This is a genomic window from Egicoccus halophilus, from assembly GCF_004300825.1.
GTDB lineage: Bacteria > Actinomycetota > Nitriliruptoria > Nitriliruptorales > Nitriliruptoraceae > Egicoccus > Egicoccus halophilus.
The window spans coordinates 2,806,263-2,918,403 of the sequence record NZ_CP036250.1 but is presented as its reverse complement, the minus strand read 5'-3'; the positions used below and the strand labels follow the sequence as shown (position 1 = coordinate 2,918,403).

Annotated in this window: 123 protein-coding genes and 1 tRNA gene (2 of these 124 only partly in view); 75 read left to right on the top strand and 49 right to left on the bottom strand. The window is 73.0% G+C overall.

The features are described from left to right. The 3 genes from ELR47_RS13230 to ELR47_RS13220 all read left to right on the top strand — a co-directional run. Positions 1-937: the 3' portion of an aldehyde dehydrogenase gene (locus ELR47_RS13230; protein WP_130650325.1), read on the top strand. Its footprint begins 554 nt before the window's first position; only the last 937 of its 1,491 coding nucleotides appear in the window; its start codon lies beyond the left edge, outside the window; the stop codon is at positions 935-937. Continuing rightward, a complete protein-coding gene (locus ELR47_RS13225) occupies positions 922-1,329 on the top strand; it encodes a hypothetical protein (RefSeq protein ID WP_130650324.1) in 408 nt (135 codons plus the stop codon). Before ELR47_RS13230 ends, ELR47_RS13225 begins: the two co-directional genes overlap by 16 nt. An 81-nt stretch (positions 1,330-1,410) precedes the next feature. After that, positions 1,411-1,893: a hypothetical protein gene (locus ELR47_RS13220; protein WP_130650323.1), complete on the top strand. Its 483-nt coding sequence runs from the start codon at positions 1,411-1,413 to the stop codon at positions 1,891-1,893. A gap of 54 nt (positions 1,894-1,947) precedes the next feature. Here ELR47_RS13220 and ELR47_RS13215 read toward each other — a convergent pair whose 3' ends face one another. Further along, positions 1,948-2,418, bottom strand: a complete 471-nt coding sequence (locus ELR47_RS13215) for an Lrp/AsnC family transcriptional regulator (RefSeq protein ID WP_130650322.1) — start codon at positions 2,416-2,418, stop codon at positions 1,948-1,950. 158 nt (positions 2,419-2,576) lie between these two features. On the opposite strand from ELR47_RS13215, the gene ELR47_RS13210 reads away from it, so the two are divergent. Next, complete coding sequence (locus ELR47_RS13210; protein ID WP_130650321.1) at positions 2,577-4,043, top strand: pyridoxal phosphate-dependent decarboxylase family protein; 1,467 nt, start codon at positions 2,577-2,579, stop codon at positions 4,041-4,043. Here ELR47_RS13210 and ELR47_RS13205 read toward each other — a convergent pair. After that, on the bottom strand, positions 4,040-4,777 hold the full coding sequence (locus ELR47_RS13205; protein ID WP_130650320.1) for a type 1 glutamine amidotransferase: 738 nt from the start codon (positions 4,775-4,777) through the stop codon (positions 4,040-4,042). The two genes, ELR47_RS13210 and ELR47_RS13205, sit on opposite strands and share 4 nt — an antisense overlap. Positions 4,778-4,897: 120 nt before the next feature. Between ELR47_RS13205 and ELR47_RS13200 the strand changes: the two genes are divergently transcribed. The 4 genes from ELR47_RS13200 to ELR47_RS13185 all read left to right on the top strand — a co-directional run bounded on the left by ELR47_RS13200 (position 4,898) and on the right by ELR47_RS13185 (position 10,695). Next, a complete protein-coding gene (locus ELR47_RS13200; protein WP_205745247.1) occupies positions 4,898-6,175 on the top strand; it encodes a cytochrome P450 in 1,278 nt (425 codons plus the stop codon). Between the two features lie 94 nt (positions 6,176-6,269). Next, positions 6,270-7,553 carry a glutamine synthetase family protein gene (locus ELR47_RS13195; protein WP_130650319.1) on the top strand — a complete coding sequence of 428 codons (1,284 nt, stop codon included), beginning with the start codon at positions 6,270-6,272 and terminating at the stop codon, positions 7,551-7,553. A gap of 132 nt (positions 7,554-7,685) precedes the next feature. Beyond that, positions 7,686-9,149 (top strand): aldehyde dehydrogenase, encoded by a 1,464-nt coding sequence (locus ELR47_RS13190; RefSeq protein ID WP_130650318.1) that lies wholly within the window; start codon positions 7,686-7,688, stop codon positions 9,147-9,149. 94 nt (positions 9,150-9,243) lie between these two features. Next, complete coding sequence (locus tag ELR47_RS13185) at positions 9,244-10,695, top strand: MFS transporter (RefSeq protein ID WP_165404071.1); 1,452 nt, start codon at positions 9,244-9,246, stop codon at positions 10,693-10,695. Positions 10,696-10,809: 114 nt separating this feature from the next. Here the strand turns inward: ELR47_RS13185 and ppk2 are convergent, their stop codons facing one another. The 3 genes from ppk2 to ELR47_RS13170 all read right to left on the bottom strand — a co-directional run bounded on the left by ppk2 (position 10,810) and on the right by ELR47_RS13170 (position 13,345). Next, positions 10,810-11,637 carry a polyphosphate kinase 2 gene (gene ppk2, locus ELR47_RS13180; RefSeq protein WP_130650316.1) on the bottom strand — a complete coding sequence of 276 codons (828 nt, stop codon included), beginning with the start codon at positions 11,635-11,637 and terminating at the stop codon, positions 10,810-10,812. Next, positions 11,600-12,403, bottom strand: a complete 804-nt coding sequence (locus ELR47_RS13175; RefSeq protein ID WP_165404070.1) for an alpha/beta fold hydrolase — start codon at positions 12,401-12,403, stop codon at positions 11,600-11,602. Before ELR47_RS13175 ends, ppk2 begins: the two co-directional genes overlap by 38 nt. Positions 12,404-12,490: 87 nt before the next feature. Continuing rightward, a complete protein-coding gene (locus ELR47_RS13170) occupies positions 12,491-13,345 on the bottom strand; it encodes a fumarylacetoacetate hydrolase family protein (RefSeq protein WP_130650314.1) in 855 nt (284 codons plus the stop codon). Between the two features lie 254 nt (positions 13,346-13,599). Here ELR47_RS13170 and ELR47_RS13165 point away from each other — a divergent pair, with 254 nt between their 5' ends. The 5 genes from ELR47_RS13165 (at position 13,600) to ELR47_RS13145 (ending at position 18,442) form a co-directional block, all read left to right on the top strand. Then, positions 13,600-14,400 carry an acetoacetate decarboxylase family protein gene (locus ELR47_RS13165; protein WP_130650313.1) on the top strand — a complete coding sequence of 267 codons (801 nt, stop codon included), beginning with the start codon at positions 13,600-13,602 and terminating at the stop codon, positions 14,398-14,400. 18 nt (positions 14,401-14,418) lie between these two features. Continuing rightward, entirely contained in the window at positions 14,419-15,294 is an 876-nt protein-coding gene (locus ELR47_RS13160) for a DODA-type extradiol aromatic ring-opening family dioxygenase (RefSeq protein WP_130650312.1), read from the top strand. A gap of 171 nt (positions 15,295-15,465) precedes the next feature. Next, complete coding sequence (locus tag ELR47_RS13155; protein ID WP_130650311.1) at positions 15,466-16,740, top strand: aspartate aminotransferase family protein; 1,275 nt, start codon at positions 15,466-15,468, stop codon at positions 16,738-16,740. Then, positions 16,737-18,164 (top strand): aldehyde dehydrogenase family protein, encoded by a 1,428-nt coding sequence (locus ELR47_RS13150; protein WP_130650310.1) that lies wholly within the window; start codon positions 16,737-16,739, stop codon positions 18,162-18,164. Before ELR47_RS13155 ends, ELR47_RS13150 begins: the two co-directional genes overlap by 4 nt. Further along, complete coding sequence (locus tag ELR47_RS13145; RefSeq protein ID WP_130650309.1) at positions 18,164-18,442, top strand: acylphosphatase; 279 nt, start codon at positions 18,164-18,166, stop codon at positions 18,440-18,442. Before ELR47_RS13150 ends, ELR47_RS13145 begins: the two co-directional genes overlap by 1 nt. 51 nt (positions 18,443-18,493) lie before the next feature. Here ELR47_RS13145 and ELR47_RS13140 read toward each other — a convergent pair whose 3' ends face one another. After that, positions 18,494-19,033 (bottom strand): DUF4916 domain-containing protein, encoded by a 540-nt coding sequence (locus tag ELR47_RS13140; protein WP_130650308.1) that lies wholly within the window; start codon positions 19,031-19,033, stop codon positions 18,494-18,496. Between the two features lie 319 nt (positions 19,034-19,352). Between ELR47_RS13140 and ELR47_RS13135 the strand changes: the two genes are divergently transcribed. The 3 genes from ELR47_RS13135 to ELR47_RS13125 all read left to right on the top strand — a co-directional run bounded on the left by ELR47_RS13135 (position 19,353) and on the right by ELR47_RS13125 (position 22,141). Next, positions 19,353-20,684 carry a fasciclin domain-containing protein gene (locus ELR47_RS13135; protein ID WP_130650307.1) on the top strand — a complete coding sequence of 444 codons (1,332 nt, stop codon included), beginning with the start codon at positions 19,353-19,355 and terminating at the stop codon, positions 20,682-20,684. A 121-nt stretch (positions 20,685-20,805) separates the two neighbouring features. After that, positions 20,806-21,477: a CPBP family glutamic-type intramembrane protease gene (locus ELR47_RS13130; RefSeq protein ID WP_205745246.1), complete on the top strand. Its 672-nt coding sequence runs from the start codon at positions 20,806-20,808 to the stop codon at positions 21,475-21,477. 169 nt (positions 21,478-21,646) lie between these two features. Next, positions 21,647-22,141: a hypothetical protein gene (locus ELR47_RS13125; RefSeq protein ID WP_130650305.1), complete on the top strand. Its 495-nt coding sequence runs from the start codon at positions 21,647-21,649 to the stop codon at positions 22,139-22,141. 76 nt (positions 22,142-22,217) lie between these two features. Here the strand turns inward: ELR47_RS13125 and ELR47_RS13120 are convergent, their stop codons facing one another. From ELR47_RS13120 to ELR47_RS13100, 5 genes are read right to left on the bottom strand one after another with little or no spacing between them, the layout of a single operon-like run. After that, positions 22,218-23,354 (bottom strand): 6-phosphofructokinase, encoded by a 1,137-nt coding sequence (locus tag ELR47_RS13120; protein ID WP_130650304.1) that lies wholly within the window; start codon positions 23,352-23,354, stop codon positions 22,218-22,220. Between the two features lie 28 nt (positions 23,355-23,382). Further along, positions 23,383-23,910 carry a gamma carbonic anhydrase family protein gene (locus ELR47_RS13115; protein WP_130650303.1) on the bottom strand — a complete coding sequence of 176 codons (528 nt, stop codon included), beginning with the start codon at positions 23,908-23,910 and terminating at the stop codon, positions 23,383-23,385. Positions 23,911-23,918: 8 nt separating this feature from the next. Then, positions 23,919-26,069, bottom strand: coding sequence for a ribonuclease catalytic domain-containing protein (locus ELR47_RS13110; RefSeq protein ID WP_130650302.1), 2,151 nt, complete (start codon positions 26,067-26,069; stop codon positions 23,919-23,921). A gap of 53 nt (positions 26,070-26,122) precedes the next feature. After that, positions 26,123-26,887, bottom strand: a complete 765-nt coding sequence (locus ELR47_RS13105; protein WP_130650301.1) for a Mut7-C RNAse domain-containing protein — start codon at positions 26,885-26,887, stop codon at positions 26,123-26,125. A 12-nt stretch (positions 26,888-26,899) separates the two neighbouring features. Next, positions 26,900-27,358, bottom strand: a complete 459-nt coding sequence (locus tag ELR47_RS13100) for a YbhB/YbcL family Raf kinase inhibitor-like protein (protein ID WP_130650300.1) — start codon at positions 27,356-27,358, stop codon at positions 26,900-26,902. 191 nt (positions 27,359-27,549) lie between these two features. Here ELR47_RS13100 and ELR47_RS13095 point away from each other — a divergent pair, with 191 nt between their 5' ends. Together ELR47_RS13095 and ELR47_RS13090 are read left to right on the top strand one after the other, a co-directional pair. Further along, the gene (locus ELR47_RS13095; RefSeq protein WP_130650299.1) at positions 27,550-28,464 is read left to right on the top strand and encodes an ROK family protein; all 915 of its coding nucleotides are present in this window, start codon (positions 27,550-27,552) and stop codon (positions 28,462-28,464) included. Next, a complete protein-coding gene (locus ELR47_RS13090) occupies positions 28,465-28,842 on the top strand; it encodes a hypothetical protein (protein WP_130650298.1) in 378 nt (125 codons plus the stop codon). It abuts the gene before it with no gap. Positions 28,843-28,862: 20 nt separating this feature from the next. On the opposite strand, the gene ELR47_RS13085 is transcribed toward ELR47_RS13090, so the two are convergent. Next, positions 28,863-29,648 carry a J domain-containing protein gene (locus ELR47_RS13085; protein WP_205745245.1) on the bottom strand — a complete coding sequence of 262 codons (786 nt, stop codon included), beginning with the start codon at positions 29,646-29,648 and terminating at the stop codon, positions 28,863-28,865. A 91-nt stretch (positions 29,649-29,739) separates the two neighbouring features. Between ELR47_RS13085 and ELR47_RS13080 the strand changes: the two genes are divergently transcribed. Continuing rightward, positions 29,740-30,651 carry an SCO6745 family protein gene (locus ELR47_RS13080; protein ID WP_130650297.1) on the top strand — a complete coding sequence of 304 codons (912 nt, stop codon included), beginning with the start codon at positions 29,740-29,742 and terminating at the stop codon, positions 30,649-30,651. Here the strand turns inward: ELR47_RS13080 and ELR47_RS13075 are convergent. From ELR47_RS13075 to ELR47_RS13050, 7 genes are all read right to left on the bottom strand, one after another. Further along, positions 30,641-31,726: a histone deacetylase family protein gene (locus ELR47_RS13075; protein ID WP_165404069.1), complete on the bottom strand. Its 1,086-nt coding sequence runs from the start codon at positions 31,724-31,726 to the stop codon at positions 30,641-30,643. The genes ELR47_RS13080 and ELR47_RS13075 overlap by 11 nt on opposite strands. Then, positions 31,723-32,469: a hypothetical protein gene (locus ELR47_RS18415; RefSeq protein WP_165404068.1), complete on the bottom strand. Its 747-nt coding sequence runs from the start codon at positions 32,467-32,469 to the stop codon at positions 31,723-31,725. Before ELR47_RS18415 ends, ELR47_RS13075 begins: the two co-directional genes overlap by 4 nt. Beyond that, positions 32,466-32,906 carry a phage holin family protein gene (locus ELR47_RS13070; RefSeq protein WP_130650295.1) on the bottom strand — a complete coding sequence of 147 codons (441 nt, stop codon included), beginning with the start codon at positions 32,904-32,906 and terminating at the stop codon, positions 32,466-32,468. Before ELR47_RS13070 ends, ELR47_RS18415 begins: the two co-directional genes overlap by 4 nt. A 110-nt stretch (positions 32,907-33,016) precedes the next feature. Continuing rightward, positions 33,017-33,775 (bottom strand): iron ABC transporter ATP-binding protein, encoded by a 759-nt coding sequence (locus tag ELR47_RS13065; protein WP_130650294.1) that lies wholly within the window; start codon positions 33,773-33,775, stop codon positions 33,017-33,019. Further along, positions 33,772-34,791, bottom strand: coding sequence for an iron chelate uptake ABC transporter family permease subunit (locus ELR47_RS13060; protein WP_130650293.1), 1,020 nt, complete (start codon positions 34,789-34,791; stop codon positions 33,772-33,774). Before ELR47_RS13060 ends, ELR47_RS13065 begins: the two co-directional genes overlap by 4 nt. After that, positions 34,788-35,762 carry an ABC transporter permease gene (locus ELR47_RS13055; RefSeq protein ID WP_370469429.1) on the bottom strand — a complete coding sequence of 325 codons (975 nt, stop codon included), beginning with the start codon at positions 35,760-35,762 and terminating at the stop codon, positions 34,788-34,790. Before ELR47_RS13055 ends, ELR47_RS13060 begins: the two co-directional genes overlap by 4 nt. 110 nt (positions 35,763-35,872) lie before the next feature. Continuing rightward, on the bottom strand, positions 35,873-36,901 hold the full coding sequence (locus ELR47_RS13050; RefSeq protein ID WP_205745244.1) for a siderophore ABC transporter substrate-binding protein: 1,029 nt from the start codon (positions 36,899-36,901) through the stop codon (positions 35,873-35,875). Between the two features lie 279 nt (positions 36,902-37,180). Between ELR47_RS13050 and hrcA the strand changes: the two genes are divergently transcribed. The 14 genes from hrcA to proS all read left to right on the top strand — a co-directional run bounded on the left by hrcA (position 37,181) and on the right by proS (position 49,009). Then, complete coding sequence (gene hrcA, locus ELR47_RS13045; protein ID WP_130650292.1) at positions 37,181-38,296, top strand: heat-inducible transcriptional repressor HrcA; 1,116 nt, start codon at positions 37,181-37,183, stop codon at positions 38,294-38,296. Between the two features lie 63 nt (positions 38,297-38,359). Then, on the top strand, positions 38,360-39,499 hold the full coding sequence (gene dnaJ / locus ELR47_RS13040) for a molecular chaperone DnaJ (protein WP_130650291.1): 1,140 nt from the start codon (positions 38,360-38,362) through the stop codon (positions 39,497-39,499). 37 nt (positions 39,500-39,536) lie between these two features. After that, complete coding sequence (locus tag ELR47_RS13035; RefSeq protein WP_165404067.1) at positions 39,537-40,280, top strand: RsmE family RNA methyltransferase; 744 nt, start codon at positions 39,537-39,539, stop codon at positions 40,278-40,280. An 86-nt stretch (positions 40,281-40,366) separates the two neighbouring features. Further along, positions 40,367-40,864, top strand: a complete 498-nt coding sequence (locus ELR47_RS13030; RefSeq protein WP_130650290.1) for a transcriptional regulator — start codon at positions 40,367-40,369, stop codon at positions 40,862-40,864. A 63-nt stretch (positions 40,865-40,927) separates the two neighbouring features. Further along, positions 40,928-42,001 carry a PhoH family protein gene (locus ELR47_RS13025; RefSeq protein ID WP_229730686.1) on the top strand — a complete coding sequence of 358 codons (1,074 nt, stop codon included), beginning with the start codon at positions 40,928-40,930 and terminating at the stop codon, positions 41,999-42,001. Between the two features lie 3 nt (positions 42,002-42,004). Then, entirely contained in the window at positions 42,005-42,460 is a 456-nt protein-coding gene (gene ybeY, locus ELR47_RS13020; RefSeq protein WP_130650289.1) for an rRNA maturation RNase YbeY, read from the top strand. Positions 42,461-42,537: 77 nt separating this feature from the next. After that, positions 42,538-43,821 carry a hemolysin family protein gene (locus tag ELR47_RS13015; RefSeq protein WP_130650288.1) on the top strand — a complete coding sequence of 428 codons (1,284 nt, stop codon included), beginning with the start codon at positions 42,538-42,540 and terminating at the stop codon, positions 43,819-43,821. A gap of 88 nt (positions 43,822-43,909) precedes the next feature. Continuing rightward, a complete protein-coding gene (gene cdd / locus ELR47_RS13010) occupies positions 43,910-44,350 on the top strand; it encodes a cytidine deaminase (protein WP_130650287.1) in 441 nt (146 codons plus the stop codon). A 90-nt stretch (positions 44,351-44,440) separates the two neighbouring features. Then, positions 44,441-45,349, top strand: coding sequence for a GTPase Era (gene era / locus ELR47_RS13005; protein WP_130651380.1), 909 nt, complete (start codon positions 44,441-44,443; stop codon positions 45,347-45,349). Continuing rightward, the gene (locus tag ELR47_RS13000) at positions 45,349-45,966 is read left to right on the top strand and encodes a DUF1684 domain-containing protein (RefSeq protein WP_130650286.1); all 618 of its coding nucleotides are present in this window, start codon (positions 45,349-45,351) and stop codon (positions 45,964-45,966) included. Before era ends, ELR47_RS13000 begins: the two co-directional genes overlap by 1 nt. Before the next feature lie 5 nt (positions 45,967-45,971). Further along, positions 45,972-46,238, top strand: coding sequence for a hypothetical protein (locus ELR47_RS12995; protein ID WP_130650285.1), 267 nt, complete (start codon positions 45,972-45,974; stop codon positions 46,236-46,238). An 89-nt stretch (positions 46,239-46,327) separates the two neighbouring features. Next, entirely contained in the window at positions 46,328-46,609 is a 282-nt protein-coding gene (locus tag ELR47_RS12990; protein WP_130650284.1) for a DUF427 domain-containing protein, read from the top strand. A 149-nt stretch (positions 46,610-46,758) separates the two neighbouring features. Next, positions 46,759-47,412 (top strand): COG4315 family predicted lipoprotein, encoded by a 654-nt coding sequence (locus ELR47_RS12985; RefSeq protein ID WP_165404066.1) that lies wholly within the window; start codon positions 46,759-46,761, stop codon positions 47,410-47,412. 136 nt (positions 47,413-47,548) lie between these two features. Further along, a complete protein-coding gene (gene proS / locus ELR47_RS12980; protein WP_188584444.1) occupies positions 47,549-49,009 on the top strand; it encodes a proline--tRNA ligase in 1,461 nt (486 codons plus the stop codon). A gap of 66 nt (positions 49,010-49,075) precedes the next feature. Here the strand turns inward: proS and ELR47_RS12975 are convergent, their stop codons facing one another. Further along, positions 49,076-49,537: a peroxiredoxin gene (locus ELR47_RS12975; protein WP_130650282.1), complete on the bottom strand. Its 462-nt coding sequence runs from the start codon at positions 49,535-49,537 to the stop codon at positions 49,076-49,078. A 195-nt stretch (positions 49,538-49,732) separates the two neighbouring features. On the opposite strand from ELR47_RS12975, the gene ELR47_RS12970 reads away from it, so the two are divergent. The 7 genes from ELR47_RS12970 to ELR47_RS12940 are packed head-to-tail and all read left to right on the top strand — an operon-like array spanning position 49,733 to position 54,164. Beyond that, the gene (locus ELR47_RS12970) at positions 49,733-50,461 is read left to right on the top strand and encodes an MSMEG_4193 family putative phosphomutase (RefSeq protein WP_205745243.1); all 729 of its coding nucleotides are present in this window, start codon (positions 49,733-49,735) and stop codon (positions 50,459-50,461) included. Beyond that, a complete protein-coding gene (locus ELR47_RS12965; protein ID WP_165404065.1) occupies positions 50,458-50,988 on the top strand; it encodes a DUF3090 family protein in 531 nt (176 codons plus the stop codon). The genes ELR47_RS12970 and ELR47_RS12965 overlap by 4 nt, the downstream gene beginning before the upstream one ends. A 1-nt stretch (position 50,989) precedes the next feature. Then, a complete protein-coding gene (locus tag ELR47_RS12960; RefSeq protein ID WP_130650281.1) occupies positions 50,990-51,871 on the top strand; it encodes an SCO1664 family protein in 882 nt (293 codons plus the stop codon). 59 nt (positions 51,872-51,930) lie between these two features. Beyond that, positions 51,931-52,365, top strand: coding sequence for a GNAT family N-acetyltransferase (locus tag ELR47_RS12955; RefSeq protein ID WP_130650280.1), 435 nt, complete (start codon positions 51,931-51,933; stop codon positions 52,363-52,365). Between the two features lie 7 nt (positions 52,366-52,372). Then, entirely contained in the window at positions 52,373-53,110 is a 738-nt protein-coding gene (recO, locus tag ELR47_RS12950; protein ID WP_130650279.1) for a DNA repair protein RecO, read from the top strand. A gap of 47 nt (positions 53,111-53,157) precedes the next feature. Continuing rightward, positions 53,158-53,937 (top strand): polyprenyl diphosphate synthase, encoded by a 780-nt coding sequence (uppS, locus tag ELR47_RS12945; RefSeq protein WP_205745242.1) that lies wholly within the window; start codon positions 53,158-53,160, stop codon positions 53,935-53,937. Further along, positions 53,934-54,164: a hypothetical protein gene (locus ELR47_RS12940; protein WP_130650278.1), complete on the top strand. Its 231-nt coding sequence runs from the start codon at positions 53,934-53,936 to the stop codon at positions 54,162-54,164. Before uppS ends, ELR47_RS12940 begins: the two co-directional genes overlap by 4 nt. Before the next feature lie 7 nt (positions 54,165-54,171). Here ELR47_RS12940 and ELR47_RS12935 read toward each other — a convergent pair whose 3' ends face one another. The 5 genes from ELR47_RS12935 to ELR47_RS12915 are packed head-to-tail and all read right to left on the bottom strand — an operon-like array spanning position 54,172 to position 58,395. After that, complete coding sequence (locus tag ELR47_RS12935) at positions 54,172-54,993, bottom strand: alpha/beta hydrolase (RefSeq protein WP_130650277.1); 822 nt, start codon at positions 54,991-54,993, stop codon at positions 54,172-54,174. Then, a complete protein-coding gene (locus tag ELR47_RS12930) occupies positions 54,990-55,577 on the bottom strand; it encodes an NUDIX hydrolase (RefSeq protein WP_165404064.1) in 588 nt (195 codons plus the stop codon). The genes ELR47_RS12935 and ELR47_RS12930 overlap by 4 nt, the downstream gene beginning before the upstream one ends. Next, positions 55,574-56,365: a class I SAM-dependent methyltransferase gene (locus tag ELR47_RS12925; protein ID WP_130650275.1), complete on the bottom strand. Its 792-nt coding sequence runs from the start codon at positions 56,363-56,365 to the stop codon at positions 55,574-55,576. Before ELR47_RS12925 ends, ELR47_RS12930 begins: the two co-directional genes overlap by 4 nt. Further along, complete coding sequence (locus tag ELR47_RS12920) at positions 56,362-57,024, bottom strand: uridine kinase (RefSeq protein ID WP_205745241.1); 663 nt, start codon at positions 57,022-57,024, stop codon at positions 56,362-56,364. Before ELR47_RS12920 ends, ELR47_RS12925 begins: the two co-directional genes overlap by 4 nt. 42 nt (positions 57,025-57,066) lie before the next feature. Beyond that, positions 57,067-58,395, bottom strand: coding sequence for an aminotransferase class I/II-fold pyridoxal phosphate-dependent enzyme (locus ELR47_RS12915; RefSeq protein ID WP_130650274.1), 1,329 nt, complete (start codon positions 58,393-58,395; stop codon positions 57,067-57,069). Between the two features lie 122 nt (positions 58,396-58,517). Between ELR47_RS12915 and ELR47_RS12910 the strand changes: the two genes are divergently transcribed. Genes ELR47_RS12910 through ELR47_RS12900 form a run of 3 tightly spaced genes read left to right on the top strand, consistent with a single transcriptional unit; the run spans position 58,518 to position 61,086 of the window. Continuing rightward, positions 58,518-59,237, top strand: a complete 720-nt coding sequence (locus ELR47_RS12910; protein ID WP_205745240.1) for a pyridoxamine 5'-phosphate oxidase family protein — start codon at positions 58,518-58,520, stop codon at positions 59,235-59,237. Further along, on the top strand, positions 59,234-60,442 hold the full coding sequence (locus tag ELR47_RS12905; RefSeq protein ID WP_130650273.1) for an EamA family transporter: 1,209 nt from the start codon (positions 59,234-59,236) through the stop codon (positions 60,440-60,442). The genes ELR47_RS12910 and ELR47_RS12905 overlap by 4 nt, the downstream gene beginning before the upstream one ends. Next, a complete protein-coding gene (locus tag ELR47_RS12900; protein ID WP_130650272.1) occupies positions 60,421-61,086 on the top strand; it encodes an MOSC domain-containing protein in 666 nt (221 codons plus the stop codon). The genes ELR47_RS12905 and ELR47_RS12900 overlap by 22 nt, the downstream gene beginning before the upstream one ends. A 27-nt stretch (positions 61,087-61,113) precedes the next feature. Here ELR47_RS12900 and ELR47_RS12895 read toward each other — a convergent pair whose 3' ends face one another. Then, positions 61,114-61,989, bottom strand: a complete 876-nt coding sequence (locus ELR47_RS12895) for an aldehyde dehydrogenase family protein (RefSeq protein WP_130650271.1) — start codon at positions 61,987-61,989, stop codon at positions 61,114-61,116. Continuing rightward, positions 61,989-63,461 carry an aldehyde dehydrogenase family protein gene (locus ELR47_RS12890; RefSeq protein ID WP_229730685.1) on the bottom strand — a complete coding sequence of 491 codons (1,473 nt, stop codon included), beginning with the start codon at positions 63,459-63,461 and terminating at the stop codon, positions 61,989-61,991. The genes ELR47_RS12895 and ELR47_RS12890 overlap by 1 nt, the downstream gene beginning before the upstream one ends. A gap of 182 nt (positions 63,462-63,643) precedes the next feature. Between ELR47_RS12890 and ELR47_RS19385 the strand changes: the two genes are divergently transcribed. Next, a complete protein-coding gene (locus ELR47_RS19385) occupies positions 63,644-64,357 on the top strand; it encodes an RNA polymerase sigma factor (protein WP_130650269.1) in 714 nt (237 codons plus the stop codon). A gap of 110 nt (positions 64,358-64,467) precedes the next feature. On the opposite strand, the gene ELR47_RS12880 is transcribed toward ELR47_RS19385, so the two are convergent. The 3 genes from ELR47_RS12880 to deoC all read right to left on the bottom strand — a co-directional run bounded on the left by ELR47_RS12880 (position 64,468) and on the right by deoC (position 66,270). After that, a complete protein-coding gene (locus tag ELR47_RS12880) occupies positions 64,468-64,902 on the bottom strand; it encodes a type II toxin-antitoxin system VapC family toxin (protein WP_130650268.1) in 435 nt (144 codons plus the stop codon). Continuing rightward, positions 64,899-65,159: a type II toxin-antitoxin system Phd/YefM family antitoxin gene (locus ELR47_RS19380; RefSeq protein ID WP_130650267.1), complete on the bottom strand. Its 261-nt coding sequence runs from the start codon at positions 65,157-65,159 to the stop codon at positions 64,899-64,901. The genes ELR47_RS12880 and ELR47_RS19380 overlap by 4 nt, the downstream gene beginning before the upstream one ends. Positions 65,160-65,304: 145 nt before the next feature. Next, positions 65,305-66,270 carry a deoxyribose-phosphate aldolase gene (gene deoC, locus ELR47_RS12870; RefSeq protein WP_130650266.1) on the bottom strand — a complete coding sequence of 322 codons (966 nt, stop codon included), beginning with the start codon at positions 66,268-66,270 and terminating at the stop codon, positions 65,305-65,307. Positions 66,271-66,428: 158 nt separating this feature from the next. On the opposite strand from deoC, the gene ELR47_RS12865 reads away from it, so the two are divergent. The 4 genes from ELR47_RS12865 (at position 66,429) to ELR47_RS12850 (ending at position 71,599) form a co-directional block, all read left to right on the top strand. After that, positions 66,429-67,418 carry an ABC transporter ATP-binding protein gene (locus tag ELR47_RS12865; protein ID WP_130650265.1) on the top strand — a complete coding sequence of 330 codons (990 nt, stop codon included), beginning with the start codon at positions 66,429-66,431 and terminating at the stop codon, positions 67,416-67,418. Further along, on the top strand, positions 67,415-68,227 hold the full coding sequence (locus tag ELR47_RS12860) for an ABC transporter permease subunit (protein ID WP_130650264.1): 813 nt from the start codon (positions 67,415-67,417) through the stop codon (positions 68,225-68,227). Before ELR47_RS12865 ends, ELR47_RS12860 begins: the two co-directional genes overlap by 4 nt. 154 nt (positions 68,228-68,381) lie before the next feature. After that, a complete protein-coding gene (locus ELR47_RS12855) occupies positions 68,382-70,241 on the top strand; it encodes a glycoside hydrolase family 15 protein (RefSeq protein ID WP_130650263.1) in 1,860 nt (619 codons plus the stop codon). Further along, the gene (locus ELR47_RS12850; protein WP_130650262.1) at positions 70,238-71,599 is read left to right on the top strand and encodes a glucose-6-phosphate dehydrogenase; all 1,362 of its coding nucleotides are present in this window, start codon (positions 70,238-70,240) and stop codon (positions 71,597-71,599) included. The genes ELR47_RS12855 and ELR47_RS12850 overlap by 4 nt, the downstream gene beginning before the upstream one ends. A 3-nt stretch (positions 71,600-71,602) precedes the next feature. Here ELR47_RS12850 and ELR47_RS12845 read toward each other — a convergent pair whose 3' ends face one another. The 4 genes from ELR47_RS12845 to ELR47_RS12830 form a co-directional block, all read right to left on the bottom strand. Continuing rightward, positions 71,603-72,403 (bottom strand): GerMN domain-containing protein, encoded by an 801-nt coding sequence (locus ELR47_RS12845; protein WP_130650261.1) that lies wholly within the window; start codon positions 72,401-72,403, stop codon positions 71,603-71,605. A gap of 228 nt (positions 72,404-72,631) precedes the next feature. After that, entirely contained in the window at positions 72,632-73,189 is a 558-nt protein-coding gene (locus ELR47_RS19375) for an HNH endonuclease (protein ID WP_165404062.1), read from the bottom strand. A gap of 906 nt (positions 73,190-74,095) precedes the next feature. Continuing rightward, entirely contained in the window at positions 74,096-74,650 is a 555-nt protein-coding gene (locus tag ELR47_RS12835; RefSeq protein WP_130650260.1) for a metal-dependent hydrolase, read from the bottom strand. 40 nt (positions 74,651-74,690) lie between these two features. After that, positions 74,691-75,266: a hypothetical protein gene (locus ELR47_RS12830; protein ID WP_130650259.1), complete on the bottom strand. Its 576-nt coding sequence runs from the start codon at positions 75,264-75,266 to the stop codon at positions 74,691-74,693. Between the two features lie 773 nt (positions 75,267-76,039). Here ELR47_RS12830 and ELR47_RS12825 point away from each other — a divergent pair. Both ELR47_RS12825 and ELR47_RS12820 read left to right on the top strand, forming a co-directional pair. Beyond that, complete coding sequence (locus tag ELR47_RS12825; RefSeq protein WP_130650258.1) at positions 76,040-76,252, top strand: type II toxin-antitoxin system HicA family toxin; 213 nt, start codon at positions 76,040-76,042, stop codon at positions 76,250-76,252. After that, entirely contained in the window at positions 76,249-76,656 is a 408-nt protein-coding gene (locus ELR47_RS12820; RefSeq protein ID WP_165404061.1) for a helix-turn-helix domain-containing protein, read from the top strand. Before ELR47_RS12825 ends, ELR47_RS12820 begins: the two co-directional genes overlap by 4 nt. Before the next feature lie 31 nt (positions 76,657-76,687). Here ELR47_RS12820 and ELR47_RS18410 read toward each other — a convergent pair whose 3' ends face one another. Together ELR47_RS18410 and ELR47_RS12815 are read right to left on the bottom strand one after the other, a co-directional pair. Then, a complete protein-coding gene (locus tag ELR47_RS18410; RefSeq protein WP_165404060.1) occupies positions 76,688-76,837 on the bottom strand; it encodes a hypothetical protein in 150 nt (49 codons plus the stop codon). Between the two features lie 261 nt (positions 76,838-77,098). Beyond that, on the bottom strand, positions 77,099-77,590 hold the full coding sequence (locus tag ELR47_RS12815) for a hypothetical protein (protein WP_130650256.1): 492 nt from the start codon (positions 77,588-77,590) through the stop codon (positions 77,099-77,101). Positions 77,591-78,510: 920 nt separating this feature from the next. Between ELR47_RS12815 and ELR47_RS12810 the strand changes: the two genes are divergently transcribed. After that, on the top strand, positions 78,511-79,050 hold the full coding sequence (locus ELR47_RS12810; protein ID WP_130650255.1) for a hypothetical protein: 540 nt from the start codon (positions 78,511-78,513) through the stop codon (positions 79,048-79,050). 262 nt (positions 79,051-79,312) lie between these two features. Further along, the gene (locus tag ELR47_RS12805; protein ID WP_130650254.1) at positions 79,313-79,657 is read left to right on the top strand and encodes a hypothetical protein; all 345 of its coding nucleotides are present in this window, start codon (positions 79,313-79,315) and stop codon (positions 79,655-79,657) included. 103 nt (positions 79,658-79,760) lie between these two features. Here the strand turns inward: ELR47_RS12805 and ELR47_RS12800 are convergent, their stop codons facing one another. After that, positions 79,761-80,666, bottom strand: coding sequence for a tyrosine-type recombinase/integrase (locus tag ELR47_RS12800; protein ID WP_130650253.1), 906 nt, complete (start codon positions 80,664-80,666; stop codon positions 79,761-79,763). Positions 80,667-80,788: 122 nt separating this feature from the next. Here ELR47_RS12800 and ELR47_RS12795 point away from each other — a divergent pair, with 122 nt between their 5' ends. Both ELR47_RS12795 and ELR47_RS12790 read left to right on the top strand, forming a co-directional pair. Then, entirely contained in the window at positions 80,789-81,070 is a 282-nt protein-coding gene (locus tag ELR47_RS12795) for a type II toxin-antitoxin system Phd/YefM family antitoxin (protein WP_130650252.1), read from the top strand. Beyond that, positions 81,070-81,330 (top strand): type II toxin-antitoxin system RelE family toxin, encoded by a 261-nt coding sequence (locus ELR47_RS12790; RefSeq protein WP_130650251.1) that lies wholly within the window; start codon positions 81,070-81,072, stop codon positions 81,328-81,330. The genes ELR47_RS12795 and ELR47_RS12790 overlap by 1 nt, the downstream gene beginning before the upstream one ends. 56 nt (positions 81,331-81,386) lie before the next feature. Here ELR47_RS12790 and ELR47_RS12785 read toward each other — a convergent pair whose 3' ends face one another. Both ELR47_RS12785 and ELR47_RS12780 read right to left on the bottom strand, forming a co-directional pair. Further along, positions 81,387-81,944: a hypothetical protein gene (locus ELR47_RS12785; RefSeq protein WP_130650250.1), complete on the bottom strand. Its 558-nt coding sequence runs from the start codon at positions 81,942-81,944 to the stop codon at positions 81,387-81,389. A gap of 348 nt (positions 81,945-82,292) precedes the next feature. Continuing rightward, complete coding sequence (locus tag ELR47_RS12780) at positions 82,293-83,123, bottom strand: thioesterase family protein (protein WP_130650249.1); 831 nt, start codon at positions 83,121-83,123, stop codon at positions 82,293-82,295. Between the two features lie 372 nt (positions 83,124-83,495). Here ELR47_RS12780 and ELR47_RS12775 point away from each other — a divergent pair, with 372 nt between their 5' ends. From ELR47_RS12775 to ELR47_RS12735, 8 genes are all read left to right on the top strand, one after another. Then, a complete protein-coding gene (locus ELR47_RS12775) occupies positions 83,496-85,067 on the top strand; it encodes an S-layer homology domain-containing protein (protein WP_130650248.1) in 1,572 nt (523 codons plus the stop codon). Continuing rightward, a complete protein-coding gene (locus tag ELR47_RS18405) occupies positions 85,064-86,248 on the top strand; it encodes a hypothetical protein (RefSeq protein WP_165404059.1) in 1,185 nt (394 codons plus the stop codon). The genes ELR47_RS12775 and ELR47_RS18405 overlap by 4 nt, the downstream gene beginning before the upstream one ends. Beyond that, on the top strand, positions 86,245-87,450 hold the full coding sequence (locus tag ELR47_RS12760; protein WP_420811108.1) for an energy-coupling factor transporter transmembrane component T: 1,206 nt from the start codon (positions 86,245-86,247) through the stop codon (positions 87,448-87,450). Before ELR47_RS18405 ends, ELR47_RS12760 begins: the two co-directional genes overlap by 4 nt. Next, entirely contained in the window at positions 87,447-89,063 is a 1,617-nt protein-coding gene (locus ELR47_RS12755) for an ABC transporter ATP-binding protein (protein WP_130650244.1), read from the top strand. The genes ELR47_RS12760 and ELR47_RS12755 overlap by 4 nt, the downstream gene beginning before the upstream one ends. After that, positions 89,060-89,938, top strand: coding sequence for an ECF transporter S component (locus ELR47_RS12750; protein WP_229730683.1), 879 nt, complete (start codon positions 89,060-89,062; stop codon positions 89,936-89,938). Before ELR47_RS12755 ends, ELR47_RS12750 begins: the two co-directional genes overlap by 4 nt. Beyond that, positions 89,907-90,419 (top strand): inorganic diphosphatase, encoded by a 513-nt coding sequence (locus ELR47_RS12745; RefSeq protein WP_130650243.1) that lies wholly within the window; start codon positions 89,907-89,909, stop codon positions 90,417-90,419. Before ELR47_RS12750 ends, ELR47_RS12745 begins: the two co-directional genes overlap by 32 nt. Positions 90,420-90,606: 187 nt before the next feature. Next, positions 90,607-91,956 (top strand): glycine--tRNA ligase, encoded by a 1,350-nt coding sequence (locus ELR47_RS12740; protein WP_130651372.1) that lies wholly within the window; start codon positions 90,607-90,609, stop codon positions 91,954-91,956. A 285-nt stretch (positions 91,957-92,241) separates the two neighbouring features. Then, the gene (locus ELR47_RS12735; protein ID WP_130650242.1) at positions 92,242-92,484 is read left to right on the top strand and encodes a hypothetical protein; all 243 of its coding nucleotides are present in this window, start codon (positions 92,242-92,244) and stop codon (positions 92,482-92,484) included. A 50-nt stretch (positions 92,485-92,534) separates the two neighbouring features. On the opposite strand, the gene ELR47_RS12730 is transcribed toward ELR47_RS12735, so the two are convergent. Both ELR47_RS12730 and ELR47_RS12725 read right to left on the bottom strand, forming a co-directional pair. Continuing rightward, positions 92,535-92,864 carry a hypothetical protein gene (locus ELR47_RS12730; RefSeq protein ID WP_130650241.1) on the bottom strand — a complete coding sequence of 110 codons (330 nt, stop codon included), beginning with the start codon at positions 92,862-92,864 and terminating at the stop codon, positions 92,535-92,537. 72 nt (positions 92,865-92,936) lie between these two features. Continuing rightward, the gene (locus tag ELR47_RS12725) at positions 92,937-93,338 is read right to left on the bottom strand and encodes a PH domain-containing protein (protein WP_130650240.1); all 402 of its coding nucleotides are present in this window, start codon (positions 93,336-93,338) and stop codon (positions 92,937-92,939) included. A 117-nt stretch (positions 93,339-93,455) separates the two neighbouring features. Here ELR47_RS12725 and ELR47_RS12720 point away from each other — a divergent pair, with 117 nt between their 5' ends. The 4 genes from ELR47_RS12720 to ELR47_RS12705 all read left to right on the top strand — a co-directional run bounded on the left by ELR47_RS12720 (position 93,456) and on the right by ELR47_RS12705 (position 96,606). Then, complete coding sequence (locus tag ELR47_RS12720) at positions 93,456-93,845, top strand: hypothetical protein (protein WP_130650239.1); 390 nt, start codon at positions 93,456-93,458, stop codon at positions 93,843-93,845. Positions 93,846-94,077: 232 nt separating this feature from the next. Beyond that, positions 94,078-95,088, top strand: coding sequence for an ATP-binding cassette domain-containing protein (locus ELR47_RS12715; protein WP_165404058.1), 1,011 nt, complete (start codon positions 94,078-94,080; stop codon positions 95,086-95,088). Continuing rightward, a complete protein-coding gene (locus ELR47_RS12710; protein WP_229730689.1) occupies positions 94,988-95,626 on the top strand; it encodes an ATP-binding cassette domain-containing protein in 639 nt (212 codons plus the stop codon). The genes ELR47_RS12715 and ELR47_RS12710 overlap by 101 nt, the downstream gene beginning before the upstream one ends. A gap of 104 nt (positions 95,627-95,730) precedes the next feature. Continuing rightward, positions 95,731-96,606, top strand: coding sequence for a sulfite exporter TauE/SafE family protein (locus ELR47_RS12705; RefSeq protein ID WP_130650236.1), 876 nt, complete (start codon positions 95,731-95,733; stop codon positions 96,604-96,606). A 19-nt stretch (positions 96,607-96,625) separates the two neighbouring features. Here ELR47_RS12705 and ELR47_RS12700 read toward each other — a convergent pair whose 3' ends face one another. Beyond that, positions 96,626-98,371 carry a M61 family metallopeptidase gene (locus ELR47_RS12700; RefSeq protein ID WP_165404056.1) on the bottom strand — a complete coding sequence of 582 codons (1,746 nt, stop codon included), beginning with the start codon at positions 98,369-98,371 and terminating at the stop codon, positions 96,626-96,628. A gap of 217 nt (positions 98,372-98,588) precedes the next feature. On the opposite strand from ELR47_RS12700, the gene ELR47_RS12695 reads away from it, so the two are divergent. From ELR47_RS12695 to ELR47_RS12675, 5 genes are all read left to right on the top strand, one after another. Then, positions 98,589-98,780, top strand: a complete 192-nt coding sequence (locus ELR47_RS12695; protein ID WP_130650234.1) for a CsbD family protein — start codon at positions 98,589-98,591, stop codon at positions 98,778-98,780. Positions 98,781-98,900: 120 nt separating this feature from the next. Continuing rightward, the gene (locus tag ELR47_RS12690; protein ID WP_229730682.1) at positions 98,901-99,335 is read left to right on the top strand and encodes a DUF3151 family protein; all 435 of its coding nucleotides are present in this window, start codon (positions 98,901-98,903) and stop codon (positions 99,333-99,335) included. A 29-nt stretch (positions 99,336-99,364) separates the two neighbouring features. Beyond that, positions 99,365-101,248: a DNA primase gene (dnaG, locus tag ELR47_RS12685; protein WP_165404055.1), complete on the top strand. Its 1,884-nt coding sequence runs from the start codon at positions 99,365-99,367 to the stop codon at positions 101,246-101,248. 231 nt (positions 101,249-101,479) lie between these two features. Beyond that, complete coding sequence (locus ELR47_RS12680) at positions 101,480-102,715, top strand: sigma-70 family RNA polymerase sigma factor (RefSeq protein ID WP_130650232.1); 1,236 nt, start codon at positions 101,480-101,482, stop codon at positions 102,713-102,715. 58 nt (positions 102,716-102,773) lie between these two features. Then, positions 102,774-103,685, top strand: a complete 912-nt coding sequence (locus ELR47_RS12675; RefSeq protein WP_130650231.1) for a hypothetical protein — start codon at positions 102,774-102,776, stop codon at positions 103,683-103,685. Between the two features lie 20 nt (positions 103,686-103,705). Here ELR47_RS12675 and ELR47_RS12670 read toward each other — a convergent pair whose 3' ends face one another. Further along, positions 103,706-104,014: a hypothetical protein gene (locus tag ELR47_RS12670; protein WP_130650230.1), complete on the bottom strand. Its 309-nt coding sequence runs from the start codon at positions 104,012-104,014 to the stop codon at positions 103,706-103,708. 201 nt (positions 104,015-104,215) lie between these two features. Here ELR47_RS12670 and ELR47_RS12665 point away from each other — a divergent pair, with 201 nt between their 5' ends. Next, a complete protein-coding gene (locus tag ELR47_RS12665; RefSeq protein ID WP_165404054.1) occupies positions 104,216-105,661 on the top strand; it encodes an aminotransferase-like domain-containing protein in 1,446 nt (481 codons plus the stop codon). Between the two features lie 17 nt (positions 105,662-105,678). After that, positions 105,679-106,860 carry a glycosyltransferase gene (locus ELR47_RS12660; RefSeq protein WP_165404053.1) on the top strand — a complete coding sequence of 394 codons (1,182 nt, stop codon included), beginning with the start codon at positions 105,679-105,681 and terminating at the stop codon, positions 106,858-106,860. A gap of 27 nt (positions 106,861-106,887) precedes the next feature. On the opposite strand, the gene ELR47_RS12655 is transcribed toward ELR47_RS12660, so the two are convergent. Next, positions 106,888-107,430 (bottom strand): macro domain-containing protein, encoded by a 543-nt coding sequence (locus ELR47_RS12655; RefSeq protein ID WP_205745239.1) that lies wholly within the window; start codon positions 107,428-107,430, stop codon positions 106,888-106,890. A gap of 82 nt (positions 107,431-107,512) precedes the next feature. Here ELR47_RS12655 and ELR47_RS12650 point away from each other — a divergent pair, with 82 nt between their 5' ends. After that, positions 107,513-108,478 (top strand): zinc-binding dehydrogenase, encoded by a 966-nt coding sequence (locus tag ELR47_RS12650; RefSeq protein WP_130650227.1) that lies wholly within the window; start codon positions 107,513-107,515, stop codon positions 108,476-108,478. Between the two features lie 117 nt (positions 108,479-108,595). Here the strand turns inward: ELR47_RS12650 and ELR47_RS12645 are convergent. Continuing rightward, positions 108,596-108,668: transfer RNA gene (locus tag ELR47_RS12645), tRNA-Asn, on the bottom strand. A gap of 214 nt (positions 108,669-108,882) precedes the next feature. Here ELR47_RS12645 and ELR47_RS12640 point away from each other — a divergent pair. Further along, on the top strand, positions 108,883-109,257 hold the full coding sequence (locus ELR47_RS12640) for an ACT domain-containing protein (RefSeq protein ID WP_165404052.1): 375 nt from the start codon (positions 108,883-108,885) through the stop codon (positions 109,255-109,257). Positions 109,258-109,281: 24 nt separating this feature from the next. Here the strand turns inward: ELR47_RS12640 and ELR47_RS12635 are convergent, their stop codons facing one another. From ELR47_RS12635 to ELR47_RS12620, 4 genes are all read right to left on the bottom strand, one after another. Continuing rightward, positions 109,282-109,890 (bottom strand): DsbA family protein, encoded by a 609-nt coding sequence (locus tag ELR47_RS12635; RefSeq protein WP_130650225.1) that lies wholly within the window; start codon positions 109,888-109,890, stop codon positions 109,282-109,284. Positions 109,891-110,000: 110 nt separating this feature from the next. After that, positions 110,001-110,417, bottom strand: a complete 417-nt coding sequence (locus ELR47_RS12630; protein WP_130650224.1) for a hypothetical protein — start codon at positions 110,415-110,417, stop codon at positions 110,001-110,003. A 1-nt stretch (position 110,418) separates the two neighbouring features. Beyond that, positions 110,419-111,789, bottom strand: a complete 1,371-nt coding sequence (gene qcrB / locus ELR47_RS12625; protein ID WP_130650223.1) for a cytochrome bc1 complex cytochrome b subunit — start codon at positions 111,787-111,789, stop codon at positions 110,419-110,421. 10 nt (positions 111,790-111,799) lie between these two features. Continuing rightward, positions 111,800-112,141, bottom strand: the 3' end of a protein-coding gene (locus ELR47_RS12620; RefSeq protein WP_130650222.1) for a ubiquinol-cytochrome c reductase iron-sulfur subunit. It continues 573 nt past the right edge of the window; the window shows 342 of its 915 coding nt (coding positions 574-915); the start codon falls outside the window, past its right edge; the stop codon is at positions 111,800-111,802.

Here is a 112,141-nt window from a genome sequence, read left to right as displayed (position 1 = left end):
CTCGGTGGTGCTCAAGCCGGCGGAGCAGTCGCCGCTCTCGGCGCTGCGCCTGGGCGAGCTGGCGCTGGAGGCCGGCCTGCCCGACGGCGTGCTCAACGTCGTGCCCGGCCTCGGACCCGACGCCGGTCAGGCGCTGGGCCGCCACGACGACGTCGACGTGCTCGCGTTCACCGGGTCGGGCGAGGTCGGCCGCGAGTTGCTGCGCTACGCCGCGGACTCCAACCTCAAGCGGGTCTACCTCGAACTCGGCGGCAAGACGCCCAACGTCGTGTTCTCCGACGCCCCCGACCTGGCGCAGGCCGCCGCCACCGCCGCCTGGGGCATCACCTTCAACCAGGGCGAGATGTGCACCGCCGCGTCCCGCCTGCTGGTGCAGCGGGACGTCCACGACGAGTTCGTCGAGCAGGTGATCGAGGCCATCGACCAGCGGCAGGTGGGTGATCCGCTCGATGAGGGCACCCAGATCGGCCCGGTCGTCGACGGCGAACAGCTCCAGCGGGTCCTGGGCTACGTCGACGTCGGTCGCGACGAGGGTGCCGAGCTGCGGGCCGGGGGCGCCCGCACCCTGCAGGACACCGGCGGCACGTTCGTGGAACCGACCGTCTTCACCGGCGTGCGACCGGACATGCGCATCGCACAGGAGGAGATCTTCGGTCCGGTCCTCAGCGTGCTGCCGTTCGAGGACGTCGACGATGCCGTGCGCATCGCCAACGGAACCGTCTACGGCCTGGCCGCCTCGGTCTGGACGCGGGACCTGGCCACCGCCCACACCGCGGCGCGGGCGATCCGCGCCGGGACCGTGTGGGTCAACTGCTTCGAGGAGGGCGACCTCAGCGTGCCCTTCGGCGGCATGAAGCAGTCGGGCACCGGACGCGACAAGTCGTTGCACGCGATCGACAAGTTCGTCGACCTCAAGACCACGTGGATCGCTCTCTGAGCCCGCGGTCGCCGGCGACCTGGGCGCTGGTCGTACTGCTCGCCGCCCAGGCCGCCGTCGCGACCGCCACGGTCGTCGTGGCCGGGCTCGTCGCGTCCGACGACGGTGGTGGCAACGCCGCAACGCTCGACCCGACCGCACTCGGCGTGCTGAGTGTCGGGATCGGCCTGCTCGTGGGACTGGTCGCGCTGCTGGTCGCCTCGCTGGTCGGTCTGCTGCGCGGGCGTGCCTGGGCGGCCACCACCGCCGGGCTCGTCCAGGCGGTGCTCGTCGTCGGTGCAGCGGTCGGCCTGCTCTCGCTGGGCTGGCAGCCACCGCTGGCCGTACTGCTGCTCCTCGGTGGGCTCGGGCTGCTGCTGCTCGCCGGTCGCGCCCGTGAACGCCGTGGCTGACCCGCGGCGGTCCCGCCTGCCCGGCCGAACGGCCCGGCTCGACTAGGATGTCCGGTCGAGGTCCACGGGAGGTTGCCTCGGATGGTCTCACCCACCCGCTTGGAACGCGCCACCCACACCGTCTCCGCCGACCGCGCCGAACTCCGGGTCGAGGCGGGGATGGTCTGCATCTCCAAGCAGGGAGTCACCCGGCACGAGCCGGAGGAGATCCGCCTTCCGCTCGACCGGATCCGCGGTGCCGACCTCGAGAAGCCGTCCCGCGGACGCCCCGGTTACCTGCACGTCGCGGCCGTCGGCGGCACGCCCCGCCCGAACTCGACGCTGGCGGCGTCGGCCGACCCGTACACGGTCCCGATCACCGCACGCAACCTCGGCTCGGCCCGACGGTTCGTGCGGCTGGTCGCCGAGCACGTCCGGGCCCGTGGCCTGCCCTCCGAGCCGGGGCCTCCCGTCGGCCGCTCGACCAGCGTGCACGTGAGTACCCCGTCGACATCGGCGGCGCCGGCCGCCACGCGGACCGTCACGCCGGCGCCGCCGGTCCCGCCGCCGGGCGCCGACGCCTGATCCGCGGGACGGTCGCTCGCTCGGTGGTCGCTCGCTCGGTTGGTCACCGGGCGGTCAGTCGCCGGGCAGCAGGAACGGTCGGTGGACCACCTCGTCCAGGATCAGCGAGGTCAGGGTGCTGCGGGCGCCGGTGAGTCGACGGATCTCCTCGAGCAGGAACCCGCGCAGCTGCTCGAAGTCCGCCACGCGTACGAGCAGCAGGACGTCGGTCTCACCGGTCATGAGAGCGGCGTACTCCACGTGCGGCAGTGCCTGCACGCCTTCGCGCACCGTCTGCCAGGGCAGCGTCGCCCCCGGTCCGGCCGAGAGCAGGACCACGGCCGCCACCCCGAGGCCGAGCCGTCGACTGTCGACCACCGGTGCGAACCCGCGCAACACCCCTGCCTCGCGCAGGCGCTCGAGACGCTGATGGACGGCGGAGCGGGAGAGCTGCAGGCGCTCGGCCAGCGCCGTCACCGACGCGCGCCCGTCATCACGCAGCAGCGCCAGCAATTCGATGTCGGCGTCGTCCACAGGGAGCGACATCTGTCTCCTTCGGATGCAGTACGACGAACATTCTGTCGCAAGTGTGCCCTGCCGTGCGACGAATCGTCGTCACGGGACGATCGGTCGTGAACGGCGTGCGCCCCGTGTCTACGCTCGTGCGGTCCCAGGTTCGCGTGCGTCAGCGGTGAGGTCGACCGATGGGTGAGGGCGAGTATCCAGGTGCCGGTCCGGCCGCGGAGCGCGCCGGGACGCCCCCCGCCGAGACGGTCCCCGTGGCGGCCGGGTTGCCCCTCGACCCGTCACCGGCCCAGGCCGAGGCACTGCTGGAGCGGGCCGCCACGCTCGTCGCCGCCCTGTTCGACGGCGTCGGGGAGCGGCCCGTCGAGGGCGATGCTCCCGACCCCGAGCTGATCGCCGGTCTGCTCGCCGACCGGCCCGGCGCACCGGTGCACACCGACGACGCGCTCGCGACGCTGATGCGGGCCGTCGCACAGGGGCACGAGAGCCGCACCGGCGGCCACCTCGCCTACATCCCCGGCAGCGGCCTGTTGACCGCGTCGCTGGGCGAACTGCTCGCCAGCGCCTCGAACCGCTACACCGGCCTGCAGGCGCCCTCGCCCGGTGCGGTCGCGCTCGAAGCCGGCGTCCTGGGGTGGTTGTGCGAGCTGTTCGGCATGCCCGACGGCGCGCAGGCGGTGCTGCTCTCGGGCGGATCGATGGCCAACCTGACGGCGCTCGTCGCCGCGCGGGAACGTCAGGCGCCCGGGGAACCGCACCGGGCCACCGTCTACGTCGGCGAGCAGGCGCACGCGTCGGTGCGCAAGGCGGCCCGCACCATCGGCATCCTGCCCGAGCACGTCCGGGTGTGCCCGTCCGCGGACGGCATGCGACTCGACGTGGAGGCGATCCGGGTCCTGATCAAGCAGGACCGTGCCGACGGGTTGGTCCCCACGGCCGTCGTGGCCGCCGCGGGGACGACCAACACCGGGGCGGTCGACTGCCTGCCGGCACTGGCCGACCTCGCCGCGGAGCTCGGCGTCTGGCTGCACGTCGACGGGGCGTACGGCGGCTTCTTCCAGTTGACCGAGCGCGGTCGTGCGCGCCTGGAAGGCATCGAACGGGCCGACTCGATCACGCTCGACCCGCACAAGTCGTTGTTCCTGCCGTTCGGCACCGGCGCGCTGGTCGTGCGCGAGCGTTCGTCGCTGACGGAGGCGTTCGGCGAGGACGCCGACTACCTGCGTGACCTGCCCGACCCCGCGCAGCTGCCCGACCTCGCCGAACTGACCCCGGAGCTGACCCGCGAGTGGCGCGGTGCGAAACTGTGGCTGCCACTCAAGCTCCACGGGCTCGCGCCCTTCGTCGACGCCCTCGACGCCGACCTCGACCTCGCCGCCGAGGCCCACGACGCGTTGGCCGCCATGCCCGGCGTGACCACCTGTGGCGCGCCGGACCTGTCGATCGTGGGCTTCCGGGTCCCCGGCGACGACGCCGCGCAGGACGCCGCGCTCGCGCACGTCAACGCCGAGGGCCGTGTCCGGCTGTCGAGCACCAACCTCGAGGGGCAGGTGGTGCTGCGCCTCGCCGTGCTCTCGCACCGCACCCGCCGGCACCACGTCGAGTACGTGCTCGACCGGGTCCGCGAGGTCGTGACCGGCGCCTAGTCGACCGACGAGCCGACGTCGACGGGCAGCCCGGCCACGCGTGCGAGGAACGCGTCGACGAGCGTGGCCACGTCGCGGCGGCACCGCGCGAGATGTCGATCGGCGTCCGTCACCAGCGCCTCGAGGTCCCCGCCGGTCGCACGGCGCAGGTCCGCGGCGGCGCCCTCGCCACCGAGCTCGAGCCAGCTCGCCAGGATCCTGCTGTCGACCTCCGGGTGGAACTGCAGGCCGAGATTGCGCCGCAGGCGGAACGCCTGGGGGCCGACGGCGTTGCGGGCCACCTCGACCCCGCCGGTCGGGACGGTGAAGACGTCCGAGTGCCACTGCATCCAGGGTCCGGACGGCACCAGCTGGGGGTCGTCGGTGTCCAGCGAGCCGAAGCCGATCTCGGGTCGCGGTGCGGCGCGGACCGTCCCGCCGTGCGCGGCCGCCAGCGCCTGACCGCCGAAGCAGATCCCGAGCACCGGGACGCCGTCGCGGTCCGCTTCGCGCAACAGCTCGAGCTCCCGCTCGATCCAGGTGCCGACGGTCTGCTGGTCGTACAGCGACCAGATGGCCCCGAGCGGCACCACCAGGTCGAACTCGCGGGCGGCGGGGTAGGGACCGAGGTAGGTCCCGTCGCTGATGGATCGACCGATCGGCAGGACCTCGAGGTCGAAGCCGCGTCTGCGCAGGTGCTCGCCGACGAGCCCGGGTTGCGCCGCAGGGTCGTGCTGGATGAACAGGGCCCGCATCTCGACTCCCTCGCCGGGGCGCGCAGTCTAACTGTTCGGTCCCGAACGGTTCTGCTACCGTCGTTCTCGGGACGGTGCCCGTCGCAGGGCGACGGGTGCCACGAGAGGGAGGACGCGCGCGTGACGGTGCCGACCATGACCGCCGGGGCCAGTCAGGTGCTCGGCGACCGGTGGCTCGACATCACCGACCCCGACGTCTACCGCGCGGGAGTCCCGCACGGCACCTTCGACCGGCTGCGCCGTGAGGACCCGATCAGCTGGTGGGAGGAACGCGACGGCAGCGGGTTCTGGGCCGTCACGCGCTACCGCGACGTGATCGACCTCAACCGGGACTTCAAGACCTTCACCTCCACCCAGGGCATCCGCCTCGAGGAGATGGACACCGAGGAGCTCGAGGCGCGCAAGACGCTCATGGAGCTCGACCCCCCCGAGCACACGCGGCTGCGCCGGCTCGTGCAGGGCGGGTTCACCCGACGCATGGTCGCCAGCTACGAGGACGCGATCCGGGCGCTGGCCACCGAACTGCTCGACGAGGTGCTGCCGCGCGGGCGCTTCGACTTCACCGTCGACGTGGCCCGGCAGCTGCCGCTGCGCATGCTCGGGCGTCTGCTCGGCGCGCCCGCGGAGGACTACGACTGGCTGGTCGCGCACGGCGACGCCATGATCGGCAACTCCGACCCGGAGTTCACCGCCCACGTCGTCGACCAGACCGACACCGAGGCGTTTCGGCTGATGCCGTTCCGCAGCCCGTCCGGGGTCGAGCTGTTCGAGTACGCCCAGCGCCTGGCCGACGCCCGTCGTGCGGCGCCGACCGGCGACGTCGTCAGCCAGATGCTGGCGCCGACCATGGACGGCGAACCGCTCACGGACCTCGAGTTCAACAACTTCTTCACCCTCATGGTCGCTGCCGGCAACGACACCACCCGCTACTCGCTGGCCGCCGGACTGCTGGCCCTGCTCGACCACCCCGAGCAGCTCGCCCAGCTGCAGGCGCGGCCGGAGCTGATGCCGACGGCGGTCGAGGAGATGCTGCGGTGGTCGTCGGTCACCATGCACTTCCGGCGGACCGCCACCCGCGACGTCGAGGTCCACGGGCGCACGATCCGCGCCGGGGACAAGGTCGTGCTGTGGTGGATCGCGGGTGACTTCGACGACGCCCAGTTCGACGAGCCGTTCCGCTTCGACATCACCCGTGACCCCAACGACCACCTCGCGTTCGGTCGGGGCGGACCGCACCGCTGCATCGGTGAGTGGCTGGCACGGCTCGAGATGCGGGTGACGATGGAGGAACTGCTGCCGCGGTTGGCCGACGTCCGGGTCGCCGGGCCCGTCGAACGGCTGCGGTCCAACTTCATCAGCGGTATCAAGCACCTGCCCGTCGAGGTCGCGGTGCGCTGAGTCGGCAGAGGTCGGTCGAGGCGTCGCCCGCGCGGCGCAACGAAGGTGGTGCGGCCGGGGGAGGGCCGTGCCACGACGATGGAGAGAGGGCAGCATGGACACCTACGAGCGCATCCGCGTGCTGTGGCCGGACCACCTCGGTCTGGCCCGAGGCAAGTACCTGCCGATCCGCTACGCCGACAGGGGCGCGTTCCACTGCTTGTCGCTGTTCGCGCTCGGCTACGACCGGGAGATGACCCCGGCGCCGGGCACGCGCATGCTCGAGGGGCTGCCCGACCTGCATGCCACCTTCGACATCGAGCAGGTGCGCCGGGGCTGGGAGCCCAACACCGGGGTCGCCGTCGCTGACATCTGGTTCCGCGGTGAGCCCGTCGAGATGTCCTCCCGACACGCGCTCAGGCGGGCGGTCGAGGCGTGGGAGGAACTGGGCTACACCGCCAAGGTCGGCATCGAACTCGAGGCCTTCGTCCTGCAGCCCGACGGTCAGGGCGGCTGGGAGCCGTGGGAGACCCCCGGCGGCTACGTCTACGGCACGGGCACCTGCGTCGACCCGATCGGTCTGCTCGACGAGATCATGCGCGAGGCCGCCGAGGCGGACCTGCCCATCGAGTCGATCAACTCCGAGTACGACATCCCCCAGTTCGAGCTGACCCTGCACTACGACGACGCGCTCAAGGCCTGCGACGACGCGTTCCTGTTCAAGGTGCTGGCGCGCGAGGTGGCCAGTCGCCACGGCCTGCTGCTCACCTTCCTCGGCAAGCCGCTCGGCGACCGGGGCGGGTCGGGCCTGCACGTCAACGTCTCGTTCTCGGACGTCAACGGCCACAACGCGCTCAACGACGAGACCGCCGAGGACGGCCTGTCCAAGCTCGCCCACCAGGCCATCGCCGGCATGTCGGCCCACCACCGCGGCATGACGGCCCTGCTGGCGCCCACCGTCAACGCCTACAAGCGGCTGCGTCCCGGACAGATGTCGGGCTACTGGAACAACTGGGGCTACGACCACCGCGGCACGACCGTGCGCATCTCGCCCGAACGCGGGCCGGGACTGCGGCTCGAGCACCGCATGGCCGACGGCGCCGCCAACCTCCACCTCGCGGCTGCGGCCGTCCTGCAGTCGGCCCGCCTCGGCGTCGAGAACGACCTCACACCGCCACCGGCCGAGACCAAGGACTGTCTGACCGAGACCGACGCGACCGAGCACTGCCCGGACTCGCTGCGCCTCGCCCTCGACGCCCTCGAGCACGACACCGTGTTCGTCGACGCGCTCGGTCCCGGCCTCGTCGAGCACTTCGTCGCCATCAAGCGCGCCGAGTGGGAACGGTTCGCGTCGGCCGTCACCGACTGGGAACTGCGCGAGTACCTGCCCTTCCACTGACTTCCCCGATCCCGGGTCCCCCGTCTCGACGCTGCGCTCCTCGTTGCCCCCAGGCAGTCCGCGCGTCGTACGGTGGCGGAGGCCCCGCCCGGAGCAGGTCAGGCCATCACCGCATCGCAACTGGAGGACGTCGTGAGTGACCAGCGGGTCGAGGTCAACGGCTACGAGGTGTCGACGCAGCACTACGTCGGTGGACGTCGCGTCGGCAGCGAGGGCACCTTCGAGGTGCGCTCGCCGCTGGACTGGGACTGGAAGCTCGCCGACGTCGCCCGCGGCGACGAGCAGACGGCCCGCGACGCGGTGAGCGCCGCCGAGCAGGCCTTCCCGGCCTGGGCGGCGCTCTCGCCCGAGGAACGGGCCGACCACCTGCACCGGCTCGCCGACGTCATCGACGCCAACGTCGAGCGCGTCGCCGCGGTCGAGACGGTCGACATGGCGATGCGCCTGCAGAGCCTGCGCGAACGGCTCGTGCACCGCGGGGCGGAGAACTTCCGCAACTACGCCGACCTCGCCGCAGGGCACGAGGAGCGCGTCTGGTCGTCCAAGGGCACCGAGAACCGGGTGATCCGCATGCCCGCGGGTCCCGCGGTCATCATCACCCCGTGGAACGCGCCCTGGATGCTGTCGACCTGGAAGCTGGCGCCCGCGCTCGCCGCCGGCAACACCGTCGTGCTCAAGCCCGCCGAGTGGTCACCGTTGTCCGCCTCGATCCTCGCCGACCTCGCCGAGCAGGCCGAACTCCCGCCGGGCGTGCTCAACGTCGTGCAGGGCATCGGCGAGGAGGTCGGTGCAGCCCTCGTTGCCGACCCGCGGGTCCGGCGCATCTCGTTCACCGGCTCGCCCGAGGCCGCCCGTCACATCGGACGCGCGGCCGCCGAGAACATCGTGCCCTTCACGGCCGAACTCGGGGGCAAGGGCCCGCTGATCGTGTTCGAGGACGCCGATCTCGACGCCGCCGCGAAGAAGGCGGCGTGGCAGTACGACGACTCGGGTCAGGTGTGCCTGGCCGGGACCCGCCTGCTGGTGCACGAGTCGCTCCGCGACGCCTTCCTCGAACGGTTCCACGCCCATGCCGACACCCACGTGCTCGGTGACAGTCGGGCCGACGACACCACCATCACGCCGATGATCCACCCCGACCACCTCGCACGCGTCGACGGCTTCGTGCAGCGTGCCCGCGAGGCCGGCGACACGATCGTGCGCGGAGGCGCCGTCCACGCCGGGGGCGGGCTGTTCTACGAGCCGACGCTGATCGAGCCGGCCTCCAACGACGCGGAGATCGTCCAGCGCGAGGTCTTCGGTCCCGTGCTCACCTTCCAGACCTTCGCCGACGAGTCCGAGGCGGTACGGCTGGCCAACTCCACTCCCTACGGACTGTCGGGCATCGTCTACACCACCTCGCGTGAGCGCGCCGAACGCGTCGGGCGCGCGGTGCGGGCCGGCACCGTGTGGGTCAACACCTTCCTGGTGCGCGACCTCACCGCCCCGTTCGGTGGCTGCGGCATCTCGGGCATCGGCCGCGAGGGCGGCGACTTCGCGCTCGAGTTCCAGGCCGATCTCCAGACCCTGCAGATCCTGGACGACTCGACCGACTGAGTCCGGTCCCGGTCCCGGTCCCGGCCTCGGCGTCGACGCCGACGGGAGGTCGTTGTGCGAGACTCCCGCGTCGTTCACCGAACCGGGATCGAACGTGTCACCACAGACCACCGGACAGACCCCGCCCGCCCCAGAGGTCGCGACGGGCCCGCTCGGGCGGAACTACCTCAAGCTGTGGACCGCGTCGACCGTCTCGAACCTCGGTGACGGCATCGACAACGCGGCCCTGCCGCTGCTCGCCGAGGCGCTGACCCGCGATCCGCTGCTGTTCGCCGGGGTGGCGACGGCGAACCGTCTGCCATGGCTGCTGTTCAGCCTCCATGCCGGGGCGATCGCCGACCGGGTCGACCGCCGCAAGCTCATGGTGGTGTCCAACGCGATCCGCTTCGTGCTGATGGGCGCGTTGGGCCTGGCCGTGCTGACCGACACCGCCTCGATCTGGCTGCTGTACCTCGTCGCGCTGGGGCTCGGGACCTTCGAGGTGTTGTTCGACAACGCCGCGCAGGCGCTGATGCCGGCCGTCGTGTCGCGGGAGCAACTGGAGAAGGCGAACGGGCGGCTGTTCGCCGGGGAGATCGTCACCAACCAGTTCGCCGGTCCGCCACTGGGAGCGCTGCTGTTCGGCGTCGCGGCGTCGCTGCCGATCCTGCTCGACGCCGGCACGTTCCTGGTGTCCGCCACGTTGATCGCGATGATGAGCGGCGACTTCCACCGCCGCCGCCGTGCCGTCCCGCCCCGTCCGGTCGCCGGCGCCGGTGTGACCGACGGGGACCCCGTCGCGTCCCCGACGGAACTCGCGCCGGGCGCGGACCCGAGCCTCCCCCTCGACGCCCGGACCGACGCGGACGCCGGGACGAGGGAGGGACCCTCGGCGTCCGACGTCGCGCCCGGGCCGGTGGAGGCCAGCGCATCGCCGAGGATGCGCACGGAGATCGCCGAGGGGCTGCGCTGGCTGTGGCAGCACCGGTTGCTGCGCACGCTCGCGATCCTGCTGGCGGCGATGAACGGCACCGGCGCGTTCGGCGCGGCCATCCTGGCGCTGTACGCCGTGGGTGAGGGATCGGTGCTCGGTCTCGACGCGTTCGGCTGGGGGTTGCTGCTGACCGCCGGCGCCGCCGGCTCCTTCGCCGCCAGTTTCGTGGCGGAGCGGGTCGTGGCACGCTTCGGCCGGTCCCGTGCCCTGTGGATGACGCTCCTGTCCGCGGTCGTCGTCCCGTTGGGGATCGGCCTGACCTCGCGCGTGGGCGTGGTGGTCGCGGCCCAGGTGCTGTACGGGTTCGCCGCGGTGCTGTGGAACGTGATCACCGTCTCGCTGCGCCAGTCCATCATCCCCGACGACCTGCTCGGCCGGGTCAACAGCGTCTACCGCTTCCTCGGTTGGGGGGCGATCCCGGTCGGCTCACTGCTCGGCGGGGTGATCGCGAGCGGCCTGGGGCTGCGGGCGCCGTGGATCGCGGCCGCCGTGGTCATGGCGATCGCGTTGCTCGCCGCGGTGGGCACCATCAACGACCGCACCATCGACGCCGCCCGCGCTGCCACCACCTGACCCGTACCGCGCGGACTCGCCCCCGGACGTGCACCACCTCCCCCGGGAGCACGCATCGACACGCCCTACGTCCGGCACCCGCGCCGCGGCGGCGAGGACCGGCGGCGAACCGACTCAGTACCGGCGTGGGACGAACCGCTGGTGTTCGATCGGCGGGCGGTCGACGTTCGGGGCGGGCGGTCGGGGTGGGAGCTCGATGCGTTCGGGCGTGACGTCGGTGTAGGGGAACTGGTCGAGCAGGTGGGCGATGCAGTTGAGTCGTGCGTGACGCTTGACCTCGGCGTCGATGACCCACCACGGGGAGTCGTCGGTGTCGGTGTGGGCGAACATGTCGTCCTTCGCGCGCGAGTACTCCTCCCATCGTTCCCACGACGCGAGGTCCATCGGGGACAGCTTCCACCGCTTGGTGGGGTCCTCGGCGCGGGCCCGGAAGCGTCGCTCCTGCTCCTCGTCGCTGACGGAGAACCAGTACTTGACCAGTTGGATGCCGGCGCGCTGCAGCAGGCGCTCGAACTCGGGGACCGAGCGGAAGAACTCGGCGACCTCGTCCTCGGTGGCGAAGCCCATGACGCGCTCGACACCGGCGCGGTTGTACCAGGAGCGGTCGAACAGGACGAGCTCGCCCGCCGCGGGCAGCTGCTCGACGTAGCGCTGGAAGTACCACTGGGTCTTCTGCCGGTCACTGGGAACACCCAGCGCGACGGTGCGCACGACCCGGGGGTTGGTCTTGGAGGTGATGCGTTCGATCGCCCCGCCCTTGCCGGCGGCGTCGCGACCTTCGAACAGCACGACGGCGCGGTGGCCGGTGTCCTTGATCCACTGCTGGAGTTTGACCAGCTCGACCTGGAGCCGGGAGAGCTCGCGTTCATAGACCTTCTTGCGCAGCTTGCCGTCCCGGTAGTCCTCAGGCGCTGGTCGCCGCTCGTCGTCCGAAGTCGTCACCGGGATCCTCCTGATCGCTGTGGGTGGGGGCCAGGGGTTCGAGCAGTCCGGCCACGACGTGGGGGTGACCGTGGTGGGTGCCGTGCCCGGCACCCCGGACGACCTCGAGGCGCACGTCGCGGGTCAGGTCGCGCAGTTCCTCGACCCAGGGTTGGGTGACCATGGGGTCGCGCTCACCCCGGACGATCAGCACCGGTTGGCGCACGAGCGGTAGCCGCTGGTCGATGCGGTGGCGCAGCGCCGCACGCATGTACTTGAGCGCGGCGCTGCGGTTGGTCAGCGCGCTGTCGGTGAGCACGGTCGCGATCAGCGAGGGGCGCTCGCGGAAGGCGTCGGCGAGCAGCAGTGCGGCCTGGCGGAAGAACCCGTGACGGTGCCGGTCGACGGTGGGACCGATGAGCACGAGACGTTCGACGAGTTCGGGGTGGCGGATCGCGACGTCGGTGACGACCTGACACCCCATCGAGTTGCCGACGAGCGTGGTGGGGTGGCGGCGGGTCGTGCGTAGCCAGTCGGCCAGGACGTCGGCGAGTCCGGCCACGTCGGTGGGGATGTCGTCGGCCGAGCTCGACCCGATGCCGGGGAGTTCCACGGCGGCGGCGGGGACGGTCCCGTCGAGGGCCTGCAGCAGCGGACGGAAGTACCGGCTGGTGGTGCCCGATCCGTGGACGAGCACGAGCGGAGGTCGTCCGGGTCGGCTGGCGTCGGTGGTCTCGCGGGAGTGCAGCACCCGGTGGCCGACGACGGTCCAGCGTCGGATCAACACGTTGGCTCCTGCCACCGCGGCCGGTGGGGGCGCGTCGTCGCCGGATGCGTGCGCCGCAGGGGGCGGCCCCGTTGCGGCGCGACGTCGTCAGTCCCGGCGGGGGGCGCGGATGCCGCGGTACTCCCAGTCTCCACCCAGAGCGGTCGAGCGCACCTCCTCGGACTCGGTCGGTTGGGCGCCGACGTCCTCACGGATGGCCGTCGGGCCAGCGACGATCCGGTTGCGCAGTGTTCCGAGCCCCTCGACCTCGACCTCGACGACGTCGCCGGGTCCGACCGGGCGGGAGTTGGCGGGCGTGCCGGACAGGATCACGTCGCCGGGTTCGAGACTGATGGTGCGGGCGAGGTCGGCCACGAGGTAGGCCATGTCCCACTCCATCTCGGCGGTGTTGCCGTCCTGGCGGACCTCGCCGTTGACCAGCGTGCGGATGCGCATGCCGTCGCGCGGGTCCCAGTGGTCGGCCGAGACGAGACCCGGGCCGAGCGGGCAGAGCGTGTCGGAGCCCTTGACCCGCAGCATCGACCCGGCGTCGGTGTCGCGGAAGTCGTGCAGGCCGTAGTCGTTGGCGACCGTGTAGCCGGCGATGGCGTCCCAGGCCTGGGCCTGGGTCACGTTGCGGGTGTGGCGGCCGATGACGATCCCGATCTCGCCCTCGTAGTTGAGCCACTGGCAGCGTTCGGGGCGCACGATCGCGCCCTCGTGGGCGTTGAGGGCCGACACCGGCTTGGAGAAGTAGGTCGGCGCGGCAGGCAGGGTGGTGCCGAACTCCTCCACGCGCGAGCGGTAGTTGAGGTGCACGCACAGGATCTTGCCCGGGACCACCGGCGGCAGGTGCAGCGCGTCGTCGATCGCGACGCGCCGACCGTCACCGGCGACCAGGTCGTCGCCGTCGCGAACGGCCGTGACCGCAGCGCCCTCCAGCAGGATCCGGCGGGTCTCCATTGGTGTCTCGCTCTCCCTCGACGGCACGCGCGTCCGAACGTTCGGCGCCGAACGGTAGTCGCTGAGCGGCCGTCGGGCTGTCGCATCGTCCACGCGGTGCGGCGGGGACCCGACGAGGTACCCGCGGGTCCGGGCGCGCGCCCTGGGCCGAGGCGGTGTACGGCGCAGTGGCGGTCGGCCCCGTGCTTCGGTTATCGTTCGGAGCCGAACGGTTCTTCGTTCGTGGCACGCACCGGGAGCGTGAGGGAGCACTCGTGGCCGAGTTGCAGGGTTTCGTCTTTCCGCGGACCGCGACCGGCAGGTCGTCGATCCTGCCGGCACCGCCGTGGCACTACAGCGGTGAGTTGCTGACCATCGAGTACCGCACCGATCCCGACCGGGTGGTCGAGCTGCTGCCCGACCCGATCGAGCCGGCCGACGACCCCGGCGCGGTGGCGCTGGTGTGGGCCGACTGGCAGTCGTGCTCGGACTCGTTCGACGAGCTGCTCGACCCGGTGCGCTCGCAGTATCGCGAGGTCTTCTTCGTCATCCGGGGCCGCCACCAGGGTGAGCACTACTCCCGGTGCGCCTACATCTGGGTCGACTCGGACTTCTCGATGGTGCGTGGCCACTACCAGGGCTATCCGAAGAAACTCGGCTCCATCCACATGACCCGCCCGGTGGCGTACGGCAAGGCCGGACCGCGGCTGGAGTCCGGTGGCCGGTTCGGCGCGACGCTGGCCGCCTACGACCGGCGGCTGGCGGAGGCCCGGTTCACCATCACCGGAACGACCGAGACCGGCGGGTTCGTCAACAGCCACGCGATGCTGCACAGCCGCTTCCTGCCGGCGATCGAGGGCGCCGACGCCCCGCCCTCGCTCCACGAACTGGTCACGATGAAGACCGTGGCCGTCGAAGCCGGCCCGATCTACACCGGGAACGCGGAGCTGACGTTGTTCGACGTGCCCGGCGAGGAGTTCGGACTGCTGCAGCCGCGCGAGATCCTCGGTGCCTACTACCGCCAGGTGGGCGCCACGTTCGCCGGCGGCACCACCGTCCACCGTTACCAGGACTGACGTCAAGGAGACCGTGCCATGGGTGAGATCGTCGGAGCGGGCCTGATCTCGCACGCCCCCACCATCATGTTCGACGAGCCGACGCGGCGGGAGCTCAACGAGGGCAAGGAGATCTCGCTGGTCCCCGGCCTCGTGCGGCTGCGCGACGAGGTGCTCGACGCGTTGCGGCCGGACACGATCGTGGTGCTCGACACCCACTGGTTCACCACCGTCGAGCACGTGGTGTCCGCGCACGACCACCGCGAGGGCAAGATGACCTCGTCGGAGCTGCCGCGCGGCATGTGCCAGGTGCCCTACGCCTACGACGGCGACCCCGATCTCGCCCGGCTGATCGAGAAGCACGGCAACGAGCACGGCACGCCGACGACGGCGATCGACGACCCCTACCTGCCGGTCTACTACGCGACCGTCAACCTCGTGCACTACCTGCACCGGGGCGAGAAGTTCGTGTCGGTCTCGATCGTGCAGACCGGGGACGACGACGACTTCCTCACGCTCGGCAAGGCGATCGGCGACGCGGTCGCCGCCAGCGACCGTCGGGTGGTGGTGCTCGCCAGCGGCGGGATGAGCCACACCTTCCACCGCCTGAAGGCGCTGCCCGACCACGAGGCCAGCGACCCGAAGCACATCGTCACGCCCGAGGCGCGGGCGGCCGACGAGGAGCGCGTCGCCTGGATGGAGGCGGGCGACCACGCCCGGGTGATCGACGGCATGGACGCCTACCACCCCCACAGTCCCGAGGGCGGCTTCGGGCACTACCTCGCGATGGCGGCGGCCATCGGCGGTCGCGACTGCACCGCCCCCGGTCGTCGGTTCTCCGACTACGAGAACGCGACCGGCACCGGTCAGGTCCACGTCTGGTTCGACCGCCCCGAGGGTGGCTGGACCGCCTGAGGGCGTCGCGGTCCGGGCCGTCTGCGCCATCCGGCGCGGTCCCGGGCACCGTCCTTGGCCACCTGCACGATGCCGAACGCCGACCGGACCGGTTGGCTGCGGGCGGGCGGCCGAACCGGCACGTCCCGCCAGCCGGCGGGACGCGGACCCCTCGTGTTCCGGGAGCACGCCATGGACTCGCATCTGGCCGACGTCTGGTTCGAGCTGACCGACCTGCAGGTCGTCAGCGGCTCGGGCGCGACGATCACCACCGTCGACGGCGTCGACCACCTCGACCTCACCTCCGGGATCGGGGTGGCCAACACCGGCCACTGTCATCCGGCGGTCGTCGAGGCGGTCCGGGAGCAGGCGGGCCGGTTCCTGCACGCCCAGGTCAACTGTTACCGGCACGACCGGCTCGAGCCGCTCGCGGCGCGGCTGGCCGAGGTCACGCCGGCTGGCATCGAGCAGTTCTTCTTCGCCAACTCCGGTGCGGAGGCCACCGAGGCGGCGGTCAAGCTGGCCAAGCAGGCGACCGGGAAGCCCAACGTGGTCGTGTTCCAGGGCAGCTTCCACGGCCGCTCGCACCTGACGATGGCCATGACGACCTCCAAGGCGGTCTACCGGGCCGGTCACGCGCCGCTGCCGTCGGGGGTGCTGGTGGCGCCGTTCCCGTACACGTTCGTGACCGGTGAGGACCTCGACACCTCGGTGGCCCGCTGTCTGCGCGAGTTCGACCTGTTGCTCACGACGCAGACCGCCCCGTCGGAGGTCGCCGCGGTCGTGATCGAGCCGGTGCTCGGCGAGGGTGGCTACGTCCCCGCGCCGCGGGCGTTCCTCGAGGGCCTGGCGGAACGCTGCCGGGCGCACGGGATCCTGTTCGTCGCCGACGAGGTGCAGACCGGCTTCGGTCGGACCGGTGCGCTGTTCGCGATCGAGCACACCGACGTGCAGCCCGACGTGCTCGTGATGGCCAAGGGCATCGCGTCGGGGTTCCCGATGTCCGCCATCGGCGCGTCGGCCGAGCTGATGGCGCGTTGGCCGGTCGGGTCCCACGGCGGCACCTACGGCGGCAACCCGATGGGCTGCGCGGCCGCGCTGGCCACCATCGACGTGCTGAGCGGCCCCGGTTTCCTCGACGACGTGCGTGCCCGTGGCCGGCAGTTCCTCGACGGGCTCGAGCAGCTGCGCGGGCGGCATGCCGCCATCGCCGAGAACCGTGGCGTCGGTCTGATGCTCGCGACCGAGATCGTCGACGCCGGGGGGCGGCCGGACCCGGTGCGCACGGCTGCGCTGCTGTCGCACCTGTTGCGCGAGGAGCGGGTGGTCGTGATGAGCTGTGGACCGTTCGGCAGCACCGTCCGGTGGATCCCGCCGCTGGTGGTCAGCGAGGATCAGGTCGCCGATGCGCTGGCGGCGTTCGACCGGGCGCTGACCGCCACCACCGACGTGGAGGACTCCGCATGAGCCAGACCCCCGTCCGCATCGACGGCGAGGCCGTCACCGCCGAGCAGGGCATGCAGATCCGTGCGCCCTACGACGGGCAACTGCTCGGCGAGGTCCCCGCCTGCACGGCCGAGCACGTCGACCGCGCCGTGGCGGCGGCCAGGCGGGCGCTACGGGAGGACCGGCTGCCGGCCTGGCGGCGTGCGGAGATCCTCGACCGTGCCGCGGAGCTGCTCGCCGACGACGAGGTCGCCGACGACCTCGCCCGCACCATCGCGCTCGAGGCGGCCAAGCCGATCACCACGGCCCGCGTCGAGGTGACCCGTGCGGTGTCGACGTTCCGGTTCGCCGCCGCCACCTGTCGCACCGTCTCGGGCGAGGTGCTGCCGCTCGACGCCTCGGAGGCCGGCGAGGGACGGCTCGGGTTCGGTCTGCGGGTCCCGATCGGGGTCGTGGGTGCCATCACGCCGTTCAACTTCCCGCTCAACCTCGTCGCCCACAAGCTCGCCCCGGCCATCGCCGCCGGTTGCCCGGTGGTGCTCAAGCCGGCCCACCAGACCCCGCTGACCGGGATCAAGCTCGCCGAGCTGCTGCTCGCCCGTTGCGGTCTGCCGGCCTCGTGGCTGCACGTGGTGACCGGCTCGGGCTCGGAGGTCGGCGCGGAGCTCGTCGAGCATCCCGACGTCGCGATGATCACCTTCACCGGCTCGCCCGGGGTGGGCTGGGGCATCCGGCAGGCCGCCCCGCGCAAGAAGGTCTCGCTCGAGCTCGGCAACAACTCGCCGGTCATCGTCCAGCCCGACGCGGACTGGGCGGCGGCGGCGAAGAAGATCGCGGCCGCGGGCAACACCCACGCGGGCCAGTCGTGCATCTCGGCCCAGCGGGTGTTCGTGCATGCCGACGTCGCCGCGGACTTCGTGCGCACGCTGGTCGAGGCGGTCGAGGCGCTGGTGGTCGGCGACCCGCTCGACGACACCACGCAGGTGTCGGCGCTGATCGACCAGGACGCCCGCGACCGGGTGACGGGCTGGGTCGACGAGGCCGTCGAGGCCGGTGCCACGGTCGTCACCGGCGGCAAGGTCGACGACGCCGGGGTGCTGCGCCCCACCGTGCTCACCGACGTCACCGGCGACATGAAGGTCTGCGCCGAAGAGGTGTTCGGCCCGGTCCTCGCCGTCGCCACCTACGCCGACGTCGACGACGCGCTGCAGGCGGCCAACGACACCAGGTACGGCCTGCACGCCGGCATCTTCACCACCGACCTCGCGCTCGCGCGACGGGCGATCGAGGAGCTCGACTTCGGCGGGGTGGTGGTCAACGACGTGCCGACCTGGCGCGCCGACCAGATGCCCTACGGCGGCTCGCGCGACTCGGGCAACACGCGCGAGGGGCCGCTCTACAGCGTGCTGGAGATGACCGAGATCCGCTCCGCCATCCTGAGCTGATGGCGGACGTCGCCCGACGGCTCACCGTCCACGGCCGGGTACAGGGGGTGTTCTTCCGGGTCAGCACGCAGCGTCGAGCCCGCGGCGCGGGCGTGCGGGGCTGGGTCGCCAACCGGCCCGACGGCGCGGTCGAGGCCTGGCTCGAGGGTCCGCCCGACGCGGTCGACGCCATCGAGGCCTGGGTCCGTACCGGGGGGCCGCCGGCGGCCGAGGTCACCGAGGTCGAGGTCGAGCCGGTCGACCCGGCCGGTCTCGACGGTTTCGTCGTCCGTCGCTGAGCCACGGCCGGCCGGGGCGCCCGCGCGCGGGTCCGCCGCCGAACCCCCGGTTCAGGGAAGCTGGCCGCACCAGGCGAGGGCGCGGCGGACGAGCCGGCCGTGGCCCTCGGACATCTCGTCGGCGATGTGCGGACTGGCCGCCTCCGCCGGCGAGAGCCACGCGAGGTCGAGCGCGTCCTGGGCGGGTGCGCACTCGCCGTCGCACGGCACCACGTAGCCGAGCGCGACCGCGTGCTGGCGTGGGTCGTGGAACCCCCGGCCCTCCTCGGGGAAGTACTCGGCGACCGTGAACGGCGCGATCCCGGGCGGCAGTTGCGGTGCCGACTCCGCGCCGAGGTCCTTGGTGAGGTGCCGCCACAGCGCGTCGCGCAGGGTCTCGCCGTACATCACCCGGCCGGAGACCACGGCGCGCGAGACCTGACCGTCGGGCTGGGCGCGCAGCAGCAGCCCGACCTTGAGCACCCGCCCGAGGTGATCGACGCGCACCGGTACGGCTTCGACGTAGACCATCGGGACCTGGCGGCGCACGTCCTGCAGGGTGTCCTCGTCGAGCCAGGCGGGATCGGTCTCGGTGAGATCCGACGTCGACATGGGCAGCTCCCCGTTCGCTCGGGTGTCGGTCGAGATGCCGGACGTCGGCGCCGGGGCGTCGACCGTGACGACGGGCGACGGGCGATGGCGACGGTGTCCGGTCCAACCGGGCGAAGCGGACCCTTGGGACAGCGCCCGCCCGGCGGCATGGGCACGGTAGCCGGGACGGGGCGGCTCGCCGACCGGCGTCCGGCCGGTCGGTCCGGCGCGTGGCGCCGGGACCGCCGGGCTTCCACGCTGGAGCGACGCCGCCAACGGTGCCCCTGCGACGTCCCGCTGCAGACGGCAGGGCGCGCGAACCCTACGGGAGGACCCGCACGTGAGACCGTTCCACCGATCCGGCCACCGTGCTCTGGCCGCGGGTGCCGCCGCGGCGCTGGTGCTGGCTGCCTGTGGGCAGGACGACGCCGAGCAGGACACCACCACGACGCCGACCGAGCAGGACGACACCACCGAACCCGAGGACAGCGAGCAGGTCGCGCTCCCCGACGGCGTGTTCGGCGACCAGTGCCAGGAGATCCTGGCTGCGGCCGACACCGAGAGCGGCGTCGGGGCCGCGACCGAGGGCGACCCGGACGGTGCGGCCGACGACGCGACCGGTGACGAGGCCGGCACGGACGCCGACGCCGACACCACCGACGACGCGCCCGGAGCGGACGACGCCACCGATCCCGACAGTGACGACATCGTCGGCACCGACGAGGCCGGCCCCGACGACGACCTCGAGGTCGAGGCGGACACCGAGTCCGACGACCCGGGTGGCACCGCCGGGGACGAGGACGCGACCGCCGACACCGACGACGGCACGGGCGCGGACCCCGACCCCGGCGCGACGGGTGGGTTCGGCGAGGAGCAGCTCGCCGAGATGACCCTGCTCGAGGTCGTGCAGGCATTGCCGGCGCTGTCGCAGCTGGCCGGCATGCTGACCACGCAGGATCTCGGCATCGACCTCGAGGGTGCTCAGGCCACCCTGTTCGCCCCCAACGACCAGGCCTTCACCGGCTTCGACTCGCCAGGTGTCGCCACCGAGGATCCGGGGACGGACGCGGCCGACGACGGCACCGACCCGGACGACGCGGACACCGGGGAGACCGGCGTGACCGACGACACCGGGGTCGGCACGGACCCCGACGCGGCCACGACGGGCAACACCGTGAACATCCTGCGCTACCACGTCCACGACGAGGGTGCCCTGAGCGCCCAGGACCTCGTCGAGCAGGAGACGGTCTCCACCGTCCTGGGCACCCAGGCCGACGCCCAGGCCGGCGACGACGACGCGGGCGACGACGACACGACCGCAGCCGGCGACGAGTTGACCGTCACGGCCGTCGACGACACCGTCTCGGTGGAAGCCGCCCAGAACGGTGCGACGGTCGTGTGCGCCAACATCCAGACCGCCGACGGCATCATCCACGTGGTCGACGAGGTCCTGCTGCCCGACACCGCCGACGGCGCCGACGGCGCCGACGACGAGGGCGACGCCACGGAGGGACAGGACGCGGCCGAACTCGGCTCGGAGCCGGACGCCGGTGCCGACACCGGGCTCGACCTCGAGGACGAGGCCGAGACCGGCACCACCTCCGACCCCGGCACCGAGAGCGGCGTCGACGGGGTGACCGAGGGCGACACCGACAGCGGCGTCACGGGCTGACCCACCGATGTCTCGCCGACGCGCAGCGGCCGGCCGTCCCGGCCGGCCGCTGCGCCGTGCGCCTCGCCGGCCGCTGGGCGGTGTGCGTGGCGGGGCGTCGTCACTTCGGCTCCCGATCGCGGTGTCGAGCGGGATCCTCGCCTGGTCGGCGTTCGCCAACCTCGTCCTCGGGGACCGGGCGTACGTGTCGCGGAACCTGGTGTTGACGCTCGGTCTGTGGTTCGTGGCCCGGCGGAGCGGGTTCGGGGCCGCGGAGTTGGGCGTGCACACGGGGCCGGCAGCGGTGCGCGGACTGCGCGTCGGGCTGGTGTCGCTGGCGGTGATCGCCGCGGTCGTGGCGCTGGGGGTGTCGGTGCGCGAGCAGGTGCCACTGATCTCGATGCTGCTCGGTGACGTCCGGGCCGACCTCGACGGCGGCCGCCTGGCGTACGCGGTGCTGGTGCGGATCCCGTTCGGCACGGCTCTGTTCGAGGAGTTCCTCTTCCGCGGACTGCTGCTGGCCCTGCTGCTGCGCACGATGTCGGCACGCGCCGCCTGGATCTGGGCCGCGGTGGTGTTCGGGCTGTGGCACGTGCCCCCGACGCTGGCGACGTTGCGCCTCAACGGCGTCGCTCCGCTCGGTGGTGACGGGCTGGCGGCCATGGTCGGCGCGGTGGTGGTCACGACGGTGGCCGGACTCGGGTTCACGGAGCTGCGCCGCCGTGGTGGCGACTCGCTGCTGGCCCCGATCCTGGCCCATTGCGCCACCAACGGGGCGGGACTGTTGGCGGCCGCCGCGTCCCGCGGTGGCTGAGAGTTCGCGGGCGTACGTGGAGCGGCTCGCCGGTTCCCGCAACGGCCACCGTCCATCGGGCAACGTGTCGTGGCGGCGGGACGGCCGGGTCGGCAACCCTCCGGACCGAACGGAGCCCCGCTCCGGCACCTGCCCCTGCCCGGCACCTGCCCCCTGCCCGAGGACTGTCGTGGATCCGATGCTGCTGCTGGTCGCCGTCGTGGTCGTCGTGGTCGTCGCGATCGCGGCGCTCGTCAGCGGTCGCCGTCGACGCGACGCGTCGCTGGAACCGGTCGCACTCGGCCCGAGTTGGCGTCCCCCCGAGCACGAACGGGAGGGGGAGCGGCCCGACACCGCCTATCCGGAGGTCGACGTCGAGGAGCAGGCGGCGTTCATCGCCGAGCGCACCGATGCGCCGCGACCGGTCATCGACGAGGTCGTCAACGCCTGGAACGAGTACCTGTCCGTGATCGGTCTGGCGCAGCTGCCCGCCACCCACGACTACCGGATCTACGACCCGTACAACCCGCCGGTCGCCCGCCGTGGGCCCGACGGCGAGCCGGTCGCGGATCCCGAGCGGGTCGCCCGCGACGTCGGGATGCGCACGACCATCCTGGAACGTGACGCCGCCACGGTGCTGGAGGCCGAGCTCGCCTACCTCGAGCAGGCGGACCTCCTTCGCTGACCTCCGCCGGGATGCCGGCCCTCGACCGGGGCCTGCCGGCGGGATCGCTCGTCAGCGTAGGAACCCGGCGGCAGCCCTAGTAGAGGAACATGGGCTTGTCGACGACGGTGCGGACGGTGGGGCGGTAGGCCTCGGCGTCGTAGAGCGAGGCGACGTCGACACGTTTGACACCGCGGTCGATGACGTCGAGGGGGACGTCACCGTAGGTGCCCGACTGCAGGCCGACGAGGCGACCGCGTTCCTCGTCGAGGGTGAGGTCGCCGGCCATGACGGCGAAGTTGGTGGCGACCATGAGGTCGAGGGAGTCGGGGCCGCCGGATCGCATGAGGTAGCCGAGGCTCTGGACGATGACGTCCTGGCCCGTGAGGTGGGTGATGAACGCGCCGGTGGCGGCGCCGATGGTCTCGCGGGGGCCGAGCGGGTCCGCGACGTCGGGGATCTCACCGGTCATGTAGGCCCCTTCCGAGACGGTCACCATCGCGTAACGGCTGGGGTTGCGTCGTCGGTCCTCGACGAGCAGTGCGGCGAGCCGTTCGGGGTCGAAGGGGACCTCGCAGATCAGGGCGCGGTCGACGCTGGCGAGGTAGGCGGACACCAGCGAGGTCTCGCCGGAGTGGCGGCCGAACAGTTCGACCACGGCGATGTGTTCGTGGGAGCCGGTCGAGGTGCGCAGCTGGTGGATGAACTCGACGCTCCGGGTCACGGCGGTGGAGAAGCCGAGGCAGTAGTCGGTGCCGTGGACGTCGTTGTCCATGGTCTTGGGCACCCCGACGATCGGGACGCCTTCGTGGTGCAGGCGCAGCGCGTAGGAGAGGGTGTCGTGACCGCCGATCGCGACGAGCGCGTCGAGCCGGAGCGCGTCGACGACCCGCAGCACGTGGGGGGTGAGGTCGTAGGGCCCGTCGCCGAGCTGGCGTCCGGCGAGGAACCACGGCACCTCGAAGCCCTGGACGCGTGAAGGGTCGACCCGCGAGGTGTGCAGGACGGTGCCGCCGCTGCGGTCGATGGTGCGGACGCGTTCGCGGTCGAGCGTCACCAGGGTGCGCTCGGCCGATGCGTCGGGCTCGTCGGGGTCGTAGTCGAGCAGGCCGGCCCAGCCGCGTCGGATGCCGACGACCTCGTGTCCGTCGTGCGCGACCCGTTCGACGAAGGCCTTCAGGCAGCGGTTGGTGCCGGGGACGTCGCCCCCGCCGGTCAGGATGCCGATCCGCACGGGCAGACCTCCTCGACGCGTGTGGCGCTCAGGCCCGGCCGGTGGGGGGGACCGCGTCCCGGTAGGCGTCGGCGAGCGCGACGTAGCCGGCGACGTTCGGTCGGGGGATCTCGGGGACGGGGCGTTCGACGACCTTGGCGGGTATGCCCATGGCGATCGTGCGCGGCGGCACCGAGGTGCCCTCGGTGACGACGGCACCGGCGGCGACGACGGCACCCTCGCCGATGACCGCACCGTTCATCACGACGGCGCCCATGCCGATCAGGGCGTCGTCCTCGACGGTGCAGCCGTGCAGGACGACGCGGTGGCCGACGGTGACGCGGTCGCCGAGGGTGACGGGATAGGCCGGGTCGGCGTGGACCACCGTGAGATCCTGCAGGTTGGTCTCCTCGCCGATGGTGATGGGCGCCAGTTCCGAGCGGACCACCGTGCCGAACCAGATCGACGACCGCGCGCCGACCCGGACGTCCCCGGCGACGGTGGCGGTGTCGGCCACGTACGCCGTGGTGTCGATGCGGGGGGTGTGGCCGTTGACCTCGAGTACGAGCGCTGCCATGGCTCTCCCTATCTCGCGTGTCCGAGACGCCAGTTGGCGCGTCCGGTGTCGTCGAGGCCGACGAAGCGGACCTCGATGGCGGTGCCGAGCCGCCAGGGCCCGGAGGTGGTGGTCAGTCCGTGTTCGTCGACCTCGAGGCGGCCGCGCTCGCGTGGCGGGAGGTCGAGCGCCCGCTCGGCGGTGACGAAGCCGGACACGCCGATCCGCGGCAGGCGGATACGCAGGCCGTTGGTGGTCAGTCCCGTGACGACGGCCGGTTCGGGCCCGTCGAGGAAGCCGCGGTCGAGCAGGCGGGACCACAGGTCACCGCGTTCGCGGGCCTGCAGGAAGTTGATGGCCCCGGCACGGTGGTCGATCCAGACGGCCAGGCCGCGGAGGTCGTCGACGGTGAGCGGCGCCCGTCCTCCCGCGAGCACGGCCCGGATCTGCCGGTGGACGGTCAGGTCCGCGTACCGCCGGATCGGTGAGGTGAAGTGGCAGTAGGCGGCCGCGGCCAGGCCCTGGTGGGCCGAGGGGTCGGGTTCGTAGGTGGCGCGGGCGGTCGAGGAGGTGGCGGCGGCGACCAGCAGGTCGCGGTCCTCGGTGCGGCCCTCGGCCGCGAGCCGGTCGACCTCGGCGAGCACGTCGGCGACGACGGCGTTCTCGTCGGCGGCGGTGACCTCGGCGGCGGTGACCTCGGCGGCGTCGTCCGCGGCACCGGACACGCCGAGTGACGGTACGACGGCGCCGGCCAGTCGTGCGGCGGCACGCAACCGCTCGCGCCGGTCGGGGTCGATGCCCACGTGGGCGCGATAGAGCGCCGGGACGTCGTTGGCGACCAGCCAGCCGGCGACCTGTTCGTTGGCGGCGACCATCAGCCGCTCGATCAGCCGGTAGGCGGCGGCGTGGGGTTCGGCGACGACGGTGGTGAGCTTGCCGTCGACGACGGCGGGACCGACCTCGACGGGGGCGAACAGGTCCTCGAAGGTGGTGCGGGTGTCGCGTTCGACGCCGAGCCGTCGGGCGGTCTCGACGATGGCGTCGAGGACCGGGCCGACCTCGTCGGTGCGGTCACCGGCGAGGCGGTCGACGCCGGCGCGCTCGCCGTCGAGCCAGCCTTCCACGGCGGCGTAGGTCAGCTTGGCGGCCGAGCGGATGGTGGCCAGTTCGAGCCGTGGTGCGCCGAGTTCCCCCGCGGCCGACACGTCGAAACGCACCGAGAGCACGCGCCGTTCGACACCGGGCAGCAGCGAGAGGGCGTCCTCCGACAGCGCCGGGTCGAGCATCGGGGCGTTCGCGCCGGAGGCGAGGTAGGCGCTGGACGCGACCGTGCGCGCGTAGAGGTCCGCCGGGGAGCCGATCGCGACCGTGCCGGCGGCGTCGGCGATGTGCACCGCGAGCTCGACGGGGGCGTCGTCACCGTTCCACCGGGCGGAGACGGCGTCGTCGAGATCGCGGGCGCCGGCGTCGTCGATGGTGACGCACACCTCGTCGGTGCGGTCGACGACCTCGAGACCGGCGCCGGGCACGTGACCGTCGACGGCGAGCCCTTCGGCGCCGCCACGACCGCCGCCGGCGAGCAACCCGACGACGCGGGTGTGGGTGGCCTCGGTCGTGGCGGGGTCGAGCCCGGCGGCGGACGCGCCGCCGGGGACGAGTCCGGGAGCGGCGCGTCCGAGTGCGACGACCACGGCGGCGGCCCGCACCGCCTGCGGCGAGCCGACGACGTGGGGGCCGGCGACCAGGGCGCGGCCGACGGGTGCACCGTCCTCGTCGTCGACGAGCAGCACGACGATCTGCCGTCCGAGCGCGGTCTGCAGCCGGGGGGCCAGGGACGGGTCGAGGCGGATCCAGCCGCCACCGAGCGACGGGTCGGGTTCGAGGACGAGCCGGCCGGGGCCCTGCTGGACGCGTCCGACGAGCATGCGACGGGCCCTGGCGACCAGGGACATCTCCGTGACGCTCGCGCCCTTGTCGTCGAACGCCAACGTGGCCTCGACGAGATCGTCGGCGACGAACCCGGACGCGACCGGGGGCGGGACGAAGGCGGAGTCGAACGGGCGCGCGGCCCCGTCGGCGTCGGTGCCGGTGAGCTCGACGGCGGTGATGCCGTCGGCGGCGACGGGGGTCGCGAAGCCGAAGCCTCGAGGGTGGGGGCGGTAGCGGGCGCGGACCTGCACGGCGGTGGGGACCTTCGTCGTCGGCGGTGTCGGACGGTGGCGCAGTGTGGCACCTAGGCGTCACGGGGGAGCAACCGGGGGACCGGCCGATCGCGCGCGCGGGCGGTCACCGCGTCGAGCGCGTCCCGGTGGGTCCCGGGCCAGTAGACCCGATCGCAGCCGGTGCACCGCGTGAAGCGGTCCTGGCCCTCGCGCACGCGCGGGGGCAGCCGGTCGGCCACCTCGGCCTTGTCGACCGGCGTGAGCGGCGCGTTGCAACGGATGCACCGGGTGCCCGCCCGCACGCGCGGCGCGAGGGCGTAGCGTTCGACGACCTCGAGCAGCTGCAGTTCGGGGTCATGGGCGCGGGGCACGTAGCCGTGCACGACCTCGCGACGCATCAGCAGCCCACGGTCGCGGCTGAGCAGGATCCGCGGTCCGGTGGCCGAGATCCGGGCCAGTTCGCGGTCGTCGGCCGCGGAGCGCCACCAGGTGTCGAAGCCGAGCCAGCGCAGGCGTCGTGCCAGTGTGCCCAGGTGCACGTCGAGGACGAACCGCCGCGGCTCCGGCGGCGCGGGGAACAGGTCGCGGTCGGCGGGCGGTCGCAGCGCCGCGAACGGCGGGTAGACCGCGAGGCGCTCGCCACCGTGGACGCGGTGGTCGAAGCCGACCGGCGTGCCGTCGACGACGAGCAGCCCGACTTCGACGTGCGGGACACCGATCGATTCGACGACGTCCTTGACCGACCGCGGCGCACCGATCGGCACCGGCTGCTCGGCCTCGCCGCTGAGATCGACGAGGCCGGCGTAGCAGCGCACCTCGACGCGTGGCGTGTCCACTCCGGGGACGCGTCAGTTCTCGTAGATCCCGACGACGCGGTTCTGCTCGAGGATCGCGTCCCCGTAGGTGTCGAGGAACTCCCGTCGGCTCGGCGTGCCCTCGACGGCGCGGGTGAGCGCGTACACCCAGAAGTAGTAGTGGTGCGGGCCGTGACCGGCGGGCGGCTGGGGGCCGCCGTACCCGGTCGAACCGAAGTCGTTGGGACCGGGCCGGTACTGCTCGTCGGCACCGGGTGCGATCTCGGTGGTGTCGGTCGGGATGCCGTACAGCGTCCAGTGGGTGAAGCCGTCCGGCAGCGGCGCGTCCGGGTCGTGGCAGACGACCGCCAACTCGACGGCGTCGTCGGGGACACCGCTGACGTGCAGGGCCGGTTGGTGGTTGTCCCCGTCGTTGGCATGACGGTCCTCGAGTCGGTCGAGGTGCTCGAACTCGGGGCTGGAGACGGCGAGGTCCTGGATGTTGAGGCCCATGCTGGCTGACTTCCTGTCGGGTCGGGGACGGGTCGGCTCGGGACGGACACCGCCACGCTAGGCCGCTCGGCGCGACGCGGGGCGGCCGGGCGGTCCCGGACGTACGGCCGAGCCGACCGGCCGTTCCGACGACGCCGTGGCGGACTTGTGCCGTTTGACAGGCGGAAGTCGGGGCTGGTTGGCTGGCCGACATGGAGCCTGCCCTCGCCGTCGGCGTCGACCTCGGTGGTACGAGCCTGCGGGTCGGACTCGTCGGGCACGACGGCGGGGTCCGTCGGCTGGAGGCCGAACCGACCCACCCGGGCGGCGCCGAGGCGGTACTGGCGCAACTGTGCGTGATGGTCGCCACGGTCGCGGGTGACGCGTGGGCGCAGGTGGCCGGCGTGGGCGTCGGGATCCCGGCCGCGGTGTCGCCGAGCAGCGGCGTGGCCACGCTGGCACCCAACGTGCCCGGTCTCGCCGGGAGGGACGTCGGGGCCGAGCTGACCCGTCGCCTGCACCGTCCGGTGGTGGTCGACAACGACGTCGCGATGGCGGTCCTGGGGGAGCGCGCCTGTGGTGCGGCCGTCGGGGTCGACGACGTCGTGCTGCTGTCGCTGGGGACCGGGGCCGGCGCCGGCATCGTCAGCGGTGGTCGGCTGGTGCGGGGGGCGACGGGCGCGGCCGGCGAGGTGGCCGAGCTCCCGCTGCCCGCTCCCGCGACCGGCCGGGACGGGGCCTGGTTCGAGGCCGCCGTGGGGACGCCGGCGCTGACCGAGCTCGCCCGACGCAGCGGTCTGCCGGGTGTCCCGGCGTTGTGCGACGCGGCGGGGGCCGGCGAGGCGTCGGCCGTGGCCGGTCTCGACCGGTGGGCCGCGACGGTCGCCGAGGGGGTGCTGGTCCTGCTGGCCGTGCTCGACCCGGCGCTGATCGTGCTCGGTGGCGGCATCGGACGACGACCCGAGGTGGTCGCTGCCGTGGGCGCCGCACTCGCCGAGCGGACCTCGCGGGCCCCGCGGGTCGTCGCCGGTCGACTCGGTGACGCGGCCGGGGTCGTCGGTGCCGCCCTGCACGCCGTACCCTCCGCGGGGTCCGCCCTCGTCGAGGGGGCCCGTCAGGAGCCGTAGGTGAGCACCGAGGCACAGCCGCAGCCGCGCCAGCGGTCGTCGGCCGAGCGCATCGCCCGCGCCGTCCTGCGGGTCGAGAACACCGAGCCACGGGCGCTGATGCCCATGAAGGGCTCGCTGGTCCTCTCCGCGATCCGCTGCGTGATCACCTACGTGCTGATCCCGGCGCTCGCTCCCCTCATCAGCGGCATCAACGTGCTGGCCACGCCGTTGTCGCTGCTGCTCTCGGCCGTCGCCGGCGTCATGGCCGTCGTGAGTCTGCGGCGCGTGTGGATGGCCGACTGGAGCGGCAAGTGGGGCTACACCGCGTTCGCGGTGGTCGTCCTGGTGCTGATCGTGGTCGTGATGGCGTTCGACGTCGGTCGCCTGCTGGCCTGAGCTGAGCCCACCGCTGCGGCTCAACCGGCGGCGTCGGTCCGTGTCCAGGCCGACAGGGGCCAGCCGATGGCGTCGAGCAGGTCCTCGAGTCGGTCGACGACCTGCACGGCCGTGGCACGGCGATCGCGTCCGGCCGGCACGTCGCTGCGCAGCACCGTGGAACTCGAGCTCCGGGTGCGCTGCCACACGCCGCGGAGTCCGGCCGCGTCCAGTGCCCGCCGGGCCCGGCGGGTCGAGCCGCGGACCGCGAGCGCGACCACCGGCACGCCACGGTCGTCGGTGGCGGGTGCGACCCGCAGCTCGGCGGTGAGGTCGCCCGCGAGCAGTCGCGCCACGCCGTTGGTCCGGGCGCCCGGTGCTCGGCTGGTGGCCACCAGGGGCCGCAACGGGGCGACGATCGGCGGGCCGTCACGCGGGCCGTCACTCGGGCCGTCACTCGGGCCGTCACTCCGGCCGTCACTGGGGCCGCCCACGAGCCACACGGCGGCGCGATGGCGGTCGAGACGCCACTCGCCCGCGTCGACGTCGGTGTCCCACACCACGCTGGCGAGATCGGCCCGGTCGGGATCGCTCCATGCCGCCTGCGGCCGGGACGGCCGGCCCGGCACGAGGGCAGGTGGTGGCGGGGCGCCGTCGCAGAGACGCTCGTAGGCCTGCTGGAGCCGGTGGAAGGTGGCGGCATCGCCACCGAGGTCCGGGTGGTGTTCGCGTGCCAGCCGCCGGTAGGCCCGCTTGATCGACTCGTCGTCCGCCGTCCCCGACAACTGCAGCACGCGCAGCGCCTCGGTGCGGGTCGGGCGGGTCACGGGGTGGTCCTCGTTGGCACGGGGGACGTTCGACGTCGACGGGCCGCAGCCTACGACTAGCGTGGCGGAGAGATCGGTTCGGGAGCGCGGGATGGACGCAACGAGGACGCCGGCTGCGGACCTGGTGACGGGCGCGGACCAGCAGCCGGAGGCGCAGGACGCCGCCGACGCCCGCCGGTTGTGGGCCCGCCTCGAGGTCGTGCACACGGTGGTGTACTTCTCCCCGGTCGTCGCCGACGCGCACGCGCGGGTCGGTCTCGAGCCGGGCCTGATGGCGTACACGGCGGCGCGGGTGGGGCCACTGGGGCCGGTCGGTCCCCGGACGGCCGCCGCGGTGTTCTACGGGTTCTCGCCGACGGCGCTGGCCGAGGTGCTGCCGTCGGCCTGGGAGTGGGCGACCCCCGACGAGGTCGTCGAGGCCACCCGGGCCGCGGTGACCCGCACGTTGGCGCCGTTCGCCGAGGGCCTCGAGGACGAGGTCGTCCGCGCGGCGGAGCTGGCGCGACAGGCCGCAGAGCTGCAGCCGCTCGCCGGACGTCCGATGGCGGCGGCGCGCAGCGAGCTGGCCTGGCCCGACGAGCCGGTGTCGGCGCTGTGGGAGGCGGCCACCCGCATCCGTGAGGCGCGCGGTGACGGGCACGTCGCCTGCCTGGTGGCCGCGGACGTGGGCGGCATCGAGTCGCACCTGCTGCCGCGCGGGGACGGCGAACGTCTGCGCGCCGTGCTCGGCCCGCGTCGCGGCTGGCGCGACCCGGAGTGGGACGCGGCGCTCCGGCGGTTGCAGGCCCGCGGGTTGTTGGACGCCGATGGTGCGCCCACCCCGCGCGGTGCGGCACTGCACGCCGAGATCGAGCAGCGCACGGACCGGCTCGCCGCGGCGCCCTGGACGGCCGTGGGGACGGCGATCACCGGGCAGCTCGAGCAGGCGCTGGATCCGCTGGTCGAGCGCCTGTGCGCGTCGGGCCTGCTGCCCGGCGTCGTCACCCGCCGGATCACCGGGTGAGGTCGTCCCCGGCGGGTCGTGGGCCGCCGCCGCCCAGTCCGGCCAGCACCGCCACCGCCGACGGGCCGAGCCGGTCGATCGCGTACCCGCCCTCCTGCAGTACGACGGTCGGACGTCCGAGCGCCGCGAGCGCGGCCCCGATGCGCGCAAAGGCGTCGGCCGAGAGGGACAGGGAGCCGATCGGGTCCTCGGCGGTGGTGTCCAGGCCGAGCGAGACGACGACGGTGGCGGGGTCGAACGCGTCGACGGCCTCCAGCGCCAGCCGCAGCGCCTCGAGGTAGGCATCGTCGTCGGTACCGGTCGGCAGCGGCAGGTTGAGGGTCGTTCCCCGACCCCGGCCGGCGCCGCGTTCGTCCGCGAACCCGGTCAGGTACGGGAACAGCTCGGCCGGATCCCCGTGGAGGGACACGTACTGCACCTGCGGGTCCTCCCAGAACACGTCCTGGGTGCCGTTGCCGTGATGCACGTCGAGGTCGAGCACCGTGACGCGGCCGGCGGCCGTCAGCCACCGGGCGGCCACCGCAGCGTGGTTGAACAGGCAGAAGCCACCGAAGTAGTCGGCACCGGCGTGGTGACCGGGCGGGCGGGTGAGGCCGTACACCGCCGGGGCGCCCTCGGCCACCAGCGCGGCGGCGCTCAGCGCGACGTCCACGGCCGCCCGCCCGGCCGCGAAGGAGCCTTCGACCAGCGGTGTGGCCGTGTCGAAGCACCACCAGCCGGGCTCGGCCAGCGGCGAGGTCGGGCGCCGACCGCCGCCGCCCATGCGCGGGTGACGGAAGGTGTCGGCGATCATGACCGGCGGACCGCCGGCGGCCCGCCAGGCGGCGTGACCGTCGCGCAGGAACGCCACCAGGTCAGGATCGTGCACGGCCAGCAGGGGAGCGTCGTCCCAGGCGCTGGCCGGCAGGCGCGGATGGCCGGCAGCGGCGAGCGCGTCACCGATCGCCTCGAGTCGTGCGGGTCGTTCCCACACCGGTGACACCGCCCGACCCGCGTTCAGCTCGAACGGCGGGTCGTGGCGGTGATGGGTGTCGTCGACGACGACCGGGACCGGGCCCGGTGCCGCGTCGCTCACGGGGAGGCGGGCCGGCCGTCGGACACCTCGCCGCTGGCGGTCGAGCCGCCGCTGGGCGGGTTGGGGGTGTCGGCGGCGTGGGTCTGCAGTCGCGTCCCGCTCCCCGGCGTCGGTGGGGGCCCCGTGTCCGGCGGCGACGCGGGCGTCGGCGGTGGCACCGTGCCCTCGGCCTCCGGCGCGGGCGGCGGACCCCACAGGTCGTTCTCGTCCGCCCGGTTGCGCAGCTGGCTCCACACGGCGAACGTGGCGGATGCCAGCAGCACGACGATCGCGAGCTTGCGACCGAGACCGCCGCCACCGCCGTCGTCGGGCTCCACGACGCGCGGGCGGACCGGCGGGGAGACCTCGGCGACCGCGGCGGGCAGGTGGCTGGCCACGGCCCGGGCCATGCGGTCCGCCTCCCGCTCGAACTTCTTCTTCTGCTTGCGCTGCTGCTGCAGGGTCGAGATCGCGCCGATCAGTCCGAGACCGCCGACGGCAGCCCCGCCGACCGCACGGGCCTGGCCGATCAGGGTGTCGCGAGGCGGTACCCGAGCCTCGAGCGTGGCGAGGTCCCGGTCGATGCTCTCGCGCAGTTCGCGGACCTGCCGCAGGGCGTCGTCGGCGTCCTCCGCGGGTGGCAGCTGCGCGCGTTCGTTGACCCGCTGGGCCTCGGCCTTGGCGGCCTCGAACTCGTGCTGTGCCTTGGCGACACCGTCCTGCACCTGCCGCTTGACGCGCTGTGCCGCGTCCCCGGCGCTCACGACGGCACCTTCTGCTTGGCCCAGGCCACGGTTTCCTCCACCGACGTCTTGGTCCGTTCCGGCGTGTTGGACGGCTTCTTGAGCTTGCGCACGCCGATCATGCCCAGGATCGCGGCCAGCAGCACGTACACGCCGGTCACGATCAACCAGGCTGCCCACTCCGGCAGGACGAGCTCGAGTGCCTTGGCCCCGGTCACCCCGACGAAGCCGAGGATGAACAGCCCGAACACGCCGGCGCCGACGAACATGCCGACGGCGGTGACCCGCGCGACGACGATCTCCGTGATCTCGAGCTTCGCGAGCTCGATCTCCTTGGTGACCAGCGCCTGTCCGTTGGCGGTCAGGTTGCGCAGGACCTCCGAGGTCGCGCGCGGGTCGTCGTCCCGGTCGGGCCGTCGGGGTGGTGGGCTGCCGCCCGCCGCGTAGTCGTGGGACACGCTGGATCTCCTCGTGCGTTGGCCGCAACCCTAGGTCAGCCGGCGGCCGTTGCGGCACTGTCCACCCCGTGCACAAGGTCGGGGAGCGAGCCAAGCCGCTCGGGCGACCGTCAGCGGTAGTACACGCCGATGCGGTCGCCGGCCAGCTCGTGGACGGCCACCTCGACGTCGAACACCCCGTGCAGCGTCGTCGGGTGCATCAGCTCCGCGGGCGGCGCGTCGGCGACCACCGCGCCGTCGCGCATCGCCACGATGCGGTCGGAGTGGCACGAGGCGAAGTTGAGGTCGTGGATGACCAGCACGACGGTGCGTCCGAGTTCGTCCACGGTCCGGCGCAGCAGCCGCATCATCTGCACGGCGTGGCGCAGGTCGAGGTTGTTCAGCGGTTCGTCGAGCAGCAGGTAGTCGGTCTCCTGGCACAGGATCATGGCCACGAAGGCGCGCTGGCGCTGTCCACCCGAGAGCCGGTCGAGCTGGCGGTCGGCGTAGGGCGCGAGCTCGAGGAAGTCGATCGCCTGCTCGATGGCACGGTGGTCGTCGGCGGTGAGGCGTCCCTTGCTGTGGGGGTAGCGGCCGAAGGTGACCAGCTCCCGCACGGTCAGCCGCACCGACAGGTGGTTGTCCTGGCGAAGGATCGCGAGCCGCCGGGCGAGGGTCTCGCCGGGGGTGGTGGCGACGTCGAGCCCGTCGACGTGCACCGCGCCGGCGTCGGGCTCCAGCAGTCGGCTGACGATCGACAGCAGCGTGGACTTGCCCGCGCCGTTGGCCCCGATGATCGAGGTGATGCCGCCGCGCGGGATCGTCAGGCTCACGTCGTCGACGACCGTCTGGTCGCCGTAGCGCTTGGTGACGTTGCGGACCTCGATCATCGGCGGGCCTCCCGCAGCAACAGGGCGAGGAAGTACACGCCCCCGATCAGGTTGACGACGATGCTGATGGCGGTCGCGTAGCCGAGCACCCGCTCGAGCACGAGCTGCCCGACGAGCAGGGCCACCACGCCGAGCAGGGCGGCGCCGGGCAGCGTGTAGCGGTGCGCCGAGGTTCCCAGCAGCTGCCGGGCGAGGTTGGCGACCAGCAGGCCGAAGAAGGTGATGGGCCCCACCAGCGCGGTGGCGACGGCGACCAGGACCGCGACGGCGGCGAGCTGACGGTCGACGGCGCGGCGGTGGTCGACACCGAGGTTGAGGGCGTGTTCGCGGCCGAGCGCGAGCACGTCGAGGCTGCGGCGGGTGGACCAGACGTAGGCGCTGACGAGCGTCACCAGGGCGGCCGAGATCCACAGCAGTCCGGTGTCGACGGTGTTGAAGCTCGCGAACAGCCGATCCTGCAGGGTCTGGAACTCGTTGGGGTCGATCAGCCGGTTGATCAGGTCGCTGCCACTGCTGAACAGTGTGCCGAACACGATGCCGGCGAGCACGAGCGCGAACAGGTCGCGGCTCGAGCGCCCGAACAGGCAGCGGTGCAGCACCAACGCGAAGGCGACCAGCACCACCGTCTCGACGACGAAGCGCACCTCGACGCCGACCGCGACGACCGCGACGGTGCCGAAGGCGTAGACGGCCAGCGACTGCAACAGCACGTAGAGGCTGTCGAACCCCATGATGCTGGGCGTGAGGATGCGGTTGTTGGTCACCGTCTGGAACGAGACGGTGGACACCGCGACCGCGACGGCGACCAGCGTCATCGCCGCGACCTTGCGGGCACGCAGCCGCACGGCGAACTCCCACGAGCCGGTGACGTCGACCAGCAGGAACGCCGCGGCCGCCGCGAGGGCGGCGAGGGCGAGCCCGACGAGCAGTCGCCGTTGTCGAGCCGGCGAGGAGGTCGGCGCCACGGGCGGCGCCGTGTCGGTCGGGCGGGTGTCGAGACGGACGGGGGCGCTCATGCCTCGCGGCTCCGCAGCAGCAGCACCAGGAAGATCCCGCTGCCGGCGACACCGGCCACGGTGCCGACGGGGATCTCGTAGGGGTGACGGATCAGGCGGCCGACGACGTCGCAGGCCAGGACGAAGCCGGCCCCGGCCAGCGCGGTCACCGGGACGGCGCGCCGCAGGTGGTCGCCCATCGCCATGGTGACGAGGTTGGGCACGATCAGTCCGAGGAAGGGGATGGCCCCGACGACCACGACGACGACCCCGGTGACCGTGGCGACGATGGCCAGGCCGAGGTTGAGCACGCGCTCGTAGGACAGCCCGAGGTTGACGGCCACCTCGCGTCCCATGCCGGCGACGGTGAAGCGGTCGGCGTAGACGTAGGCGACGGCGGTGACGGCCAGGGCGAGCCACAACAGCTCGTAGCGGCCACGCAGCACGCCGGAGTAGTCGGCCGTCGTCCACGAGCCCAGCGTCTGCAGCAGGTCGAAGCGGTAGGCCACGAAGGTGGTCAGCGCGCGGATGACCCCGCCGAACATCAGTCCGACCAGGGGGACCAGCAGGACGTCGCGGAAGGTGATGCGTCGCAGCAGACCGAGGAACACGGCCGTGCCGGCGAGGGCGAACAGTACGGCGATGGCCATCTTGCCGACCAGCGGCGCGCCGGTGAAGAACAAGGTCGCGACCAGGATCCCGAGGCTGGCCGACTCGACCGTGCCGGCGGTGGACGGCGCGACGAACCGGTTGCGGGCCAGGTGCTGCATGATGAGCCCGGCGACGCTCATGGCCGCGCCCGACAGCAGGATCGCCGCCAGCCGCGGCAGTCGGCTGGCGAAGAACAGCAGCACCTGCTCCTCGTCGGCCCGGAGGAGTGCGCCGGGCGTCACCGAGCTGACGCCGACGAACAACGAGGCCGTGCCCGCGACGGCGAGCACGGCGAGCGCGACTCCCAGGTGCCACGGCTGCACGCCGCCGACGGGTGGCAGCGGCGGCGGGGCGTCCCCGGCCGGCACCGCCCGGCGGTCGGGCAGCGGCGGCCGACCGGTCGTGCGGGTCTCCGCACGACCGGCCGGCGCCGGGGAGGGGGGCTGGCGCGTCACGAAACGGCGGCTTCGACCGTGTCGATCATGTTCTGCACCGAACGCAGCCCGGTCGGGACGATGTACCAGTCGAACCCGTCGAGGTAGGTGACCTCGCCCTGCTGCCACGCGGTGGTCCGGGCGACCAGCTCGTTGTCGAGGACGACCTCGGCGGCGTCGCCGCTCTCGCCGATGGTGGCGTCGCGGTCGAGGACGAACAGGTGGTCGGGGTCCTGCTCGAGGATGAACTCGAACGAGACGGCATCACCGTGCGGGGCGTCGCTGAGGTCCTCGGCCGCCGGGGCGACCCCGAGCTCGTCGTGGATCAGACCGAAGCGCGAGCCGGGGCCGTACGCGGAGACCTCGCCCCCGGTGGTCAGCAGGATCAGGCCCGTGCCGGCCTGCTGCCCGAGCGTGCCGACCTCCTCGATGCGGGCCTCGATGGCTGCCAGCTCGTCGGCGACGCGGTCCTGCTCGCCGAAGATCTCGCCGATCACCTCGAGCCGGTCGCCGAAGCTGGTCAGGAAGTCGGTGTTGTCGACGCTGAGGTCGATCGTCGGGGCGATCTGCGCCAGCTCGGGCAAGGTCTCCGCGGAACGGCCGCCGACGATGATCAGGTCCGGCCCAAGGGCGTTGACGGCCTCGTAGTCGGGCTCGAACAGGGTGCCGACCTTGGCGTAGGCGTCGTCGGCGTAGGAGCTCAGCCGCTCGGGCAGCCGCGTGTCGGGCAGGCCGGCGACCTCCACGCCCAGCGCGTCGAGGGTGTCGAGCGCTCCGAGGTCGAACGTGACGACGGTCTGCGGGTCGAACGGCACCGTGGTCTCGCCCTGCGCGTGGGCGACGGTCACCTCGTCGGGGGTGTCCGCGCCATCCGCGGCGGGCGCGTCCGTGTCCGCCCCGTCGGCGGGATCGTCGGTGGCGGCCTCGTCGGTGGGGTCGGTGCTGGCCGCGGGGGCGGTGGCGTCGGCACCGCCGCAGGCGGTGAGCGCCAGCGCGCCGACGGCGGCGAGTGCGAGGGAGCGGACGGGCAGGCGTCGTCGGTGCACGGATGTCTCCTGGTGCGGGCGGGGTGGGTCGGGGCGCGGACACGGCGCGGAAAGAAAGGCTCACCGAAGTAAGCTAAGGGAAACCTTAGCCAAACTTAGGCACCTGGGTCCGTGGTGTGCAAACCGACCGCTCGAACCGGCCGCCGCCGGCGCTCGGACCTCGGCGGGGCCGAGCGTTGGCACCCCGCGGTGTCGACTGCCAGCCGGGCTACCCTCGTCCTGCCCAGTCAGCCGTGCCCGAGCCCGTCGTCGTGGCACCCGACCGAGGAAGGAGGGCGGATGAGCGAGCGACGCGAACGGACCCTGCACGTGGAGGTCGCGGTCCCGGGTGGCCCCGGCGCCGCGGTCGGTGACGTCGCGGCCGCGCCGTCCGACGCCCTCGACGAGCGCAAGCTCGCCGTGCTGCGGGCCGTGGTCACGGAGTACGTCTCCAGCGGTGAACCGGTCGGCTCCAAGCGGGTCGTCGAGGTGGCACAGCTGTCGGTGTCGGCCGCCACCGTGCGCAACGAGATGGCGGCGCTCGAGGAGCTCGGCTACATCCGCCAGCCCCACACCTCGGCGGGCCGGGTTCCGACCGACCGCGGCTACCGGTGTTTCGTCGACGACCTCGCCGACCGCGCCGACCTCGACGACCAGCGTCGCGAGCTGATCGGTGAGCTGCTCGGTTCCGCGCGCGACGTCGAGGACCTGCTCGCCCGCACCACCTCGGTCCTCTCGCAACTGACCCGGCTGGTGTCGTTGGTGATCGCCCCGGCGATCGACTCGTCGTCGCTCAAGCTGGTCGAACTCGTCGGCCTCGGGCCGACCTCGGCGTTGCTGCTGCTGGTCGCCGACACCGGTCGGGTCGACAAGCGCAACGTCGACCTGCCGCCCGGCACCACCGAGCCGCAGCTGGACCGGGTGCGCGTGGTGCTCGGCGAGCACGTGCGCGGCCGGCGGCTCGGCGACGTGCACGCCATCCTGACGGGCATCGTCGAGGACGCGCCGGCCGACCTGCGTGACCTGGTGCAGGCGGTGGCCGACGCGACGGCCGAGGACCTCGCCGAGGAGACCGTGCACCACGTCTTCGTCGGTGGCCAGGCGACCCTGGCGGGGGAGGAGGCCTTCGAGCGCGACCAGCTCTCCCGCGTGCTGCAACTGCTCGAGGAACGTGCCACCCTGGCCCGCCTGTTGCACCAGGGCACCGCCGCCGACGAGCAGATGGTGCGCATCGGCCGCGAGAACGAGGTCGAGGACCTGCGCGCCACCTCGCTGGTCGCCCAGCGCTACCGGCTGGTGACCGCCGGCTCGCTGGGCGTGCTGGGTCCGACCCGGATGGACTACGCGGGCGTGCTCGCCACCGTGCGGGCCGTGGCCGACCAGCTGCAGGCCTCGCTGTCCGACCTCTCGCGCTGACCCGCGGCGGCGCTACGACCGCCCCGCCGAACCCTGCCTCCGAACGAGACGAGTCGACGAACCGTGCCCGACCTCTACGACCTGCTCGACGTCCCGCGCGATGCCTCCGCCGAGGACATCAAGCGCGCGTACCGCCGCCAGGCGCGCCAGCACCACCCCGATGCGGGTGGGGACGAGGAGACCTTCAAGCAGCTGACCCACGCCTACCAGGTCCTGTCCGACCCGCAGAAGCGGGCCCGCTACGACCGGTTCGGTGACGACGGCACCCCGCAGTCCCGTGGCGCCGGCCAGGACCCGTTCGGCTTCGGCGCCGGTGGGGGCTTCGGTGGCATCGGCGACGTCATCGACGCGTTCTTCGGCTCCGCCTTCGGGGGCGCCAGCGCCGGTGGGGGCGGCGGCCGCAACCGGCAGACGCCGGGCCGGGACGTGCTGGTCGGCGTCGAGCTCGAGCTCGAGGACGTGGTGACCGGCGTGCACCGCGAGGTGGTCGTCGAGGTCGCCTCGGCCTGCGAGCTGTGCGGCGGGTCGGGATCGGCCAGCGGGCGGCCGCCGGGCGCCTGTGGGACCTGTGGCGGCAGCGGACAGGTGCAGCGCGTCGTGCGGACCGCCTTCGGCCAGCTGGCGACCGCGGCTCCCTGCACCACCTGTGAGGGCAGCGGACGTCGGGTGGCCGACCCCTGCACCGGCTGCGGGGGCGAGGGGCGCCGTGCGCAGCGCCGGACCCTGGGGGTCGACGTCCCGGCGGGGGTCGACGAGGGCGACCGGCTGCGCGTCGCCGGGGCCGGCGAGGCCGGTCGTCACGGCGCACCGGCCGGAGACCTGTACGTCGAGGTGCGCCTCGCCCCGCACGACTGGTTCGAGCGCGAGGGGCGCGACCTGGTGGCAGAGATCACCGTGCCGGTCACGCAGGCGGCGCTGGGCGGCACCGTGCGGGTCCCGACGGTCGACGGCGCCGAGGTCGAGATCGAGGTGCCCGCCGGTACCCAGTCCGGCGACGAACTGCTCGTGCGACGCGCCGGGTTGCCGAGCTCCGCCTCCGGCCGTCGCGGCGACCTGCGTCTGGTCGTGCGGGTGGAGACGCCCACCGGCCTGTCGGCCGAGCAGCGGCAACTGCTCACCGAGCTCGCCGAACTGCGCGGCGAGGATCTCGCCGCGGACGGACGTTCCCTGTTCACCCGGCTGCGCGACGCGTTCCAGCGGTGAGCGCCGCCGTCGGGATCCACCGGGCGACGGTACGACCGTGAGCCTCACGCCGTTCCTGCACGTCGACACCCCTCTGCGCGAGCGTCGTGCCGGGGACGAGATCGTGCTCGACGCCGAGGTGCGCCGACACGTGCGAACGGTTCTGCGCCTGGCGGAGGGGGCGGAGTGCCGGGTCGCCGACGGTGCCGGTGCCTCGGCGCCGGCGGTGCTGCTCGGTGAGGGAGCCCGGCTGCGGGCCGACGCGACCTACGAGCCCCCGCCGACCCCGCGCCTGGTGGTGGCACAGGCGCTGGCGAAGGGACGCAGGTTCGACGACGTCGTGCGCGCGGGGACCGAGCTCGGCGCCGACGCCTTCGTGCCGGTCGTCGCGACCCGCAGCGTGGTGCGGCTCGAGGGGAAGGCCGATCGGGTCGTGGCGCGCTGGGACGCGGTCGCCCGTGCGGCCGCCGAACAGTCGCGTCGGCGTCACCGGCCCCAGGTGTCGTCGCCCCGGACGGTCGCCGAGCTGGCGGAGCAGGTGGGCCTGTTGGTCGCCCATCCCGGCGGCGCGCCGTTACCCACCGTGGTCACAGAACTGCGTGGCGTGGAACAGTGCGTCGTCGCGGTCGGACCCGAGGGCGGCTGGACGGACGCGGAGGTGCGCGATCTGCTCGCCCGCGGCGCCCGGACGGTCGGTCTCGGCCCGAACGTGCTGCGTACCGAACACGCCGCAGCGGCGGCCCTGGCGGTGCTCGGGGCGTGCACGGGCCGCTGGGACGTGGCAGCCGGACCCGCGGACTGAGCCGGCGGTCCCGGTGTGGTCGGCCGCCTCGCGCATCGGCCGCTTGGTACCGTTCCTCCTCCGGAGGGACCGAGGTGGGGATGGCCATGTCCGGCACCGTCAACGCGGCACCGACACTCGACGATCCCTACGCCGTCGCGCTGGGGGAGCGGCTGCGGCGCGTGCGCCAGCAGCAGCACCTGTCCCTGCACGACGTCGAGGCGCGCAGCAACGGCGACCTCAAGGCGAGCGTGCTGGGTGCCTACGAGCGCGGCGAACGGGCGGTGTCGATCACCCGTCTGCACGCCATGGCGCAGTTCTTCCGGGTCCCGGTCGCCGAGCTGCTGCCGGAGCCGGTGAGCGAGCGTCGTCCCGGTGTGGTCGAGAGCGAACACGTCGTGCTCGACCTGGTCGCGCTCGAACGACAGCGCGAGCGCGAGGCCCTGCTGGCACGCTACGTCGACTCGATCAAGTCGCGTCGCGGCGACTACAACGGTCAGGTGCTCACCGTCCGCGCCGCGGATCTCGACACGCTGGCCGCCGTCATGGACACCACGCCGGTGGCGCTGCGGTCGCGGTTGTCCACCGCCGGCATCGTGCGCTGAGGTATACGCTGGGGGACCGCCGCTCGTGTCCGGCGACGCCGACCCAGGAGCCAGAGAGCCTCCGTGAGTAGTACGCCGTCACCGTTGGGTGACCCCGGCGCAGCCGCCGTGCCCGCCGACACCGTCAAGGTCCTCGTTCCCGGTGAGCACTCGATGGTCTCCCTGCTCGGGACCAACGACGAGCTGCTGAAGCTGATCGAACAGGCCTTCCCCGCCGACATCCACGTCCGCGGCAACGAGATCACGATCGCGACCGCCGACGCCGTCGAGACCGCGCGCGTGGCGCGGTTGTTCGAGGAACTCGTGCTGCTGCTCGGTCGCGGGCAGCTGCTCGACAAGCCGCTCGTGCGCCAGACGATCCGCATGATCCGTGCCGACGAGGGAGAGCGCCCCTCCGACGTGCTCTCCGAGGCGCTGATCACCCATCGCGGCCGCACGATCCGCCCCAAGACCCTCGGGCAGAAGCGCTACCTCGACGCCATCAAGGTCAACACCGTCACCTTCGGCATCGGGCCGGCCGGCACGGGCAAGACCTACCTCGCCATGGGCGCCGCCGTGCAGGCCCTGCGGGCCAAGCAGGTCAACCGCCTGATCCTCACCCGTCCGGCGGTCGAGGCCGGTGAGCGGCTGGGGTTCCTGCCCGGGACGCTGCACGAGAAGATCGATCCCTACCTCAAGCCGCTGTGGGACGCCCTGCACGACATGATGGAGGCCGAGGAGCTGATCGCCCACGTCGACCGCGGGACCATCGAGGTGGCGCCGTTGGCCTACATGCGCGGGCGCACGCTCAACGACGCGTTCATCGTGCTCGACGAGGCGCAGAACACCACCGCCGAGCAGATGAAGATGTTCCTCACCCGCATCGGGTTCAACTCCAAGGCGGTCGTGACCGGTGACGTGAGTCAGGTCGACCTGCCCTCGGGGCGGAAATCGGGCCTGCGGATCGTCGGGGACATCCTCGAGGGCATCGAGGGCGTCGCCTTCGCGCGTCTGCAGGCCGGTGACGTGGTGCGTCACCACATCGTGCAGCGCATCGTCGAGGCCTACGCGGAGTGGGACCAGGCGCAGGAGGAGGCCCAGGAGGCCCGCGACCGTGGCGCACGCGGCGAGCGTGACCGTCGCTTCCAGGAGGACTGAGTCGTGGCCGTGTTCCTCGCCGACGAGCAGACGCTGCCCGTCGACACCGACGACCTCGTTGCCCTCGCGCGTCACGTGCTGCGCACGCAGCGGGTGCCCGAGGACATGGAGCTCGCCCTGCTGTTGGTCGACGAGTCCACCATCGCCGGGCTCAACGCCCAGCACCTGGGCAAGCCGGGGCCGACCGACGTGCTCGCGTTCCCGATCGACGAACCCGGCGAGGCCCCGCCCGGCGGACCGGCGGTGCTCGGCGACGTGGTGCTGTGCCCGGCGGTCGCCGCCGCGCGGGCCCCCGACCTCGGCCGGACCCCGGAGGACGAGATCCGGTTGCTGACCGTCCACGGCATCCTCCACCTGTTGGGCATGGACCACGCCGACCCGGAGGAGGAGCGGGCCATGTTCGGTCTGACCGACGACCTGCTCGCCTCCTACGCGGCCGCGTCCGAGGTCGACCGATGAGCGAGCGACGTGCGCCCGATGCGTGAGGGCGACGAACCGGTGCGCCCCCGCACGGCCGACCGAGCGGGGGCGCGTCCGTGACCCTCTCGCTCCCGCTGGTCGTCACCGGGATCGTCCTGCTCGTGCTCACCGCGGCGTCCGCCGCGGTGGAGACGGTGGTCGACCGGCTCAACGTGGTCCGCGCCCTGCGCCTGCGCGAGGAGGAGCGCCGTGGCGCCCCGGCGCTGCTGTGGCTGACCGAGCACCGGGCGACCAGTCTCAGCGTGCTGCTCGCCGTCGGGCTGACGCTGCGGGTCGCACTCGGTGCGGTGGCCGGCCTGGTCGGCTGGCAACTCGACGCCGGACCCGGGGCGGCCGTCGCGGTGGCCGTGGCGGTCGTGGCCACGCTGGTGCTCGGCGAGGTCGCGCCCCGCACGGTCGTGCTCCGTCACCTCGAGACCGCCGGGCTGCGGCTGGCCGGACCGGCCCGCGTGCTCGTGCGCGTGCTGGACCCGGTGGCCCGCGGCGTGGTCACCCTGGGCCGGGCGCTGGTGCCGCGCCGCCACGAGGTGTCCGGGCCCTACGCGACCGACGACGAGCTGCGGCAGCTCGACGCGGACGAGGAGGAGCAGGACGACGAGCTCGAGCCCGAGGAACGGGCCATGATCCGCTCGATCTTCGAGCTCGCCGACACCATCGTCCGCGAGATCATGGTGCCGCGCCCCGACATGGTCCTGGTGGCCGAGGACGCCGCGCTGCACGACGTGGTGCAGGTCGTGCTCGAGCGGGGCTACTCGCGGGTCCCCGTCCACGCCGCCGACGACGTCGACACCGTCGTCGGCGTCGTCTACGCCAAGGACCTGCTGCGACGGGTCGCGACCGAGCAGCGACGCGAACGCTGGGGCGACCTCGTCCGACGGCCCACCTTCGTGCCCGAGACCAAGCGCTGCGACGAGCTGCTGCGGGAACTGCAGGAGGCGACCGTCCACCTCGCCATCGTCGTCGACGAGTACGGCGAGACGGTGGGTCTGGTCACCATCGAGGACATCCTCGAGGAGATCGTCGGCGAGATCGTCGACGAGCACGACCACGAGGAACCGCTGGTCGAGCTGCTCGACGACGAGGTCCTGCGGGTCGACGCGCGGCTCGGGGTCGACGACCTCAACGAACTGCTCGACGCGGCCCTGCCCGAGGAGGGTTGGGACAGCGTCGGCGGGCTGGTGTTCGGCACGCTCGGCCGGGTGCCGGTGGAGGGCGAGCAGCTCGAGCTCGAAGGGCTTTGCATCACCGTCGAGCGCGTGCAGGGGCGACGGGTGGGCAAGGTGCTCGTCGCCCGCCGGCCGCCGGTCGAGGACGAGGCGGCCGAGTCGGTCGGGTCGTGAGCACGTACGCTGCCGGCGCCCGCCGTGCGGGGCCGCCCGGTTGCGGGCACGAGACGCACGAGACGCACGAGATCAGGAGTGCTGACCGATGAAGGCCGAGCCGCGTCGCCGTGGCGTCACCTACGACGAGGCGGACCTGCTGCGGCGGGCCCGCACGGTGCGCGCCCGCGCGTACGCGCCGTACTCGTCCTTCCACGTCGGCGCGGTGGTGCTCACCGAGGACGGGCAGCTGTTCGAGGGCGTCAACGTCGAGAACGCCTCGTACCGGATGACCACCTGTGCCGAGCAGAGCGCGATCGCCACGATGGTGACGGCCGGGGTCCGCAGCCCGATCGTGGCGGTCGCGGTGGTCGGCGACGGTGAGGACCCCTGCACGCCGTGCGGTGCGTGCCGGCAGACCATCTTCGAGTTCGGTCCGCAGGCGACCGTCTACGCCTCGGGGGACGCGGGACGTCCGCTGGTCACCGTGATCGCCGACCTGCTGCCGCACGGATTCGGTCCCCGGCGCCTCGCGCAGGGCCAGTCCTGAGCGCACCCACCCCCGCTGCGCAGTTCGGAGACCACCGTGTCCGGCCGTGAGCTCGACCTCGACGCCATCCTCGCCGGTGCGGACGAGCCGCTGCCCGAGGGGCACCGCTCGGGCCTGCTGGCCCTCGTCGGCCGGCCCAACGTGGGCAAGTCGACGCTGCTCAACCAGATGGTCGGGGAGAAGGTCGCCATCGTCACCCAGGTGCCCGGGACCACCCGCAACGCGATCCGCGGCGTGGTGACCCGCAGCGACGCCCAGCTGGTGTTCCTCGACACCCCCGGCCTGGCCAAGCCGCGCACGCTGCTCACCCGCCGGCTCAACGAACTGGTGCGCGACACCTGGGCCGGTGTCGACGCGGTCTGCTTCCTGGTCGACGTGGCCGACGGCATCGGCCGCGGTGACGAGTTCCTGGCCGCGGAGCTGGCGGGGATCCGCACGCCGGTGGTGGCGGTCGCGAACAAGGTGGACCGCGTTCGGGACAAGGCGTCGCTGCTGCCGCGCCTGGCGCGGCTCGAGGGGTTGCTCGGCGAGGGCCGCTCGTTCGCCGACATCGTGCCGGTGTCGGCCGAGACGGGCGAGAACGTGCCGGCGCTGCTCGACGTGCTGGTGTCGCACCTGCCCGAGGGGCCGCGGTTGTTCGGCAGCGGTCACGTCTCGGACCAGCCCGAGGCGCAGCTGGCCGCCGAGATCCTGCGGGAGAAGCTCATCCGGGACCTGCAGCACGAGCTGCCGCACTCGGTGGCCGTCACCGTCGACGAGATCCGCCCCTCCGAGGAGCGCGAGGACCTGCTCGAGGTCGATGCGGTGATCCACGTCGAGCGGGACAGCCAGAAGGGCATCGTCATCGGGCGCAAGGGCGCCAACCTGAAGGCGGCCGCCACGGCCGCCCGGCAGGAGCTCGAGGTGCTGCTGGGCGCGAAGGTGTTCCTGACGACGCACGTCACGGTCGCCAAGGAGTGGCAGCGTGACGCCAAGCAGCTCGGCAGGCTCGGCTACTGATGGTGCGCGACGAACTCGCCCTGCTCGACTACCGGCGGCGGGTCGCCGCGCTCTACGCCGGACTGCGCCGACGCGGGGTCGACGAGGACGGCTGGCGGTGGTGGCGAGCACAGCGTGACGAGCTGTTCGCCGCCCATCCGGCGAGCCCGGTCCCGCCGGCGCGCCGGGCGACCTTCGACGGACTGCCGTTCGGCGACTACGACCCGGAGCTGCACCTCGGGGCGGTGACGCTCGAACCGGCCGTTCATGCGGTCTTCGAGGTCGCCCACAGTGCGTCGGGCACCACACCGGCGCGACGCTTCGCCACGCTGCCGCTGCGCCTGGGCGACCAGGAACACCGGGTGTCGGTGTACTGGCTCGACGTCTACGGCGGCGGGGTGTTCGTGCCGTTGCGCGACGCGTCCAACGGGCGCGACACCTACGGCGGCGGGCGCTACCTGCTCGACACCGCGAAGTCGGCCGACCTCGGCGGCGATCCCGCCGCGCTCGTGGTGGACCTCAACTTCGTCTACCACCCCTCGTGCGCGCACGACCCGACCTGGTCGTGCCCGCTGGCGCCGGTGGACGAACGCCTGCCCGTGGCCGTGGCCGCGGGCGAGCGTCTGGCCGCAGGATGAGCGCCGTGGGAGAACCCGTCGTGCTGCAGACCGGACCGGAGACGTTCCAGGTCCTGCTCGGTGGCGGCCGGCGGCTCGACGCGACCCTCGCTCACCACACCCGCCGCGGTCTGGGGCTGCACGGGGTGCCGCCGGTGCAGGTCGCCACCGAGATCGTGCGCTTCCTGCTCGAACGCGACGGTCTGCCCGACGACGACGGACCGCTCGTCCTGGCGGCCCTCGCCGGCCGACATCCGGAGTTCGTCGAGGAGATCCGGGCGCGACTCGGGTGAGCGGCCGGCTCGCCCTGCCAGCGGGCACTACCTTCTCCGGGCGCGCCCGGGATCTGGGCGGGCGCCCGGACACGAGCAGGAGCGACTCGATGCCGAAGGCGGTCTGGAACGGGGCGGTGCTCGCGGACAGTGACGCGACCGTCATGGTCGAGGGCAACCACTACTTCCCGCCGCAGAGCGTGGACATGCGCCTGCTCCGGGAGGCCGACAAGACGTCCGTCTGCCCGTGGAAGGGGACCGCGTCGTACTACGACGTCGTCGTGGACAGACAGGTGAACTCCGGCGCTGCCTGGACCTACCGCGATCCCAAACGCAAGGCGGCCCAGATCCAGGACCACATCGCGTTCTGGGGCGGGGTGCAGGTCGGCTGATCGTCACGCGCAAGCGTCCGATGCGTATCGAACGGTTCTTCGTTTCGTACGTCGTACGGTCGTACGGGGAGGTGGTCGGGGGTGCGCAGGTGGTGGGTGACCCTGGAGTCGACGACCCATCGTCCTTCCTTCCCCGCAGGAGTTCTCCCGTGAAGTTGCGTTCCCGCGTTCTGCCCGCCGCCGCGGCGGCCGCCCTGCTGCTCGCCGCCTGTGACGCCGGCGACGACGCGCAGGACCCCGGCGTCGAGGACACCGACACCGGCGCCACCGAGGACACCGACGACGGCGGCATCCTCGACGACGACCTGACCGGCGACGACACCCTGGGCGAGGACACCGCCGAGGAGCAGGCGCTCGACCCCGAGGACGCCGAGGTGCAGCTCGACGTCGTCTCCTCCGAGCTCGGTGACCACGTCGTCGACGCCGAGGGACGCAGCCTGTACGTCTCGTCCGACGACGAGGAGGGCGTCAGCAACTGCCTCAACGACTGCGCGCAGATCTGGCCGCCGGTCCTGGTCGACGGTGAGCCGACCGCGATCGGTGAGCTCGACGAGACGCTGCTCGGCACCACCGAGCGTGACGACGACACCGGTACGCAGGTGACCTACAACGGCTGGCCCCTGTACTGGTTCGTCTCCGACGCCGAGCCGGGGGACACCCGCGGTCAGGGCGTCAACGGCACCTGGTGGCTGATCGGGGGCGACGGTGAGCCGATCGCCGAGGGCGGCATCCAGGACGAGCCGGGCGACGCCGACGCCGGCACCGACGAGGACACCGACGCCGAGGGCGACGAGGACGCCTGACCTCCTCCGAGGGTCGAGGTGCGAGGGGCGGGGCCGGTGGCCGCGCCCCTCGGTCGTCCGGCGCGGGTGCCGGTCGGACGCACCGCTAGCCTCGCCGCCGACGTGCGACCGACGTGCGACGACGGATGAAGACGTGATGGCGAAGAAGAGCGACCTGGGCGTGACCCCGCTGAGCGAGGACGTCTCCGCCTGGTACAACGAGCTGGTGTTCAAGGCCGAGCTGGCCGACCGGGGGCCCGCGAAGGGCACGATGGTCATCCGCCCCTACGGCTACCGCGTGTGGGAGCTGCTGCAGAGCCAGCTCGACCAGCGCTTCAAGGACACCGGGCACGTCAACGCGTCGTTCCCGCTGTTCATCCCGGAGTCCTACCTCAAGCGCGAGGCCGAGCACGTCGAGGGGTTCAGCCCCGAGCTCGCCGTGGTCACCCACGCCGGCGGCAAGGAGCTCGAGGAGCCGCTGGTCGTGCGGCCCACCTCCGAGACCATCATCGGCGAGATGTACAGCAAGTGGATCTCGAGCTACCGCGACCTGCCGATCCTGATCAACCAGTGGGCCAACGTGGTCCGGTGGGAACTGCGACCGCGCGTGTTCCTGCGCACGACCGAGTTCCTGTGGCAGGAGGGGCACACCGCCCACGCCTCGAAGGACGAGGCGATGGAGGAGACCCTGCGCATGTTCGACGTCTACGCGGAGTTCGCGCGCAACGTCGCCGCCATCCCGATGGTCCAGGGCGAGAAGACCCCCGGCGAGCGCTTCGCCGGTGCCGTCGCGACCTTCTCCATCGAGGGGATGATGCGCGACGGCAAGGCGCTGCAGTCGGGCACCTCGCACTACCTCGGCACCAACTTCGCCAAGGCCTTCGACATCTCGTTCCAGGACGAGAACAACGAACTGCAGCTCGCCCACACCACGTCGTGGGGCATGTCGACCCGCATGATCGGGGCCGTGATCCTCGCCCACGGCGACGACCAGGGACTGGTGCTGCCGCCGCGGCTGGCCCCCATCCAGGTCGTCATCGTCCCGATCGGTCGCGGTGAGCAGGCCGAGGGCCCGCGCGCCAAGGCGCACGAGCTCGCGGCGCAGCTCGCCGAGGCCGGGGTGCGTGCCCACGTCGACGATCGCGACGCCTCGCCGGGCTTCAAGTTCAACGACTGGGAGCTCAAGGGCGTGCCGCTGCGCGTCGAGCTCGGACCGCGCGACCTCGAGGCCGGTCACGTGCTGATGGCCCAGCGGATCGGGGAGCTCGACGACAAGGGCCGCGCGGTCAAGGACACGCTCGGCTTCGACGAGTTCGTCGCCGCGGTGCCCGACCGCCTCGACGTCTACCACGAGCTGCTGCTCGAGCGGGCCCGCACCTTCCGTGACGAGCACTCGGCTCCCGTGGACGACTTCGACGCCTTCGAGGCGCAGGTCGCGGTCGGCTTCGCCTGTGCGCTCCACTGCGGCGAGGCGTCCTGCGAGGACGACATCAAGGCCGCCACCGCCGCGACGCCGCGTTGCATCCCGGTCGACGGTGACGCCGAGGAGGGCGCCTGCGTGCGCTGCGGCAAGGCGTCCGCCTACGGCAAGCGGGTCGTGTTCGCCCGCGCCTACTGACCCCCGCAGCCAACGGCGGCCCCACACCCCCGCGGTGGCCGCTGCGCCAGACCGGGGACGACGACCTCAGCCGGTCGGCGCCTCGCGCAGGAACTGCAGGGCCTCGTCGGCGTGTCGCTGCATGTTCAGCTCGCTGCCCACGACGAGCCGGACCGTCAGGTCGGGGCCGAGCACGTAGGTCTGGCGTCGGCTCGGCAACGGACCGGCGCGCTTGGCGCCGAACGCGCGGGCGACCTCGCCCTCGGGGTCGGCGACGAGCGGGAAGTCGAACTCGTGCTCGGTGCCGAACCGTTGCTGGGTCGCGAGATCGTCACGACTCACTCCGACGCGGGTGGCGCCGACCTCGGCGAACTCGGCGCCGAGATCCCGGAAGTGACACGCCTGCGCGGTACAGCCGGGCGTGAAGGCCTTCGGGTAGAAGAACACGACCAGCTCACGGCCGTCGGCGAGCGCCTGCAGGCTCGTGGTGGTGCCGTCACTCAGGCGGACGGCGAGGTCCGGGACGTGGTCTCCGACGGCGACGGGCACGGGTTCGCTCCTGGTCGAGGCGCCGGTCCGGCCGATCCCGGCAGGAAGGAGTTCGGGGCCGTGCGGGAGGTGTACCGCCTGGTCGCGCCACGGGGGCGCAGCCTGACCGGGCGGGCGCGGCCGGCCGCCGCTGCGCTACGGGTCGTGCAGTAGCGTCGCCCCCCCGTCCTCGCCGTCGTCTCCGAGGAGTCCCGCGTGGCCACGATCGTCCTGGTCCGGCACGCCACCACCGCGGCCACCGGCAAGCGCCTGGGTGGCTGGACGCCCGGCGTCCACCTCGACGAGGCCGGGCGCGGTCAGGCGGAGCGGACCGCAGCGCTGCTGTCGGGGCTGGAGCTGGCCGCGGTGTACGCGTCGCCGCTGGAGCGCACCCAGGAAACCGCCCGGATCGTCGCCCAACCGCACGGGTTGCCGGTGCAGACGCGGCGCGACATCGGCGAGGTCGACTACGGCGAGTGGACCGACGAGCCGCTCGAGCAGCTGCGCGGGCGTCCGCTGTGGCCCGTCATCCAGCACACGCCCTCGCGGGTGCGCTTCCCGGGCGGCGAGTCGATCCGCGGGATGCAGTCCCGCGCGGTCGAGGCGGTCGAGTTCCTGGCGGCCGAGCACACCGGACGGACGGTCGTCGCCGTCAGCCACGCCGACGTCATCAAGGCGGTGCTGGCGCACTTCCTGGGCATGCCGCTCGACACCTTCCAGCGGCTGCACGTCGCTCCCGCGTCGGTGAGCATGCTGCACCTGGCCCCGGACGCCGCGCCGATGCTGCTGACCGGGAACCTCACCGGCGAGGCACCGACCGTCCCGTCGCCCCCCGACCCGGCATCCTCCGACCCGGCATCCTCCGACCCGGCACCCTCCGACCCGGCATCCTCCGACCCGGCATCCTCCGACCCCACCGAGCGGCAGCAGGGAGACACCCCGTGATCGACGTCGAGCTTCCCGAGCCCCACCACGTCACCGTGGGGACCGTCGGCGAACCCGGCAACCGCACCTTCTTCGTCCAGGCCCAGGACGAGGACGCGCTCGTGACCCTCGTGCTGGAGAAGCAGCAGGTCGGCGGGATCGGGGACCTGCTCGCCCAGCTGCTCGCCCGCGTCGACGACCGGCCGGCCACCGACTGGGACCGCGCCGCCATGGCGCTGCGCGACCCGGTCGAACCGCGTTGGCGGGTCGGGGAGCTCGGCGTCGGCATCGACGACGAGGGCGTGCGCTTCGTGCTGGAGTTCACCGAGTTGCTGCTCGTGGACGACGAGGCGGACCTCGACGAGCTGCCCGAGCCCCGCGAGGTGCGCGTCTGGTGCAACCAGGACCAGGCCCGGCGGCTGGCAGCCCACGCCGACGAGCTGGTCGGCCAGGGGCGGCCGCGCTGTCAGCTGTGCGGCCGGCCGATGGCGGCCGACGGCTCCCACGTGTGCCCCTCGACCAACGGGCACGGGCGCCTGACCCGCTGACGTGACCGACCCGGCCGACGCGCGCGAGCCCGCTGACGCACCCGACGCGGGTGCGGCCGACGCGGATGCGGTCGACGCCACGATGGCACGGCGCCTGCGTACGGCCCCGCTCGAGGCGGTCGGACAGTTCGCCGACGCCTCGAACGCGACCCTGCTGGTCCGGTTGCGCGACCGCGACCCGCGCACCCTCGACGAGCTGGTCGCCGACCTCGGGCACGAGCCCACCGTCGAGGAGCTCGACCCACGCGACCTGGCGGTCTACAAGCCGCGCCGCGGCGAGGCCCCGCTGTGGGACTTCCCGTCGGGAACCCTCCACCGGCGCGAGGTGGCGGCATGGGAGATCTCCGACGCGCTGGGATGGGAACTCGTGCCGACCACCGTCGTGCGCACCGAGGCGCCCTTCGGCGTCGGCAGCCTGCAGCGGTTCGTGCCCCACGATCCCGAGCAACACTACTTCTGGTTGCTCGAGCAGGCCGAACCGGCCGTCGTCGCGCAGTTGGTCGCCATGGTCGTGTTCGACCTGGTCATCGACAACGCCGACCGCAAGGGGGGCCACGTGCTGCTCGAACAGCCGATCGACGGTCGACCCGCGGATCCGGCGGTGCCGCGCATCCGGCTGGTCGACCACGGCGTGAGTCTCAACGTCGAGCCCAAGCTGCGCACCGTCGGGTGGCACTTCGCCGGTGAGCCGGTGCCCGACCACCTGCGCGTCGAGGTGGCCGCGCTGGCGGCGGCGTTCGACGAGGACCTCGCGCCCCGGCTCGACGGCCTGCTGGAGGGCCCCGAACTCGCGGTGCTCGCGCAACGGTTGCGCCGCGTGGCCGAGCTCGAGGTGTTCCCCTCCCCGCAGGGGGAGCGCCCGTTCCCCTGGCCGCTGTTGTGAGCCCGGTGTGCGGACCCGGTGCGTCGGCGTGCCGGGCGCCGTCGGGTACAACGGCGGGCATGGAGATCGACACCCTGAGCGACGACCTGCTCGACGACGCGCTGGCCCTGTGGGCACGCACCGAACAGCTCGCCCCCGCGCCGCGCGAGGAGGTCGAGCAGTTGCGCGCCCACGACGGCGGGCTCGTGCTCGGCGCCGTCGACGACGGCCGGCTCGTCGGGGTGGTGCTCGGCAGCTTCGACGGCCGGCGGGGGGCGATCAGCCGCCTGGCCGTGGACGCCTCCGCGCGCCGACGCGGCGTCGCCCAGGCGTTGGTGGCTGAACTCGAGGACCGACTGGCCGCGCGTGGTTGTCGCCGCGTGAGCCTGTACGTCTACGCCGGCAACGACCTCGGTCGGGGCTTCTGGGCCGCCCTGGGCTACGACGAGGCCCCTGACGTGGTGCTGTTCAGCCGCCGCCTCGACCCGACCGACACGGACGGTTCGCCGTGCTGAGCCGCTGATGGCGACCTACCGCGAGCAGGGCATCGTCCTGCGGACCCACAAGCTCGGCGAGACCGACCGGATCCTGCACCTGGTCACGCAGGGACGCGGCAAGGTCCGCGCCGTCGCCAAGGGCGTGCGACGTCCGGGCTCCCGCTTCGGCGGACGCCTCGAGCCCTACAGTCATGTCGACCTGCAGCTGTACGAGGGCCGCAACCTCGACGTCGTCAACCAGGCCGAGCTGATCGCGCCGCACGCCGCCGTCCGGGCCGACTACGCCCTGTCGGCCTCCGCCGCGACGATGACGGAACTGACCGACGCCGTCGCGCAGGAGGGCGAACGCGACAACGCGCTGTTCCTGCTCCTGCGCGCCGGGTTGCAGGCGTTGGAGGCGGCGCCGCCGGACCCGGCCGTGTTCGTCGACGCGTTCCTGCTGCGGCTGGCGTCGATCGTCGGCTTCCACGCGTTCACCGAGGCCTGCGCGGTGTGCCGCACGCCCGGCCGGCACGTGTTCCTGAGCGTCAAGGCCGGCGGCACGCTGTGTGCCGACTGCGCCCCGACCGGGACCCGCGCGGTGGACCGCGACGTGGTCGAGGCCGTCCGGCTCCTCGGGGCACCGGGGGAGTGGGCGGCGCTGCCCGCCCTGAGCCGCGAGCAGCCCGACGCGGGCCGGGTCGCCGCCTCCTACGTCCGCGCGTTCGTCGAGCACCACCTCGACCGGCGGCTGCGCAGCTACGAGCTGGTGCCTCGCCAGTAGGCTCGCGCCTCGCCCGTAGCGCACACGTCGTCGGACAAGGACCCGGGGTGGAGATCGACCAGCTCGACCCGGCCCGCATCCCCGGCCACGTCGCCATCATCATGGACGGCAACGGCCGCTGGGCCAACCGGCAGGGCCTCAAGCGCAACGCCGGGCACGAGGCCGGGGAGCAGGCCCTGTTCGACACCGTCGAGGGAGCGCTCGAACTCGGCATCCGGGACCTGACCGTCTACGCGTTCTCGACCGAGAACTGGAAGCGCCCCCCCGACGAGGTCCGCTTCCTGATGAACTTCAACGAGTCGCTGCTCGTCCGCCGCGCCGACGAACTCGACGACCGCGAGGTGCGGGTCCGCTTCCTCGGCCGGCGCAACCGACCCGTGCCCCGTCGCCTGGTGCGCCTGATCGAGGACACCGAGGCGCTGACCCGCGACAACCGGCGCATGACCCTGCGGATCGCGTTCAACTACGGCGGACGCACCGAACTGCTCGACGCCACCCGACAGCTGGTCGAGGAGGCCGCCGCAGGACGGCGCAGGAAGGTCGACGAGGACGCGATCGCCGCGCGGTTGTACGACGCCGAGATGCCCGACGTCGACCTGCTGATCCGGACCTCGGGTGAACAGCGGCTGTCGAACTACCTGCTGTGGCAGGCCGCGTACGCCGAGTTGGTGTTCACCGAGCTGTTGTGGCCCGACTTCGACCGCGTCGCGCTGCGTCGGGCCGTGTACGACTACCAGTCACGCGACCGCCGGTTCGGGGGAGCGGTCGACCGCCCCCGTCCGTCGGCGTCGACGGCCCCGACCCTCCCGCCGCCAGGAGCACCATGATGGCTCGTTTCGAGGTCCGCCAGACCGACCCCAAGCGGTTCGACCCGCGTGACATCGCCTACGAGGTCGTCGACACCCAGAGCGGTCACGCCGTCGCGAGCTTCCCCGACCGCGACGAGGCGCAGGCCCACGCCGACCGCCTCGAACAGGGTCCGTTCGACCTCGACGAGCAGGACCGCCGTCGCAAGGAGCAGGACGACTGGGGGACCTGGGAGTCGTGGGACTGACCGGGGCTCACGGACCGTCGACGGCGTCGCGGACGAAGGCGTCGACGGCGTCGAGGTAGGCGTCGCCGTCGAGCAGGGCACGGTCGTTGTGATCGACCCCGGGCAGCCAGAGACGCCGGGCGTCGGTGGCCTCGGCGACCCGCGCCGACAGCTCCGGCGCCACGATGGTGTCGGCGTCCCCGGCGACGACCAGCGTCGGGCCGTCCCAGCCGGCGAGATGACGTCCGGTCGCGAACTCGTCGCGCAACAGCCACCGGACGGGCAGGAACGGGTAGTGGCGGGCACCCACCTCGGTCAGGGACGGGAACGGTGAGCGCAGCACCAGCGCCGCCGGCGGACGCTCGGCCGTGAGCGCGGCCGCGACGCCGGTGCCGATCGACTCGCCGAGGTGGACCAGGCGGTCCGGCTCGACGTCGTCGCGAGCCTCGAGGTGGTCGCGGGCTGCCCGTGCGTCGGCGAGCAACCCGGCCTCCGAGGGCCGACCCGGGTTTCCGCCGTACCCGCGGTAGTCGACCAGCAGCACCGCGTGTCCCCGTGCGACCAGTCCCTGCGCCAGCGGCAGGCGCAACTCCCGGTTCCCGGCGTTGCCGGGCAGGGCGAGCACCGTCGCGACGGGCGCCTCGGACGGCACGAGGTACCAGGCGCTCAGCTCGAGCCCGTCCCCGGTGCGCAGCGTGACGGTCTCGACCCCGGCCGGGGGTGTCGGCGTGGTGCGGTCGGGCAGGAAGATGAGCTGGCGTTGGAAGAACCAGGCCGCGAGGACCAGCAGGAGCCACAGGGCGGCGAGCGCGGCGAGGACCACCAGGGCCGTCCGGGCGGGCCCGCTCACCGTGGGACCGGCAGTTCGAGGCCCAGCACCCGGGCGAACCGCGTCAGGGTCGCGTGCGTGAGTCCCCACACGACCCGTCCGCCGAGGTCCAGGCCGGGGAAGGCGTCGTCGTAGCCGGGGACCCGGTGGGCGGTCGCGGTCCCGGGCGCGAGCAGCCGTCCCAACGGCACCCACAGCGCGTCGGCGACCTCGTCGGGATGCGGGGTCATGACGGGGCGCTCGTCGAGCACGAACACGTAGGTGGCCACCCGCGCGTCCCGGTGGTGGCCGTGGTGGTCGTCGAGGCGACCGACGGGGGCGTCGAGTGCGAGGCCGACCTCCTCGCGGGTCTCGCGCACGGCGGTGGCGGCCAGGTCCGGGTCGTCCGGGTCGCGCTTGCCTCCCGGCAGGGCCATGTGTCCGGACCAGGGGTCGCCGGTGCGCTCGACCCGTTCGATCAGGGCGAGCTCCGGACCGTCACCCGGCGCCACCACCAGCGCGGTCGCCGCCTGCCAGCCCTCGGTGACGAGGTGTTCGGGTGCGGCATCGGGTACGTGCCGGGCGACCAGGTCGCGGATCCGGTCGAGTGAAGGCAGCGCGCTCACGGGTCGCGGCGGGGCAGCACCCACAGTTCGGTGGTGTAGTGCAGCGCCACGCGCCCGTGGTCGTCGCGGCTGCTGCGCTCGTGGACGTCGCGGACCGCCGCGAGGACCCGGGAACGGGTCCGCTCGTCGAGGCGGGCGACGAACGAGACCGACGCGACGCGACCGACCAGCCCCTCGATGTCGAGCTGTTGCTGCCAGGGCGCCGAGGTGGTGCCGGGTTCGCCGAAATCCGGGCTCTTCGCGAGCCAGTCGACCCATTCGTGGCGTGCCCACGAGGGGGTGTCGCCACGATGGGGGCGCAACAGGTCGTCGAGTGCGGCCTGTACCGGGGTGGTGAGATCCCGTCGGTTGAACAGCACGGCCAGCGAACCACCGGGACGCAGGACACGGGCGAACTCGCGCAGGGCACGGGGCCCGTCGAACCAGTGGAAGGCCTGCGCGGCCGTGACCGCGTCGAGGCTCGCGTCCTCGAGCGGCAGGGACTCGGCGGTGCCGGCCACGATGCGCAGCCGGTCGTCGCGGACGCTGTGCGCCAACTGCTCGCGCATGCCCGCCATCGGTTCGACGGCGATCACCTCGGCGCCCGTGGCGAGCAGACGCCGGGTGAGCTTGCCCGTGCCGGCCCCGACGTCGGCGACCCGGCGTCCGGGCGCCAACGCCAGGCGCTCGACGAGCCGGGAGACCACGCCGGGCTCGTAGTCGGGCCGGGCGGCCTCGTAGGTGGCCGCGACGCCGTCGAAGCCGGTGGCGGTCTCGTGGACCCCGTCGTGGTCACCGTTGGCGCTCATGCCGCGTCCTCGCCTCGGTCGGCGGCGACGGCGGTCTCGTCGATCAGGCGACGCAGGTGTGCGACGGCGTCGGTGGTGCTCAGCGGCGTCGCGCCCCGGGTGACCTGGTGCGCGACGATCCGCGGTTCCCGACGCAGCAGGTGCAGTCCCCGGCGCACGAGCGTGAGCGGTGGCTTGCGCCCTTCGCGCAGGTCGCGGCCGAGCCGGCGCCAGAACGTCACCAGCGGGCGGTTGGTGAGGCAGACCGCGTCGGCGAGGATCCCGGCGGTGCGGCAGCGCTCGACGAGCTCGGCGGCGAAGATGCCCTCGGCGACCACCAGCGGCGCGTCGCCGAGCGCCACGGTGTGCACGTCGACGGCCCGGTTCGACGGGATGTCGTACACCGGCAGCTCGGCGCGTCCCTCCCGGGCGAGCGAGACCAGCGCGGCGACCGCCCGGTCGGCGTTCCACGACGCCGGGTCGTCCCAGTCGACGATGCCCAGCTCACCGACCGGCAGCGCCGGGTCGTCACCGTCGCGGTAGAAGTCGTCGAGGCAGACCGTGGGCAGCCCGACCCGGGCCGCCAGCGAGGACTTGCCCGACCCGGATGGTCCCGACAGCAGCACGACGCGCGCGCGCAGGCGGGCGTCGGCGGGGGGAGGAGAGGCCGGGGAGGTCACGGCCGGCACTGTAACGCGCAGGACCGGCCGTGCCGGCAGCGTTCACCCGCGCCGCGTACCGAGCCGGTGGTCGAGGACCTCGGCGAGATCGTCGGCGAGCGACGGTGCCTCGTCGCCGGTCAGCGTGGCGATCGTGATGCGCACACCGGGGGGCGCGTCGATGCGGTAGGGCTCGCCGGCCTGCACGCCCCACCCGCGGGCGAGCAGGCCCTGTACGACCGGGACCTCCTCGGGGACCGGCACCCACAGGTTGAGCCCGCTGGTGCCGTGGGCGACGATGCCCGCGTCGGCGAGCGCGTCGCGCAGGGCGTCGCGGCGACGCGCGTAGGTGGCGGCGGCGGTGGCGAGCGTGCCGGCGGCGTCGGCGCGGCGCCACACCTCGGCGGTCAGGTGCTGCAACAGGTGGCTGACCCAGCCGGTTCCGAGCCGCTGTCGGCCGAGCACCCGCTGCACCGACTCCTCGTCCCCCGCCAGCACCGCGACCCGCAGGTCGGGTCCCAGGGCCTTGGCGACCGAGCGCACCACCGCCCACCGCTCGCGGCCGGTGCTCAGCGTGACCGCCGGCACCCCGGCGACGGCACTGGCGTGGTCGTCCTCGATGAGCAGCAGCTCGGGTGCGGCGTCGAGCAGTGGGCGCAGTTGCTCGGCCCGGGCAGGGGAGAGCGCCGCACCGGACGGGTTGGCGGCGCGCGGCACCACGACCAGCGCGTCGAGGCCGTCGGCCAGCGCCGCCTCGAGGGCGTCGGGCAACGGTCCCTCGTCGTCGACGGCGATCCCGACCGGCGTCAGGCCCAGCGCCCGGGCGAGGTCGAGCGAACCGGCGTAGCCGGGATCCTCGAGGCCGATCCGGTCACCGAGGCGCAGGTGCACCTCGAGGACCCGTTCGATCCCGTCGAGCCCGCCGCCGACGACGGCGAGATGGCCGGTGGCCACGCCGTCGGCCTCCAACGAGACCCGCGCGAGCTCGAGCAGGGCCTCGACGCCGGGTTCGTCGCCGTACAGGCGGTGGACCGGTCCCACCGCCGCGAGGGCCGGCCCCAGGTCCGGCAACAGCGTCGGGTCGGGATTGCCCGTGGTGAGGTCGCGGGTGCCGGGAGGAAGATCGGGCGCGAGTCTGCTTGTGAGCGAGGGTCGGTGGCCGACCACGGTCCTCGAGCGGTCGTGCGTGACCAGGACACCGCGCTGGCGCAGGTCGCGGTAGGCGGCTGCGACGGTGGTCGGTGACACCCCGAGCTCACGCGCGAGAACACGGACCGACGGCACCGCCTCCCCGGCGGCGAGCGCACCGCTGACGACCCCCCGCTCGACGGAACGGACGATGGTGGCGGCACGGTCGCCGCGGATCGAGTACTGTACCGGCTCAGACGTCATAGCTGTACTGTAACAGAACACCGTTGATGCCGTTGTCGCCGTTCAGTAGTGGCGAGCGGTTCGAAGCGCCGGTCGTGGCGCAAGACGCCGCCCCGACCCTGTCCTGCCGAGGTTCGTTGCACGTGTCCGCCTTCCTTCCCGATGACCTGTTGCGCGTGCGTCGGCACCCCGAACGGGGCACCACCTCACGCGAGGTCGTCCACTCCATCCTCGATGCCGGACTGGTCTGCCACCTCGGCTACCTGCACGGTGACCGCCCCGTCGTCGTACCGACGCTGTACGGCCGGGACGGCGACGAACTCGTCGTGCACGGCTCGGCCGCGTCACGGGCGATGCGCGCCGGTGCCACCGGCCTGCCCGTGTGCGTCACCGTGATGCTGCTCGACGCGCTGGTGCTCGCCCGCTCGGCGTTCCACCACTCGCTCAACTACCGCTCCGTCGTGGTGCACGGTGAGGCGCAGGCGATCGAGGACCCGGACGACAAGACCGCGGCGCTGCGCACCCTGACCGAACACGCCACGCCCGGCCGCTGGGCCGAGGTCCGCTGGCCCACGCCGCAGGAGTTGCGCGCCACCACGGTGCTGCGCCTGTCGCTCGACGGTGCGGTCGCCAAGGTCCGGGCCGGCGGGGTCGGCGACGACGAGGCCGACCTCGACCTGCCCGTGTGGGCGGGCGTCGTGCCGGTCGCGACCAGCTGGGGGGAGGCCGTCGCCACGCCCGGACTCGCCGACGGCCTGGTACCGCCCGCCTCGGTCGTCGCTGCCGCCTCGCGCCCGTCGCTCACCGCGACCGGTGTCCCGGCCGGCCTGAGCGCCAGCCTGACCTCCGGGGACCGCCCATGACCAGGACCGGCAACCGGGCCCTGACGCAGCGCCTGCGTCGGGCCCGCCCCCTCGCGCGCGTCGACGGGCCCTCCGCTTCCGGCCCGGACTCAAGCTCGAACTCGGGCTCGGGCTCGGGCACCGGCACACGGTCGCGACTCGAGCGCCGCACCGTCCTGGTCGTGCTCGCGCTGTTCGCCGTCTACGTGGTGTGGGGCTCGACGTTCCTGGCCATCAAGGTCGCGATCGAGACCATCCCGCCGTTCACCATGATGGCGATCCGGTTCGCGATCGCCGGGTCCGTCCTGTTCGCGTGGGCCGTGCGGCGCGGGGACCGGGCCGGCGACCGGGTCACGCTGCGCCAGTGGCGTCACGCGGTGACGACCGGCGCGCTGCTGCTCGTCGGCGGCACCGGCCTGGTGTCGCTCGCGCAGACCCGCATCTCGTCGGGGACCGCCGCGCTGCTGTGCGCCACGGTGCCGCTGTGGATGGCCCTGCTCGGTCGCGGCATGTTCGGCGAGCGGCTCTCGCCACGGGCGTGGCTGGGGCTGCTGATCGGCTTCGGCGGGGTGGCCGCGCTGGTCGACCCCCGCGGTGGCGGTCACCTCGGCGCCATGCTGCTGGTGCTGGTCGCCACCCTCGCGTGGGCGGCCGGCTCGATGCGCAGCCGCACCGCCGACGCCCCGTCACGGCCGTTGGTGGCCGCGGCGATGGAGATGCTCGGCGCCGCGCTGGTGTTCTCGATCATCGCCGTCGGCTCCGGTGAGGCCTCGGGCGTGGTGTGGAGTGCGATCGGGATCGACGCGATCCTCGCGCTGGTCTACCTCACCACGGCGGGCTCGCTGTTGGCCTTCACGGCCTACAGCTGGCTGCTGCGCAACGCCTCGACGACGCTGGTCGGGACCTACGCCTACGTCAACCCGGTGGTCGCCGTGCTGCTCGGCTGGGCGTTCGCGGGGGAGCTCGTCACGGGTCGCACCGTGGTCGCGGGCGCGATCATCCTCGGGTCGGTGGTGCTGCTGATCACCGGCCGACCCGGCGAGCCCGTCCCCGCCCAGGCCACCTCCGGTGGTGACGTGTTCGCCGGTGAGGCGCGCTGGCACCGTGCCAAGCGCCGGGTCGGCCAGCTACCGTCCGCCGCGCGGCTGTACCGCCGTCCCGGCGTGGAGGGGCCACGCCCGGCCCGACGCGACCAGGAACCGGCATGGGAGACGCGCACGCGGTGAACCCGTCCACCGCTCACGTGCTCGCCGTGTGCGTCGGCCGGGCCCGCCCGACCGCGCACAGCACCGTCGGGGCCACCGCGATCGACAAGCGGCCCGTCGACGGTCCGGTCATCGCCGACGTCGCCGGGCTCGCCGGTGACGAACAGTCCGACCGGACGTTCCACGGTGGCCTCGACCAGGCCCTGTACGCCTACGCACAGGAGGACGCCGACGCCTGGGCGGCCGAGCTCGACCGCGACCTGCCACCCGGCGTCTTCGGGGAGAACCTGCGGGTGGTCGGCCTCGAGGTGTCGCACGCCCGCATCGGCGAGGTGTGGCGGATCGGTGGCTGCACGGTGCAGGTCACCGCGCCGCGGACGCCGTGTCGCACGTTCGCGGCCTTCTGGGACGTGCCGGACCTGGTGCGTCGCTTCCTCGCCGCCGGTCGGCCGGGTGCCTACCTGCGCGTGCTGGTCCCCGGCCCGATCCAGGCCGGTGACCAGGTCCTGCTCGTGGAGGCGCCGCCGACCGACGTGACGGTCGCCGAGGTCGTGCGCATCTTCACCCGCGACCGCGCCGAGGCGACACGGCTGGTCGGGCTGCCCGGCCTGTCGGAGCGCCTGACCAACTGGGCCGCCGCCCGCACCACCGGGCGGACCGTCTGAACCGACGCCGGGTCGCCCCGGGGGCCGTCACCGGCCCTTGGGGTGCCAGACGGTCTTGGTCTCGCAGAACGCCACGATGCGACGCGGGCCGTAGGGCGTGCGCGTCCAGTCCGGTTCGGCGTCCGGCACCTTGAGCACCCGCTTGACGTTCTCGGCCGCCGCGACCTGCAGTTCGGTCGTGTCGCGGCCGGCGAACCCGGACAGGTCGAGCGCGTTGACGTCGAGGTGGCCGGCCAGGACCGGGGCGAGCTCGTCGGCGAAGCCGGTCAGCACGTTGATCACCCCGCCGGGCACGTCGGAGGTGGCGAGCACCTCGCCGAGGGTGACCGCCGGCAACGGGCGGTCCTGGCTCGCGACGACCACCACGGTGTTGCCGCTGACCACGATCGGCGCGACGACTGACACCAGACCGAGCAACGAGGACGCCTGCGGGGCGATCGCGCCGACGACGCCGGTCGGCTCGGGCACCGACAGGTCGAAGTACGGTCCGGCGACCGGGTTGGCGGTCGAGTGCACGGCCTGGAACTTGTCCGACCAGCCCGCGTACCAGACCCAACGGTCGATCGCGGCGTCGACCAGCGTCTCCGCCTGCTTGTCCTTGACCCCCTCGGCGCGGGCGACCTCGTCGACGAACTGGGCCCGGCGGCCCTCGAGGACCTCCGCGACGCGGTACAGGACCTGACCACGGTTGTAGGCGGTGGCACCCGCCCAGCCGGGCTGCGCCTTGCGGGCGGCGCCGACGGCGTCACGCACGTCCTTGCGCGACGCGCGGGCGGCGTTGGCGACGAAGGTCCCGTCGGCGGTCGAGACCTCGTAGACGCGGCCGGACTCCGAACGCGGGAAGGCGCCGCCGACGTAGAGCTTGTAGGTCTTGCGGACGTCGAGTCGCGGGGCGGCGGCCATCAGTAGTCCTCCTGCTGCAGGTAGGCGGCCAGGCCGTGGATGCCGCCCTCGCGGCCGAACCCGGACTCCTTGTAGCCACCGAACGGGCTGGTGGGGTCGAAGCGGTTGAAGGTGTTGGCCCACACCACGCCGGCGCGCAGCTGATCGGCCATCCACAGGATGCGCGAGCCCTTCTCGGACCACACGCCGGCCGACAGCCCGTAGGGGGTGTTGTTCGCCTTGGCGACCGCCTCCTCGGCGGTGCGGAAGCTCAGCACGCTGAGCACCGGGCCGAAGACCTCCTCCTGGGCGATGCGCGAGGACTGGCTCACGTCGGTGAACACCGTGGGCGCGAACCAGAACCCGCGTTCGGGCAGTTCGCAGGCCGGCGACCAACGCTGGGCACCCTCGGCCTCGCCGGCGTCGACCAGCGTGGTGATCCGCTCGAGCTGGTCGCGGGAGTTGATCGCGCCGATGTCGGTGTTCTTGTCCAGCGGGTTCCCCAGGCGCAGGGTGCCGAGCCGCTGCTGCAGCTTGTCGATCACGAGGTCGTGGATCGACTCCTGCACCAGCAGCCGCGAGCCGGCGCAGCACACGTGGCCCTGGTTGAAGAAGATCCCGTCGACGATGCCCTCGATCGCCTGGTCGATCGGCGCGTCGTCGAACACGATGTTGGCGGCCTTGCCGCCGAGCTCGAGCGTCAGCCGCTTGCCGGTGCCGGCGAGCTGGCGCTGGATCGCCTTGCCGACCGCGGTCGAGCCGGTGAAGGCGACCTTGTCGACGTCCGGGTGCGCGACCAGGGCCGCCCCGGTGTCCCCCGCGCCGGTGACGATGTTCACGACGCCCGGGGGCAGGTCGGCCTGCTGGCAGATCTCGGCGAACAGCAGCGCCGACAGCGGGGTGGTCTCGGCCGGCTTGAGCACGACCGTGTTGCCGCACGCCAGCGCCGGGGCGACCTTCCAGGCCAGCATCAGCAACGGGAAGTTCCACGGGATGACCTGGCCACACACGCCGACGGGCGCCGGGTCGTGGCCGAGCCCGGCCCACTCGAGCTTGTCGGCCCAGCCGGCGTGGTAGAAGAAGTGCGCCGCGGCGGTGGGAACGTCGACGTCGCGGGTCTCGCGGATCGGCTTGCCGTTGTCGAGCGTCTCGAGCACGGCCAGCTCGCGGGCACGTTCCTGCAGCAGTCGGGCGATGCGGAAGAGGTACTTGCCCCGTTCGGCGCCGGGCAGCCTCGACCACGTCCCGAACGCCGTGCGGGCGGCGGCGACCGCCCGGTCGACGTCGGGGGCGGTCGCGAGCGCGACGTCGGCGAGGTGCTCCTCGGTGGCCGGGGAGATGGTGGCGAAGCTGCCGCCCTCGGCCGGGTCGACGAACTCGCCGTCGACGAACAACCGGTAGGCGTCGCGGACGGTGGCGAGATCGCGCGCCTCGGGCGCGGGCGCGTAGTCCCACGTCGGCGTGATCAGGTCGGGAACGGTGGCGTCGGCCACGGCGCTTCCTTCGGTTCGGCGGCGGCGCGTCCCGGCGACGGGCACGAGCCGTCCCAGCATAGTGTCGCCGGCGTCGGTGCCCTCCCCGTGGTGCGGGTACCGACCGGAACCCCGCGAGCCGGGGTAACCGAACGTCGTCCCGGGGCGTCGGTGGGTCAGATGCCCGACACGAGCACGGCGAGGTGGCAGTGGTGGCGACCGACGACGAGGCCTTCCGGGCCTTCGTGGACCGCGAGTACCGCCCACTTGTCCGCGGCCTCGCGCTGTACTGCGGCGATGCCGCGGTCGCCGAGGAGCTGGCGCAGGACGCCTTCGCCCGGGCCTTCCAGCGCTGGAGCAGCGTGTCGGGCATGGCCCGTCCGGACGCCTGGCTGCGCACGGTCGCCTTCAACCTCGCCCGGTCGCGGTTCCGTCGCCGGGCCGCGGAACGCCGGGCCTACACGCGGCACGGGACGGGGCCGGCGTCCGCACCCGAGGTCGAGGTCGGCGGCGTTCAAGGGCATCGAGAACCTGCGCCGCACGCTCGGCCACGAGGTCACCGCGATCGAGGAGGGCGCCTCCCATGCCTGACATCACCGACCTGCTCGGCCAGGCCGCCTCGGACGCCGACGGCCCGACACCGATCGACACGATCGTGCGTCGCGGACAGCGCCGTCAGCGCGCCGTGCGTGCCACCGTCGTCGGCGTGCCGCTCGCCGTGGTCGCTCTCGCGGCGGTGGCCGTGGCGGGCCTCGGCGCGCCGACCGGACTCGTGTCGACCCCGGGGCACGTCCGCATGGAGCGATCATCGCCCAGCGGGGCACCTGACGCTCATGGTGGTCCGTTCGTCGCGACCGCGAACATCCGCTCTGCCGCCCGTATCGTCCCGCGTCCTTCCGAGGCGCGTGGAACGTTGATGCTGGCCCAGCAACCATCCATGTCGAGCAGGCACGGCCGACCTGCCCGTACATCACGGTGCTGGCATGCCTGCCGGGGTAGCTCCTACGGGCGTTGTGGTGCGTTGTGGTCACCCGCCCTCGCCGTGGGTTCGAGCGACGGCCAAGCCGATCTCCTCGGCTGCTGCGCACAGGTCGCCATCGCCGGCGACCATGACCGCCGAGCTGTTCTGGACGCGTTCGGCTGCGGCGAGGTGAACGGCGTCGTAGCCACGCAGGGCATGGCGCTGGGCGAGTTCGCCGGCACGGCGCACCAGCAGGTCGTCGACCTCCAGCAGGTCGAGTTGGTCATAGAGCCTGCCGAGTTCCTCGATCGCGACGGCGAGGTCGTCCGCCGCCATGCGCCCCAGTCGGGCTGCCTGTGCGAGCGCGGCGCGGGCCTCGGTGTAGATCAGACGTACCGAGGTGACGTGCTCCGCGGCGTCCCAGACCCGTCCGGACCGTTCCGAGCCCGGTTCCTCGATGAGGAGCGGGATCAGGGCGGACGTGTCGAAGTAGGCGATCACCGACGTTGCTCGCCCACCAGCCCACTGATCGGCGCGGTCGCGGGGACGCGGGTCCTCGGTCGTGCGCGGCGGCGGGAGGCCGCGGGCACGACGAGGCCCTCGTCGATCAGCCGATCGAAGGTGTTCGTGCTTCCCACGGGGACCAGCCGTGCGATCGGACGGCCCCGATCCGTGACGGTCAGCTCCTCGCCTGCCCTGACGCGCTCGAGGTAGCGACTCAGATGGTCACGCAGCTCTCGTACCCCGGCCTCGGCCATGCCGTCTCCGATGTGGCGTCTTCTCGCATGCATCGTAGCCACAACGGAAGGGGGCGGACAGGACGGATCCCAACCCGTGTACAGCCGCTGCCGTGTCTTCTCCGGTCGGAAGCGTTGGCCGATCCGACGACACTCGCTGACGAATTCAGTCGATCGTGACGCGGTCTGGGGTCCAGTAGTGGCCGGTGCGCTGCTTGTTGCGTTGCATCAGCAGGTCGTTGAGCAGGCTGGAGGCGCCGAAACGGAACCGGTCGGGACGCAGCCACTCCGGGCCGGCGGTCTCGTTGACCAGCACCAGGTACTTCAGCGCGTCCTTCGCGGTGCGGATCCCGCCGGCGGACTTCACGCCGCGGAACTCGCCGGTGACCGAGGCGAAGTCCCGCACGGCCTGGAGCATCACCAGCGTGACGGGCAGCGTCGACGCGGGCGACACCTTGCCGGTGGAGGTCTTGACGAAGTCGCCACCGCCGGCCAGCGCCAACCACGACGCCCGGCGCACGTTGTCGTAGGTCGCGAGCTCCCCGGTCTCCAGGATCACCTTGAGGTGGGCGTCGCCGCAGGCCTCCTTGACCGCCACGATCTCCTCGAGGACCTGCCCGTAGCGGCCCGACAGGAACGCGCCCCGGTCGATCACCATGTCGATCTCGGTGGCGCCGGCCTCGACCGCCATCCGCGTGTCGGCGAGCTTGACGTCCAGGCTCGAGCGCCCCGACGGGAACGCGGTCGCGACCGAGGCGACGTCGATGTCGGTGCCCTGCAGCGCGTCGACGGCCACCGCGACCAGGTCCGGGTAGACGCACACGGCGGCGACGGGCGGGCAGTCCGGGTCGGCCGGGTCCGGCCGGCGCGCCTTGGCGCACAGCGAGCGGACCTTGCCGGGCGTGTCGGCGCCCTCGAGCGTGGTGAGGTCGACCGCGCGGATCGCCAGGTCGAGCGCCCATGCCTTGGCGTCGGTCTTGATCGAACGCGTCCCGAGCTGCGCGACGCGCTTCTCGACACCAACCTGGTCGACACCGGGGAGCCCGTGCAGGAACCGGCGCAGCGCCGACTCGGAGGCGGTCACCTCGCGCAGGTCGGTCTCGTCACCGGGCAGGACGAGGGAGGAGGTCATGGCGACGACTCGCGCGTTCGGTGACAGGACGACCGACGCAGCCTACCGGCGTCGCACCCCGCTCCTGCCGACGACGGGGGCACTCGTGCGTCCGAGGCGCAGCGGGAACGCGAGCCGCCGGCGCTACGGTTGATGGGTCCACGACCGCGCGAGCGCCGATGTCCCCTGTTGCCGATCCCGAGCTGGTGCTCGTGGGCGTCACCCGCCGCTTCGGTGAGGTCGTCGCCCTCGACCGGCTCGACCTGACCATCGCCCGTGGCGAGGTCGTCGGCCTGCTCGGACACAACGGCGCCGGCAAGACCACCACGGTGCGCCTGCTCGCCGGGCTGCTCGCGGCCGACGGGGGGACCGTGCGCGTCGGCGGGCTCGACCCGACCGTGGACGGCGCGACGGTGCGTCGCCGGCTGGGCGTGCTGCCGGCGGATCCGGTGGTGGACCGACGGATGACCGCAGCGCAGAACCTCGCCTTCGCGGCGGACGTGTTCGGTATGGCCGAGGCCGGGCTCGACGCCCGCATCGACGCGGCGCTGGAACGGTTCGGGCTCGCCGGCCGCGGGGACGACGAGGTGGCCGGCTTCTCGACCGGGATGCGTCAGCGACTGTCGCTGGCCCGGGTCCTGCTGCCGGACCCCGAGGTGCTCCTGCTCGACGAGCCGACCGCCGCCCTCGATCCGATCGCGGCCCGGCAGGTCCGCCGGGAGCTCGCCATGCTCGCGGCCGAGGAGGGCCGCACCGTCGTGGTCGCGACCCACGACCTCGCCGAGGCCGAACTGCTGTGCGACCGCGTGGTCGTGCTCGAACGTGGCCGGATCGTGGTCGACGGCAGCCCCGCCGAACTCGCCGCCGCCCATGGCACCGGCGGCCTGCTGCTCGAGGTCGCACCCGACCAGGTCGACATCGTGCACCGTCGGCTGTCGCGGCTGGCCGCCGTCCGCGACGTCGAGATCGACGCGGCCGGGCGCGTGCGGGCCCGTGGCGTCCCACGCGACGAGATCCCTGGACTGGTGTGGGCGCTCGCCGCCGCCGAGCTCGCCGTGTACGAGGTGCGCCGCCTCGACCCGACGCTCGAGGAGGTCTACCTCGCCCTGCACGACCGTGCGCCGGTCCGTGCCGAGGCTCCCGGGACCGACGACGGAGGTGGCGGATGAACTGGCGGGGGATCGGCGCGGTCGTGCGACGCGACCTGCGCCTGGTGTGGGGCAGCAAGTCGGTGGTGGTGCCCTCGATCGTGGTGCCGGCGCTGCTGCTGGTGGTCCTGCCGGCGCTCGCCGGCGCGATCCCGCGCTTCGTGGACGTGGTGGGCACCAACGACATCGACGCGTTGCTGCGTGCACTGCCGCCGGGGGTCGTCGCCGGTCTCTCCGCCGATCCCGGGCTGATGGTCGCCGAGGTGGCGGTGACCTGGCTGCTCGCGCCGCTGGTGCTGCTCGTCCCCGTGATGTTCGCTGCGGTCGTCGCCGCCGACGGCATCGCCGGGGAGAAGGAACGCGGGACCCTCGAGGGGCTGCTGCTCACCCCGCTGACCGACCGCGAGCTGGCCACCGCCAAGCTGGTCGCGGCCTGGATCCCCGCCGCGGTACTGGGCGTCGGCGGGGCGGTGCTGTACGCGACCGTGGCCAACCTGGCGGTCGGCACCCAGGTCGGCCGGCTGGTGCTGCCGACCGCGGAGTTCGCCCTGATGGCGCTGTGGGTCGGTCCGACCTTCGCGGCGGCGGCGATGGCGGCGGTGTCGTTGATCTCCGCGCGGGCGAAGACCACCCAGGAGGCGTTCCAGCTCGGCGGCGTGGTGGTGATCCCGGTGGTGGTGATGCTGGTCAGCCAGGCGAGCGGGGCGCTGCTGCTGTCGACGTGGCTGCTCGTCGGTGCCGGTCTCATCGCGCTCGCGATCGCCGCCGCACTGCTGCGGTCGGCGACCCGGGCGCTCTCGCGCGGTCGGCTCGGGGTCCGCTTGACCTGACCTCGCTGCATCCGGGTGGGCAGATCCCCACCCCGGCCCCCGACCCGCCGCTCACCGAACCGGCCCCGGCGCGGCCCCCGGTCGGCGGGCGGTGCAGGTGACCGGTGGCGGCCGGGACCGGCTGGTACCTCGGCATCCGACGAGGAGATCCGCCGTGCCGCTCGACCCGAACCCGCCGTTCGCGCCGTTCGAACCCGTCGACGGCTACCTGCCGATCGAGGATCACGGGCTGATCGGGGACGGCGTGACCACCGCGCTGGTCGCCCGCGACGGGTCCATCCCGTGGGCGTGTCTGCCCCGGTTCGACAGCCCGGCGACGTTCGCGGCGCTGCTGGACCGGGAACGCGGGGGCCACTTCACCGTCCAGCCCGAGGGGCTCGAGGCCGGCCGGCAGCGCTACGTCGAGGACACCGGCGTGCTCGTCACCGAGCTGCGCGCCGCCGACGGCACGGTCGAGATAACCGACGCGCTGACGTTGCAGGGCGGGGCCGACCTCGCCGAGGGCGTGGCGTGCGACCGCCAGGAGCTCGTCCGGCTCGTGCGCGTGACCGAGGGCCGGGTCCGGCTCGACGTCGTACTCGCCCCGCGCTCCGCCGGTGAGGTGCAACGGCGCAGCGGCGGGTGGTACGTGCGTTGCAGCGGCCCGGGCAGCGTCGACCTGCAGCTCTTCGCCGACCGTGAACTCGACGTGCCCGACGACGACGGTGGCGACGGCGTCGGCCTGACGGCGGGCATCGACCTCGAGGAGGGCGACACGCTGGCCCTGTCGCTGGGTTGGCGCGACAGCGCCCACCGGTTCCATCCGGTGCGTCCGGCCGAGGCGGTCGAGCAGACCGTCGAGGCGTGGCGGCGCTGGATCGGTTGCTTCCGCCACGACGGGCCGCAGACCGCCCTGGTGCGCCGCTCGGCGCTGACGCTCAAGATGCTCGACCACTTCGCCAACGGCGCGATGGTGGCGGCCCCGACCGCGTCGCTGCCGGAGACGATCGCGGGGGAGCGCAACTGGGACTACCGCTACGCCTGGATCCGCGACGCCGCGTTCTCGGTCTACGCCCTGCGACGGGTCGGCATGCGGGCGGAGGCGTCGGCGTTCCTCGGCTGGGTCCTCGACCGGGTCGAGCCCGAGGATCGTCCCCGGGTGATGTATGACATCGACGGCCGGCAGCCGGTGCCCGAGGAACTCGACGACGAACTCGAGGGCTACCGAGGATCCGCACCGGTGCGGTGGGGCAACGCCGCGGCCGAGCAGCACCAGCACGACGTGTTCGGCGAGGTGCTCGACTGCGCCTACCAGTGGGTCGACGGGGACGGACACCTCGACGAGCACCTGTGGGAACGTCTGCGCGGCTTCGTCGAGCACGCCGCCGAGGAGTGGGACACCCCCGACCACGGCATCTGGGAGGTCCGCACCCCGGGTCGGGTGTTCACCTATTCCGCCGCGCTGTGTCACGTCGCGCTCGACCGTGGCGTCCGGCTGGCCGAGGACAACGGTCACGGCGGCGACGTCGACGGGTGGCGGACGACGGCCGAGCGCATCCGGGACGAGATCCTCGAGCGTGCCTGGGACGACGAACGCCAGACGTTGACCGAGCATCTCGGCGGTGGTCACCTCGACGCGAGTCTGCTGGCCCTGCCGCTGCGGCGGGTCGTGCCCGCCGACCACCCGCGGATGGTCGCGACCACCGAAGCGGTGGTGCGGGAGCTCGGCGCCGGCGACGGGCTGCTGTTCCGCTACCTGCCCGAGCTCTCGCCCGATGGGCTGGAGGGGGAGGAGGGCGCCTTCCTTCTGTGCAGCTTCTGGCTGGTCGACAACCTGGCCGGTCAGGGACGGCTCGACGAAGCCGAGGCGCTGTACGACTCGTTGTGTGCCCGCGCCAACCCGCTCGGGCTGCTGCCCGAGCAGATCGACCCGGCCACCGGGGCCTTCCTCGGCAACTTTCCGCAGGCGTTCAGCCACGTCGGCGTCATCGCCAGCAGCGTGGAGCTCGCCCGACGACGACAGGAACCAGCGTGATCCGACACCTGATCATCTGCGGCGCCAACAGCGACGTCGTGGGCCGCTACGTCATCCCGGCGATCGTGGAGCTGGTCGAGGAGGACGAGCTGCCCGAGGGGTTCACGCTCGTCGGCGTGGCCCGGCAGGACTGGGACGACGAGGCCTTCCGCGACCACCTGCTGGAGGAGCTCGCGGAGCACGCACCCGACGCCGACGACGTCGCGGTCCGCTCGCTGCTCGAGGTGGCGAGCTTCCATCGCGCCGACACCACCGAGGTCGACGAGCTGCGCGGCCTGGTCGACCACGGCGAGCCGGTGGCGGTGTATCTCGCGCTGCCGCCGACGATCTTCGCACCGACGGTGCAGGCACTCGACGAGGTCGGTCTGCCCGACGGCAGCCGCATCGTGGTCGAGAAGCCGTTCGGGGAGGATCTGGCGGCGGCGCAGGAGCTCAACCGGGTCCTGCACGCGACCTTCCCCGAGGAGTCGATCCACCGGGTCGACCACTTCCTCGGCATGCAGACGGTGCAGAACCTGTTGGCCCTGCGCTTCGCCAACCGCCTGCTCGAGCCCGTGTGGAACGCCCACCACGTCGAGCGGGTCGACATCGTCTGGGACGAGACCCTGACCCTCGAGGGCCGCGCCGGGTACTACGACGGCACCGGCGCGCTGAAGGACATGCTGCAGAACCACCTGCTGCAGGTGCTCGCGCTGGTGGCGATGGACGCTCCCGCGTCGCTGGAGGCCGAGGAGCTGCGTGGCCGCAAGGTCCAGGTGTTGCGCGAGGTCCGGGTCCTGTCGCCCGAGGAGGCGGTCGAGCACAGCCGCCGGGCCCGCTACGAGGCCGGTGAGCTCGACGGCGAGTCCGTGCCCGCCTACGTCGAGGAGGAAGGCGTCGACCCCGAGCTCGACACCGAGACGCTCGCCGAGCTGACCCTGGCGATCGACAGCTGGCGCTGGGCCGGCGTGCCGTTCCGGTTGCGCGCGGGCAAGGCGCTCGGCGCCGATCGGCAGGAGGTCGTCGTCCGGCTGCGACCGGTGCCGCACTCGCCGTTCGCCTCCGACGCGGCGCCCAACGAGATCCGCATCGAGCTCGAGCCCGAGCACCTGCACGTCCACGTCAACGTCTTCGGTGGCGGCACCGAACAGGAGCTCGAGGTCGTCGATCTCGACCAGGAACTGCCCGCGCCCGAGGTGCCGGCGTACGGCCGGGTGCTGCGCTCGGCGCTTGCCGGGGACCCGACGCTGTCGATCCGCGACGACGAGGCCGAGTTGGCCTGGCGGATCGTGGAGCCGGTGCTGCAGGCGTGGGAGCGGGGCGAGGTGCCGATGGACACGTATCCGGCCGGCAGCGACGGGCCCGACGGCTGGTCCTGACGCTCAGCGCTCCGGCGGGACCAGCTGCAGCCAGGTGTAGAAGGCGTCGACGTCGCCGTCGAGCGAGTAGACGGCGTCGTCGACGGTGGGGAACTGGGTGACGGTCGCGTCGAGCTGGGCCAGCAGGATCTGTGACCCGGTCGACGTGGAGGCGTTGGGGATCGCCTCGCGCAGTTCGGCGTCGAAGTCGACCGTGGCGGTGCCGTCGTCGATCGCGGCCGAGTTCAGCATGCCGGTGGTCTCCTCGGAGAACCAGCCTGCGTAGCCCTCCGCCTCCTCCTCGGAGCTCGGCCCGGCGAGCAGCTCCTCGAGCGCCCCGTGCAGGACGTCGGGGCCGGTGACGGTTCGCTGCACCGGGAAGACGTCGGAGAGGTCACCACGCTCGTCGTCGGTGAAGAACACCTCGACGACCCGCTCTGCCGCGTCGTCGTCGCCCCCGACCGGGTCGCGGTCGGTGTCGTCGGTGCCGTCGTCCGCGTTCTCCCCGACGGGGTCGCGGTCGGTGTCGTCGGTGTCGGACGGGCCTCCCGGGTCGCCGTCGTCCGCGCTCGGGTCGCCGTCGGCGTCGCTCGGGTCGACGCCATCGTCCGCGTCGCCGTCGCCGGGTCCGCCGGCGTCGAGGTCCTCGCCGATCGGCTCGGTGTCCTCGGGGGTGGCCCCGTCGGCGCCATCACCACCGTCGCCTCGCTCGCAGCCAGTGATCACCAGACCCGCCGCGCCGAGGACGGCGACGACGGAACGGAAACGGGTGCGACGTTGCAGGGAGCGCATGAAGGCCTTCTCCGGACGGTCACGTGCAGTCAAGGGTCGTGCGTCGACCCGCGCCGGGTGCGCGCACGGCCGGCCGGCCGGCGGTGCTCCCTGCGTCCACGCGGTGCCACCCGTTGAGGGCGCGGACGTGGCGGACCCGAGCCCGTCGAACGCCGCGTCGAGCACCGGCTCGACCGCCCGCGTCGCTTGCCGGTCGCCCAGGTGCAGCGCGACGCGTACGACCCGGATGGCCGTCAGCCGGGCGTCAGCGGTCGTCGCCGCTCAGGCGGTGAGGAGCAGGCCGGCGGGCACGACGTGTCGAGGTGTTGCTGCAGCACGGCGACGGCGAGGTCGAGGTCGTAGTGCCCGGGCCGTCCCACTGGAGCGGCTCCAGAGGACGTCGGCGCGGTGACCGGCCGAAACCGTCGTCGTCCCGTGGATACGCGTCGCCGTCGACGTTCGTCCTCCGATCGTCGCCGTCCAATCCGTCGCTGACATCGCCGCCACCTCCGGGCCCTCGCGGGTGCGTCCGCTGATCGGCCGCGAGGCGATGACCTGCCCGAGCGCCTCCGTGGTGGGGGCGGTCGGACCGGCATGCGGGAGGTGGTGGCCGTCGACGGTGCGGAACGTGTGCGAGCCGGTCGGGTCGACCGTGATGCGGAGCGGCCGTCCCCGGTCGTGGAGCCGGTGCAGGTGCCGGTGGTGGAAGGCGCACAGGGTGACGAGGTTGGCGCGCTCGGTCGGACCGCCGTCGGCCCAGTGCAACACGTGGTGGACGTGGAGGTTGCGTCGGCTGACACAGCCGGGGAAGCGGCAGCGACCGGCATCGCGGAGCAGCACGCTGCGCCGGAACGTCGCGTGCAGGGTGCGTCGACGACGGCCGACGTCGACGGGTCCGCCTGCCCGTCGTCGTGCTGCCCGTCGTCGTGCTGCCCGTCGTCGCGCGCGAGGATGGCGAGCGCCTCGTCCTCCGACGCCCGACCGTGGCCGAACACCTGGGAGGAGGGTCGCGGGGAGGCGGTCGGCTCGTTGACGAAGAGCGCGGCGACGAAGGGCGGCGACGAGGGCACCCCGGACGAGAACGACGCACGAGCGCCTGCTCGCGGTCGAGTCGTACCGCGTCCCTCGTCACCGCGTCCCTCGTCGCGGCGGCCGTCGGCGAGGGCCGGCCCCACCACTGCTCGACGAGGTCGTGCAGCGGGCCGGTGGCCGTGGCGAGCCGGAGCGCGCTGCTCTCGAGCGAGACGAGCCAACGGCGGTAGCCCTCGTCGGCGAGGTCTCCGTGGCGCATCCCCGGCACGAGCAGCCGCCGTGCCAACACCGGCGCGGTCGGCATCTCGCTCGACAGCAGTGTCCGCCACTGGGCTTCGATGTCTCGCCGTAGGTGGTGAGCAACGCCCAGTCGTCGGGTCCGCGCAGATCGTCGAGCCTCTGGCCGTCGGTGATGGTCAGCACCGCGGGTCCATCCGCGCCGAGGCGGACGTCGTCGGTCGCGACGACCCAACGCGGCAACTCGAGAGCACACGAGCGGTCGACCAGGAGCGCCCGGGCGTCGGCCAGGGGCCCGCACGGTGCCGGGACGGCCCGCCACACCTGCGCCAGCTCGCCGTGGTCCCAGCGCTCCTCGTCGATGCCGTCCACGTCCGACCCCTCGCCACTCGGCCTCGACCTCGACGATAATGACCCCGTGCGCGTGGATGGGCGCCGCCGACGGACGGCGCTCGGACCGGCGCTCGGACCGGGCGCTCAGACCAGGCCGAGGGCGGCGGCGCCGGCCATCCCCAGCAACGACACGGCGAGCAGCACGACGGTGAGCCGTTCGGGCACCGTGCGCCATGCGCGGTCGCGTACGACGAGCACGACGGCCGCGACGAACGCGACGGCACCGACCAGGTGCAGTACCGGGCCGGAGCCGGAAAGCAGCAGGGGGTTGCCCTCCACGGGCAGGAACGGCTGCTGGTCCGCGTGCATGAGTGCATCGATGAGCACGTGCAGCAGCGCACCGGCGACCCCGGAGCTCACCGCGCTCCTGCGGGTCAGGTCGTAGCTTCCGCCGAGGAGCCGACCGAGTCGTCCGGAGGCGAGCCACAGCAGCCAACCGGTCACCGCGCCGAGCAGCGCCGCGCCCAGCAGCGTGTGGCTGAGCCCGTGCGGCGGCCGGTCCAGTCCGGCGACCAGCACCACGACGGGTTCGACGTCGACCGCGAAGTTCGCGAGCAGGAAGGCCGGCACGTCGAGGTGGTGGCGCGCCGGCCAGGCGACCACGAGGCTGGGCGGCAGGTGGAACGGTGTCGAGGGCATGTGGGCCATCCGTGGTGGCAGCGGCGCGAAGCGAAGCCGCTCAGCCGTCGGTGCGGCTGAGGATGGCGCGGTAGCAGACCCCGGCGACCGCCAGTCCGGCCAGCGCAGGAGGGATGTTCCAGAGCGACGACACCTGCTCGATCTCCCGACCGGTGACGCGCGCAGCGACGAACACCACCATGCCGAGCGCGTTCGAGGTCATGAGCCCGGTGAACAGGGCGAGTCCCGCAGCGCCCAGACGCTCTGCGGCGCTCGGCGGTCCAGCACCCTGCCCCACCCCCAGCAAGGCGTTCGACTCCTTCTCCGCTCGTACCGCCCCGGCGTACATGTGCAGGAGGAAGATGCCGAGCAGGATCCCGAAGACGGTCCCGACGGCGACGAAGCCCGCCCACTGGTCCCGGTCGCCGAACTGGCGCACCGCGAGGCCGCTCACGAGGGCCGTCACCGCGAGCCCGGCGGCGAATCCCATGATGGTCCGGCGCATCACTCGGGCCCGGGCGACGGTGATGGCGGCCAGCTCGGGATCCTCGACCGCTCGGCCATGCATGAGTGCGTCGGCGACCTGGTGCTGCCGGATGCCGTCGAGGGCTTCGAAGTCGCGAGGAGTCTGCGCCATGGCGAGCAGGCTACGCTGCCGACACCAGGCGGCCAGGCGTGCGAACGGTCCCTCGGACCCGCGCCGTCCGACGAGTTGTCGTCGTCTGCGGCGACACCAGGAGGGCGCGGATGGGGCCCTACGGGAACCGGGCGCTGCTACGCGCGTTGCTTGTGGGCGGAGCGGGTTCCGGCCTTCTCGTCGTGTCGTACCTGGTCGAAGCCCGGATGCTGTCGTTGGTGCTCAACATCGCCGCGCTGATCCTGATGACACTCGGGATCGTGCGGTTCTTCGCACCGGGAAGGCCGCTGAGCAGGACTACCGGGAGGGCACGTAGCGGGCGTTGGGCCCGGTGGTCGGAGTTCCCCGTGGGGGCGTCCCCTCGGCCCTGCCGCGGCGCGGACGTGGACGGCCGGCTTTGCTTCACCGCCCGACCGTCTCAGCCTTCCGCTGAGGTCACGTTCCACCGGATCTCGGCAGTCAGCGGTGATGGACTGGCCCGGCAGTTCGGCGGGCGATGGTCGTCTCTCGGCGAAGGGCAGCGTGTAGATACGGCAGCGAAACCGATGCAGAGCCGCACACTGACCCCTCGCCTCATCCAGAACCCCCGACTCGCTGACCTGTGCCCGTAGGACGCCATCCCCGTACGGGTAGTTCCATGACGATACAAGCCACCTGTGCCGACGGAAGCGCTCATGGCTACAACGCCCGGATCCACCAGGCCGTTGCGGCGGTTACGCACAGGTAAGATTAGCGCCTGCACTTGACGGCGTTCAGCTTCTACACTTACGCTCATGAAGCGACGTGACCTCCTCCGACAGCTCCGCGATGCCGCCAACGAAGCGGGTCTGGAGTTCGCGTCGTTGCGCAACGCCGGAGGTCACGAGGTCTTCTCACTCGACGGCCTGCGCATCCCGATCCCGAACCACCGTGAGATCGCAGAAGGCACCGCGCGATCGATCATGCGGCAGGCGGCAATCAAGCTCGGAGAGGAGTGGTGGACGTGAATACCTACCGCGTCACCGCCACCCGTGACGGCGACTGGTGGTCGCTCGTGGCGTCTGATGTCCAGGGACGCGAGGTCGCCTCCCAGTCGCGCCGCCTCGACCAGGCGGACGCCGCTATCCGCGAGGCGATCGCGCTGGTCCTCGACGTCGACGGCGATGCGTTCGAGCTCGCCATCCTGCCCGACCTCCGTCACGTCGACGTGTCCGACGACACGCTCGAGGCCCTCGAGCTCCGTCGTGCCTTGACCGAGCTCAGCGTCCAAGCGCGCCGCCGGACACCTGCAGCGGTCGCCGAACTCCGGGCGGCAGGGCTGACCGTGCGCGATGTCGCGCAACTCTTGGGCGTGACGCCGTCGCGGGTCTCCCAGATCGAAAGGCAGGCCCACCTGGTCAACTCCGCCTAACGCCGGTGTTCTTCACCGCTTGCGGGACGCGTCAGCGGGTGTCGTCGGCGAGTTCGTCGCGGCGGGAGATCTGCGGCCAGTTCTGCGGTTCGTCGGTCCACCCGAACGTCCACGGCAGGGGGATCTCGGTCCGTCGGGTGAGGCCGAGCGTGCGGTAGGTCACGGTCACGGTGTCGATCACCCTGTGGCTGCCCCGCACCGTTCGAGCTGATGGGGTGCAGGTCGGCGTACGCCCGCGAGTCCACCTTCGCGGACGAGGCTCGCCCGGTGTGAGCAGCGGACACCTGTAGAACACGCCCGTTGAGTCACTCGACGGGAGCGTTCAGGCGGCTCGGGAACCGTCTCCCGCGGCAGGCGGAGCGGTGACGAGCATGGTCCGGTTGGTGCGTTGGCGGAGCGTGTGGCAGGTGGTTGACTGGCGCGGACGGCGGTTCCCGACCGTTCAGGCATCGGCCGCCTCTTCGCGTCGGGCGACGCGCTTGACCCGCCAGCCGAGCGGAAGCGACACCAGTGCGGTGGCGGCCACGGCGGCACCCGTGAAGCCTGCATTGGGAGACGCGACCGCTTCGACCGTGACCAGGGCAGCGGCGATGATCAGCGGCCAGAAAGGGGTGTTCTGCCGCTCGTCTCGCACCAGGGTGGTGATGACGTCGAACCCGATCCAGCTCAGGGCCACGACGATGAAGGCCGGGTTCGTTCCGTGCAGATCGAGCCGGCCGATCCACCCACTGACGACGAGGGCAGCGATCCAGGCCACCAGCGCGACGGCGGCGCCGTCCAAGGCAGTCCGATCGGGCCGTCTGGAAGACAAGGCCGCATGCGCGAGCCCGGTCGCCGCCACGAAGGCGAAGGCGACCGTGCTGGCCGGATCCTGCAGGGAGCCGGACGCCACGATGTCGACGATCAGGCAGAGCAGGAGGATCGAGGCAGGCACGTTCTGCAGACAGCGCCACGCGGGCCGAGACACGCCAGGTGTCGGACACCAGTCTCGGTGCCATGAGTGGTGCGAGGACCACGACACTGGCCCAGGCAGCGTTGCCCAAGCCGAACGCGGCCGCTGCGGCGACGATCATCGCCAGGCTGAGTCCCAGTCCCCAGCGCCCGCTGATCCAGTTCTGTCTGTACACACGGTCCCCGACGCTCGTGAAGGGAGAGGAAATCAGCGAGACTCGGTCACCATCGCCAGCGCGGGACCGGCCCCGCTTCGCGGCCCTCGCGTTGCTGGTCCCATGCCCGAACCGTCGGCGCGTGCGCCGCTTGTCTGCAGCGCAACTCGGAACCGAGCGCTGCTGGCGGCCCTGGGGACACCCGTACCGTCGAGCATGATGCTCGACCGGCGCCGCTCCAGCATGAACGGTGGACTCGGTCGGTCGTACTGAGTACGTCGCGGGACGCAATCGCCGGCCGCTGCTCCACCGTCCTCGCAGCGCGCATCTCCGGGTGCCGACTCGGCCAGGCGGGCTGCCCATGAATGATGCCGAGGGCTCGCCATGGGTAGGGCAACGAGTCGGTGCTCCGGCCCTGCCGCATGCGCCATTGAAGAGCAACAGGCAGGTCACAACGCCCGTAAGTCGACCACCCGCCGGCGGCGGTTTCGCGCTCGTGGGACTGGATCTCCTGTGGCCCGAACATCGGTGCCGTGGTCGCAGTTGAACAGGCACGGGCTCGTGACTCTCCGGGTCGGCAGCGACCTACCGTGACACGGGCCTGCGGGCCTGCGCCGTGCCGTGGCGCGACTTCCCGTTGTGTGGTGCTCGTCCTGGCCGACGGGTGCACCGGCTGCTGGCTCCGGAACGATTCGCGACGGCGAGCGGTAGCTGCATCCGCACCCTGTCGGCCCGAGAAGGAGTTGCCGTGGACCAGCGGCCTGAAGCATCACCCGTCGTCGTCGGCGATCGGCTGATCCTGTGGACGGTGCGCTTCACGGCGCTGGGCCTCACGGCCAGCTGGCTCGTGACGCTCGCGGAGCTTCTCGGCGTCATCACCTTCCTCGAACCCGTCCCGACCAGTGACTCCATCCTCTTCGTCGCGGCCGGGGCCTGGGTCCTCTACTGGTGGGGGTTCCGGCTCGCGCTCCGTGTCGAGCTCCGGGCAGACGACACCCTGGTCTGGCACTGCGCACTTCGACGCGGCGAGATCCCGCTCGAGGACGTTCTCGCCGTGCGGTCCACCCTGCTGCTGCTGTCCAACGTCATCCGGCACCGCCGGGGCCGCGTGCTGGTGTTCGGCATGCAGGAGGGCTTCCCGCAGTTGGTCACAGAACTCAAGCGCCGTAACCCCGCCGTGAAGGGCGAACTCCCCGGCTGGATGCTGCAACTGGACCGCGTCCTGCGCGGACTGCTCCGGCTCCCTCCCTGGCGATGGCTCCCGGGTCCCGGCAACGTCGGGCGTTAGCCACCTCCCAGCGGCGAGGAGCGCGCGAGGGCCACCGGCGACGGCCCTTCCGCACGCCACCGCAACCGCTACATCACCGTTGTCGGGTCAGATCGCGAGCGGTGCCCGGGCTTCTGACTCGTATCAGAAAGTGGACGCTTGGCTCGCAACGCCTCTCGCTGGTCCTGTGTCAGGCCGCACATGTGCGGTGACGGCCAGCCAGGCCGCTGAGGGCCGGCCATACTGGCCTGTCTCTGCGCGACGTGCGCCGGAAAGATGATTGATGTTCTACGTGTTCGTGTACGAGACGACCATGCGCATGCCGCCAGCGCTGATCCTGCCCCTCGGCATGATGCTTGCTGGCGCTACGGTCGCTGCAACCTTGCATCTGTGGCGCCATACCGGTTACCCGACCGCCGGAAAGCTCGTCTGGCAACTGGCGATTCTCGGCCTGGTCGTCGGGGTGGCCCACCTCGAACAAGGTGCGCGGGGTGGTATACCCGTCGGCGCGATCGCCTATCTGATCTTCGCACGCCAGGGCCCATTTCGCCGCCGGATTCGCGGAGCCGTCCGAGAAGGGTCGTCCTCGACCGAGCAGAACCCCGGGACCCAAGATCAGAGGTTATGACCTCTCTCCCGGATCAATCCGGTCGACGCTTTCGTCATCACCGCCTGCGCCGACAAGACCGAGACCGGCGGTAATCGATCAGCAGAGCACAACGCCCGGATCTCTACTCGGATCCGGCGATGTACTGGGCGATGGCGTAGGTGGCGTGGCGGTCGAGGCTGTGGCGGTTGCGGTCGTAGCGCATGGTGGTCTTGGGGTCGGCGTGGCGGGCGAAGTCCTGCACGTCACGCAAGTGGGCTCCGGCGTTGAGGGCGGCGGTGATCGCGGCGTGCCGCAGCGTGTGAGGGGTCATCCGCCGAGAGATGCCCGATTCGCGGGCGAGGCGCGCGACGGCGGCGGCGGCGTTGTTGCGTGACATGCGGTTGCCCCACTGGTTGCGCAGGAGCGGTCCGTGGTCGCGGTCGTCGACGGCTTGTTCGACCGCGGCGCGGGTGCGTGGGGCGAGGGGGATGGTGGCGTCCTTGTCGCCTTTGCCGTGGATGGTCACGGTGTGGTGCCAGCGTTCCTCGGCGAGGTCGTCGATGTCGATGCCGCAGACCTCCGAGACTCGCAGGCCGTTGAGTAGCAGCAGGCATGCCATCGCGTAGATGGCTCCGCCGGTCTGCTCGGCGGTGTTGAGCCAGTCCGCGAGCTCGTGGCGGGTCAGCCGGGTCTGCCGCGGGGTCTCGTCACGCGAGGGGCGGCGGACCGCGGCGATGGGGGTGGTGTCAAGTTGGCCGGTCTGGACGAGCCAGCGGTAGAACGACGCCAGGACCGAGATGCCGTGGCAGACGGTGTTGATCGATGCGACTTGCTGTTCGAACCAGCGCAGGTACAGCTCGACGTGGGTGCGTTCGACCTGAAGCGGGTCGAGCTGGTGGGCGGTGCACCAGGCGAACCAGCGGTGTAGCTGCTGCAGGTAGGAGCTGCGGGTGTTGGCGTTTCGGTAGCCGGCGAGGAACGCGCCGGTCAGACGGTGCAGACGGATCTCGGCGGAGGGGTCGAGGACGGTCACGGTGACATCGGTCACGTCGGGGCTCCGGGCCGCGGCACGCACGTCACACGGCCCGTCACGACCCAAGACCTCACAGCCGCTGTTGGCGAGCCCCAACAGCTCCCGCTTTCGTGTACACAGTGAGGTACGCTTCGGGCATGCCGAAGACCGTGCCTGTCCGTGAGTTCCGCACCCACCTCGCCGAGCTGCTCGACGAGGTGGCTGACCGTCGTGAGCACGTCACCGTCACACGACGTGGCCGACCCGCAGCGGTGCTGGTCCCGGTCGACGAGTACGAAGCACTGGAGGAGACGGCCGAGATCCTCTCCGACGAGCCCACGCTCGACGCGATCCGCCGCGGTCTCGACGACCTGGCGGCCGGCGAGGTTGTCTCGCTGGACGAGGTCCGTGCCGAGCACGCCGCCCGTGACCGCTCGTAGTGGCACGGGTCTTCCTCACCCGCATCGCGCGGGAGGCCTTGGCCGCGCTCGACTACCTGCGCGCTGACGCGGTTCTGGATGCGCTCGGTGAGCTCGAACGCGATCCGCACATCGGCCACGAGCTACGCGGACGGCTCACCGGGCTTCGGTCCTACCGGGTCGGCGTCTACCGCATCATCTACGAGATCCGAGACGACCGCACCGTGCGCGTGGTCGCCATCCGGCACCGCGGCAACGCCTACGAGGCAGACCCGCGATAGCCCCCGCTGGGGACTACTCGCAACGCCCGGATTGACCTGGATGAGTGCAGCGGTGCTCAGCCGGCTTCGGTCGACAGATCGGCCTGGCCGGCGTTTCGGCGGTGACCATCCCTGACTATGGCCAGGTTGGCCGGCAGCTCCGCAGGATCAGGAAGGCGGTCGCGGTCGATGGCGAGCAGCATTCGGAAGGGGATCGCCATGTCCAAGCAGTCAGGTGCCTCCTCGGTGGTGTGCAACTCGACGGTCGCCGGTTCAGGGAGCTGCACGTCGGTCACCGCTTGGGCGCACGTGGCCTCACCACCCCACCACAGCGCGACCACCTGGCTGTCGAAGTCGACGCCATCTAGGTTGCCGTAGATCCCTTCATCGAAGGGCTTGCCCCGGCGACGCGGGAGATCGTCCGGGACATGTTCGTCCCACAGGAGTGCGGCCGTATCCCGGTCCAAGGCGAGCTCGAGAGTGACGACGGCTACCTCCTCGTTCGCGACGGGCGGGGATCCGGCTGGCATCTCGTACCTCTTGGCGAGCGTTTGGACGGGCCCGCGTTGACCGAGCCAACCCTCGAGCAGGCCGTAGCCGGCCAGTGCCAAGCTCAAAGTCAGCACGGCTGCCACGACGAACCGGCTCGTCCGCATCGCGTCCTCTCTCTTCTGCGGGTTGGACGAGGACGATCCACGCCCGGTTCCCGCAGCCCGGCATACAGGAGGTCGGCAGTGCCGATCGCCGAGTAGGCACAACGCCCGTTCGCTGGGCCTTCGCCGAGGGCCGTAGCTCGACTCGTAGAACGCCGCGAAGGTGTCGGCGTCCTGCACGGCTCCTCTCATCCCACCAGAACGACTCCTACCACGGCGGATCGGTTCCACACGCCAACGCCCCGCTGCTCGCATCCGCCACCGTCGTCGCGGCACGACGCCGCTGTGCGCACCCCGCCGAGGCCAACTCCACCACACCCACCGCCGGACTCACCGGGAGCTGAGTGCGAGTTGGCGGGACAGGGCGACGAGGTCGCCCTCGGCGTCCCAGACCTCGCCGTCCTCCTCGAGATAGCCGTTGGTGATCGCCTGGGTCGTCAGGCGGGAGGTGACGTAGCCCGGGGCGGGCCGCTTGCGGACCTGCACGGTCAGCTCGATCGTCGGCACCCACCCGAGCCGGCTGTCGCCGGTGTTGAACACCGCCGGCGGGTAGCAGTCGGTCACCACCAGCACCCCGAGCGGATCGAGGTCGGCGTCGTCGGCCCAGCGCAGGTGCCCGCCCATCTCGCCGCGACCCAGCGGCCGGCCCTGGCTCCAGCCGAGCATCTCGGGCGGCATGCGGTGGTCGAAGCGTTCCAGGATCGGCGGCGCGGGGAACCCGCCGGCGGCCGCCTGCGCCAACGCCGCCCCGGTCGCGTCGACGCAGTCACCCACCGGCGGGTAGGCCGGAGCCGACCGATCGACACGGCTCGGTCCGTCGGCCGCGGCGAGGTCGCCGAAGGTGGCCAGTGCCCGCAGGGTCTCGCGGCCGTCCTGCCGCAGGCGCGCCTGTACGGTGGAGTGGCGCCGTCCGCGGCGGATCACCTCCACCTCGAGGTCCACCTCGCCGGGCACGGTGGGCGCCAGGAAGTGTCCGGTGATGGTGACGGGGTCGGGGTGGGGGACCGGCTCACGCATCGCGCGGGCCGTCAGGGCCAGGACGTAGCCGCCGTTGGGCGCCCCGCCGGGGATGACGGCCCAACCGTCGTCGATGCGGCCGCGGTAGCGGCCCTCGTCGACGACCACCACCGCCGTGTCCTGCTCGAAGCGGGTCTGCCCCATCTCGACTCCTGTCGGTGCTCGCTCGTCGCGGACGCTAGACGGCGCGCGCGTTGACACCGGGCCGGCGGGCGTGATGCACTTCGTCCACCACACGCCTGCCGCTGGGGGAAGCCGGTCCGAGTCCGGCGCTGACCCGCAACCGTAGGCCGCGGTCCGGACCCCCGTGGTCCGCGAACGCGGCGAGCCGGAGTACCCACGGTGGACGCGCGGCTCCATTGCTACCCGTCGAGGACTGCGGGGCGGAGCCCGGACGCAGCGGTCCGAGCCACCTCCCGCCCTCCACGCGCACCCGCGCGTCGGAGGGCGGCGTCGTGTCGAAGTGCCGCCCGGGGGACGACCGCACGTGCGCCTCGACCATCGAGAGGACACCGAATGCGCATCCTGCGAGGTGGAGGTCGGGGCATCGTCGCCGGCACCGCCGTTGCGGCTCTGCTCGTGCCGACCACCGCGGTCGCCCAGACCGCGGACACTCCCGCTCCCGCTCCCGTTGCCGAGACCGCGTCCGACGCGGCCGGTGCCTGGCTCGCCGGCCAGCTCGTCGAGGGCGAACGGATCGAGACCACCTTCGACGGCTCCTCCTACGTCGACCACGGGTTGACGGCGGACACCGTCTACGCCCTCGCGGGTGCCGGGGTCGCCGGCGCCGACATCACGGCGGCGACGGACTGGCTCGCGACCCAGGTCGTCCAGTACGCCGGTGATGGCGAGGAGGAGGCCTATGCCGGGGCGACCGCCAAGCTGATCCTGGTCGCCGAGACGGCGGGCCGGGACGCGACCGACTTCGGCGGAGTCAACCTCGTCGAGCGCCTGCAGGACCGTCAGGACGTGCTCGGCCGCTACCGCGACGTCTCGCCGTGGGGCGACTACAGCAACGTGCTGACCCAGTCGCTGGCGCTGATCGCCCTGGAGCGCGCGACCGACGAAGGCCCGTCTGACGCCGCGGTCGAGCTGCTGGTCGACACCGCCTGCGAGAACGGTGGCTACCCGAGTTCGTTCCCGACCGACACCTGCACCTCGGACGTGGACGCCACCGGCTTCGCCGTGCAGGCGCTGCTCGCGGTCGGTGCGGACGACGCGGCCGACGCGGCGGTCGACTGGCTGCTCGACGAGCAGGCTGACGACGGCAGCTTCGGTGGTCCGGAGGCCGCTGCCAACAGCAACTCGACCGGGCTGGCCGCCGTCGCGCTGGTTGCCGCCGGTGAGCTCGAGGCCTTCGAGGCCGCGGCCGAGTGGCTGGCCACGGTGCAGTACGCCTGCTTCGAGGCCGACGCCGGCGCCATTCCCTTCACCTTCGACGAGGCCGGTGACCTGACCCGGGCGACCGCGCAGGCGCTGCCCGGCCTGAGCGGCGTGCCGCTGACGGAGACCACCATCGACAGTGCCGTCGCCGGAGCGCCGAACCCGTCCTGCCTGCGCTTCCCCGACGTGGTCCCCGGCAGCGCGCACGCGCAGAGCATCGCCGTGCTCGACGCAGCCGGCATCATCGCGGGTCGCACCGACGGAACGTTCGCGCCTCGCGCCGGCGTCACCCGCGGCCAGCTCGCGAGCTTCCTCGGGCGCGCCTCGGGGATCACGCCCGCGAGTGGCCCGACCCGGTTCACCGACGTCCCGGCCAACGCCACCCACGCCGGCTACATCGAGGCGCTGGCGGAGGAAGGGATCGTGTTCGGGTACTCGGACGACACGTTCCGTCCCGGTCAGCTCGTCCGTCGTGACCAGTCGGCGGCGCTGATCGCCCGTTGGCTGGACCTCGACCCGGTCGACACCGACCGGTTCACCGACATCGCCGGGATCCAGCACCGTCAGCAGATCAACGCGCTGCGGGACGCCGAGGTGGCGTTCGGCACCGGCGACGGCACCACCTTCACCCCGGGCGCGACGATGCGCCGTGACCAGGTCGCGTCGCTGCTGTGGCGCGCGCTGCAGGTCGCGGACGCCTCGTGACGCTCGGTTCCCGGCTCCACCCGGCGCGGTCGCTCGTCGTCGCCCTGGCCCTCGTGGCCGGGGCGGTGGTGGGCGCCGCGCCGGCGCCCGCCGTCGCCGCCGACGAGTGCGACGGCGTCTGGGTCGTGATCGACGCGACTCGCCTCGGCGGCAGCGTCCGCACCGCCTGCGCCCCGGGCTCGCCGTCGAGCGGCCTGGACGCGCTGCGCCGGGCGGGCGTCGACTACACGTTCGTGCCGCGCCAGCCCGGCATGGTCTGCACGATCGAGGGTCGGCCCGACCCGTGCAACGGCGCGCCCGCGGACGCCTACTGGTCCTACTGGCACGCCCCCGCGGGCGGGAGCTGGTCCTACAGCAACCGTGGGGCCGGCAACCGCACGCCGCAGAAGGGGACGGTCGAGGGCTGGGCCTTCGGTGCCGGCGAGCAGCCCGGCCGCCGGCCGCCGGCCGCTGCGGCCGCCCCGACGCCCACGCCGACGCCGACGCCGACGCCGACGCCGACGACCTCGCCGACGCCGACGCCGACGACCTCGCCGACGCCGACGCCGACGACCTCGCCGACCACCACGCCGTCGCCGGGCCGGACCCCGTCCCGTGACGCCGGTGCGTCGGGCGGCACGGGCTCGGGTGGGAACGGCACCGGATCGGGTGGCAGCTCGAACTCCGGTTCGACCTCGGGTGCGAGCTCCGGCTCGTCGTCCGGGTCCGTGCCGCAGCGGGCGACGGAAGCGGCGGACGCCGACGGACGGCCTCCGGCCGAGCGTCCCGAGGAACGCGACGCGGCGCCGGGGACCGGTCCGGGCACCGGAAGCACCCCGTCGGGCGACCGCGCCAGCGGTGACGGCGGTGATGGCGGCACCCCGGACGGCAACGGCTCCGAGGACGGAGACGGGGGCGGGGTTCCCGACGAGGCTGCCGACCCCGACGATGCGCCGACCGATGCCGACGACCGCGCCGCCGAGGAAGCCCGGGACACCGAGGGAGCCCGGGACACCGAGGGAGCCCGGGACACCGAGGGAGCCCGGGACGAGGAGGACGACCTCGTCGCCGTCGGCCTCCCCGCCGACGGCGCCGGTGGTGTGCCCGTCGGTGCCATCGCCGGTGGGGTGCTCGTGGCGGGCCTCGCCGGTGCCGGCGTGCTGCGCGCCCGGCGTCGCGACGACCTCGGTGATGCCGCCTGATGGACGGCCCCGGCCAGCGTCGGCGACCGGCACGGCCTCTGCTGCCACGCCCCCTGCACCCGGGGGCGTGGTGGCTGTGGGCGCTCGGCCTGGCCACCGTCGCGACCCGGACCTTCAACCCGCTGCTGCTCGGCCTCGTGCTGGTGGTGGCCGGCTACGTCGTGGCGGCCCGCCGCACCGCGGCACCGTGGGCGCGTTCCTTCGCGATGTTCCTCAAGCTCGGGCTGGTCGTGCTCACGATCCGCCTCGTCTTCCAGGTCGTGCTCGGCGTCGCGCAGGGCGACACGCTGCTGTTCACCCTGCCCGAGGCGGACCTGCCCGACTGGGCCGCCGGCGTCACCCTCGGCGGTTCGGTCACCCTCGAGTCGGTCGTCGCCGCGTTCGTCGACGGGCTGCGCCTGGCGACCATCCTGGCCTGCGTGGGCGCAGCGAACGCGCTCGCCAATCCCAAGCGACTGCTCGCGTCGATGCCCTCGGCGCTGTACGAGATCGGGGTCGCGGTGGTGGTCGCCCTGTCGTTCGCGCCGTCGCTGGTGGGCAGCGTGCAGCGCATCCGGGCGGCACGGCGGCTGCGGGGCCGACCCGACCGCGGTCTGCGCAGCGTGCTGTCGGTCGCGCTGCCGGTCGTCGAGGACGCGCTCGAGCGGTCGTTGGCGCTGGCCGCGGCCATGGACTCCCGTGGGTACGGCCGCCGGGCGGACGTCCCCGTGCGCGTCCAGCGGCTCACGGGGGTGCTCACGCTGACGGGACTGCTCGGCACCAGCGTCGGCGTCTACGGCATGCTCGACACGGGCAGTCCGGTGCTGCTCGGCCTGCCCGCGCTCGTGTTCGGGCTGGTCGCCGGGCTGACCGGGGTGCGCCTCGCCGGTCGGCGCACCGTCCGCAGCCGCTACCGGCCCGACCCGTGGGCGGCGCCCGAACGGCTGACCGCCGGGGTCGGCGTCCTCGCCGCCGTGGCCGCGTTCGTCGGTGGGATGCTCGATCCGGTCTCGCTCGAGCCGGCGTTCGTGCCGCTGACCGCGCCGTCGCTGCCGCTGGTGCCCACCCTCGGGCTGCTGGCGGCACTGCTGCCGGCGTGGCTGACACCGCCGCCGACGTTGTCCGGCGGGAACGGCGAGGGCACCGGGAGCCACGCGGTCGGCGCCGACCCGGGCGACCGCACCGCTGCCGGGAGCGGACCGCGCGTGGAGGTGCAGACGTGATCCGGTTCGAGCAGATGGGGGTGACCTACGCCGGGGCGGAGCGCCCGGCGTTGGCGAACGTCGACCTCGAGGTACCCGAGGGTGAGCTGTGCCTGGTCGTCGGGCGCACCGGCTCGGGCAAGTCGACGCTGCTGCGCACCGTCAACGGCCTGGTCCCACACTTCACCGGCGGCACGTTGCACGGACGGGTGACCGTCGCCGGCCGTGACACCCGCCTGCACCCGCCGCGCGAGCTCGCCGACGTGGTCGGGGTCGTCGGGCAGGACCCACGCTCCGGGTTCGTGACCGACGTGGTGGAGGAGGAGCTCGCCTACGGGATGGAGTCGCTGGGCCTGCCCGCCGACGTGATGCGCCGGCGGGTCGAGGAGACCCTGGACCTGCTCGGGCTGGTCGAGCTGCGCGACCGTCCCCTCGAGCAGCTCTCGGGAGGCCAGCGCCAGCGCGTCGCGATCGGATCGGTGCTGACCGTGCACCCGCGGGTGCTGGTGCTCGACGAACCCACCTCGGCGCTCGACCCGCCGGCCGCCGAGGAGGTGCTGGCGGCGCTGCAGCGGCTCGTGCACGACCTCGGGGTCACCGTCCTGCTGGCCGAGCACCGCCTCGAGCGGGTCGTGCAGTACGCCGACCGGGTCATCCACGTGCCCGGCGACGGTTCGGCCCTCCAGGTCGGGGAACCCGCCGACGTGCTGCGCACGACGCCGGTCGCACCGCCGGTGGTGGAACTCGGTCGGGTCGCCGGCTGGGACCCGCTGCCCCTGTCGGTCCGCGACGCCCGCCGCCGCGCACCGGAACTGCGCGAGCGCCTGGCCGCCCGGACGCGTCCGCCGCGCCGCCAGCCTCCGGCCACCGCGCCGATCGTCGCGGCCGTGCGCGACCTCAGCGTCCGGCTCGGCGCCGTCCTGGCCCTGCGTGAGGTGGACCTCGCGGTCGCCGCGGGGGAGGTCGTCGCCGTCATGGGACGCAACGGTGCGGGCAAGTCCACCCTGCTGCGCAGCCTGGTCGGCCTGCACCGCCCGCTGCAGGGCAGCGTCCGCGTCGCCGACGAGGACCCGGTGGCGCTCAGGCCCCGCCAGCTGCTCGGCCACGTCGGTCTGGTGCCGCAGGAGCCGGCGGACCTGCTCTACGCCGAGACGGTGGGGCAGGAGTGCGCCCAGGCCGACCAGGACGCCGGGCGGCCCGCTGGGACCTGCCGGGCGCTGCTCGAGCGGCTCGTCCCCGGCCTCGACGACGACCGTCATCCCCGTGACCTGTCCGAGGGGCAGCGCCTCGGCTTGGTGCTCGCGTTGGTGCTCGTCGCCGAGCCGCCGCTGCTGCTGCTCGACGAGCCCACCCGCGGGCTCGACTACCGGGCCAAGGAGCGCCTGGCCGCGATCCTGCGCGGCCTCGCCGAGGACGGCATTGCGATCGTGCTGGCGACCCACGACGTGGAGCTCGTCGCCGACCTCGCCACCCGGACCGTCGTGATCGCCGACGGCGAGGTGGTGGCCGACGGCCCGACCGACGAGGTCGTGGTCGGCTCGCCGGCGTTCTCGCCCCAGGTGGCCAAGGTGCTGGCGCCGGCCGTGTGGCTCACCCCCGCCGAGGTGGCGGGTGCCCTGGCGGTCGACGCGTGAGCGCGCCCGAGGTGCCCCGTCGGCCCCGTGACGGGTCGCGCTCGACCCGCGCGATCCGGCTGCGGCCGCGTGCCACCCTCGCCGTGCTGTTGGCGACGAGCATCGGGCTGGCGGCGTTCGCCTGGCCGCTGTTCGTCGACCCGGGGCTGGCCTCGGCGAACCTGCGTGACGCGCCGCTGCTCTTCACGCTGCTGTTGCCGCTGGTGCTGATGGTGGTGCTCAGCGAGATCGCCGACGGCGGCATCGACGCCAAGGCGGTGGCGATGCTCGGGGTGCTCACGGCCGTCGGTGCGGCGTTGCGCCCGCTGGGCACGGGCGTCGCCGGGTTCGAACCGGTGTTCTTCCTGCTCGTCCTCGCCGGTCGCGTCCACGGTGCCGGGTTCGGGTTCGTCCTGGGGGCGACCACGTTGTTCGCCTCGGCGTTGACGACCGGCGGGGTCGGGCCGTGGCTGCCGTTCCAGATGCTCGGTGCCGCCTGGGTGGGGGCCGGAGCAGGGCTGCTCCCGCCGCTGCGCGGTCGGGCGGAGTTGGCGATGCTGGCCGTCTACAGCCTGCTCGCCGGGCTGTTCTACGGACTGATGCTCAACCTGTCGTTCTGGCCGTTCGCCCTGCCCGAGACCACGGCGATCTCGTTCGTGCCCGGCGACCCGGTGGGCGACAACCTGCGCCGGTTCGTCGCGTTCACCCTCGCGACCTCGATGGGCTTCGACGTCCCGCGCGCCCTGGTCACCGCCGGGCTGGTCCTGCTGACCGGACGCCCGCTGCTGCGGGCCCTGCGGCGTGCTGCCCGCAAGGCCGCGTTCGACGCGCCCGTCGTCTTCGCCGACGACGTAGGGTCATCCGATGACGAACCTCGAGCGCCTTCCGGTCGGTGACGACGCGCCCGCCGTGGTCAACGTCGTGGTCGAGGTCTCGGTCGGCAGTCGCAACAAGTACGAGTACGACCCGGAACTGGGCGTGCTCGTGCGCGACCGGGTGCTCCCGGGCGCGGTCCGCTACCCGACCGACTACGGCTTCGTTCCCTCGACCACGGCCGCCGACGGTGACGCCCTCGACGTGGTCCTCGCCGCCTACGACGCGGCGGTGCCCGGCACGGTCGTCCGCGCGCGTCCCGTCGGTGTCCTGCACCTGGTCGACGCCTCGGGGGAGGACCGCAACCTCGTCGCGGTGCCCGACGACGACGACCGGTTCGCCGACATCACCGACATCGACGACCTGCCCGAGGCCAACCGGCGCGAGATCCGCCAGTTCTTCGAGACCTACAAGCAGCTCGAGGGCGACGACCGGGTCGAGGTCCGCGGCTGGCTCGACGCCGAGGCGGCCCGCCGGCTGGTGCACGACGCGATGCGGGCCTGACGCCCCGGCTCGACGCCCGGCCCGACGCCCGGGCAGGGTCGGCACGACGCCCGGGCAGGGTCGGCACGACGCCCGGGGAGGGTCGGTACGGCCGGTAGGCTGGGCCGCTCGCTGCCGCAGCCAGCGGTGGTCGAACCCTGCCCAGGAGCGTCCCGTGTCCGAGTCCAGCCCCAGCGTCTCCGTCGAGATGGCCACCATCGTCGAGCTGTGCAAGCAGCGCGGCATCATCTTCCCGACCGCCGAGATCTACGGCGGGGTGCGCTCCACCTGGGACTACGGCCCGCTCGGTGTCGAGCTCAAGGAGAACGTCAAGCGGCAGTGGTGGCGCACGATGGTGCAGCTGCGCGACGACGTCGTGGGCATGGAACAGGCGATCCTCGGCCCCACCGACGTGTGGCAGGCGTCGGGCCATCTCGCCAACTTCTCCGACCCGCTGGTCGAGTGCAGCCAGTGCCACCAGCGTTTCCGGGAGGACCACCTGCGCGAGGCGCAGCTCGGCTCGGAGACGGCCGAGGGCGAGATCGAGTGCCCGACCTGCAAGAAGCCCACGCTGGGTGATCCGCGCCACTTCAACCTGATGTTCAAGACCAACGTCGGGCCGGTCGCCTCCGACACGTCCATCGCCTGGCTGCGACCCGAGACCGCCCAGGGCATGTTCGTGAACTTCGCGACCGTGCAGCGCTCCACGCGCAAGAAGCCGCCGTTCGGCATCGCGCAGATGGGCAAGTCGTTCCGCAACGAGATCACGCCGGGCAACTTCATCTTCCGCACGCGCGAGTTCGAACAGATGGAGATGGAGTTCTTCGTCGAGCCCGGCAGCGACGAGCAGTGGCACCAGTACTGGATCGACGAGCGGATGCGCTGGTACCGCGACCTCGGCATCCGGCCCGAGAACCTGCGCATCCGCGAGCACGCCGAGGACGAGCTGTCGCACTACGCCAAGCGCACCGTCGACATCGAGTACTACTTCCCGGACGCCTCGATGGGGTGGTCCGAGCTCGAGGGGCTCGCGAACCGCACCGACTTCGACCTCAAGGCCCACGGCGAGGCGTCGGGCAAGGACCTGTCCTACTACGACCAGCCCAACGACCACCGCTACGTGCCCTACGTGATCGAGCCGGCGGCGGGGGCGACGCGGGCGACGCTCGCGTTCCTGTTCGACGCCTACCGGGTCGAGCAGGCACCCGACGCCAAGGGCGAACTCCAGGACCGCACCGTGCTCCGGCTCGACCACCGGCTCGCGCCCTACAAGGTCGCCGTGCTGCCCCTGTCGCGCAAGGAGGAGCTCACGCCGGTGGCCCGCGAGGTGTTCGACGCGGTCAAGGTGCGCTGGATGTGCGACTACGACGAGACCCAGGCCATCGGTCGCCGCTACCGCCGCCAGGACGAGATCGGCACCCCGTACTGCGTCACGGTCGACTTCGACACCATCGAGGACAAGGCCGTCACCGTCCGCGACCGCGACACGATGTCGCAGGACCGGGTCTCGATGGACCGGCTCGTCGACTACCTCGCCGAGCGTCTGCCCGCCTGGTGACCCTCCGCCCGGCTTCGTGGTCGGTCGAAGGCGAGCTCGGCCGCGTACGCCGGATGGGCGGTGACGCGCGTCCCGCGGGGGAGTGCGCCCGTCCCCCGGCTGCCGCCCGTCCACCGACCGGTCGGTGGCGGATGGAGGGGTGTCCGTACCAACCCTCGGTCTGGGAGACCTCCATGCGTCGCTTCCTCGTCGGCCTGTCCGCCGCCAGCCTCCTGCTCGTCTCGGCCCTTCCCGCTGCTGCCGCACCCCCCCGCTCGTACGGCGCAGGGCGGCCAGCCCGCCGGCGTGGCGTGCCAGCAGTTCGGCATCGGTGTCCTGCAGAGCCAGGGCCTGCTCGCCACGGTGGCCCGGGACGGGCTCGAGTACCCGATCGGCAGCGGTGACACGGTCCCGCTGCGCACGGTGCTCCAGATCCACCGCAACGACCCGGCCCTGGCCAACCAGGTGCTGACCGACTACGCGATCGCGCTCGGCATCGCGACGCCGGACGTCGTGGCGGCCCTGAACGCGGCGTGCCCGACCGGCTGAACCGGCGTCGACAGACGAGGGTCCGCGCCCCTGCGCGGACCCTCGTCGCGTCAGTAGGGCGGGTGGTGACCGCGCCAGGGGTCGTGCTCGTCCGCTGCCGGCCCGCCGCGGACGCGGTCGCCAACCAGGACCCGCACGTCGGACTCGACCCGGTGCAGCTGCAGCGACAGCCCCGCCACGGACCGGACGAGAACGGCGACGCCCATCAGGGCCGCCCCGACGGCGAACGTGACGGTGTAGAGCACCAGCGCCATCGCGAGTTCGTCGTCGCGCAGCATCAGCGTGCCGCCCGCGACGCCGGCCAGGCCGGCCGCGTAGGCCAGCAGCGTGCACGCCCGCGCCGCGGTACGCAGTTCCTTGGGGGAGGGGATGTGCTCCATGTCACCATCCTGCCCGACCGGTCGCCGGTTCGCCGCCGCGTGCCCACGTCCGTGCCCCGCTGACCGCGCGGGTCAGGCCTCCGCCTGCCACCGCCGACGGGCCTCCTCGAGCGCCGTGACGACGCGGTCGGTGTCGCCGGGCGTGTCGAGCACCGCGAGCTCACGCCCGTCGCGCAGGCGCACGGTCGGCGGGCGGAAGCTGCTCGTCCCGGCGAACCCGGCCACCTCGTCCCACCCGTACTCGGCCCGCTGGCGCATCAGCCGGTGCAGACGGACCCCTGCGGGCGAGACCGTCACCCGGGCGGTGGTGACGATCAGCACCAGGTACAGCCCCACGAGTGCCAACAGGCTGCCGTCGAGCCCGATCAGTCCCAGCCCGGCGACGAGCCGCCACAGCGGCGGCACCGCGACCAGCACCATGGCCCAGAACACCGGCACGCGCCACCAGCGTGGACGGATCGTCCGCTCGGCCACCGAGCCCCCTCGAGATCGCGTGCCGTTGCGACGCTAGCAACGCCCCGGGACGTCGCGAGCTCCCCGATCGCCCCGGCCGGCGGGATACCCTGGCGGCTCCGGTGAGGAGGTGCGGTCGTGAGCGAGGACCGCGGGTCGCCCGTGCCGGGCCCTTCCGAGGTCGACGACGCGCTCGTGCGCCTCGAGGAGGTCCTGCTCGAGCTGCCGTTCGAGCGTGCGCTGCCGGACCTCGACGACCTGCTCGCGCGGGCACGGGTGCCGGCGGAACTGCTGCGCCGTGACGAGCGGGCGCGCAAGCTGTTGCACGAGGCGATCCTCGCCCGGCCGTTCGCGAGCCTCGACGCCGTGCAGCAGGTCCGCACCGAGGTGGAACTGCTGACGCTCGAGGTCGAGGTGCTCGCCGACCGGCTCGGACGTGTCGGGCTCGACGGGACCGACCGGCAGCGGGCCGTCGCCCGCCTGGCCGAGGTGCGCCGCCGCCTCGACGAGGTGCGTGCGGAGCTGTGAGCCGCAGCCGCGTGGCCACCGACCGCCCCGTGCGGCCGGAGTGCTCGACATCCCTCCCGGCGGTCCGGTAGCGTCGCCGCGTCCGCGTCGCGAGTCGTCTCGCCGCCGGTCCTCCACGGTCCCCGATCCCGGAGCGTCCTCCTTGCGGGTCCACGGCTGAACCTCGCCGTCGCCGATGCCTCGTGCCTCGGCTGGACTGCGTGCCTCCGCACGCACGCCGCAAGGATCCCGCATGGTCTCCGTGCATCTGCGTGGGCTGCGCCACGCCCACACGCTCGCCGCCGGCGTCCTCGACGACGTCACCCTCGACCTCGCCGCCCCGGAACCGGCCGAGCCGCGCCCCTTCGTCGGCGTGGTCGGACCCAACGGCGCCGGCAAGTCCACGTTGCTGCGCCTGCTGGCCGGCGAGCTGACGCCGATCGGCGGGACGCTCGAGGTCCAGGCGACCGGACCGGTCCGGCTCGTGCGCCAGGACGTCGACGAGCTGACCGACGACGTGCGCGGCTTCGCCTGGCAGTGGGACGGCGTGGCCGTCCGGCTGCGCCGTCGGCTGCACCTCGATCCCGACGACCTCGACTCCCGTGTCGGCCGTGGCTGGGGCGCGCTCTCGCCGGGGCAGCGCAAGCGCTGGCAGGTGGCGGCCGCGCTGGCCGAGCAGCCCGACGTGCTGCTGCTCGACGAGCCGACCAACCACCTCGACGCCGCGGCCCGTGACCTGCTGGTCGGTGTGCTGCAGCGCTTCGGTGGGCTCGGGCTGCTCGCCAGCCATGACCGGGCCGTGCTCGAACGCCTCACGAGCCGCACGTTGCGCGTGCACCGTGGCCGGGTGGAACTCCACGCCGGCAGCCACGGCGAGGCGGCCCCCCGCTGGCGGGCCGCCGAGCAGGCCGAACGCGACGCGCACGAGCGCGCCAGGCGCGAGCTGCGCCGTGAGCAACGCCTCCTCGGCGACGTCCGTCGCGACCGGCACGGCGCCGAGGTCGGACCGCGCCGGGAGCGTCGCCTCGCCGGCGCGAACCAGCCCGACGCCCGCGAGGCGACGCAAGTTCGCGCAGCGCAAGGCCGAGCAGGCACTGGCGCAGCGGGTCACCCAGATGCACGCGCGCGTGGCGCGGGCCGAGGACGCCGAGGCGTTGTTCGACGTGCAGCGCGAGCTGGGCGGGGCGCTCGGGTTCCGCCACGTCGACTCGGGCCGGCGGGTGCTGGTCGAGGTGCAGGGGGACGTCCGGCACGCCGGTGGTGAGGTGCTGCTGCAGGACGTCGACGTAGCGCTGCAGCGCGGTCAGCGCGTCCGCGTGGCCGGGGCGAACGGCGCCGGTAAGTCGACGCTGCTCGCCGTGCTGCTGGCGCGGCTGTCCGACGCCGCCGAGCAGGTCGGGATCCTCCCACAGGAGCTGTCCGACCCGTCGCGGGTGCTCGAGGACGTCCGTCGGCTCGACCCGGAGGTCCGTGGCCGGGTGCTCGGGACGTTGGCCACGCTCGGGGTCGATCCCGACCGGGTGCTGGTCACCGACGCGCCGTCGCCGGGGGAGGCCCGCAAGCTCGCGTTGGCAGGGTTGCTGTCCGCGACGGCCAGCGTGCTGGTGCTCGACGAGCCCACCAACCACCTGGATCTGCCCTCGATCGAACGGCTCGAGGCGGCGCTCGCGGCCTGGGACGGCGCCCTCGTGCTGGTCACCCACGACGAGGCGTTGGCCGCCGCGGCGACCACGACGACGTGGGAGGTCGCCGACGGCCGGGTCGACGTGCGCCTGGACGAGGGACGGCCCGGCGTGCCGTAGGTTGCGCGGCCGTCGCCCCGTTCGACCAACGCGCCGCGCGCCCGCGCGCCCGCGTGCCCGCGCCCCTCGGCGACGCCCGTCCCGACGCCTCGACAGGTCTGCCCGTGACGCTCCTCGACGCTGCCGTGATCCTGCTCGCCGGTCTCGGGGCGGGCGCGATGAACGCCGTCGTGGGCGCCGGCACGTTGATCACCTTCCCGACGCTGCTCGCCCTCGGCTTCCCGCCGGTCGTGGCCAACGTGTCGAACACGGTCGGGCTCGTGCCCGGCGGTGTCGCGGCCGCCTACGGCTTCCGGGCCACGCTCACCGGTCGCGCCCGGCTGGTGCTGCGGCTGGCGGTCGCCTCGGCGGTCGGCGGCGTGATCGGCGGGGCGCTGTTGCTCGTGCTGCCCTCCGAGGCGTTCGAGGTCGTCATCCCTCCGCTGCTGCTGCTCTCCGCGGTCCTGGCCGCCGCGCAGCCGCGGGTGGCGACCTGGGTCACCGCCCGTCGCGAGCGGCGGGAACTCGCCGAGCGTGCGGCCGACGACCCCGACGCCGTGCAGGTCGACGACGCCCCGGCCAGCGACCTGCCGAGCGCCCACGTGCCGGTGCACGACGCGCCGGTGGCGCCGGGCCCGGTCGAGATCCGGCTCGGCCCGGCGCTGTACACGATCGTGTTCCTGACCGGCATCTACGGGGGCTACTTCGGCGCCGCCCAGGGCGTGATCCTGTTGGCGGTGCTCGGCAGCTTCGTCGCCGGCGGCATGCCGCAGGTCAACGGCATCAAGAACGTGCTGGCGGGGATCGCCAACCTGGTGTCCGCGGTGCTGTTCATCGCCGTCGCGGACGTCGACTGGCGCGTCGCCGGGCTCGTGGCGCTGGGCGCCACCGTGGGGGGGCTGCTCGGCAGTCGCTACGGACGACGCCTGCCGGCGCGACCGCTGCGGGCACTGGTCGTGCTGGTGGCCCTCTCCGCCGCCGTCTGGCAGTTCGTCACCTGACCCCGGTGCGGCGCCGTGCTCACCCGGTCGGCGCGGACTCCCAGGCGACCCCGGTCCACCGGCGGAACGCGTCGCGCTGGGCGTCGGCGGCGTGCTCGTCGCGGACCAGTCGACGCCCCGGTCGCGGCGCGCCCAACGTGACACGGCGGGTGAGCAACCGCGGGCCCCGCAGGACCGTCATGTCCACCTCGTCGCCGGCGCGTCGCGCCCGCAGCTGACCGGGCAGCTCCCCGCGGCGCACCCGCGTGCCGTCCACCGCCACCAGTTGGTCGCCACCGGTGAGTCCGGCCTGCCAGGCCGGTCGTCCGCGCAGCACGCTGGCCAGGGTCACGGCGTGGTCGTCCTCGCTCACCTGCGCGCCGAGGTCGGGCACCTCGTCACCGCCGGTGGCGACCACCCGCAGCCCGACCGCCGGCAGCACCTCCTCGACCGGTGGTAGCGCGGTGCCGGCCACGTGGGCGTCGAACACGGCGCCGAGGTCGGTGCCGGCCACGTCGGACACCGCCCGCTCGACGTCGGCCTCGGTGTAGCCCTCGGCGGTGTTCGCATGCCGCTGCCACAGCAGCCGGAACACCTCGTCGAGCCCGTCACCGTCGGGACGCAGCTCGCGCAGCAGCAGGTCGAGGTACCAGGCGACCAGCGACCCGTGGCCGTAGTAGTCGGTGTTGGCGTTGACCGTGTTCTCGTCGCGGACGTAGTGCTTGACCCACGCCTCGTGGCCGGCGCGTCGCAGCGACTGCAGCGCGACCCCGGGGGTGTCGAGCACCCGCTGCCAGGTGTCACGCAGGTTGTCGAGGAACCGGGTCAGGGTCCACACGCCGGCCCGCAGGGGCAGCAGTTCGTCGTAGTAGGCGGTCCAGCCCTCGGCGACCCACAGCGACTCGGTGTGGGTGGGTCGTTCGTAGTCGGGGCGCACCAGCGCGGTGGGCACGAGTCGCTTGACGTTCCACAGGTGCAGGTACTCGTGGGCGACCAGCGACTGGAAGCGGGCCAGCAGGTCGGGCTCCTGGAAGGTGCGGATCGGCATCTGCAGCACCGACCCCTCGCGGTGCTCGAGCCCGCCGCCCCCCTCGTGCCAGCCGGTGCACAGGTAGCGGTAGTGCGCGACCGGGAGCTCGCCGTCGAACAGGGCGACGGCGGCCTCGCCGATGGCTGCGGCGTCCCGGGCGATCGCCGCGAGGTCGGGATGGCCGCCGTGGCCGGCCCACACGAAGTCGTGGGTCACGCCGGCCACCTCGAACTCGACCGCGGGCAGGTCGCCCACCTCGAAGGCGCTGTCGACCAGGTGGTCGCGGTGCTCGGCGACGTAGGTGTCGGGTCGTTCGCCCGCAGGCAGCAGCGACCACACGCGGTGGCCGGCCGGGGCCGGTGGCAGGTGCACCTCGTGCGGCTCGTCCTCGGCCCCCTCGACGTAGGGGAAGGTCGCGGCGGGGATCAGCAGGGCGTGATGGTCGTCGACGTGGTTGGTGCGCACGGTGAGCTCGTTGGCGTACAGCTCGAGCTCGACCGTGTGCTCGCCCCGGGCGCCCGCCGGCAACCGCCAGGCGGTGTGGCCGTCGGGTTCCAGGACCACCTCGGTGCCCTCGGCGTCGCGGGCGCGGATCCACTGCACGTGGTGGACGTAGTCGCGGACCACGTAGCTGCCCGGGGTCCACACCGGCAGCACGATCCGCGCGCCGTCGGCGTGCGCGGCGGGCACGGTGAGCGAGACGCGCACCAGGTGGTGCAGGCGGTCGGTGAGGTCGACGGCGTAGCGGACGGTCACGACGGCTCCTGGACGGTGGTGCCGGGGCGTGGTCGACGGGGCCCCGACCGACGGGGGCGAGGCTACTCGTGACGCCCCGACGGCCACGTCGGTGATCCACGACCCGGTGCCGGTCACGTCCCGACGGCCGGACGGCCCTCGACGCCGATGCCCCGGTGTGACCCGAAGCTCACCGGGAGCCGGCGAACAGCTCCGGCCAGACCGACAAGGAGCCCCCATGGGCATCGGCGACAAACTGAAGGGCAAGGGCAACGAACTGGCCGGCAAGGCGACCGGCGACCGCAAGCAGGAGTTCAAGGGCAAGGCGCAGCAGACCAAGGCGGACGTGCAGGACGGGCTGAGCGACGCCAACGAACGCGTGCGTGACGCCGACCAGGAGGCCGGCCGCCTCCCCGGTGAGGACCGCTGAACCACGGCAGGCAACGCGTGCCGGCGCGCGGCGCGAGGGTCGCGCCGGCGCCCGCGGCGTCCCGACGGCCGGGGCGGGGGTCGGATAGCTTCGACGACCGACCCGGACCGAGGACGCCGCGTGCCCGAACTGCCCATGGCCGACCGCCACGAGACCGTGCTGCCGCAGGCCCCCGAGGAGGCCCGCCAGGCCCTGGCCAACGCCCTGGCCGCCGACCTCGACACGCGTCTGCTGGCGGTCAGTGCGGTGGTCGCCGACCACCCGACGTTCCTGGAGGGCTGGGCACAGCTGGCCGCGCTCGGACGCGAGCCGATCGAACGCTACGCCTACGCGCGCGTCGGCTACCACCGTGGCCTCGACGCGTTGCGTGCGGCCGGGTGGGGCGGACGCGGCTTCGTGCGCTGGTCCGAGTCGACCAACCGCAGCTTCCTGTCGTGCCTGGTGCGCCTGCGCGCCGCGGCGGCCGAGATCGGTGAGCAGCCCGAGGTCGAGCGCATCGGTGGGTTCCTGCACGAGCTCGACCCGGACTGGGACGACGCCAACCTCGTCGCCTGAGTCGCGCCACGAGCACCAAAGGACCGGCGGTGGCGGGACGCATCCTGAAGGACGACGTCGAGGAGCTGCGTCGGCAGGCCGACATCGTCGCGGTCGTCGGGGACTACACGACCCTCAAGCGTGCCGGCACCCGTTACAAGGGCCTGTGCCCGTTCCACACCGAGCGGACGCCGTCGTTCACGGTCACCCCCGACGGCAACTTCTTCCACTGCTTCGGCTGTGACGCGTCCGGGGACCTGTACGACTTCCTGATGCGCGTCGAGGGGCTCGAGTTCCCCGAGGCGGTCGAGGCACTGGCGCGCCGCTCGGGCTTCACACTGCGCTACGAGGAGCTCTCCGCACGTGACCGCCAGGCCATCGGGCAGCGGTCGCGGCTGGTCGAGGTGACCGCTGCCGCGCTCGAGTTCTTCCGTGCGACGCTGTTCTCCGAGGAGGGCGAGGTCGCGCGCACCTACCTCAAGCAGCGGGGCTTCGGCCGCGACGACGCCGAACGCTTCGACCTCGGCTTCGCCCCGATGCGCTGGGAGGCGCTCGGGCAGGCGCTCACGCGGCAGGGGCTGCGGCCCGAGGACCTGATCGCCACCGGTCTGGTCGTGCGCACCGAACGGGGTGGGCTGCGCGACCGGTTCCGGGGGCGCCTGATCTTCCCCGTCCACGATCCGGGCGGTGACGTGATCGGGTTCGGTGGTCGGATCCTGCCCGAGCTCGACTACGGCGACTTCGATCCGCCGAAGTACCTCAACTCCCCGGAGACGCCGCTCTACAAGAAGACGCGGGTCCTCTACGGCGTCCCGCAGGCGCGTGCCGAGGTCGTTCGGGCGGAGGAGGTCCTGGTCTGCGAGGGCTACACCGACGTGATGGCACTGCACCAGGCCGGCTTCGCCAACGCCGTGGCGACCTGCGGCACGGCGGTCGGCGTCGAGCACCTGCGGATGGTCTCACGCTACGCCCAGCGGGTGGTGCTGGCCTTCGACGGGGACGCGGCCGGGGTCAAGGCGGCCGAACGCGCCTGGGAGGCGGCCCGGACGCTGGGCGGCGAGGGCAGCGAGGGTGGTGGGACCGAGCTCGACCTGCGGGTGCTGGTCCTGCCCGGCGGTCGCGACCCGGCCGACCTGGTGCGCGAGGTCGGCGCCGAGGGGCTGCGCGAGGCCGTCGCCGACGCGACCCCGGTCGTGCCGTTCGTGCTGCGTCAGCGGCTGTCGGACGCCGACCTCGGTTCCGAGGCGGGCCGCACCGCGGCACTGCGGGAGGCACTCGGGATCGTCGGCCTCGAACCCGACCTGGACCTGCGTCGCGAGTGGGCCCGTACCGAGGTGGCGGCCCGCATCGGGGTCGCCTACGAGTTCGTGGTGCGCAGTGCCCAGCGCCTGGGCGTGGAGCTCGACGCCCACGAGGGCGTGGCGCCGGTCGGACCGTCCCGGGGTACCGGAGGGGCCGGTGGGGCCGGTGGGACCGGTGGGGTGTCGACGCTCGATCGCGCCCGGGTCCGCCGCGAGCGTGACGTCCTTCGCACGGCCCTGCAGCAGCCACAGTGGTTGCCCGACGAGTGGTTCGAGCTGGTCGAGGACGACTTCTCGCACCCGGTCGCCCGCCAGGTGTTCGCCACGCTGACGGCGGCCGGTGGGGCCGGGGTCGAGTTGTCGGCCGTGCTCGAGCACGCGGCCGACGACGAGGTCCGCGCCCGCCTGCGTCAGCTCGCGCTCGAGGACGAGCCGGTGCCGCTGGACGCCGACGCGGCGGCGTGGCGGGTCCGCTCCCTGCTCGCCGAACGTCTCCAGGCCGCCGAGCGGCAGCTCCAGGATCGACTGCACACGTTGCACCACGGCCGGGACCGTGACGAGCTCATGGCGGTGCTGACCGAGTTGCGTGAGCTCGAACAGCGGCGGCGGGCGCTGACCAGTCGCGAGGAGTGACGCCTCGTGCGGGGTGTGCGCGACGGGGAGGTGGCACCGAGATGCCACCCTCCCGGCGGCATCGCGAGCGTTAGCCTCCCGGCGCGCACCGTTTGCGACACGGACGGTGCATGGCGCGGGTCGACCGGCCCGCACGTGAGTCCGGACCGGGAGGGGACCGCGGTGACGGCTGCCGACGACCCCCGGGAGGCCACGTCGCGGGAGCCGTCCGGCGACGGAGGCACGGTCACGATGCTCGCCACCGACCGGGTGCCGCACGACGGCGACGGCCGGGTGGCCGATGGCCGGGAACACGCCGACCGGGCCGAGGTCGTCGACCTCGTGGAGCGCGAAGCCGTCGGGCGGACCCGCGAGGTCGCCGAACTCCTCGAGCTGGGCGGTGAGCGTGGGTTCGTCACCACCAGCGAACTCGCGGCCGCGCTGAAGTCGGCCGGGCTCGACGCGGCCATGGCGCTGCCGGTGGCCCGTCACCTGCGGCGGGCGAGCATCGCGATCGTCGAGGACGGCACCCCTGACGGCGCCGGGCCGACCCGTGCGGCACCGGTCGACGGAGCGGTCAGCGTCGATGCGGTGCGGCTGTACCTCAACGAGATCGGCCGGGTCGACCTGCTCAGCGCCGAAGCCGAGGTCGACCTCGCCAAGCGGGTCGACGCCGGCGCCGCTGCCGGTGCGGAACTCGACTCGATGCGCGAGCTCTCGCCCGAGCAACGGGCACGCCTGCGCCGGGTCGAGCGCCTGGGCCGCAACGCCAAGGCGGCGCTCACGGAGGCCAACCTGCGGCTGGTCGTCTCGATCGCCAAGCGCTACCTCGGCCGCGGCCTGCTGTTCCCGGACCTGATCCAGGAGGGCAATCTCGGACTGATGCGGGCGGTCGACAAGTTCGACTACACCCGCGGCTACAAGTTCTCGACCTACGCCACCTGGTGGATCCGGCAGATGATCAGCCGTTCCATCGCCGACCAGTCCCGCACCATCCGCATCCCGGTGCACCTGGTCGAGACGATGAACAAGATCAAACGGGTCGAGCGTCAGCTCGTGCAGCGGCTGGGCCGGGAGCCGACCATCGAGGAGGTCGCCAAGGCGGTCGAGCTGCCGGTGGAAAAGATCGAGGAGTTCCGCCGCCTCGCGGTGGACCCGACCTCGCTCGACGCGCCCGTGGGGGAGGAGGGCGACGCCTCGATGGGCGAGCTCATCGAGGATGCCAACGCGATCGTGCCGGTCGAGGCGGCGGCGTACCTGCTCCTCCAGCAGCACCTCGCGTCGGTCCTCGACGAGCTCTCGGTCCGGGAGCGCACCGTCATCGAGCGGCGCTTCGGCCTGCACGACGCGCAGCCGCAGACGCTCGAACAGGTCGGGGCGGAGCTCGGCCTCACCCGTGAACGCATCCGGCAGATCGAGGCCAAGGCGCTGGCAAAGCTGCGTCACCCGGCGCTCGCCGACGCGCTCGAGGGGTACCTGCGCGGCTGACGGCGGGGGGCGCTGCCGCCCCGGCGGCCGTGTCGCACCCCCGGCGTACTGTCGGGCCATGGACACCGACACGCGCCGCGAACCCCCGCACCCCGACGTCGTCACTGCCGATCCGGCGCGCGGCGACGCCGCCGACCGCCCGGTCGCGCCGGCCGTCCCGGCGCAGCAGGAGCTGCCCTTCGACGACGAGTCCGATCAGCCGATCCCGTACGCGCTGACGGCCCGTGCCCGCCGGACGGTCGCACCGGCCAGCCTCCCGGCCCTGCGCATCGTCGGTGGTGATCCGGACGGCCCCGACGGCGATCCCGGGGGCGAGGCGGACCCGCACGACACCCGGCCGGCCCGTGCCCGCGCGCTGCGGCGGGCCGGGCTCGACGTGCGCACGATCGCGTCCCGACTCAGCGTCGACGACCTGCTGGTGCGCGCCTGGGTGGGTGAGACCCTCACGGCCGTCCTGCCCGAGCCGACCGACGGGGCGTCCGCGCGTGGCGGGGCGACTGCCGACGGTGCGGCGGTTGCCGACGGCGCGGCGGGAGAGATCCGACGACTGGCTGCGGCGGGAGCGGCGGTGCGCCTGCAGCGGGACCCGGCGTTCGCGGCGGGTGTGGGGCTGCTGACCGCGGTCTCGGAGGCGGACGCGCACGCCCTGACGCTCGCCGGACCGCGCGCCGAGGTGGTGGTGCGGGCGCTGGGATGGCTGCGGACGACCGCGGACCTCGACGACCGTCGTGTCCGCGTGGTCCTCCGCGTCGGTCGGGCGGTCGCGGCCGACGCAAGCCGTCATGAGTGGGCGACGCGGCTGCGGGTTCCGGTGACCCGGGTCACGGTGACGCGGTGGGCGGCGCCGCCGTTCCCGACGGCCAGCGAGGTGCTGGTGCGGGTGCGTGACCCACAGCTGGCCGCGCGGGTGGGCGGCTGGTGCGATGCGCTGCTCGCCGGGGCGGAGAGCGCCCCGGCGGAGGCGTTCTGAGCGTCGTCCCGTCGTCTCGGTCAGGCGACCGCGACGAGGCGTGCCATCGCGGAGCGGACCTGCGGGTCGTCGAGCACCGGGCCGGCCGCAGCGCGACGGCTGACGGCCTGCGCCCGGGCGAACCGGCGGACCAGCGCGATGCGGCCGTCGGGCAGTCCGCTCGGGAGTGGGGCGTGCACGGCCGACTCCAGGGCGTCGACCAAGGACGTCAGCGCATCCAGCGGCGCACGGTCGACGACCTCGTCGACGAGCCGGCTGGCGGTGTGCCAGGACGTCGGCAGTTCGGGCGAGGGGCGGGTCGGTTCGGCCGCGGGCGGGGAGAGCAGCATCCGCATTCCTTTCACGATGGAGCCAGTCTCGGACGGAACGGTCCGAGTCGTTGGATCCACCGGGGCCAAAGTGGATCCATGTGTGGCTGATCGGATCCAATGTTCCCTAGTGGACTCGCTTCGCGGAACGTGCTGTACTGCTCGTGTCCCCGGTGGTCCGGGGGGTGCTGCGGCCTACGTGGTTCCGACGAGGAGTGGCCGGTGGAGGCCTACGAGCTGCGTTCCGTGCTCGGCGACTGGCAGCAGGGGACGGGTCGCCCCGCCGACCGGCTGACCCGTGCGGTGCAGGATGCGGTCGACGACGGCCGGCTGGCCGTCGGCACGCGCCTTCCGGCGGAGCGTCCGCTGGCCGAGGCCCTGCAGGTCAGCCGAGGCCTGGTCGCTCGCGTCTACGGGCGGTTGCGGGAGCAGGGCGTCGTCCACACCCGCCACGGCAGCGGCACGGTGGTGGGCAGCGCCGAGGACCGGACGCGATCGGCCAACCGGCTCGCGGCGGACGGGTTGAGTGCCGCCGTCGCCGGCGGGGCACTCGACGGCATCGATCTGCGCATCGCCGCGTGGGACGCCGACGAGGCCGTGGTCGCCGACCTGTACGTGCCCAGCACCGAGCAGTTGCGGGCCGCGGCGCGCGACAGCAGCGGGTACTGGCCGTTGGGACATCCGTGGCTGCGTCGGGCGATCGCCGAGCACGCGACGCGCCAGGGACTGCCGACCGACCCCGAACAGGTGCTGGTGACCGCCGGGGCCCAGCAGGCCGTCGACGTGCTGTTGACCGCGTTGCTCGTCCCCGGTGATCCGGTGCTCGTCGAGGAGGTGTCCTGGCCGGGGCTGACCGAGCTGCTCACGCTCCGGCACCTGCGCGCCAGCATCGTGCCGGAGACCGCCGTCGACCCGGTCGCGCTGCTGCGGGCCCTGCGGGAACGGCGCGCCGACGTGGCCTTTCTCATCCCGTCGCACCACAATCCGACCGGGACGGTGCTACCGGCGCACGTGCGTCGCCAGGTGGTCGAGGCCGCCGCCGAGGGCGGCGTGCTGCTCATCGACGACCTGACGTTCCACGAGCTGTGGATCGACGAACCGCCGCCCGCGCCGCTGGCCGCGATCGTGCCGGAGCTCGCCGACTCGGTCGTCAGCGTCGGATCGCTGTCGAAGCTGGTGTGGGGCGGGGTGCGGGTGGGCTGGATCCGCGCGGAGCCGGCGCTGCTGCCCCAGCTGGTGCGGATCAAGACCGCGCTCGACCTCGGGATGTCGTTGTCGCCGCAGCTCGCGGCCGCGGAGATCCTCGGCCGCATCGAGCCCATGCTGGTCCGGCGTCGCGGCTGGCTGCGGGAACGACGCGACGTGCTCGTCGAGGCCCTGCACACCGGGCTGCCCGACTGGCGGTTCACCCCGCCGGCGGGCGGGATGAGCATGTGGGTCGATCTCGGCGGCGTGTCGGGGGACGTCGTCGCCGCCGCGGCCGCCGCGCACCGGGTGCTCGTCCCACCCGCCCGGGCCTGCTCGACCTCGGGACGCGACCTCGACCGGATCCGCCTCACGCTCAGCCGACCGCCCGACGAGTTGCGCGAGGCGGTTCGACGTCTGGCACTGGCCTGGGACGACGTCCGCGGCGGACGGCTGCCCCGGGTCGGGATGCCGATCGGATGAGCCCGAGGATCGCGGTGGTGTCCGGACCCGACGCGGGGCATGCGCTGCCGGCGCTGGGCGTGGCCGGTGCACTGGCGGGCCGCGGACACGAGGTCGTGTTCGTCGGCGGCGGCGCGTACGCCGGGCTCGCCGCCCGGCATGGTTGCCGTTTCGCGACGCTGCCGCGGCTCGCGCCGACGCCCGGCGACGTCGACTTCGGTCATCGGCTGTGGGTGCACGGGGCCCGGATGGCGGTGCCGCTGGCCGCGTCGCTGCGGGACTGGGGGACCGACCTCGTCGTCAGCGACGTCCTCACCCGTGCCGGTGCGTTCGCCGCCGATCTCCGTGACCTGCCCTGGGTCGAGACGATCCCGCACCACCTGCCCGACCCGGCGCCCGACCTGCCGCCGGTCGGCGCCGGCCGTCGGCTGGCCCACACCCCGTTGCGCCGTCGGGCGAACCGGCGCGTGTTCGACGCCCAGCAACGGTCGCTGGCGACGGGCCGCGAACAGGCCCACGCGGCGGCACGGGACATCGGTCTCGAGGCCCCGGGCGCTCCCGTGGTGCGGCTGGTGGCGACGGTGCCCGCGTTGGAACGTCCCCGTCGCGACTGGCCCGCCGACGCGCACGTCGTCGGCCCCCTGGCCGTCGAGCCCGACCTGCCGCCGCTGCCGGCGCCCTCGGGCGACGCGCCGCTCGTGGTGGTCACCGACTCCACGGCCCAGGGAGGTGTCGGCGGCCTCGGCGCGGTCGCGATCGAGGCACTGCGCGACCGCGACGTCCGGGTGGTCGTCACCTCGACGGCCGTGCCGCCGCAGGTGGGCCGGCGCCTCGTCGTCGGCCGCGGACCGCACGTCCCGTTGCTGGCGGTCGCGGACGTCGCGGTCGCGCCCGGCGGCGGGGGGTTTCTGTCCAAAGCGGCTGCCGCCGGCGTCCCGATGGTCGTCGTACCCCAGGCGGGTGACCAGTTCGAGGCGGCAGCGCGGCTGCGTGACGTCGGTGCGGGGCGGGTGGTCGCGCCGCGTCGCTGCACGCCGGCGCGGCTGCGTCGGGCCGTGGAGCGTCTGCTGCACGACCGGCGGGCGCGGGCGGTGGCGGGGCTCCTGGCGCAGCAGGCGGCCGTGCTCGGGGTGGCGGTCGCCGCCGACCTCGTCGAGGCGGTGCTGGCCGGCCAACGCCCGGTCGCCACCGGCCCCGCCCACCACCTCCCGTCGCCGTGACCGGGGGTCGCGACGCGACGCAGCGGTTCAGCGGTCGGTGAGGGCACGGCCGAAGTCGGCGGCGGCGCCGTCGTCGAACCCGACCAGGCGCACCTCGTCGAGCACGCCCGGGTGCGCGGCGACCCAGTCGATCACCGCCGTGACCAGCACCCGGGTCGCACGGTCCCGGGGGTAGCCGTAGATGCCGGCCGAGATGGCGGGGAACGCCACCGTGCGTCGGCCGCTGTCGGCGGTCGCGTCCAGCGCGGCGACGACCGCCGCCGCGAGTCGCGCGGCGTTGTCGTCACGCTCGGGGTCGTACACCGGTCCGGCGACGTGCACCACCAGGTCCGCGGTGAGCGCACCGGCATCCGTGACCGCGGCGTCGCCCTCGCGCAGCGGCCCGTGCTCGGCGACCCAGGCGTCGGACGCGGCCTGCAGCGACGGGCCGGCGGCGCGGGCGATCGCCGCGGCCACCCCACCACCGTGGCGCAGCTCGACGTTGGCGGCGTTGACGACCACGTCGACCGCCTGGGCGGTCAGGTCGCCGGCGAGCGCGACCACGCGGGTGGTCCCGAAGACGAGTTCCACAGCGGCTCCTCGGTCCAGCGGCCACGACCCGACGTCGCCGCGGGCTTGCGGCAGGTCGCGTGGTGGCGTCTAGGGTGGCCCCATGTTCGCGCTCACCGCCACGGCCGCCAACCCGGACGACCCGCTCGCGGGTCTCGCGCTCGGGGACCACCCCGAGCCGTCACCGCCACCCGGCTGGGAGACGGTCCGGGTCCGCGCCGCCGCGCTCAACCACCACGACGTGTGGACCCTGCGTGGGGTCGGCGTCGACCCCGAGCGGTTCCCGGTGGTGCTCGGCTGCGACGCCGCCGGCGTCACCGACGACGGTCGTGAGGTGATCGTCCATGCGGTGATCGCCACGCCCGGCGGCGACGAGACGCTCGCCGGCGACTTCAACATCCTGTCGGAACGCTACGACGGCACCTTCGCCGACCGGGTCGCCGTCCCGTCGCGCAACCTCGTCGACAAGCCGGCGGAACTCGGCTTCGAGCAGGCCGCGTGCCTGCCGACGGCGTACCTGACGGCCTACCGGATGCTGTTCACCCGCGGGGAGCTGCGCCCCGGGGACCGGGTGCTGATCCAGGGCGCCGGCGGAGGCGTGGCGACGGCGGCGATCCTGCTCGCGCGTGCCGCCGGGTTGCACGTCAGCGTCACCAGTCGCGACGAGACCAAGCTCGAGCGCGCACGGGAGCTCGGCGCGCACGTCGGCGTGCCGGCGGGGGAGCGGCTGCCGGCCCGGGTCGACGCGGTGCTCGAGACCGTCGGTGAGGCGACCTGGAAGCACTCGCTGCGGGCGCTGGAGCCCGGCGGGGTCGTGGTCGTGGCCGGGGCGACGTCCGGGTTCGACCCGCCGGCCGACCTGGCCCGGGTGTTCTACCGCCAGTTGCGGGTGATCGGCTCCACCATGGGTACCCGTGAGGAGCTCGTGCGGCTGGTCCGGCTGCTCGACGCGACCGGGGTGCGTCCGCTGATCGACGACGTGCTGCCGATGGAGGACGGCCGCGAGGCCTTCTCCCGCATGGTCGACGGTGAGCTGTTCGGCAAGCTCGTGCTCACCCGCCCGGCCTGACGCCCGCTCCGCGCGAGCCGCTCCGCTCGGTGCGACGCCTGGCGACGCCGCGCGTCTGCGCGCCACCAGACGACGACGGCCGCCCGGGGGGCGGCCGTCGTGTCACGCTGCGTCAAGCTCCGGGGGCCGGGCTCGAACCGGCGACATTTCGATTAACAGTCGAACGCTCTGCCAACTGAGCTACCCCGGAAGGTGGCGTCGGATCGTGCCCGAGCGCCTCGCGTCGAGCGCGGCGCGCAGTGTAGCAACGTCGCGCCGGACCCCCGAACGCGGTCTCGCGCGCGTTCCGGGCGGCGTCCACCCGCGGCGCCGTCCTGGTCCGCATCCTGGTCCGGATCGGCCGCGTCGCGCGGTGCACGGGTGTCGGCGACTAGCCTGACGTCTTCCCGAACGGCGAGGCTGTGGTGCGCAAGGACCTGGTGATCATCCCCGACGACGAGCCCGGCGTCCTGGCCCGCCTCGGGGAGACGCTCGGCACCGCCGACATCAACATCGAGGCCATCAGCGCCTTCACCGGCCGCGGCAAGGGCCTGGTGCACGTCCTGGTCGACCGGGCCGACGACGCGGTACAGGTGCTGCGGGAGGCCGGCTTCGAGGTCAAGGCGTCCCGTGACGTGGCGGTGGCCGCCCTGCCCGACGCGCCCGGGCAGCTCGGCGACGCCTGCCGGCGCCTCGCCGATGCCGGGGTCAACATCGAACAGGCCTACATCGCCGCCGGCAGCCACCTCGTGGTCGTCTCCGACGATGTCGAGCGGGCGCGACAGATCCTCGGCGGCTGACCGACGACGCCGGCGCGAGCGACGTCAGCGCGGCAGGTCGGTCTGCTTGAACTCGTGCAGCATCGGCGCGTTGACGACCAGGTCGACCACCTGCTCGATGCTGCGCGTCGCCCGCTCGGCGTCGCCCTCGGGGCGGTCCATCAGGCGGACGAACACCGCACGACCACCGGCGATGAACGTCGGCACGCCCCACACGGCGTGGTCGGCGACCCCGGCGTCGTGCTCCTTGCGCAGCTGGGCGAGGACCTCGCCCTCGCGCACGGTGGTGAACACGGCCTCGGCGTCGACGCCGGCACGCCCGAGGGCGTCGGCGACCACCTGCGGGTCCTTGAGGTCCCCACCGAGGTCGTGACGGGCGGCGAACAGTGCCTCGTGGGCGGCGGGGAACTGCTCGGGGTGCTGGTCGCGCACGACCAGGCCGGCCTGCAGCGCCAGGATGCCCGAGGCCGTGTCGGGATCCTCGAGTTCCCAGACGTCGGGCTGGCCCTCCTCGACGTGGCCCTGGGCCAGGCTGTAGGGCACGAAGTCGACGTCCCAGTCCGCGCCGGCGCGCAGGGCGGTGACCACGTGCTCGTTGGCGTTGCGGGCGAACGGACACAGGTAGTCGAAGGTGATGCCGAAGCGCAGGGTCATGACGGACTCCTCGGTTGTGGGACGGTGGTGTCAGCAAGCAACGCGGGCGGTGGCCACCGGCTTCCCGGTCGCCGCCGGCTTCCCGGCCCCGGCGGCTCCCGGCGCGGCGTTCAGGTCAGCCGCAGACAGCGGGCGATCTCGCCCATCGTGTAGCCGCAGCCGGTCTGCAACGCGCGCAACGTCAGGCCGAGCGCGAACAGCGAACCCCAGGCCATGCCGAGGTAGGCGTAGCGCTCACGACGCAGTGCCGCGATGCGTCCACCGACCACGGCGATGAGCGGGAACAGCGAGCCGTACAGGTAGTGCAGCCAGGCGTCGGGCTGCGTGAACACGCGCCGGCCGAGCACCAGCAGCACGACCCCGACCACGGTCTGCACGACCAACAGGTTCTCGGTCCAGTGCTGGACGGCGTACAGGGCGTCGGGCCCCTCCTCACGCCGCAGGAGCCGCAGGGTCAGCCCCCACACGAGGATGACCGCGAACAGGGCGACGAGCAGGGTCCCGAGGTAGCGGTGGAACGCCGTCACCTCACGCCGACTCCACCGGGGAGGGCTCCCGCGCCGGCGCCGGTTGTTCGCCCCGCTGCAGCGACCGGGCGATGCGGAAGGCGATGAAGCCGGTGATCGGCGGGAGCACGAAGCAGGCCCAGCGCAGCAGGACGGTCAGCGTCTGCAGGCCCATCTCGAGGTTGGACGCGATGACGTCGTTGGAACCAGCGACGAAGATCACCCCCATCAACGTCAGCGCTGCGACGCCGATACCGGTGCGAAGCGGGTTGTCCCGCGGACGCTGCAGCAGGTGGTGCTCCAGGTCGTCCTTGCCGACCCACTTCTTGTCGATCCAGGGCCAGGCGAACAGCACCGTGAAGATGACGCCGCCGAGGCCGACCGCCGGCAGGAACGTCGAGGTGATCGTGACCCCGAGGATCGTCCACTCCCACGCCGGCCACAGGCGCACGAGTCCCTCGGTCCAGCCCATGTACCAGTCGGGCTGGGCCGGGGCGAAGACCTCGTAGGGCTCGTAGGTGCCGTAGAGCCACACCGGGTTGATCTCGAACAGACCACCGAGCAGGCACAGCACCGCGATCGTGAACGCCCCGAGCGACAGCGTGGTCAGCGTCTGGCTCGGGAACAGCGGCTCACCGACGACGTTGTCGTCGCGCGCCAGGCTCGAGGGCTTGTGGGTGTGCTTCTGCCGGATCAGGATCGCCAGGTGCGCACCGAGCAGACCGAGCAAACCGGCCGGGATGAGCATCACGTGGGCGATGTGCAGCCGGCTGATGGTGTCGGTGCCGGGGTACTCGCCGCCCAGCAGCAGGAAGCCGAGCAGCGGTCCGACGAACGGGATGCCGAGGACCACCGAGTAGCCGATGCGCAGCCCGGTGCCGCTGAGCAGGTCGTCGGGCAACGAGTAGCCGGTGAATCCGGCGGCGAACGACAGCAGCAGCAGCAGCACGCCGATGACCCAGTTGATCTCGCGGGGGCGGCGGAACGCGCCGGTGAAGAACACCCGCAGCATGTGCGCCACGATGGCCGCCACGAACACCAGCGCCGCCCAGTGGTGGATCTGGCGCATCAGCAGACCCGCGCGGACCTCGAACGACAACCGCAGGGTCGACTCGTAGGCGGCCGAGATCTCCAGGCCCTGCAACGGCACGTACGGGCCCTCGTAGACGACCAGGCGGGCGTCGGGGGTGTAGAAGAAGGCCAGGAACGTGCCGGTGAACAGCAGCACCACCAGCGAGAACAGGGCCACCTCGCCGAGCAGGAACGACCAGTGGGCCGGGAAGGCCTTGTTGAGGTACTTCTTCGACCCCTCCGCGAGGCGGAGGCGGTCGTCGAGCCAACGGGCGAGGTCGTCGACCGGGCTCTGGCGGCGTCGGGTCTCAGCGGCGCTCACGGTCGGCTCCTCACACGTCCACGTCGTGGGTCATGTTCCAGAACGACGGACCGACCGGCTCGTTGAAGTCGCCGGTCGCGATCAGGTAGCCCTCGTCGTCCACACCCAGGGGCAACTGCGGCAGACCGCGACCCGCCGGTCCGGACACCACCACCGCGGCGTTGTTCACGTCGAAGGTCGACTGGTGACAGGGGCAGATCAGCTCGCCCACCGACGCGCGGTAGAGCCCGACCGGGCAGCCGGCGTGGGTGCAGATCTTCGAGTAGCACACCAGGTCGCCGACGGTCTGGCCGGGCAGCGCGTCGCGGTCGAGCTGGTCGGGGCGCGTACCGATCAGCAGCGCCTGCGCCTT

Coding starts and splice junctions, on each gene's coding strand:
- ELR47_RS13220 (WP_130650323.1), top strand. CDS start 1,411: ATGGTCTCACCCACCCGCTTGGAACGCGCCACCCACACCGTCTCCGCC.
- ELR47_RS13215 (WP_130650322.1), bottom strand. CDS start 2,418: ATGTCGCTCCCTGTGGACGACGCCGACATCGAATTGCTGGCGCTGCTG.
- ELR47_RS13210 (WP_130650321.1), top strand. CDS start 2,577: ATGGGTGAGGGCGAGTATCCAGGTGCCGGTCCGGCCGCGGAGCGCGCC.
- ELR47_RS13205 (WP_130650320.1), bottom strand. CDS start 4,777: ATGCGGGCCCTGTTCATCCAGCACGACCCTGCGGCGCAACCCGGGCTC.
- ELR47_RS13195 (WP_130650319.1), top strand. CDS start 6,270: ATGGACACCTACGAGCGCATCCGCGTGCTGTGGCCGGACCACCTCGGT.
- ELR47_RS13170 (WP_130650314.1), bottom strand. CDS start 13,345: ATGGAGACCCGCCGGATCCTGCTGGAGGGCGCTGCGGTCACGGCCGTT.
- ELR47_RS13160 (WP_130650312.1), top strand. CDS start 14,419: ATGGGTGAGATCGTCGGAGCGGGCCTGATCTCGCACGCCCCCACCATC.
- ELR47_RS13155 (WP_130650311.1), top strand. CDS start 15,466: ATGGACTCGCATCTGGCCGACGTCTGGTTCGAGCTGACCGACCTGCAG.
- ELR47_RS13150 (WP_130650310.1), top strand. CDS start 16,737: ATGAGCCAGACCCCCGTCCGCATCGACGGCGAGGCCGTCACCGCCGAG.
- ELR47_RS13145 (WP_130650309.1), top strand. CDS start 18,164: ATGGCGGACGTCGCCCGACGGCTCACCGTCCACGGCCGGGTACAGGGG.
- ELR47_RS13140 (WP_130650308.1), bottom strand. CDS start 19,033: ATGTCGACGTCGGATCTCACCGAGACCGATCCCGCCTGGCTCGACGAG.
- ELR47_RS13115 (WP_130650303.1), bottom strand. CDS start 23,910: ATGGCAGCGCTCGTACTCGAGGTCAACGGCCACACCCCCCGCATCGAC.
- ELR47_RS13100 (WP_130650300.1), bottom strand. CDS start 27,358: ATGGGCCTCAACATCCAGGACCTCGCCGTCTCCAGCCCCGAGTTCGAG.
- ELR47_RS13095 (WP_130650299.1), top strand. CDS start 27,550: ATGGAGCCTGCCCTCGCCGTCGGCGTCGACCTCGGTGGTACGAGCCTG.
- ELR47_RS13080 (WP_130650297.1), top strand. CDS start 29,740: ATGGACGCAACGAGGACGCCGGCTGCGGACCTGGTGACGGGCGCGGAC.
- ELR47_RS13065 (WP_130650294.1), bottom strand. CDS start 33,775: ATGATCGAGGTCCGCAACGTCACCAAGCGCTACGGCGACCAGACGGTC.
- ELR47_RS13060 (WP_130650293.1), bottom strand. CDS start 34,791: ATGAGCGCCCCCGTCCGTCTCGACACCCGCCCGACCGACACGGCGCCG.
- hrcA (WP_130650292.1), top strand. CDS start 37,181: ATGAGCGAGCGACGCGAACGGACCCTGCACGTGGAGGTCGCGGTCCCG.
- ELR47_RS13030 (WP_130650290.1), top strand. CDS start 40,367: ATGTCCGGCACCGTCAACGCGGCACCGACACTCGACGATCCCTACGCC.
- cdd (WP_130650287.1), top strand. CDS start 43,910: ATGAAGGCCGAGCCGCGTCGCCGTGGCGTCACCTACGACGAGGCGGAC.
- ELR47_RS13000 (WP_130650286.1), top strand. CDS start 45,349: ATGGTGCGCGACGAACTCGCCCTGCTCGACTACCGGCGGCGGGTCGCC.
- ELR47_RS12990 (WP_130650284.1), top strand. CDS start 46,328: ATGCCGAAGGCGGTCTGGAACGGGGCGGTGCTCGCGGACAGTGACGCG.
- proS (WP_188584444.1), top strand. CDS start 47,549: ATGGCGAAGAAGAGCGACCTGGGCGTGACCCCGCTGAGCGAGGACGTC.
- ELR47_RS12955 (WP_130650280.1), top strand. CDS start 51,931: ATGGAGATCGACACCCTGAGCGACGACCTGCTCGACGACGCGCTGGCC.
- recO (WP_130650279.1), top strand. CDS start 52,373: ATGGCGACCTACCGCGAGCAGGGCATCGTCCTGCGGACCCACAAGCTC.
- ELR47_RS12940 (WP_130650278.1), top strand. CDS start 53,934: ATGATGGCTCGTTTCGAGGTCCGCCAGACCGACCCCAAGCGGTTCGAC.
- ELR47_RS12925 (WP_130650275.1), bottom strand. CDS start 56,365: ATGAGCGCCAACGGTGACCACGACGGGGTCCACGAGACCGCCACCGGC.
- ELR47_RS12915 (WP_130650274.1), bottom strand. CDS start 58,395: ATGACGTCTGAGCCGGTACAGTACTCGATCCGCGGCGACCGTGCCGCC.
- ELR47_RS12905 (WP_130650273.1), top strand. CDS start 59,234: ATGACCAGGACCGGCAACCGGGCCCTGACGCAGCGCCTGCGTCGGGCC.
- ELR47_RS12900 (WP_130650272.1), top strand. CDS start 60,421: ATGGGAGACGCGCACGCGGTGAACCCGTCCACCGCTCACGTGCTCGCC.
- ELR47_RS12895 (WP_130650271.1), bottom strand. CDS start 61,989: ATGGCCGCCGCCCCGCGACTCGACGTCCGCAAGACCTACAAGCTCTAC.
- ELR47_RS19380 (WP_130650267.1), bottom strand. CDS start 65,159: ATGGCCGAGGCCGGGGTACGAGAGCTGCGTGACCATCTGAGTCGCTAC.
- deoC (WP_130650266.1), bottom strand. CDS start 66,270: ATGACCTCCTCCCTCGTCCTGCCCGGTGACGAGACCGACCTGCGCGAG.
- ELR47_RS12865 (WP_130650265.1), top strand. CDS start 66,429: ATGTCCCCTGTTGCCGATCCCGAGCTGGTGCTCGTGGGCGTCACCCGC.
- ELR47_RS12860 (WP_130650264.1), top strand. CDS start 67,415: ATGAACTGGCGGGGGATCGGCGCGGTCGTGCGACGCGACCTGCGCCTG.
- ELR47_RS12835 (WP_130650260.1), bottom strand. CDS start 74,650: ATGCCCTCGACACCGTTCCACCTGCCGCCCAGCCTCGTGGTCGCCTGG.
- ELR47_RS12830 (WP_130650259.1), bottom strand. CDS start 75,266: ATGGCGCAGACTCCTCGCGACTTCGAAGCCCTCGACGGCATCCGGCAG.
- ELR47_RS12825 (WP_130650258.1), top strand. CDS start 76,040: ATGAAGCGACGTGACCTCCTCCGACAGCTCCGCGATGCCGCCAACGAA.
- ELR47_RS12805 (WP_130650254.1), top strand. CDS start 79,313: ATGTTCTACGTGTTCGTGTACGAGACGACCATGCGCATGCCGCCAGCG.
- ELR47_RS12795 (WP_130650252.1), top strand. CDS start 80,789: ATGCCGAAGACCGTGCCTGTCCGTGAGTTCCGCACCCACCTCGCCGAG.
- ELR47_RS12780 (WP_130650249.1), bottom strand. CDS start 83,123: ATGGGGCAGACCCGCTTCGAGCAGGACACGGCGGTGGTGGTCGTCGAC.
- ELR47_RS12775 (WP_130650248.1), top strand. CDS start 83,496: ATGCGCATCCTGCGAGGTGGAGGTCGGGGCATCGTCGCCGGCACCGCC.
- ELR47_RS12745 (WP_130650243.1), top strand. CDS start 89,907: ATGACGAACCTCGAGCGCCTTCCGGTCGGTGACGACGCGCCCGCCGTG.
- ELR47_RS12740 (WP_130651372.1), top strand. CDS start 90,607: ATGGCCACCATCGTCGAGCTGTGCAAGCAGCGCGGCATCATCTTCCCG.
- ELR47_RS12730 (WP_130650241.1), bottom strand. CDS start 92,864: ATGGAGCACATCCCCTCCCCCAAGGAACTGCGTACCGCGGCGCGGGCG.
- ELR47_RS12715 (WP_165404058.1), top strand. CDS start 94,078: ATGGTCTCCGTGCATCTGCGTGGGCTGCGCCACGCCCACACGCTCGCC.
- ELR47_RS12695 (WP_130650234.1), top strand. CDS start 98,589: ATGGGCATCGGCGACAAACTGAAGGGCAAGGGCAACGAACTGGCCGGC.
- ELR47_RS12680 (WP_130650232.1), top strand. CDS start 101,480: ATGCTCGCCACCGACCGGGTGCCGCACGACGGCGACGGCCGGGTGGCC.
- ELR47_RS12675 (WP_130650231.1), top strand. CDS start 102,774: ATGGACACCGACACGCGCCGCGAACCCCCGCACCCCGACGTCGTCACT.
- ELR47_RS12670 (WP_130650230.1), bottom strand. CDS start 104,014: ATGCTGCTCTCCCCGCCCGCGGCCGAACCGACCCGCCCCTCGCCCGAA.
- ELR47_RS12650 (WP_130650227.1), top strand. CDS start 107,513: ATGTTCGCGCTCACCGCCACGGCCGCCAACCCGGACGACCCGCTCGCG.
- ELR47_RS12635 (WP_130650225.1), bottom strand. CDS start 109,890: ATGACCCTGCGCTTCGGCATCACCTTCGACTACCTGTGTCCGTTCGCC.